Source organism: Streptomyces malaysiensis subsp. malaysiensis (assembly GCF_040653035.1).
Lineage (GTDB): Bacteria > Actinomycetota > Actinomycetes > Streptomycetales > Streptomycetaceae > Streptomyces > Streptomyces malaysiensis.
This window is the reverse complement of the sequence record NZ_JBEZNG010000001.1, coordinates 18,184-133,526: the sequence shown is the minus strand read 5'-3', so window position 1 is coordinate 133,526 and position 115,343 is coordinate 18,184. Positions and strand designations below refer to the sequence as shown.

Below are 115,343 nucleotides of genomic sequence, written 5' to 3'. Positions count from 1 at the left end.
CCTCGCGGCGGTGGTCGCGGTGTTCCTCGGCACCATCTTCGGCATCATCGCCGGGTACTTCGGCGGCTGGGTGGACTCGGTGATCAGCCGGGTGATGGACATGCTGCTGGCCTTCCCGCAGCTGCTCTTCATCATCTCCCTGGTCTCGGTGCTCCCCAACGACCTGCTGGGACTGACCGGCAGCGGGGTGCGCATCGCGATCCTGGTCTCGGTGATCGGCTTCTTCGGCTGGCCGTACGTCGGCCGCATCGTGCGCGGTCAGACGCTGTCGCTGCGCGAGAAGGAGTACATCGAGGCCGCGCGGAGCCTGGGCGCCGGCCGGCGCTACATCCTCTTCCGTGAGCTGCTGCCCAACCTGGTGGCGCCGATCACCGTCTACACGACGTTGATGATCCCCACCAACATCCTCACCGAGGCCGCGCTCAGCTTCCTCGGCGCGGGCGTGAAGCCGCCCACCGCCTCGTGGGGGCAGATGCTCTCCAAGGCGGTCGGCACCTATGAGGACGACCCGATGTTCATGATCATCCCGGGTGTGGCGATCTTCGTCACGGTGCTGGCCTTCAACCTCTTCGGCGACGGCGTCCGCGACGCGCTCGATCCGAAGGGCACCCGATGACGGCGCGGCGCGCGACACCCCCTGCGGACCGGTCGTACCCGAACACCTCAGCCCCTGCCGGGTCCGGCAGGCGGCTCCCCGAAGAATTCCGCGGCGGAATGCCTAGGACCGCTACCCCGGAGGTTGCAACAGCTATGAAACAGCTCTCGAGAAGCAGGCGGATCGCCGGAGCGGCGGCTGTCGTCGGCGCTCTCCTGGCCACCGCCGCCTGTGGTGGCGGCGGTTCCGACGACGAGGGCTCGGGCGCCGGGTTCAACGCCGCGGTGAAGGGTGTCGCCACCAAGTCCGCCAAGAAGGGCGGCACGCTCAAGTTCGTCAACAAGCAGGAGTTCGACTCCCTCGACCCGCAGCGTCAGTACTACGGGTTCGCCTGGGACTTCTCGCGCTTCTACGCGCGCCAACTGATCTCCTACGCGCCCAAGCCGGGCAACGCGGCCAATGAGCTGGTCCCGGACCTCGCCACCTCCACCGCCAAGATCAGCAACGGCGGGAAGACCTACACCTACACCCTGCGCGACGGGATCACCTGGGAGGACGGCTCCCCGATCACGGCGCAGGACGTCAAGTACGGCATCGAGCGCATCTGGGCCAAGGACGTCGTCTCCGGCGGCCCCGGCTATCTGCGCCAGGTCCTGGACCCCAAGGGCGAGTACAAGGGCCCGTACAAGGACAAGTCCAAGGACAAGCTGGGCCTGAAGGGGATACAGACGCCGGACGCGAAGACCGTCGTCTTCAACCTCGCCAAGCCCAACGGTGACTTCGAGCAGATGCTGGCGATGCCGACCGGCTCCCCGGTGAAGGCGGACAAGGACACCGGCGCCAAGTACACCAACCGGCCGTTCTCCTCCGGTCCGTACAAGGTCCAGTCGTACACCCCGGGCAAGAGCCTGTCGCTGGTCCGCAACACCGCCTGGAAGAAGGCGTCCGACCCGATCCGCCCGGCCCTGCCGGACAAGATCACGGTCACCTTCAACTCCAACCTCGAGGCGATCGACCGGCTGCTGATCAAGGGCGACTACGACGTCTTCCTCAGCGCCACCGGTATGACCCCCTCGGGCCGTAACGACGCCCTCAAGCAGCACAAGGGCAACGTCGACAACATCACCACCAGCTTCGTCCGGTACGTCGACTTCACCACCAAGGTCAAGCCGTTCGACAACATCCACTGCCGCAAGGCGGTCGTCTACGGCACCGACTACAAGTCGCTCCAGACCACCCGCGGTGGCCCGCAGGCCGGTGGTGACCTCGCCACCAACATGCTCCCCAAGAGCGTGAAGGGCGCGGACAACTACGACCCGTACGGCGTCCTGAAGCGCGGCGGCAAGGCGGACCCGGCCAAGGCCAAGGACGAGCTCAAGCAGTGCGGTAAGCCGAACGGCTTCTCCACCAGCATCGTGGCCCGCAACGACCAGCCCGCCGAGGTCGACGCCGCCGAGGCGCTCCAGGCGTCGCTGAAGAAGGTCGGCATCACCCTCAACGTGGAGCCGATCCAGGGCAGCACCTCCGCCAGCATCACCGGTTCGCCGGCGGTGATGAAGAAGCGCGGCTACGGTCTGTCCATGACCGGCTGGGGTCCGGACTTCCCCACCGGCCAGGGCTTCTCCCAGCCGCTGATCGACGGCCGCTTCATCGAGCAGACCGGTAACTACAACGTCTCCGAGACCAATGACCCGGAGATCAACAAGTACTTCGACGACGCGCTCAAGGAGACCGACCCCAACAAGGCCGGCGAGATCTACCAGAAGATGAACCACAAGGTCAGCGACCTGGCGGTGCAGATGCCGTTCATCTACGAGAAGAACATCACCTGGCGCAGCTCGCGGCTGACGAACGCCTTCTCGTCGGCGGCCTACAACGGCCGCTACGACTACTCCCAGCTGGGCGTCGTCAAGTGACGGCAGGTCACCTGACCCGCCGCACACCCCCCCATCGCCGCACCCGATAGGCCCGAAGGGCAGGTGATGGCCGCGGGCGGTGGCCCGTGATACCCCTCGACCGGGGTATCACGGGCCACCCCCGGGCCGCGCACAGTGCTTGCTTATCTCATCCGGCGCTTGTTCGCCGTCGTCGTGATGCTGTTGGTCGTCACCCTTACGACCTTCGCCATCTTCTTCGTGATCCCGAAGTGGGCCGGTGCCGATCCCGCGCTGCTGTTCGTCGGCAAGCAGGCCGACCCCGCGGCCATCGAGGGCATCCGGCAGAAGCTCAGCCTCGGTGATCCGGTCCTGGTGCAGTTCTGGCACTTCGTCCAGGGCCTCTTCGTCGGCCGGGACTACGCCAACGGCACGGACGTCACCCACTGCCCGGCGCCCTGCTTCGGCTACTCCTTCCGTACCGAGCAGGCGGTGTGGCCGCAGCTCACCGACGCCATGCCGGTGACCCTCTCGCTCGCCGCGGGCGCCTGTCTGCTGTGGCTGGTCGGCGGCATCACCACCGGTGTCGTCTCCGCGCTGCGCCGGGGCACCCTGTGGGACCGCTCGGCGATGACGGTGGCGCTGGCCGGCGTCTCGCTGCCGATCTACTTCACCGGTCTGCTCTCGCTGGCGATCTTCAGCTACTCGCTGAAGTGGGTCAACGTGGACTACAAGGGGTTCGCCGACGATCCGGCGATGTGGTTCGAGAGCCTGATCCTCCCGTGGATCACGCTCGCCTTCCTCTACGCGGCGATGTACGCCCGGCTCACCCGGGCCACCATGCTGGAGATCATGGGCGAGGACTACATCCGCACCGCCCGCGCCAAGGGCCTGCGGGAGCGGGTGGTCATCGGCCGGCACGCGATGCGCTCGACCTGGACCCCGGTCCTGACCCTGCTCGGGCTCGACCTGGGCGCGCTGCTGGGCGGCGCGGTCCTCACCGAGACCACCTACAACCTGCCCGGCCTCGGGCGGCTCGCGGTGAACGCGATCACCGAGAAGGACCTGCCGGTCATCCTCGGCGTCACGCTGATAGCGGCCATCTTCATCGTGGTCGCCAACCTCGTCGTGGACCTCCTGTACGCCGTCATCGACCCGCGAGTGAGGCTCGGATGACCGATCTGACCAAGTCCTCCGAACAGCCCGGGAACGGCGATCTGCCGGCCACCGGTACCGCCGCCGTGGGCGAGGTGGCCGCGGCGGGCTCACCCGCCCCCACCGCCTTCCTCGAGGTGCGCGATCTGCACGTCCACTTCCCGACCGACGACGGTCTGGTGAAGTCCGTGGACGGGCTCAGCTTCCGGCTGGAGAAGGGCAAGACCCTCGGCATCGTCGGCGAGTCCGGCTCCGGCAAGTCCGTCACCTCGCTCGGCATCATGGGGCTGCACACCGCCGGGCAGTACGGCCGCCGCAAGGCCCGGATCTCCGGTGAGATCTGGCTCAACGGCCAGGAACTGCTGAGCGCCGACCCCGACGAGGTGCGCAAGCTGCGCGGCCGCGAGATGTCGATGATCTTCCAGGATCCGCTGTCCGCGCTGCACCCCTACTACACCATCGGCCGCCAGATCGTCGAGGCGTACCGGGTGCACAACGAGGTCAGCAAGGACGTGGCCCGCAAGCGCGCGATCGAGCTGCTGGACCGCGTCGGCATCCCACAGCCCGACAAGCGTGTGGACAGCTATCCGCACGAGTTCTCCGGCGGGATGCGCCAGCGCGCCATGATCGCGATGGCGCTGGTCAACAACCCCGAGCTGCTGATCGCCGACGAGCCGACCACCGCCCTGGACGTCACCGTCCAGGCGCAGATCCTCGATCTGATCCGGGATCTCCAGAAGGAGTTCGGCTCCGCGGTCATCATCATCACCCATGACCTGGGCGTGGTCGCCGAGCTCGCCGACGATCTGCTGGTGATGTACGGCGGCCGCTGTGTCGAGCGCGGTCCGGCCGACAAGGTCTTCTACGAGCCCCAGCACCCGTACACCTGGGGGCTGCTGGGCTCGATGCCCCGTATCGACCGCGACCAGACCGAGCGGCTCATTCCGGTCAAGGGCTCCCCGCCCAGCCTCATCAATGTGCCGTCCGGCTGCGCCTTCCACCCGCGCTGCCCGTACGCCGATGTGCCGAAGGACAACATCACCCGCACCGAGCGGCCGGAGCTCAGGGAGCTGCGCGGGAAGGACGCGGGCGGCGGGCACTTCTCCGCGTGCCATATGACGCAGGAGGAGCGCACCCGGATCTGGACCGAAGAGATTGCGCCGAAGCTGTGACCGACACGAAGGATCCGAAGATGACGGTCCCGGAGAAGGCGACGACGTCGCCCGAGCCCCTGCTCAAGGTGTCGGGCCTGGTCAAACACTTCCCCCTCAAGAAGGGGCTGTTCCAGCGGCAGTCCGGTGCGGTGCAGGCGGTCGACGGGATCGACTTCGACGTCCGGCAGGGGGAGACCCTGGGCGTGGTGGGCGAGTCGGGCTGCGGCAAGTCCACCATGGGGCGGCTGGTCACCCGGCTGCTCGAACCCACCTCGGGCAGGATCGAGTTCGAGGGCAAGGACATCACGCATCTGAACACCGCCCAGATGCGGCCGATGCGCCGTGACGTCCAGATGATCTTCCAGGACCCGTACTCCTCGCTGAACCCCCGGCACACCGTGGGCGCGATCGTCAGCGCGCCCTTCCGGCTCCAGGGCGTCACTCCCGAGGGCGGGGTCAAGGCGGAGGTCCAGCGGCTGCTGGCGCTGGTCGGGCTCAACCCCGAGCACTACAACCGCTATCCGCACGAGTTCTCCGGCGGTCAGCGGCAGCGCATCGGCATCGCCCGCGCCCTGGCGCTCAAGCCCAAGCTGGTCGTGGCCGACGAACCGGTCTCGGCGCTGGATGTGTCGATCCAGGCGCAGGTGGTCAACCTGCTGGACGACCTCCAGGAGGAACTGGGCCTGACGTATGTGATCATCGCGCACGACCTGTCGGTCATCCGCCATGTCTCGGACCGGATCGCGGTGATGTACCTGGGCAAGATCGTCGAGCTGGCGGACCGCAAGGACCTCTACGAGCGCCCCATGCACCCGTACACCAAGGCGCTGCTGTCCGCGGTGCCGGTGCCGGACCCCAAGCGGCGCGCCAAGCGTGAGCGGATCCTGCTCAAGGGCGATGTGCCCTCGCCGATCGCACCGCCGTCCGGCTGCCGCTTCCACACCCGGTGCTGGAAGGCCACCGAGGTGTGCAAGAGCCAGGAGCCGCCGCTGGTGGCGCTGGCCACCGGCCACCAGGTGGCCTGCCACCACCCGGAGTCCGTGTCCGAGGTGGAGCTGCCGTCGAGCGCCGCCGATTGAGCGGATCGGCGGAGGCCGGCTGCGGTTCGGTGGCACCCCGAAGGGGCGCGGGGCGGTGTCGAGGTGCGGCTCCGCCGCGCGGGCGCGACCGGTCACGACGGTGCCGCAGACGATTGCCGGCAGGGTCGGGGCACTTCCGGCGGAGCGCTTGGGCACCGCAGGACGGGCCCGGTGCCGAGGCGGCACAGAAGGTGACGAAGGAGACCGACAGCTGAGACGGGACGGGGCCCGGACGAGGCCGGGGGCATGCGCGGATAACAATGTCGGGTGCCTTCCGAACTGTTCACCCCGTCCGTTCAGCACGCCCTCGAAGTCGCCGGGATCTTCGTCTTCGCGATATCCGGCGCGCTGCTCGCCGTGCGGAAGAACTTCGATGTCTTCGGCATGGCGGTGCTCGCCGAGGTCACCGCGCTGGGCGGCGGTGTCTTCCGGGACCTGGTGATCGGCGCGGTGCCGCCCATCGCCTTCACCGACCTCGGCTACTTCCTCACCCCGCTCGTGGCCACCGCCATCGTCTTCTTCCTCCACCCCGAGGTCGAGCGGATCACCGCGTCGGTGGGGGTCTTCGACGCGGCCGGGCTGGGGCTGTTCTGCGTCGAGGGCACGATGAAGGCACATGACTACGGGCTCGGCCTGACGTCATCCGTCACCCTCGGCATGGCCACCGCGGTCGGCGGCGGTGTGCTCCGCGACCTCCTCGCCCATGAGGTCCCCTCGCTGCTGCGCTGGGACCGGGACCTGTACGCCGTCCCGGCCATCGTCGGCTCCTCGATAGTCGCGCTGCTGCTCCACTTCGACGCCCTTACGGCGGCCACGAGCGCGCTCGCGGCCGCCGTCGCGTTCGCGGTGCGGCTGGCGGCGATGCGGTTCGGCTGGCGGGCGCCGAGGGCGTGGAACCGGCGCAGCACGGCGACCGAGGAGACCTGAGCGGGGTACGGGGCTTCCATGCCCTTGCGGTTATATAGCCCTGGCGTTATGTTGAGGTCATGGCCATACCGTTCGATGTGCTCGCCGAGCCGAGCCGACGGCAGATCCTGGACCTCCTGCTGGAGCGGCCCCGCCTGGTCGGTGAGCTGACCGAGCACCTGGGGCTCACCCAGCCGGGCACCTCCAAGCATCTGCGGGTGCTGCGCGAGGCCGGTCTGGTGCGGGTCCGCCGGGACGCCCAGCGCCGCTGGTACGAGCTCTGCCCGGAGCCGCTCCGCGAGGTGGACGCCTGGCTCGCGCCGTACCGTCGGCTGTGGACCGACCGTCTCGACGCGCTCGAACGACACCTGGACACGATGCCGGAGCCGCCCGCCGCGACCGGCGAACCCGACGCACCCGACGGAGAAGCGCCATGAAAGACACCCTTGCCCAGACCGGTGGCGGCCGCTCGGCCCTGCGCCTGGAGCGCCGGCTCGCCCATCCCCCGGAGAAGGTGTGGCGTGCGCTGACCGAGCCCGCCCAGCTCGCCCACTGGTTCCCCTCCGAGGTCCGGATCGAGCTGAAGCCCGGGGGCCGGATGGGCTTCGTCTTCCCCGGCCGCGAGGCCCCCGACATGGACGGCGTCATCACCGAGCTCGACCCGCCCCATGTCTTCGCCTTCACCTGGGGCGAGGACGAGCTCCGCTGGGAGCTGCGCCCCGAGGGCGACGGCTGTGTGCTGACCCTCACCCACACCTTCGGCGACCGCTTCGGCGCGGCCAGCTTCGCCTCCGGCTGGCACGCCTGCATCACCGGGCTCGCGGCCCTGCTCGGCGGCGAGGAGATCGCCCACGGCGACATGGCCGAGCTGCACGAGCAGTACGTCGAGGCGTTCGGGCTCGCCGAGGGGACGGTGGAGACCACCGAGGACGGCGGCTGGCGGCTGCGCTTCGAACGCCAGCTGGTCCGCCCCGCCGAGACCGTATGGCGGGCGCTCGCCGGCCCCGTCGCCGACACCCCCGAACCGGCCGCCGGGGCACCGGTCCCCTTCGGCTTCCGTACGGACGCGGTCCCGGCGGGCCCGATCACCGAGGCGCGGCCGCCCCGGGTGCTCGCCTACGAGTGGGAGCGCGGCGGCCGCCCCGCTGGGACGGTCCGCTGGGAGCTCACCGAGGGCACCGGCCACGGCGCCCGCCTCATCCTCACGCAGACCGGCCCGGCGGCCGCCGAGGCGGAACGCGCCGAAGCCCAAAAAGCCTGGCGCCACCACATCGGCCTTCTGGCCGCGAAGCTGTTGAGGATCAGAAGCTAGGTTGTGCCCACCCACCGGTCCGCACCCGCCCACGAAATCTCAGGTGAGAAAACCGCTCAACGAGACCGCCAGCTCCGCGGGCGCATCCTCTTGCACCAGGTGCCCCGCGCCCTCGATCAGCCGAAACCGGGCCCCCGGAATCCGAGCGGCAAGCTCCCGCCCCCGCTCGACCGGGATCCATGAGTCATCCGCCCCCCAGCAGACCAGTACGGGCAAGCGGATCTCGCCATAGCGGTCCTCGATCTCATCCGTGAACCGCTGATCGTTCTGCGCGATCTGCCGATAGAACGCGGGCTGCCCCGCCTCCCCGCACCACGGCCCCACCAGCCGCTCCAGCACCCCGTTCCCCAGCCCCACCGCGCTCGCGGAGCCCACGTACTCCTGCACCAGCGCCCGATGCAGCCCCCCGGGCAGCCGCTCGAAGACCTCATGGTGCCCGCCGAGCAGCCGATACGCGGGCGACCCCCAGGGCGCCAGCGCGACCACGTCCACCAGCGCCAGCCGGCGATAGCGCGCACCGTGCAGCAGATGCGCCCGCAGCGCGACACAACCGCCGAAGTCATGGGCGACGACGGCCGGTTCCGCCCCGGCCCCGGTCAGCCCCCACTCCTCCAGCAGCTCACCGAAGACCCGGCCCTGGGCGGCCAGCGAGACATCCTGGTCGGCCCGCTTCTCGGAGGCCCCATAACCCGGCATGTCCCAGACGAACACCCGATGCCGCTCGGCCAGCGCACGGGCGACGCCCCGCCATACGTACGACGAGAACGGCGTGCCGTGCAGCAGCACGACCGGCGGTGCGTCCGGTGCGCCGAGCGCGGCCCAGCGGACCTCGCCGGAGGAGCCGCGGTAGGTGCGATCCAGGGTCCACTCAGCATCTGTCATGAGTGAAACCGTAGACACTCCTTACAGTCTCTGTCGAGGGGTTACGGCAAAGCGGCACGAATGGGCGGTGGGGGAGCCCCGCGCATCCGCACTGGGCACGCGCACCTGGTACGCACCCCCTCGATGGCCTCGTAGAATCGAGGCCACCATGGTTTATCTCGACCACGCCGCCACCACCCCGATGCTCCCGGAGGCGGTGCGGGCGATGACCGCCCAGCTCGCCGTCACGGGCAACGCATCCTCGCTGCACGCCGCCGGCCGGCGTGCCCGCCGTACCGTCGAGGAGGCTCGTGAATCCCTGGCCGCCTCGCTGGGCGCCCGCCCGAGCGAGGTCGTCTTCACCGCCGGGGGGACCGAGGCCGACAATCTCGCGGTCAAGGGGCTCTACTGGTCCCGCAGGGACGCCGACCCGGCCCGCGTCCGGGTGCTCGCCAGCCCCGTGGAGCACCACGCCGTGCTCGACGCGGTCGACTGGCTCGCCGAGCACGAGGGCGCGCGGGTCGAATGGCTGCCGGTCGACTCCGTAGGGCGGGTGCACCCCGAGGCGCTGCGCGAGGCGATCGCCCGCGACCCCTCGGATGTCGCCCTCGCCACCGTGATGTGGGCCAACAACGAGATCGGCACCGTCCAGCCGGTCCGCGAACTCGCCGACACCGCCGCCGAATTCGGCATTCCGCTGCATGCCGACGCGGTCCAGGCGTTCGGCCAGCTCGAGGTCGACTTCGCCGCCTCGGGGCTCGCCGCGGTGACCGTCAGCGGCCACAAGATAGGCGGCCCCTACGGCATCGGCGCGCTGCTGCTCGGCCGGGAGCACACGCCCGTGCCCGTGCTGCACGGCGGCGGCCAGGAGCGCCAGGTGCGCTCCGGAACGCTCGACACCCCGGCCATCGCCGCCTTTGCCGTCGCCGGCGCCTACGCCACCGAGCACCGCGAGGAGTTCGCCCGCGAGATCGGCGCCCTGCGCGACGCGCTGATCACCGCCGTCCGTACGGCCGTGCCCGACGCGGTGCTCGGCGGCGACCCCGACCCGGCGGGCCGGCTGCCCGCCAACGCCCACTTCTCCTTCCCCGGCTGCGAAGGCGATTCGCTGCTTCTGCTGCTGGACGCGCAGGGCATCGAATGCTCCACGGGCTCGGCCTGCACGGCCGGGGTGGCCCAGCCCAGCCATGTGGTCCTGGCCACCGGCAGCGACCCCGACCTGGCCCGTGGCACCCTGCGCTTCTCGTTCGGCCACACCTCGACCAAGGCCGATGTGGAGGCCGTCGCGGAGGCGATCGGCCCGGCGGTGGAGCGGGCGCGCGGGGCGGGGCTCAGCTGACGGCTCCGCCCGGACCGGCCCCATCTAATCACGGAATTCGAATTGTTCCGACGGCCATTTCACATAACCTACGGAACACCAATCTCCGCTTGAAAAGCCGGAGAGCCGTGGGAAAGGATTTACCCGTCAACGGACCTGGCATGCGCGAAAAACGCACAGGTTTTCTTCACGGGGAAATCCAGGAGTTCATCGATGTCGCAGCCTTCGCTGCCACCGCACCACCAGTCGCCGCACCAGCCCGCACAGCCGCGGGGGGCTCGGCGCGCGCCGTCGCGGGGGCGGCGCGCCAAACCGGCCCTGAAGCTGATCGTGGGCGGGGTCCTCGCGGCCGCCCTGGTGAGCGGCTGTGGATCCGGGGGCGATGACGACGGGAAGAGCGGGGGCTCGTCGTCCAAGGGCGCCCAGGCCAAGACGCTGGGCAAGGTCGCCATGCCGAAGGTGGGCAAGGAGACCAACACCATGGGCACCTGGGTGACGGACACGACCTTCGCGAAGGGCGACGTCAACAAGATCGTCGGCTACTCGCTCGACGGCGCCAAGTCGCGGTGGGAGATCCCGCTCGGCGGGCAGCTCTGCTGGGCCTCGCCGCATATGACCAAGGAGGGCCTGACCGCGGTCCTGTTCCGGGACGGCGCGGGGGAGGACTCCCTGTGCACCCGGGTCGGGCTGGTGGACCTGGAGAAGGGCAAGCTGGTCTGGCAGAAGGAGGGCTCGGACAGCGAGGGCAACGCCGGGGTGCAGTTCGACGAGGTCACCATCGGCGGTGGCACGGTCGCCGCGGGCGGCACCGGCGGCGGGGGAGCCTGGTCGCTCGACGGCAAGCCGCTGTGGAAGCCCGCGTACCTCGCGGACTGCGACGACGACGGCTACGCGGGCGGCGATGACAAGCTCGTCGCGATCCGCGGCTGCGACAGCGCCGAGGACTCCAGCGAGCAGCGCCTGGAGGTCCAGACGGTGGATCCCGGGACCCGCGACGTGCTCTCCTCCTACAAGCTGGACGAGAAGGTCGAATACGCGCATGTGATCTCGACCTCGCCGCTCGTGGTGGGCGTCGACACCGGCGACTCGGACGCCGGGACGGGCACCACCGACATCCTGACCATCGACGACAGCGGCAAGCAGGGCAAGCTGCTCAGCACGATCGACATCCTGGCCAAGGGGTACCAGCCCAACTGCCCGGCCACGAGCGTGGAGGGCTGCGGCGAACTCGCCCTCGACAAGGCGAGCGGCACCCTCTACCTCTCCTCGGAGGTGGACGTGGACGACGGCGGCCCCGGGGAGCGGATCACCGGCCTGAACCTGAAGACCGGCAAGGAGACCGGGAAGACGAAGATGGCGGAGAGCCGTTCGCTGATCCCCGTCCAGACCGATGACGACGGCGCCCTCATCGCCTATCTGGGCTCCATGTACAGCGAGGCCGGCGGGGTCGTGCGCGTCGATCCCGAGAACTTCGAGATGGAGACCATCCAGACCCATCCCGACGACATGAAGGACGCGGAGTCCGGCATGGATGTCTACGGGGACTGCACCATGATCTACGCCGGTAAGAAGCTCTACATCGGCGACGACCGGGCGACCAGGCCCACCAGCGGCGATGGCGCGGGCCGTCCGCTCGCCGTCGTCTTCGGCCCCTGAGCCGGGCCCATGCCCATCATGTCGAGGCCTGTGGCACGCGCACCGCTCGCACCAGCCGTATATAGCGATCCCAGTCCCAGTGGCGGCCCGGGTCGGTGTGATCGGTGCCCGGCACCTCCACATGGCCGACGATGTGCTCACGGTCCCGCGGTATGCCGTACCGCTCGCAGATCGACGCGGTCAGACGGGCCGAGGCGCGGTACATCGCGTCCGTGAAGGAGCGCGGCTCGCTCACGAACCCCTCGTGCTCGATGCCGATACTGCGCTCGTTGTACGGACGGTTGCCCGCGTGGAACGCCACATCCAGCTCCCGGACCATCTGGGCGATATGCCCGTCGCGGCGCACCACATAGTGCGCCGCGGCGCGGTGTCCGGGGTCCCGGAAGACCCGCACCGCGTCGTCGTAACTGCCCTGGACCACATGGATCACCACCCGGTCGATGACGTAGTCGTCCGGCCGGTCGGCCCACCGCCAGTTGGCCCCCGAGGCCGCGATCCACTCCGCGCCCGGCTGGTCGACCACGCCCGCCTTGCGGGGCTTGTCGATCCCGGGCAGCCGCCACCACATCCGGCTCAGCTCGTCCCGCGCGGCGTAGACCGCGACGGCGGCCGCGCCGAGCCCGGCCGCCGAGCCCCCGACCAGGAGGGTGCGCCTGCTGACGCGGCGTCCACCGGGGGGCGTGGTCTCGCTCGTGGTTTCGCTTGTCGTCTCGCTTGTCGTCTCGCTCACGGAACGGGGCTCGCTCACGGAACGCTCAACGCGCGGGGGAGGCCGTACGGTTCCGGCCGTGGGGATCATGGCGGGAACGCTTCGCTCGCGGTGGCGGCCCTCTGGTCCGCCGGGTAGATGAACGTTGAACTGTCTCTGGGGCTCCGTACCGTCGAACGGGTTCACCGGAACGTGTCCATTCGCCCGACGGGACGTCCCCGCTGGAACCTGTCCGTTGGAATGTGTCCATCCGCTCGACGAGGAGCTGACGGTATGCGCATCGGATTCGCCCTTCCCCAGTTCGGGCCGCTCGCCCATCACCCGGAGGACATCGCGCGGTTCGCACACCGGGCCGAGGAGCTCGGCGCCGACAGCCTGTGGGTCGGGGACCGCCTGCTGGCCCCCGTGGACCCGATCGTCGGCTATGCGGGCACCGATGTGATCCCGCCGGAATTCCGCGCCTCGCTCGACCCCTTCACCGTCCTGGCCGCCGCCGCCACGGCCACCGAGCGGGTCCAGCTCGGTACCAATGTCATCAACGCCCCCTGGTACCCGCCCGCGGTACTCGCCCGCTCCCTCACCACCGTCGATCTGCTGAGCGCGGGCCGGCTGCTGGTGGGACTCGGCACCGGCTGGTCCCCCGAGGAGTACGAGGCGGTCGACATCCCCATGGCCGAGCGCGGCCGGCGCCTCGACGAATGCCTTGACGCCCTGGACGCCTGGTGGACCCGGAACCCGGTCGAATACCGCGGCGAGCACTGGACCGTGCCCGCCTCCCATATCGACCTCAAACCGGCCTCCCGCCCCCATCCGCCCGTCTACCTCGGCGCCTTCGCGCCCGCGGCCATGCGCCGGGTGGCCCGGCGCGCCGACGGCTGGCTGCCCGTCGCGATCGTCCCCGCCGCGCCCGGCGACCCCGACCCCATCGCCGCCCTCGCCGGACAGCTCGCCGGGGTGCGGGAGGCGGTCGAGCGGGAGGGCCGGGACCCGGCGGCGTTCGACGCGATCCTGCGGATCAACCCGAACGCGGACGCCTCCGTGGACGACATCGCGACGGCCCTGGTCCGGGCCGAGCGGGAAGCGGGCGTCCAGCACGCCTTCGTCGATCTGATCTACCTCGGCAAGAACACCGACCAGGCCCTGGACCTCGTCCAGCGGGTGCTGGAGCGGGCCCGCGCGAGCTGAGCGGGCGGTGGCCGACCGCTCCGCATACCCATTTAGCCGTTGCACATGGAGCGACTTATGCTGGCCGGGTTATGACTGACTTCCCCGGTGCGCCCACAGGTCCCCGCGACGGCCGACGGCTGCGCGTCCTCGCCGCCATGTCCGGCGGTGTGGACTCCGCGGTCGCCGCCGCGCGGGCGGCCGAGGCGGGCCACGATGTGACCGGCGTCCATCTCGCGCTCTCCGCCAACCCGCAGTCGTTCCGGACCGGCGCCCGCGGCTGTTGCACCATCGAGGACTCGCGGGACGCCCGGCGCGCCGCCGATGTGATCGGCATCCCGTTCTACGTCTGGGACCTCGCCGAGCGCTTCCGCGAGGACGTGGTCGAGGACTTCATCGCCGAGTACGAGGCGGGCCGCACCCCCAATCCGTGTCTGCGCTGCAACGAGAAGATCAAGTTCGCCGCGCTGCTGGACAAGGCCCTCGCCCTCGGCTTCGACGCCGTCTGCACCGGGCACTACGCCACCGTCGTGGAGCGCGCGGACGGCTCGCGCGAGCTGCACCGCGCCAGCGACATGGCCAAGGACCAGTCCTATGTCCTCGGCGTGCTCGACGAGCGCCAGCTCGCCCATGCGATGTTCCCCCTCGGCGACACCCTGACGACCAAGGACGAGATCCGCGCGGAGGCGGAGCGGCGCGGGCTGGCCGTCGCCAAGAAGCCCGACAGCCATGACATCTGCTTCATCGCCGACGGCGACACCCAGGGCTTCCTCGCCCGGCACCTCGGTACGGCCGAGGGCGACATCGTGGACGAGGACGGTCACAAGCTGGGCACCCACGAGGGTGCGTACGGCTTCACGATCGGCCAGCGCAAGGGGCTGCGTATCGGCCATCCGGCGCCCGACGGCAAGCCGCGCTATGTCCTGGACATCTCCCCGGTGAACAACACGGTCACGGTCGGCCCCGTCGAGGCCCTGGACGTCACCGGCCTCACCGCCGTCAAGCCGCGCTGGTGCGGGGCGCCTCCGGTGGGCCCCGGCAGCTACACCGCCCAGCTGCGCGCCCATGGCGGCGAGACCGAGGTGACGGCCGAGCGGATCGGGGAAACCGAGCTGCGGGTGACCTTCACCGAGCCGGTGCGGGGCGTGGCACCGGGGCAGGCGATCGTGCTCTACGACGACACCCGGGTCGTCGGCTCCGCCACCATCGCCGCGACCGAGCGCGCGGAGGCAGTCGCCTCGTAACGGCGTCTCCTCCGGGCCCCGGAGGAGACCCGGGGCCCTCGGAAAACCCCACGGAACCTCATGGGGATATCCGCTTTTGGTGAGAAAGAAGCCGAAAGTCAGGATTGGGTGGTTGATCTCCGTTTGGCGCGATCAGTTTCTCTGAAATTAACGTGCGTCCGACCATTCCGGTGGCATGCGTCCCGGGAATCTGGGAATGCGCCCCGCGGACACGGGTGCCGTGGTCCGCTGTCTCAGCACCGGAGGTTCCGTTATTTCTGCGCAACCTGTACAGAAATTTGGCGACAATCCAGTTGATGTCAGGGACACTGATCACTACACAGAGGAGTACGTACCCAGCTTCGTCGAAAAGTGGGACTCGCTGATCGACTGGGACCGGAGGGCAGAGAGCGAGGGTACGTTCTTCATCGACCTGCTGCGGGAGCGCGGCGTCAAGAAGGTCCTCGATGTGGCCACGGGGACCGGCTTCCATTCGGTCCGGCTGCTCGAGGCCGGATTCGAGACCGTGAGCGCCGATGGCAGCGCCGAGATGCTCGCCCAGGCATTCTCCAACGGGCTCAAGCACGGTGACCACATCCTCCGCGTCGTCCAGGCCGACTGGCGCTGGCTCAACCGCGACGCCCATGGCGAGTACGACGCCATCGTCTGTCTCGGGAACTCCTTCACCCATCTGTTCTCCGAGCGCGACCGGCGCAAGACGCTCGCGGAGTTCTACGCCATGCTCAAGCACGACGGAATCCTCGTGCTCGACCAGCGCAACTACGACGCGATCCTCGATCGCGGGTACAGCAGCAAGCATGTGTACTACTACTGCGGAGAAGACGTCGCCGTCGAACCGGAGTACGTGGACGAGGGGCTGGTGCGCATGCGCTACAGCTTCCCCGACGAATCCGTCTACCACCTCAACATGTTTCCGCTGCGCAAGGACTACACGCGCAGGCTGATGCAGGAGGTCGGCTTCCAGCGGATCGAGACGTACGGCGACTTCCAGCACACCTACCGTGAGGAGCGGCCCGACTTCTTCATTCACGTCGCGGAGAAGGAATACCGCACGACGGAGGCGCCGAAGCCGGTCGGTTCGGTCACCGGGAACGCGGAGTATTCGGGCGCCGTCGGCACCGCCCGCGACTACTACAACTCCGCGGACGCCGACGCCTTCTACTGGCGGGTCTGGGGCGGCGAGGACATCCACATCGGCATCTACGACCGGCCCGACGAGCCGATCGCCGAGGCCAGCAGGCGCACCGTGGCCCGGATGGCCGGGCAGTTGGGCCTGACGGAGTCATCCGTCGTCCTCGACCTCGGAGCGGGCTTCGGCGGCTCGGCGCGCTATCTGGCCGAGACGTACGGCTGCCGCGTCATGGCGCTCAACCTCAGCGAGGTGGAGAACGAACGCCACCGCACGCTCAACGCCGAACGGGGGCTGACCGAGGCCATCGAGGTGATGGACGGCTCCTTCGAGTCCATCCCGCTGCCGGACGACAGCGTGGACGTCGTCTGGTCGCAGGACGCGTTCCTGCACAGCGGCAACCGCGCCCGCCCCCTGGAAGAGGCCGCCCGCGTCCTGCGCCCCGGCGGCCATCTCATCTTCACCGACCCCATGGCGGCCGACGGCTGCCCCGTCGAAACCCTCCGCCCCATCCTGGACCGCATCCATCTGGAGACCATGGGGTCACCCGAGTTCTACCGCCGTGAACTGGCGCGGCTCGGCTTCACCGAGGTCGGCGGCGGCTTCCAGGAGCACCGCGAGCATCTGATCACCCACTACGCCCGGGTTCTGGAGGAGACCCGCCGCCAAGAGGCCGACGGCCTCGCGGAGCACGTCAGCGCCGACTACCTCACCCATATGAAGAAGGGGCTGAGCAACTGGGTCGAGGGCGGCAGAAACCGCCATGTGACCTGGGGCATCTTCCACTTCACCCGCTGAACCGCGCGGGCCGGTGCCGGAGCCCCAGGGGTCCGGCACCGGCCCCACGGCCCCACGAGCCCGGCACCGGCCCCCGGGGCGCTCACAGGGCGCTCCTGGGGCGCTCATGGGGTGTCCGCGGCCAACGGGAGGCCCGCGACCTGATGGTGCAGCGCGGCCAGCGGCGCCGCGAGGTGTCCCTGGCCGGAGGCGGCGGAAGGGCGCGGGGTCTCGCCGGTCACGACGAGGGCGTGCCGCCAATAGCGCAGCGAGAACGATCCGGTGTGCGCTCCACGGCGGAACAGGGCGCGCAGACGGGCGCGGAACGCTGGTGTGTCGTCATGCCCGCCGATGCGGGCATAGGCGCCCACGAAGTGCCCGAGCGCTTCGGCGCGCCGATCCGGACAGCCGGTCACCAGGGCCTCGGCGGCCAGTGCGCAGGCGTCCACGACGCCGGAGTAGAACGACGCGACATCGCCCACCTGGTGGGGCTGCGGCTGGCGGCGCCGGTCGCCCGAGGTGGCCAGGGCGCGGAGCTCGGCGTAGGCGAGGACGGCCGCGGTGGTCGGGGCGGCAGGGGGCACGGGCACCGCGCCCTCGACGACGGCCCGGACCAGGCGGGGCGGCAGACCGGCCGGGAGCGCCCAGCGCCAGTACCGCACCAGATGGTCATGCGCGTCCTCCGGCGTGCCCACCCCGGCGAGGAGGGTGAGCCGGCGCAGCCGTTCCGGCTCGGGGCAGCCGTCCAGCGCGCGCAGCGTGGCCCGGCGCCAGGTGAGCGTACGCAACTGCTCCCGCACCGCGTCCAGTTCACGAGTGACCAGCTCGTCCAGCGAGCGTTCCCCCGCCATGACCGCGGCGATCGCGGCGATGGGTGTGCCGAGCGCGCGAAGGCGCTGGATCAGCTGGAGCCTGGGCAGCGCGTCCGCGGCGTACCGGCGGTGGCCGCCCGGACTGCGTCCGCTCTCGGGCAGCAGCCCGATGTCCGAGTAGTAGCGGATGGTCTTCACCGGCAGTTTGGTACGCGCGGCCAGCTCGCCGATGCCCATCGCGTCCCCGCCCTGTGTGCCGCCCGTCACAGCTGCTTGAACCTCCACCGCGCAGGAGCCATTAGCGTCCGCGGCGACCGCCGTTGTCCGAGTGTGCCCGGGGCGGCACTCGCCGAGGAGGATCATCACATGCGGATTCTGATCGTGACCGCCGGTTCACGAGGGGACGTCGCACCGTTCACCGGTCTGGGACGGCGGCTGCTGGACGCCGGGCACGAGGTCGCCGTGGCCGCCCATGCGCCCTTCGCCGGACTCGTCCGCGGCTGCGGTCTCGACCACCGGCCGCTGCCGGGCGATCCCCGTGAGCTGATCCGCGCCAGGGGCCGGGCGGCATCGCCGGGGGAGGCGCGGGCGGTGACGGCGGCGTTCCTGGACCGGCTCGCCGACGGGGTGGTGGGGGTCGTGGCGGACGGCACCGACCTGGTGCTCACCGCGTTCGGCCCGGCGGGCCTCAGCCGGGCGGCGGGCGAGGCGTGCGCCGTTCCCGTCGTCGGCACCTATCTCGCACCGTCCTTCGCCACGAGGGAGTTTCCGCTGCCGGGCGCGTCCGGTGTGGCTGGTGGACCGGGTGCGCCTGGCGTGCATGGTGCGCCTGGAGGGCCCGGTGGACCCGGTGAGTCTGGAGGGCCCGGCGCGCCCGGAGACGGCGGCCTCGGGCCGGAGGGCAACCTGGCCGCGGGCCGGGAGCTGCTGGCGCGGGCCGGGGGGCTCCAGGCAGAGGTCCTGACGCGGCTGAGGGCCCGGCTCGGGCTGCCCGCCACCGCGTCGCCGGAGCCGGACGCGGAGATCCGGCCGGTCCTCCATGGCTTCAGTCCGCTGGTGGTGCCGCGCCCGGCGGACTGGCCGTCCCAGGTCGAGGTGGTCGGCTACTGGTGGCCCGCCCGCCCGCGGGACTGGCAACCCCCGGCCGAGCTGACCGACTTCCTCCAGGCCGGTCCGCCGCCGGTGTTCATCGGGTTCGGCAGCATGGCGCCGGATCAGGGGGAGCGGCTGGGCGAGCTGGTGACGGCGGCGGTGGCCCGCGCCGGGGTGCGTGCGGTGGTGCAGGCGGGGTGGGCCGGGCTGACGGCGTCCGGCGACGACGTCCTGACGGTCGGCGACCTCCCGCACGACTGGCTGTTCCCGCGCACGGCCGCCGTCGTCCACCACGCCGGGGCGGGCACCACCGCGGCCGGACTGCGCGCCGGGGTACCCGCGGTGGTGGTCCCCGCCATGGCCGACCAGCCGTTCTGGGCGGCACGGCTGCACCGCCTCGGAGTCGCCCCCCGGCCACTGCCGCTCGACGCGCTCACCGCCGAATCCCTCGGCGCGGCGATCACGGCCTGCCTGACCGACCCCGCCCTCGGCCGCCGGGCGGCCGACCTCGCCGAAGCCGTCGCGGCAGAGGACGGCGCGGCGGCGGTGCTGGCCCACATCGGCGCGGTGGGCAGGGGTGAGGCGGGGCATGGCGACAGGACGTCCGGGGAGCCCGGCGCGTCTTGAGCCTGCGGCGGGCTGCTCCCCTCCCCGCCCCTCCCCGAAACTGGGGCTCCGCCCCAGACCCCGAAAAGCAGCATCGGTATGTGGCTGCGCCGCGTGGGGAGGGGCTTGGCCCCCGGGCCACGGGGTCCAGGGGCGGAGCCCCTGGTTACGGGAAGGGGCGGGGAGGGGAAAGATCCGCCGCACGGCGCGACCGTGGCGCGAGGCGGCGGGGGTGTCCGACCCGGCTCGTAGAGTGACGCGCATGAATATCTGTGTCTTCTGCTCCGCCGCCGACCTCGACGACCGATACACCGCCCCCGCCCGCGAGTTCGCCGAGCTGATCGGCAAGGGCGGGCACACGCTGGTCTGGGGCGGGTCCGATGTCGGGCTGATGAAGGTGATGGCGGACGGCGTGCAGGAGCACGGCGGGCGGCTGGTCGGGATCTCCGTGGAGTTCCTCGCCGCCAAGGCCCGGGAGAACGCCGACGAGATGGTGATCGCCAAGGACCTCGCCGAGCGCAAGGCGCAGCTGCTCGCCCGCGCCGACGCGGTCGTGATCATGGTCGGCGGGACGGGGACCCTGGACGAGGCCACCGAGATCCTGGAGCTGAAGAAGCACGGGCTGCACATCAAGCCGGTGGTGCTGCTCAACGCGGCGGGGTTCTACGACGGGCTGAAGCAGCAGTTCCAGCGGATGGAGCAGGAGGGGTTCCTGCCCCGGCCGCTGAGCGAGCTGGTCTTCTTCGCGGAGAACGGGGTGGAGGCCATGACGTACCTGGAGTCCGTCTGAGCCCTGGTCCCGCTACGGCATGCGCCGCACCCGTTACAGGATGAGAGCGCCCGGCGGGAAGTCCGCACGGGTTTCGGGTATGGGATCGCGCCAAGCCGGGACCTTCGCCGGGACATGTCCGGTGGTGAGGCAAGCTGGGGACCATGGGAACGCATCTGATCACTGGGGCAGGCTCGGGCATCGGCGCGGCGGTCACCGAGCGGCTGGCCGCGCGCGGCGAGGAGCTGTGGCTGCTCGCACGGGACGCGGGACGGGCGAAGGAGCTGGCGGAGCGGTTCCCGGGGGTGCGGACGGTCGTCGGCGACCTGGGGGACCCGGACCGGCTGTCCTGGGCGCTGGGCCATCAGGCGCTGCCCGACCGGCTCGACTCGCTGCTGCACATCGCCGGGGTGGTCGACCTGGGCGAGGTCGGTGAGCTGACCCCGAAGGCGTGGAACCGTCAGCTCGCCGCCAACCTCGTGTCGCCGGCCGAGCTGACCCGCCTGCTGCTGCCGCAGCTGCGGCTGGCGCAGGGGCATGTCGTCTTCGTCAACTCCGGCGCCGGGCTGCGCGCCAACGCCCAGTGGGCCGCGTACGCCGCCAGCAAGCACGGGCTCAAGGCGCTGGCCGACGCGCTGCGCTGGGAGGAGAGCGGCAACGGTGTACGGGTGACCACGGTCTACCCGGGGCGTACGGCCACTCCGATGCAGGTGAAGGTGCACCAGCAGGAGGGCAAGGAGTACGAGGCGGAGCGCTGGATCGCGCCCGAGACCGTGGCCACGACCATCCTGACCGTGCTCGATCTGCCGCGTGACGCCGAGATCACCGACCTCCAGGTGCGCCCGCGCGGCTGAGCAGCTGTCCTCGGCTGCGGTGGGTGGCGCCCCGCAGGGGCGCGGGGCTGTGCCGATGTGCGGCTCCGCCGCGGCTGTGTCGATATGCGGCTCCGCCGCGTGGGCGACCAGCCACGACGGCGCCGCAGCCGGCCGACGGCAATGCGGGGCACCCCGGAATCTCGGGGCACCCCGGCGGACCGCTTACCCTTTCGCTGGTGAGCGAGAAGACCACAACCCACCACCCATGGCCCCGCGGAGCGGCAAGCGGCGTCGGATCGATGCCGGGCGGCGACGCGCGGGAGGCCGCGAAGACCGTCACCGGGTCGCTCGAGGCCCTCCCGTACCTTCCGGAGCTGCCCGCGCGCGGGCCCGGCGCAGACATGATCGGGCGCACCGCCGGGATGCTGGCCGAGCTGTACGCGCATGTCGAGCCGAGCGGCTGGCGGATCAGCGACCGGCCGGGCCGGGACACCCGGCGGGCCCGCTCCTGGCTGGGCGAGGACCTGGACGCGCTGGAGGAGTTCACCCAGGGGTACCAGGGGGCGCTCAAGGTGTCGGCCGTGGGGCCGTGGACCCTGGCGGCCTCCCTGGAGCTGCGCGGCGGCGAGGTGGCGCTGAGCGACCCGGGCGCCTGCCGGGACCTCACGGCCTCGCTGGCCGAGGGGGTCCGCGCCCATCTGGCGGAGGTGCGCCGCCGGGTGCCGGGCGCCGAGGTGGTGCTCCAGCTCGACGAGCCGTCGCTGACGTCGGTGCTGCGCGGGAGCGTCCGTACGGCCAGTGGCTACCGTACCCACGGCGCCGTGGACCGGGGCGTGGTCGAGGGCGCGCTGCGGACTCTGGTGGAGGCGGCCGGCGGGCCGGTGGTGGTGCACTCGTGCGCCCCTGCCGTGCCGTTCGGGCTGCTCCGGCGCGCGGGCGTGGAAGGGATCTCCTTCGATCTGTCGCTGCTCACGGAGCGTGAGGAGGAGTCGATCGGGGAGGCGGTGGAAGGCGGTACCGCGCTGCTCATCGGCGCGGTGCCCGGCACGGACGCCCCATTGTCGGACCCTGCCGGTAGCGTCGGGGGTGTCAGGACGCTGTGGCGCAGGCTGGGGCTGTCACCGGAGACTCTCGCGGAGTCGGTGGTGGTCACCCCGTCGTGCGGGCTCGCGGGCGCGTCGCCCGGGTACGCCCGCGCCGCGCTGGCCCACTGCGTCCGGGCGGCGAGATCGCTCGCGGACAACCCTGAGTAACGGGAGGACGACACGGTGGCCGGCGAACAGCAGTCAAAGGTCCCCGCCGAGGCGCGGGAGAGGCATGCCAGGCTCGCTGAGCAGATCGAGGAGCACCGCTTCCGGTACTACGTGAAGGACGCGCCGGTCATCAGCGACGCCGAGTTCGACAAGCTGATGCGCGAGCTGGAGGCGCAGGAGGCGGAGTATCCCTCGCTCCGTACGCCCGATTCGCCGACCCAGAAGGTCGCGGGGGCGTACGAAACGGAGTTCACCGAGGTCGAGCACCGCGAGCGGATGCTCAGCCTGGACAACGCGTTCGACGACGAGGAGCTGGCCGCCTGGGCGGACCGCATCGCCAAGGAGCTGGGCAGCGGCTCGTACCACTTCCTGTGCGAGCTGAAGGTGGACGGCCTCGCGGTCAACCTCACCTATGAGCACGGGCGGTTGACCCGCGCCGCGACCCGTGGCGACGGCCGCACCGGCGAGGACATCACCCCCAATGTGCGGACGATCGCCAAGATCCCCAACCGGCTGAAGGGCGACCGTGTCCCGGCGCTGGTGGAGGTGCGCGGCGAGGTCTTCCTGCCCCGTGAGCGGTTCGAGGAGCTCAACGCCGGGCTGGTGGAGGCGGGCAAGCCGCCGTTCGCCAACCCGCGGAACGCGGCGGCGGGTTCGCTGCGCCAGAAGGACCCGAAGGTCACCGCGTCCCGGCCGCTGGACATGGTGGTGCACGGCATCGGGGCGCGCGAGGGCTTCGACATCGACCGGCTGTCGCAGGCGTATGAGCTGCTGCACGAGTGGGGGCTGCCCACCGCCGCCCACTTCAAGGTGGTGGACTCGATCGAGGGCGTGCGCGAGTACATCGCGTACTACGGGGACAACGAGCACCGGCACTCGGTGGAGCATGAGATCGACGGCGCGGTCGTCAAGCTGGACGAGATCCCGCTCCAGGGGCGGCTCGGCTCCACCTCGCGCGCGCCGCGCTGGGCGATCGCCTGGAAGTTCGCGCCCGAGGAGGTCAACACCAAGCTGGTGGATATCCGGGTGGGTGTGGGGCGCACGGGGCGGGTGACGCCTTATGCGGTGGTCGAGCCGATCACGGTCGCGGGTTCGGAGGTCGAATTCGCGACGTTGCACAACCAGGATGTCGTCAAGGCCAAAGGCGTGCTGATCGGTGACACCGTGGTGCTGCGTAAAGCGGGCGATGTCATTCCGGAAATCCTGGGCCCGGTCGTCGATCTGCGGGACGGCAGTGAGCGGGAATTCGTGATGCCGGCCACCTGTCCGGAGTGCGATACGCCGCTTCAGCCCGCCAAGGAGGGCGATGTCGATCTGCGGTGCCCCAACGGCCGCTCCTGCCCCGCGCAGCTGCGCGAGCGGATTTTCTATCTCGCGGGGCGGAAATCCCTGGACATCGAGAACCTGGGCTATGTCGCCGCGGCCGCCCTCACTCAGCCGCTGGAACCGGCCGAACCTCCGGTGAAGGACGAGGGCGATCTCTTCGACCTGAAGATCGAACAACTGCTGCCCATTCGGTCGTATGTCCTGGACCCGGACAGCGGACTGCCCAAGCGCGATCCGGAGACCGGTGAGGAGAAGGTCGTCACCTTCTTCGCCACCCAGAAGGGCGAGCCGAAGAAGAACGCCCTGGCGATGCTGGCCAATATCGAGGCGGCCAAGGAGCGCCCGCTGGCCCGGATCATCACCGGCCTTTCGATCCGTCATGTCGGCCCCGTGGCCGCCACCGCGCTGGCCCGTGAATTCCGCTCGCTGGACCGGATCGCCGAGGCCGACGAGGAGGAGCTGGCGGCCGTGGAGGGGGTGGGGCCGACCATCGCCGCCTCGCTCAAGGAGTGGTTCGCGGTCGACTGGCACCGCGAGATCGTCGAGAAATGGCGGCGGGCCGGGGTCCGGCTGGAGGAGGAGGGCGGCGAGGACGAAGGCCCTCGTCCGCTGGAGGGCCTCACCGTCGTGGTCACCGGAACACTCCAGTCGTACACCCGGGATGGGGCCAAGGAGGCGCTACAGAGCCGTGGTGCCAAAGTCACCGGATCGGTTTCGAAAAAGACCGATTTCGTGGTAGTCGGCGACAATCCGGGCTCGAAGTACGACAAGGCCATGCAAGTGAAGGTTCCGGTGCTCGATGAGGACGGATTTGGCGTCCTGCTCGAACAGGGCCCCGACGCGGCCAGAGAGGTTGCGATGACGCCCCCGGAAGAGGCCGCGGAAGACTCCCCGGAAGAGTCCGGGGAGTAGCACGGATGGCCCGTGGAGCGGCGGTTGGAGTAGCCGCTCCACCCATCCGGCGCAGCGCTCCGGCCATCTTGTCCGCTCAATGGGTTCAAAGCTGGCCGGAATACGACTGGGAGTACTTCCCGGGCACAGCAGGAGGGCATCACCCTTACAGCGCATAGCAGAAGGTCATGGATCGTCGGGCGGCATTCGGGGAACCGTCGCCGATCGCTGCCCGTCTTCCCCTTCTGCCGCCTACTGTTGAGGTGTGCGCCCGCCGTGGCGCTGGCACCGCCGGCTGTGAGAGGGACGGGTATGAAACCGACCGAAAGCGCCGCCCCGGCGTCGCGGTTGCGCCGGGCCGTGTTGCCCGCGCTGCCGGCCGCGGCGGTCGCCATGGCGGCTTTCGCACTCGGTATCGGAGTGTTCCGAGTGCTCGACGCGGGCAATGCGCTCTTTCCCGACGGCACCGTGGGCTGGTCGCTCGCCGTGCTCACCGGAATCATCGTCGGCCATCTGGTCGCCCTCGGCCGCGACCGCTGGTGGGGCGGCACCGGCTCGGGGGCCGCGTTAACCCTGGCCGCGCTGCTGCTCTACGGCTGGATTCCGGCCGTGCTGGTCAGCCTCGCCGTGGTCGTCCTGGTCGGCGCCGCCCGCCGGCACCGTTGGCGGCAGGCCGTGCTGCACGGCGCGGTCGACATCCTCGGGGTCGGCGCGGCCGCGCTCACCCTCGCCGCCTTCGGCACCACACCCTCCGTCGAGCGCCCCTGGCGCACCGACACCTGGGATGTCTCCGCCATCCCCCAGACGGCCCTGGCCGCCTTCGTCTATCTCGCGGTGACCCGCGCCCTGTTGTGGTGCTCCCTCGCCCCGCCCGGCGCCGGACTGCCCACCCTCGCCCGCACCGCCCTCGTCCGGCAGGCCCTCGTCGGCATCGCGCTCCTCGGCATCGCCCCGCTCATCGTGGTCGTCGCCGGGGACACCCCGCTGCTGCTCCCGCTGTTCGCGGTGCCGCTGGTCGCCCTGGACTCCACGCTGTGGATCGCCCGGGTCCGCGCCGAGGAGCAGCTGCGCGATCCGCTCACCGGGCTGCCCAACCGCCAGTGGCTGCTGGAGCGCACCTGGACCGCGCTGGACGAGTCCGAGCGGGCCGGCACCCGGTCCGCGCTGGTGCTGCTGGACCTCGATCGCTTCCGTTCGGTCAACGACACTTTGGGCCATCTCGCCGGTGACCGGCTGCTGCTCCAGATCGCCGAGCGGCTGCGGCTCGCCCTGCCGCGCGGGGCGGAGGTGGCCCGGCTCGGCGGCGACGAGTTCGCGGTGCTGCTGCCCACCACCGACTCGCTCACCAGCGCCCAGCGCAGCGCCCGCGTCCTCGTCGGCGATCTCGGCTCCCCGCTGGACCTGGACGGGCTGACCCTGGTGCTGGAGGCCAGCGCCGGGGTCGCCGTCTACCCCGACCACGCACTGGACGCCGAGGGGCTGCTGCGCCGCGCCGACGTCGCGATGTACCAGGCCAAGCGGGACCGCAGCGGGGTCGAGCTGTACGAGGCGCGCCGGGACGGCAACACGCCCGACCGGCTCGGTCTGCTCGGCGATCTGCGGCGCGCCCTGGACGCGGGCGACGTCGAGCTGCACTACCAGCCCAAGGTCGGCTTCGACGGACATGTGGCGGGTCTGGAGGCGCTGGTGCGCTGGGTGCACCCGGACCGGGGGAAGGTGCCGCCGGACGAGTTCATCTCGATGGCCGAGAGCTCCGGGCTGATGCCCCGGCTGACCGAGTACGTCCTGGAGACGGCGCTGGGCCAGGTCGCGCGGTGGCGCGCCGACGGCCTCGAGGTGCCGGTCGCCGTCAATGTCTCGCCGCGCGATGTCCACACCCCTGGTTTCGCGGGCGCGGTCGCCGGGCGGCTGGCCCGGCACGGGGTCCCGGCGTTCGCCCTCCAGCTGGAGATAACCGAGCACGTTCTGCTGGAGGACCCGCAGCGGGCCGCCGACACGCTGGCCGGGCTCACCGGCCACGGCGTGAAGATGTCGCTCGACGACTTCGGGACGGGCTATTCGTCGCTGGTCCATCTGCGGCGGCTGCCGGTGAGCGAGCTCAAGATCGACCGTTCCTTCGTGGCCCGGCTGGCCGTGGACAACGAGGACGCGGAGATCGTCCGCTGCACGGTCGACCTGGCCCACTCGCTGGGCCTGCTCGTGGTGGCGGAAGGCGTCGAGGACGACGAGACCTGGGAGCGGCTGCGGGATCTGGGGTGCGACGCGGTGCAGGGCTGGCTGGTGGCCGCCGCGATGCCGCCGGAGGAGATGACGGCGTGGCTGCGGGCGCGCGGGGAGGGCGGCTGGCACCGCGAGACGGCGGAGCCGTCGAGCGAATCCGCTTCCGCGGAGGCGGATGAGGACGCGGATCAGCCCGTGACGTAGGGGTGCGGCGCCGGTGCTGCGTCGGTGCTGTGCCTTGGCGTTTCGTTGCCGGGTGCGGGCCGGTGGGTGGGTTGTGCCCACCCGTTCCGCCCCGGGGAACGATTGCCCACAACGCTGGTGCGCCAAAGCCTTTCGCGCTCTGTGTGCGGGGAGCCATAGGATTGGGCCGAAACACTCCACACTCACCTTGAGGATTCGCTGCATGCCTGGCATCACGCGCGAGGAGGTCGCCCACCTCGCCCGGCTGGCGCGTCTGGAGCTGAAGGCCGAAGAGCTCGACCACTTCGCCGGACAGCTGGACGACATCATCGGCGCGGTAGCCCGCGTCTCCGAGGTCGCCGACCAAGACGTACCGCCGACCTCTCACCCGCTGCCGCTGACCAACGTCATGCGGACGGACGAGGTCCGTCCGTCCCTGACCCCACAGCAGGCGCTGGCCTGCGCCCCGGCCCAGGAGCAGCAGCGTTTCAAGGTGCCGCAGATCCTGGGGGAGGAGTGACCACCGTGACCGACCTGACCAGGCTCACCGCGGCCGAGATCGCCGCCAGGATCGCCTCCGGCGAGGTCACCGCCGTCGAGGTGACCGAGGCGCACCTGGCCCGTATCGAGGCCGTCGACGAGAAGGTGCACGCCTTCCTGCACGTGGACCGCGAAGGGGCGCTCGCCCAGGCGCGCGCCGTCGACGAGAAGCGGGAGCGCGGTGCGGAGCTCGGCCCGCTGGCCGGGGTTCCGCTCGCGCTCAAGGACATCTTCACCACCGAGGGGATCCCGACCACGGTCGGTTCCAAGATCCTCGAAGGGTGGATCCCGCCGTATGACGCGACGGTCACCAAGCGGCTGCGGGACGCGGACGTGATCGTCCTCGGCAAGACCAACATGGACGAGTTCGCCATGGGGTCCTCCACCGAGAACAGCGCCTTCGGCCCCACCGGCAACCCCTGGGACCTCACCCGGGTCCCCGGCGGCTCCGGCGGCGGCTCCTCCGCCTCGCTGGCCTCCTTCCAGGCCCCGCTCGCCATCGGCACCGACACCGGCGGCTCGATCCGCCAGCCGGCCGCCGTCACCGGCACGGTCGGCGTCAAGCCGACGTACGGCGGGGTCTCCCGCTACGGCATGGTGGCGTTCTCGTCCTCGCTCGACCAGGGCGGACCCTGCGCCCGGACCGTGCTGGACGCGGCGCTGCTGCACGCGGTCATCGCCGGGCACGACCCGATGGACTCCACCTCCATCGACGAGCCGGTCCCGGACGTCGTCGAGGCCGCCCGCAACGGCAGTGTGCGGGGCATGCGGATCGGCGTCGTCAAGGAGTTCGCGGGCGAGGGCTACCAGGCCGGTGTCATGCAGCGCTTCAACGAGACGGTGGAGCTGCTGCGGGAGCTGGGCGCGGAGATCGAGGAGATCTCCTGTCCCTCCTTCGACAAGGCGCTGGCCGCGTACTACCTGATCGCACCGTCCGAGTGCTCGTCCAACCTGGCCCGCTTCGACGCCATGCGCTACGGCCTGCGGGTGGGCGACGACGGCACCAGGTCCGCGGAGGAGGTCACCGCGCTCACCCGCGCGGAGGGCTTCGGCGCGGAGGTCAAGCGCCGGATCATGCTCGGTACGTACGCGCTCAGCTCCGGCTACTACGACGCGTACTACGGCTCCGCGCAGAAGGTCCGTACGCTGATCAAGCGCGACTTCGAGAACGCGTTCGGGCGGGTCGATGTGCTGATCTCGCCGACCACCCCGACCACCGCCTTCCCGATCGGCGAGCGCGCCGACGACCCGATGGCGATGTATCTGGCCGACCTCTGCACGATTCCCACCAACCTCGCGGGGAACGCGGCCATGTCACTGCCCTGCGGTCTGGCGCCGGAGGACGGTCTGCCGGTCGGCTTGCAGATCATCGCCCCCGCCATGGCCGACGACCGGCTCTACAAGGTCGGTGCCGCGGTCGAGGCCGCGCTCACCGAGAAGTGGGGCCATCCTCTGCTCGAGGAGGCACCGACCCTGTGAGCGTCGCACGCGCGGCCGCCGGGCCGCAGACGACGTTGAAAGCCGCACCTCTGCGCCGCGCGGGCGGAGAAGCGAACGGAGAGACGCCCCTGTGAGCGACGCGCGAGCGGCCGCCGGGCCGCGGATGATGTTGGAAGCCGCACCTCTGCGCCGCGCGGGCGGAGAAGCGAACGGAGAGACGCCATGAGTGCGATCAAGAAGGCCAAGGGCTTCAAGAAGTCCAAGCCCGGCACCTACCTGTCCATCGCGACCTCGCTGTTCGGCGCGGTCAGCGTGGCCAAGCAGGTCAAGAAGGCCCGATTCGAGAACGACAGGCTCCAGCTGGCCGACGCGGTGGTCTCGGCCGCCGCCATCGTCACCGGCGTCGCCCTGCTCATCCGTGAGCTCAAGCGCATGGGCGACGACGACGTCCTCGCGGACTGAGAGGTTAGTTTTCCGTGACCGTCACTGAACTGGTGTCGTACGAGGACGCCCTGGCCGCCTACGACCCCGTGATGGGGCTCGAGGTGCACGTCGAGCTCGGCACCAAGACCAAGATGTTCTGCGGGTGCTCCACGGCGCTGGGCGCCGAGCCCAACACGCAGACCTGCCCCACCTGCCTCGGCATGCCCGGCTCGCTCCCGGTGGTCAACGCGATCGGCGTCGAGTCCGCCATCAAGATCGGGCTCGCGCTCAACTGCGAGATCGCCGAATGGTGCCGCTTCGCCCGGAAGAACTACTTCTATCCGGACATGCCGAAGAACTTCCAGACCTCGCAGTACGACGAGCCGATCGCCTTCAACGGCTATCTGGACGTCGATGTCGACGGTGAGGTCTTCCGCGTCGAGATCGAGCGCGCCCATATGGAGGAGGACACCGGCAAGTCCACCCATGTGGGTGGTGCGACCGGCCGTATCCACGGCGCCCAGCACTCCCTCCTCGACTACAACCGGGCCGGTATCCCGCTGATCGAGATCGTCACCAAGCCGATCGTCGGCGCCGGGGCGAAGGCCCCGGAGGTCGCCAAGGCGTATGTGACCGAGCTGCGCGAGCTCATCAAGTCGCTCGGGGTCTCCGACGCGCGCATGGAGATGGGCCAGATGCGCTGCGATGTGAACCTGTCGCTGCGCCCGCAGGGCGCCGACAAGTTCGGCACCCGCTCCGAGACCAAGAACGTCAACTCGCTGCGGTCGGTCGAGCGCGCGGTCCGCTTCGAGATCCAGCGCCATGCCGCGGTGCTGGGCGACGGCGGCACGATCATCCAGGAGACCCGTCACTTCCACGAGGAGGACGGCTCCACGACCTCCGGCCGGGTCAAGGAGGAGGCCGAGGACTACCGCTACTTCCCCGAGCCCGACCTGGTGCCGGTCGCCCCCGCGCGTACGTGGGTGGAGGAGCTGCGCGGCGGGCTCCCGGAGCTGCCGCGGGTGCGCCGCAACCGGCTGCGCGAGGAGTGGGGGCTGTCCCGGCACGAGATGCAGTCGGTGCTCAACGCGGGCGCGATCGAGCTGATCACCGCCACCATCGACGAGGGCGCCCCGGCCGACCAGGCCCGTAAGTGGTGGATGGGCGAGCTGGCCCGCCGCGCCAACGAGGACGGTGTGGAGCTCACCGCGCTGCCGATCACCCCGGCGCAGGTCGCCCGGGTGTGCGCGCTGGTCAAGGAGGGTTCGCTCAACGACAAGCTGGCCCGCCAGACCATCGAGGGAGTCCTCGCGGGCGAGGGCGGCCCGGACGAGGTCGTCGCCGCGCGCGGGCTGAAGGTCGTCTCGGACGAGGGTGCGCTGGGCACCGCCGTGGACGAGGCGATCGCGGCCAACGCGGCCATCGCCGACAAGATCCGCGGCGGCAAGGTCGCGGCGGCGGGTGCGCTGGTCGGCGCGGTCATGAAGGCCACGCGAGGCCAGGCGGACGCGGCGCGGGTGCGCGAGCTGATCCTGGAAAAGCTGGGCGTCGAGGGCTGACCGGCCGGACGTTCGTCCGTGTTGCCTTCCTGACGGCTCTTTCCTGATGGCTCTTTGCTGATGGCGGCGGGGTGCGCGAGTGCGCGCCCCGCCGCCGTCGTATGCGCCCCTTCCGCGCTTCTGCGGGGTGTCCGGCGGGCCACGCGGCGGAGCCGCATATAGGTGCTTCCCCCTCCCCGCCCCTTCCCGCAGCGCCGATCTGCGGCTCCGCCGCGTGGCAGGGGCTTTGCCCCCGGACCCCGGGGGCCGACGAGAAGGCCGTCGCCGCGCTCAGCTCACCGGCCGGGGCGCCGACCGCGCCGCCTTGGACGCGGCGGTCGGCGGGTGGGCCGGGGGAAGGGGCGGTGGTCGGGCGGCGGCTGGCCGGTGAGCCGGGGGCCGGAGCGTGTGCGGGGCGGGCGCTGTTCGGGGCGGGCGGTGAGGGCGTGAACGTCTGCACCGGCGGGCTGTTTGCGATGGGCGCGGCGGCGCGGCGAGGTCGGGCGGAACGCCTCGGTGGCACCCTGGGCCATCCCGCCGGGGTCTGGGGCGGAGCCCCAGTTTTGGGAAGGGGCGGGTAGGGGGAAAGCCCGCCGCAGGCGCCACGACCCACCGGGCATCCCTAGAGCAGCAGCGGCTCCAGATGCGGGACCTCGAACCCCTCGTCGTCGAAGGGGTACAGCGGCCGTGCGATGCGCCGGTGGCCCAGGCGCGTCAGGTCCTGATCGACCCCGCCGGGGGTGAGCGCGAGCCGCCAGTCCGCCGCCAGGTCGTACAGCTCGGGCTCCAGATAGCCGATCTTGACGACGACGAGGTCATAGCCGCACGGGTCCAGCTCGCCGAAGTCGGCCCGGGTGTGGAACGGTTTGCGGCGGCTGGCCAGGATCACCGTGACGCCCCCGCGCCGCACCGCCGCGAGATCCCCGCCGACCGGGTCGTCCCGGCGCAGGGCGACGACTTCGCCGGTGAGGTCGTACGGCTCGGCGTGGTCCGCCGTCCCCCGGCTGATCCCGCCGCCCACGGACAGCCGGACCGTCGCGCCCGGCCCGGCGGCGAAGCACTCCGCGACCGCCGCCGGATCGGTGATCCCGGGGTGCAGGGCGGTGGCGCGGCCGGCGGCCAGATCCTCGTTGGCCAGCAGCCGCCCGAGCATATAGGCGAGGTCCCCGGCGCCTCCGGCCGTGGGATTGTCGCCGGAGTCGCTGATCAGGAAGGGGCGGGCACAGGAGGCGACCGCCTCGGCGATGCACTCGTCGGCGCCGCCGGTGGGGCCGACGAAGGCGAAGTCGTGGCGCACCTCCCAGTACTCGCGGGCCAGGGAGCGGGTCTGCTCGACCGCGAGCACGGGGTCGTCGCCGGTCACCACCACGGCCGCCCGGCAGCGCGGCTCGTCGGCCCAGGCGTAGCCCACCCACATCGCCGCGTCCACGACGCCGTCCATCGCCTCCACGGCGGCCAGCCGCCCGTACAGCGACTTGGCGGGCTCCAGACGGGTGCTGGTGCGCTCACCGGGCAGCAGCACCGGGATCTGCACCCAGGCCAGATGCGGACGGCCCCGGCCGGAGGCCAGCCGCTCCACCAGCTTGCGGGCGGCGCGCTCGCGGGTCTCCCAGGCGTCCTCGTGCGGGGCGAGACGGTGGGCGGTGATCAGATCGAGGCGGCCGGCGAAGCGGCGGGAGACATTGCCGTGCGGGTCCATGGCGGCGGAGATCAGCGCGTCGGGGCCGATCGCCTTCCGCACGGCGTCGGTGAGATCGCCCTCGGCGTCCTCCAGGCCCACCACGCTCATCGCGCCATGGATGTCGTACACCAGCCCGTCGAGCGGACCGGCCCGCCGCAGCCGCTCGATCAGCTCGCCCTTGATCCGGTCGTAGGTGGCGCGCTCGACCGGGCCGCCGGGGAGCGAGACGGCGTGCAGGAGGGGCACCCACTCGGCCCGCCCGGTCAGCTCGCCGTCCGGCCGGGTCCAGGCGTAGCGGTCCAGCAGCTCGGCGCCGCGGGTGACGCGGAAGTCGTCGTAGGCCGCGCGGTGCGGGCTGAAGGTGCTGGACTCGATGTGCATACCGCCGATGCCGATACGCGGGCGGCGGGCTCGGGACGCGGCTGGGGTCATGATCTCCCAATTCCCGCTCATTCATGTGGTGAAGCCCACAAAGGGGGCAAAGGATCTTTTCCGCCTGACAGAGTGCTTTGGGCACAAGCACATCACGCCGCCCCCGGCGCCCGACCCCGAAAGCAGCCATGGCCGCACTCGCCCGCTGGTGTCTCAGGCGCCGCGCCATCGTCATCGTGCTGTGGCTGGCCGCCTTCGCCGGGGTCGCCGCGGCGGCTGCCGTGACCGGCTCGGCGTACTCGAACAACTACGACATCCCCGGCACCGACTCCTCCAAGGCCACCGCCCTGATGGAGCAGCGGCTGCCGGAGCGGGCGGGGGACAGCGACACCATCGTCTGGCACACCGCGGACGGCGCGGGCACCGTGCGCGGGCCGGGGGTCGAGCGGCGGATGACGGAGGCGCTGCGGCAGGTCGCGGACCTGCCCGGGGTCGCCTCCGTGACCGGCCCGTACGGCGCCGACGACACCAGCCGGATCAGCGCCGACCAGCACACCGCCTACGCCACCGTGGTCTTCCGCGAACCCGCCGCCGATCTGGGCGGGGCGGAGGTGCGCCAGGTGCTCGACACGGTGCGCTCCGCCGCCTCCGGGGCCCGGGGCCTGGAGGTCGAGATGGGCGGTGAGGGCGCCTCGCTCACCGAGCGGACCGGACCCGCCCATCTGAGCGAGGCCATCGGGGTCGCGGTGGCCGCCGTGGTCCTCTTCCTCGCCTTCGGCTCGCTCGCGGCCACGCTGCTGCCGATCGCCACCGCGCTCATCGGCGTCGGCACCGCGTACGCGGCCATCGGGCTGCTCGGCCACGCCATGACGATCGCCGATTTCGCACCCATGCTCGGCATGCTGATCGGCCTCGGCGTGGGGATCGACTACGCGCTGTTCATCGTCACCCGGCACCGCAAGGGGCTGCGGCAGGGGCTGTCGGTCGAACGGGCCGCACAGCGCGCGGTGGCCACCTCGGGGCGCGCGGTGGTGTTCGCGGGCGCCACCGTGTGTCTCGCTCTCCTCGGCATGCTGGTCCTGCGGCTGTCCTTCCTCAACGGGGTGGCGGTCGCGGCGGCGCTCACCGTCGCCCTTACGGTCGCCGCGTCGCTCACCCTGCTGCCCGCGCTGCTGGGTCTGATCGGCATGCGGGCCCTGAGCAGGCGGGAGCGCAGACGGCTGGCCGAGCGGGGGCCGGAAGCCATATCGACCCAGGGGCTGTGCGCCCGCTGGGCGGTTCTCGTCGAGCGCCGCCCCAAGCTGCTGGGGGCGGCCGCGGCAGTTCTCATCGCGGTGCTCGCGCTCCCCACCTTCTCGCTCCACCTGGGCACCTCGGACCAGGGCAACGGCCCCTCGACCTCGACCACGAGACGGGCGTACGACCTGCTGGCCGACGGGTTCGGGCCAGGTTTCAACGGGCCGTTGACGCTTATGGGCAGCATCGACGGTGCCGACGACCGTATGGCCTTCACCAGACTGCCCGAGACCCTGCGCACCATCGACGGGGTGGCCTCGGTGAGCGCCGCGGACCTGGGCGGAGGCGGTGACACCGGCGTCATCACGGTCGTCCCCGAGACCGCACCGCAGTCGCGGGCCACCTCTGAACTCGTCGGACGTCTGCGCGCCCAGGTGCTGCCCCGGGCCGAGGAGGGCAGCTCACTGCGGGTCTATGTGGGCGGGCTGACCGCGGGCTACGACGACTTCGCCGCGGTGATCGTGAGCAAGTTGCCGCTGTTCGTCGGGGTGGTGGTGGCGCTGGGCTGTGTACTGCTGCTGCTCGCGTTCCGCAGCATCGGCATCCCGATCAAGGCGGCGGTCATGAATGTGGCCGCCGTCGCGTCGTCCTTCGGCGTGGTGGTCGCGATCTTCCAATGGGGCTGGGGGAGCGACCTGCTGGGGCTGGGCAGGGCGGGCCCGATCGAGCCCTTCCTGCCGGTGATCATGGTGTCGGTGCTCTTCGGACTCTCCATGGACTACCAGGTCTTCCTGGTCAGCCGGATGTACGAGGAGTGGCGGCGCACCCGTGACAACCGCACCGCGGTCCGGGTGGGGCTCGCCGAGACCAGCCGGGTCATCAACTCCGCGGCCGTCATCATGATCGCGGTCTTCTCGGCGTTCGTGCTCAGCGGTGACCGGATCATCGCGATGTTCGGCATCGGGCTGGCCGCGGCGGTCGCCCTGGACGCCTTTGTCCTCCGTACGCTCCTGGTGCCCGCGCTGATGCATCTGCTCGGAGGCGCCAACTGGTGGCTGCCGGGCTGGCTGGAGCGGCTGCTGCCGAGGATCAGCATCGAGGGGGAGGGCGACGGCACGGGCGGCGGCGGGGTCGGCGCGGAGGACGGCGCGGAGGGCGGTGCGGAGGGCGATGGCGACGGTTCGCCCTCCGGACCGGCGTCGGTGCCTGTGGCGCTGCCGGGGCAGGCCGTGAACGGGTCGGAACGGGCCGGTACGGCACGGTCACCGGTGTCCTAAGGACCCTCCTCGGGTCTCCTCAGGCTTTCTCGGCCATGCGCGCTGGGCGCCTAAGGCCCTGGCCGGGCGAAGATCGGGCAGCCTCCCGATGTGCCGGGCCCTTCCGGGCGACGAGAGTGGACGCATTCCACGAAATCCTCGTCACCAGGGAGAACGCCATGCTGCACCATGAGTTGCACCGCATCCGCGAGGCCGAACTGCTGCGGGAGGCCGCTGCTCAACGGCTGGTGCGGGAGGCGGCGCGGTCGCGCGGCGGCCGGTCGGCCGAGCATGAGGGCGGAGGGCGGGTGAGGCCGGTACGGCGGTGGCGTGGCCATCGCTCATCACGGTCGTACCGCACGGCGGCCTGACCGGGACCGGGCCGTGCCGCTCGTCATGGGGGCCGGGGCGGGAGCCGGAACCAGGGCCGGGGCGGGGGCCGGAAAAGCCGGTGCCGCGGTGTCAGGGCCCTGTGCGATGCTCGACGACGTGCACACCACGTCTGTCAGCCCGGTGTTCATCGGCCGTGCCCAGGAGTTGGCCACGCTCGAGGACGCGCTCGCCCGCGCCACCGCGGGCGAGCCGCAGGTGCTGCTGGTGGGCGGGGAGGCCGGGGTCGGCAAGACCCGGCTGATCGACGAGTTCCTGGCCTCGGCCGTGGCCGCGGGAGCCGTCGCGGCGGTCGGCGGCTGTGTGGAAATCGGCGCCGACGGGCTGCCGTTCGCGCCCGTGTCCACCGTGCTGCGCTCACTGCGCCGCAAGCTGGGCGGCGAGCTGGACGGGGCCGCCGCCGGGCAGGAGGGCGAGCTGGCCCGGCTGCTGCCCGAGCTGGGCGAGACCGCCCGCGCCTCCCACGACGAGGAGGGCAGGGCCCGGCTGTTCGAGCTCACCGTCCGGCTGCTGGAGCGGCTGGCCGCCGAGCGCACCCTCGTCGTCGCCATCGAGGATCTGCACTGGGCCGACCGCTCCACCCGGGAACTGCTCGGCTATCTCTTCCGCTCACTGCTCAGCGCCCGACTGCTGGTCGTGGCCACCTACCGCTCCGACGACATCCACCGCCGCCATCCGCTGCGCCCCTTCCTCGCCGAGGTGGACCGGATGCGCGAGGTGCGGCGCATCGAGCTGTCCCGCTTCACCCGGGTCGAGGTGCACGCCCAGCTCACCGGGATCAACGGAGCCGAGCCGGAGCGCGACCTGGTCGACCGGATCTTCAAGCGCAGCGACGGCAATGCCTTCTTCGTGGAGGAGATCGCCCGCTCGATCAACGAAGGGTGCCGCACCGGGCTCAGCGAATCCCTGCGCGATCTGCTGCTGGTGCGGGTCGAGGCACTGCCCGAGGAGGCCCAGCGTGTGGTGCGGATCCTCGCCGAGGGCGGCTCGTCCGTGGAGTACGAACTGCTGCGCGCGGTCGCCAGGCTGGGCGAGGACGAGCTGATCGACGCGTTGCGGGCGGCGGTCGGGGCGAACATCCTGCGTCCCACGGCCGACGACAGCGGCTACCGCTTCCGGCATTCGCTGGTGCGCGAGGCCGTGCGCGACGATCTGCTTCCCGGGGAGCGCTCCCGGCTCAACCGGCGCTTCGCCGAAGCCCTGGAGGCCGAGCCCGCGCTGGTGCGGGCCGATGAGCGGGCCGCCCGGCTGGCCAGCTACTGGTACCACGCACATGACCCCGCCAAGGCCCTGCCCGCCGTGCTCCAGGCATCCGTCGAGGCGCGGCGGCGGTACGCCCACGCGGAGCAGCTGCGGCTGCTGGAGCGGGCCCTGGAGCTGTGGGAGGACACCCCCAAGGAGATACGGGAGGCGCAGCGGCCCATGGACTACGCCGAGGTGTACCCCGCCTGCGGCTGTGCGGACCAGGCGCTGCGCCAGCTCGATCTGCTCGCCGAGGTGGTGGTGGCCGCGCATATGTCCGGGCAGTTGGAGCGGGCGCTGGCCATCAGCAAGCGGGCGCTGCGGACGCTGGACAGAAGTGGGCACGATCCCCTGCGCGCCGCCTGGTTCTGGACCCAGCGATGCAAGCTGATGGCGAGCCTGGCCCGCGGCGACGGCTGGGAGGAGCTGAGCCGCGCCCAGGAGCTGGTGCGCGGGCTGCCGCCGTCCCCCGTGCACGCCGAGGTCATGTCCCAGGTGGCGGGCTGGACGATGACCCACCGGCCCGGGCCCGAGGGCATGGCCGCCGCCGAACGTGCGGTGGAGCTGGCCCGTCTGGTCGGCGCGGAGAGCACCGAGCTGAACGCCCGGCTGACGCTGGCCTACTTCACCGTCGACTCGGGGGACATCGAACGCGGGCTGGCCGAGATGCGCGAGGTCTGTGGGCGGGCCGTGGCGCTCGGCGACATCAGCGTCCTGGGGCGGTGCTACGTCAATCTGACCTCGGCGCTGGAAGGGGTCGGCCGGTCGGCCGAGGCGGTGGAGACCGCCGAGGAGGGCGGCCGGATCCTGGACCGCGTCGGGCTGGTGGACTCAAGGGCCTGGCTGTTCGGGAACCTGGCCGAGTCGCTGTTCTCCCTGGGCCGCTGGGACGAGGCGGAGGCGGCGGCCCTGAAGACCCTGCGGCTCGCCCTGGGCACCAAACCGCGCGGCACCGCCGCCAACCGGCTCGCCAGGCTGGCGCTCGTGCGCGGCGACTGGGGCACGGCGGAGCGCGAGTCGGCCGCCACCCGGGAGCACTACGGCGCCCGCAATACCGAACCGCAGTACACCCTCAAGGTCGCCGGGCAGGCCATCGAACTCGCGGCGGCGCGCGGCCGGATCCTGGAGGTCCGGGCCCTGCTGGAGCAGGCCGTGGCGGCCGGATTCCCGCCCGGGATGCAGCGCTACCTCTGGCCGCTGCTGTGCGAGGCCGCCGCGGCCGAGTCGGCCGCGCGCGGACTGCCCACGGCCGAGCAGGGGCGGGGCGAGGCACTGGCCCGCCTCCGGGTCGCGGTGAAGCGGGTGCCGCAGCCGGTACCCGTATGGCGGGCCCACGCGGCCATGCTCCAGGCCGAACTGGAGCGTGCCGAGGGCCGGGACCGGCCCGCCCTCTGGGCCGAGGCCACGGCCGCCTTCGCCGCACTGGACCGCCCGTACCCACTGGCCCGCGCCCGTCACCGCTGGGCGGAGGCGCTGCTCGCCCCCGGCCGGGGCGCCGCACCGGCCCAGGCCGATCGCGAACACGCCGCCGAACTGCTCGCCCAGGCCCATGCCGTGGCCGACCGGCTGGGCGCCCGCCCGCTGCGCGAGGAGATCGAGCTGCTGGCCCGGCGCGCCCGACTGCCCCTGGCCTCCGCCGCGACCCGCGCCGCGCTCGACGCGTCCCCGCCTCACACCCCCGCACTGCCCCCGGCTCCGGGCACCTCGGCCGCCGCCTCCGAGCCTGCCGAGCCCGACCATCCGGCCGATCCGGCCGAGGAGCTGGGGCTGACACCCCGGGAGCGGGATGTGCTGCGGCTGGTCGCCGCTGGCCGCAGCAATCGCCAGATCGCCGAGGAGCTCTTCATCTCGCCCAAGACGGCGAGCGTCCATGTCTCCAACATCCTGGCCAAGCTGCGCGTCTCGGGCCGCACCGAGGCCGCCGCCGTGGCCCACCGCCTCCGCCTGGTCGACGGCCTGACCGACGGCACGCCAGCGCGCTGAGAAAGCCACGGGCAACGGGGCGCGCTCGCGGGACGGGGGCGCTGACAGGACCGGGGCAGGCGCCGATGGCTCCGGGGCCGTGGCGTTCAGGCAGGACACACGCGACCGTCGGCAGGACCCGTGGCGCACCAACCCGCTGCCGGATCAGCCCTCGGCGTCCCCTTCGCGGGGGCGGATCACCACCCGGCCCGAGTCAAGGTCTATAGGGCCCTTTCCCGGGTCGCTGCTGCCGGTCTCGTCGAGCGTGATCTCCAGCCGGTTGCGCTCTTCCTCGGTGTGCTTGCGACCGGGCGCGAAGAGCTCCTCGATGAGGTTGAACATGACGACCCCCGTAGGCGTGCGACTGGTGCCAGTCTAGGCACACCCGTCACAGAACGGGCACGCCGCGACATGTCGGCCGAACTCGGCGGCATGAGTGACCCGTTCGACCTCCGCTCAGCGGACCTCCAGCCGCAGGATCCGATCGTCCTGCCGATCAGGCCGACCGCGCCCATCGGTATTGCTCGTCGCCAGCCATAGCCCTCCGTCGTCCGCGGCGGCCACGCTGCGCAGCCGTCCGTACTTCCCGTCCAGGAACGACTGGGGCTTCGCCACCGGCTTGGCGCCCTTCAGCGGAATGCGCCACAGCCGCTCACCGCGCAGCCCGGCCATCCAGATCGAGCCCTTGGCGAAGGCGATTCCGCTCGGCGAGGCATCCTTGGGCTTCCACTGCTCGACCGGATCGGCAAAGCCCTTCTTATCGGCCTTGCCCTCGGCCTCCGGCCAGCCGTAGTTCTTGCCCGGCTGGATCTGATTGAGCTCGTCCCAGGTGTCCTGGCCGAACTCGGAGGCCCATAGCCGCTTGTCCGCGTCCCAGGCCAGGCCCTGCACATTGCGGTGACCCCAGGAGTAGACGACCGATTTAGCGTCCGGATTGCGGGGTGCGGGCTCCCCTTCCGGGGTCATCCGCAGGATCTTGCCGCCGAAGGAGTCCATGTCCTGGGCGAGCCCGCCGTCGCCGTTCTCTCCCGTGCCCGCGTAGAGCATTTTGTCGGGGCCGAAGGCGATTCGGCCCCCGTTGTGGATCGTGCCCTTGGGGATGCCCTTGAAGAGGGTGTCCGGGGCGCCCAGCTGATCGCCCGCGGGGCGCCTGTCGTCGTACACCATCCGGGCGATGCGGTTGTCCGAATCCGTGGTGAAGTACGCATAGACCATATGGTCCGAGCCGAAGTCGGAGGAGACCGCCAGGCCCAGCAGCCCGCCCTCACCGGAGGCGGAGACGCCCGGGACGGATCCCAGCTCGGTCTTCTTCCCCGTGTCCGCCGAGATCTTGAAGATCTTTCCGGTGTCGCGCGAGGAGACCAGCAGATCCCCGCCGGGCAGCGGTGCGAGCCCCCAGGGGGACTTCAGCTTCGTGGTGAGTGTGCGCACCACTTTCACCGAGCCCTTCGCGGGCGCCGCGGACTCCTTCGGCGAGGGCGCACCCGACGACGAGCCCCCGCCGTCCGGCTTCGTGGGCGAGGACGACCGGCCGCCCGGTCTGATGATGCTGTCGCCGTCGGACGAGCAGCCCGCCATGAGCAACACGGCAGCGGCGGCGGCGAGAACAGAGGTGACGCGAGGACGTCGCACGGTCGGATTCCTCTCCATGGGCACGTGTGCCGCGGCACGGCACTGATTCTTATACACCGCGGCCCCGCGCCGGGTTCCCATCCCCGAACCACGCCCGGACCAGGGTCCGAACGAGCACCGACCCCAGACCCCCGACCCCAGAGCCCCGACCCCCGACCCTCAGCCCCCGGCCGTCCGCGAACCGGTGACCGCGCCCGCCCGCCCGAGCATCGCCGACCGCGCCGAGCCCACGATCCGACCCCGCCCCGGTGACTCGCCTCGCGACTCGCCTCGCCACTCGCCCCGGCGACCCGCCCCGCCCGTCCGCACGCGGCCCCTCAGTCCCACGACCCCCGCGCCGGCGGCAGCTCCGCGATCTCCGCGAGGTCCTCGTGCGAGAGCGGCAGATCGGCCGCCGCGCAGTTCTCCGCCGCCCACCGCTCCCGCTTCGTCCCCGGCACCGGAACCACATGCGGCCCCTGCGCCAGCAGCCAGGCGAGGGCCACCTGCGCCGGGGTCACGCCGTCCCCGTGCCGCCGGGCGACCCGTCGCAGACCGGCCACGATCGGCTGGTTCGCGGCCATCATCTCCGCCGTGAACCGCGGATGCCGGGCCCTCATGTCGTCCGGTTCGAAGCCCTGCCCCGGGGTCAGCGTGCCGCTCAGGAAGCCGTTGCCCAGCGGCATCGCCGCCAGGAAGCCCACCCCGCGCGAGGCGCACCACGGCACCAGCGCCTCCAGCGCGTCGGGTGACCACACCGACAGCTCCGCCTGTACACAGCTGACCGGAAAGACCTGCTGGACCCGCTCCAGCTGGCGCACCGTGGCGTCGTGCATCCGGGCGCCCGTCCTCCGCTGTGCCCGCGCGCCCACCGCGCACAGCCCCAGCGCCCGCACCTTCCCGGCCGCGACCAATTCCGCCATCGCGCCCCAGGTCTCCTCTATGGGCACCTCCGGGTCGGCCCGGTGCAGTTGGTAGAGGTCGATCACATCGGTCTGGAGGCGGCGCAGCGAGGCGTCGCAGGCCCGCTTCACATAGCCGGGCCGTCCATTGGCCACGATGTGCTGCTCGCCCACCAGCAGTCCGCATTTGGTGGACACGAAGGCGTCCGCCCGCCGTTCCTTGAGCACCCGCCCCACCAGCAGCTCATTGGTGAAGGGGCCGTACATGTCGGCGGTGTCCAGCAGGCTCGCGCCCGAGTCGAGCGCGGTGTGCACGGTGCGCACCGAGTGCTCCCCACTGCGCTGCGAAGCGGTGTACGCCCAGCTCATCGGCATACATCCAAGGCCGATCGCACCTACTTCGAGCGCCGCCGCTCCGATTCTCCTGCGCTCCACCTGGCCTGACCCCTCCCCTTCCCTCGGACCCCAAACTAACCTCTGCCAACGGTCGGTGATCGCATAGCCTCCTGGCATGAGTGCAGATCACAGCGATACGTTCCGCCACCACGATTCGACTCACGGTTCATCCGAAGTGCGTGACCTGGTGTGGCTGCCCATCCCGCCCGAGGAGATCGACGGCCTCCCCGACACCCTCGAGTACGCCCACTGGGACGGCGGCCCCGACTTCCCCACCGACCCGGCGCGCTGCGCGTTCTACTGCGTCCCCTACATGAAGCCGCCGCAGGTGTGCACCCGCCCGCTGCCCGCCATGGCCAACCTGCGGGTGGTGCAGACCCTGACCGCCGGAATAGACCACATCAAGCCCGCGCTGGCGGACCTCGTCCCCGGAGTGCGGCTGTGCAACGCACGCGGGGTGCACGACGCGAGCACCGCCGAACTCGCCCTCACCCTCATCCTGGCATCGCTGCGCGGCATTCCCGACTTCGTCCGGGGCCAGGACGCCGAGGAGTGGCGCTCCGGCTTCCGTCCCGCCCTCGCCGACAAGTCCGTACTGATCGTCGGTTACGGGGCCATCGGCAGCGCGATCGAGGATCGGCTTGTCCCCTTTGAGTGTGAGCGTGTGATGCGCGTCGCACGCTCCCCGCGCACGACCGAGCGCGGCCCGGTGCATCCGATCGCTGAACTGCCCCAATTGCTTCCGGACGCCGATGTGGTGGTGCTGGTCACCCCGCTCACCGAGGACACCCGGGGTCTGGCCGGGGCGGAGTTCCTGTCCCGGATGAAGGACGGGGCGCTGCTGGTGAATGTCGCCCGTGGTGGGGTCGTGGACACCAAGGCCCTGCTCAGCGAGGTGGAGTCGGGCCGGCTGCGGGCCGCGCTCGATGTCACCGACCCCGAACCACTGCCCACCGGGCATCCGCTGTGGCACGCTCCAGGGGTGCTCATCTCCCCGCATGTGGGCGGCCCCACGTCGGCCTTCCTCCCGCGTGCGAAGCGGCTGTTGAGGGATCAGCTGATCCGCTACGCGCGCGGCGAGTCGCTGGCACATCTCGTCGCCACGACGGGGTAGACATGCCTCTGGCACCACATACAGGCACCGATTGACTCCACTCCGTATATACAACGCCGTAGTCGGTTACGGTCCGTAGATGGCCTATGTCCCTGAGTGACCAGTCTGGTGTATCGTCCCGAGCGGGGGCTGCGCCACTGACCTGACGGCGTCAGCGACGGACCGGAACTCGAGGGGGGCGACGGGCGATGTATGGCCGATGGACCGACAACCCGACGCAGCTCAGGCGTCGACCGCGACACTTCCGCGCAGCCGCGCGGTTCTCCAACTCGACGAGGCCCGCGGGGATACCGCTTCCGGGGTCCCCGCGGCGTCAGTGGTCCGCCACGCAGTGGATGGCAGTCCAGTGAGCGCCACGGGAGCGGTGCTCGCCCGGCCGTCGGTCTCCGGCGGCGCCGGGCTGTTGCCGCAAGTGGTCCTCGCCCTGGTCTGCGGCGGTTACGCGGCCGGTGCGATCGTCGGCTGGGGATCGTCCCGACTGGCCCTTGTCATGGGTGACTTCGGGCTGAGCGCCGCCGCGTTCGCCGCCGCGGCGTCCTGTCTGTGGCACGGCCGCGGGCACGCCGGGCGGCTGCGCCCGGCCTGGCTGCTGTTCGCCGCCTCCTCGGCCATGGCCGGGCTGGGGAACGCCGTATGGGGCTGGTACGAGGTGGTGCTCGGCCGCCCCGTGCCGACCCCCTCGGTCGCCGACTTCTGCTTCCTGCTGTTCGCCCCGCCCGCCATCGTCGGGATGCTGGTGCTCGCCAAGCGCCCCACGAGCCGGGCCCGGTGGATCTGTCTGGGGCTGGACGCCTGGCTGATCGCCGGATCGCTGGTGACCCTCTCCTGGAGCCTCGCGCTCGCCCACACCGGCCAGTTCGGCGGGAACGGCGCCTTCGTGGCCCGCGGGGCCCTGGCGCTCGCCTATCCGCTGCTGGACATCGTGCTCGTCAGCATGGTGATCGTGCTCCACTTCCGGCGTTCGTCGGGCAACCGCTCCGCGATCAACACCGCGATCGCCGCCTTCGCGCTCACCGTGCTGTGCGACGCGCTGTTCACCTCGCCGCTGCTGCGTGAGCACTACCGCTCCGGGCAGATACTCGACGCCGGGTGGTTCGCCGGTTCCGCGCTGCTGGCGTACGCCCCGTGGGTCGCCCGCCGCGAGGCCGCCCAGAACCCGCCGCCGACGCGCCGCTCCACGCAGCAGCAGAGCGCCCCCATCGCGGGCTCGCTCGCCGCCCTCGCGCCCTATCTCGCCGCCGCTGTCTGCACCTTGGGGGTCCTGTTCAACGTGATGGACGGCCGGCCGATCGACGGGGTGGTGCTCCTCACCGCCTGCGCGGTCGTGCTCGCGCTCGTCGTCCGACAAGCGATCATGCTGATGGACAACATCAGGCTCACCCAGGAACTCGCCCAGAAGGAGAGCCACTTCCGCTCCCTGGTGCAGAGCTCCAGCGATGTGATCATGATTGCCGCGCCCACCGGGATCCTGCGCTATGTCAGCCCGGCCGCCTCCGGGGTCTACGGCCGCGAGGCGGAGGAGCTGGAGGGCTCCGAGCTGGCCTCCCTGATCCACCCCGAGGACCTCGGCTCGGTGGTCCACGAGGTCCGCCGGTTCCTGGCCGCCCCGCCGGGCGAGGAGCCCACCACGCGCATCGAATGCCGCTTCCGCTCCGGCTCCGGCGACTGGCTCAACGTGGAGTCGACGATCAACCGCCACCACGGTGGGCTGATCTTCAACAGCCGCGATGTCACCGAGCGGGTCCGGCTCCAGGCCCAGCTCCAGCACAACGCCGAGCACGACCCGCTCACCGATCTGCCCAACCGCGCCCTGTTCACCCGGCGGGTCCGGCACGCCGTCGCCGGCCGCCGCCGTACGGACGCCGGCACCGCCGTGCTCTTCATCGACCTCGACGGCTTCAAGGCGGTCAACGACACCGTCGGCCACCACGCCGGTGACGAGCTGCTGGTCCAGGCCGCCCGCCGGCTCCAGGAGTCCGTGCGGTCCGGGTCCGGCGACTGCGCGGCCCGGCTCGGGGGCGACGAGTTCGCCGCCCTCATCGTCGGCGACGGAGTGGGGGAGGCGGGCACCCGCGAGCAGCGCATCATGGAGATCGCCGACCGGCTGCGGCTGCGGCTCTCCCAGCCCTACCGGGTCGAGGGCGGCACCGAGGTCCGCGTGGCCGCCAGCATCGGCGTCGCCTTCGCCGAGCCCGGCACCAGCCCCGGCGCCCTGATGCGCAACGCCGACCTGGCGATGTACCGCGCCAAGGCCGCGGGCAAGAACCGCGTGGAGCTGTACGCACCGCAGATGCAGGCCGAGGTGGCGCGCCGCGCCGAGGTCGCCACCAGATTGCGCGCCGCCCTGCACGACGGGGAGTTCGTGCTGCTGCACCAGCCCGTCGTCGAGCTGGCCAGCGGCCGGATCACCGCGGTCGCGGCGCAGGCCCGCTGGCGCTCGGCCCAGGGCATCCTGTTCACCCCCGCCGAGTTCCTCCGGGTCGCCGACAACGGCCGTGGCGGCGGTGAGGACACGGCCCGTACCGCCGAGCTGTCCCGCTGGATGCTGGAGGCGGCCGTCGAGCAGGCCGCCCAGCGGCGCCGGGACGGCCATCCGGTACCCGTCTGCGTCCGGCTCCCCGCGAGCCGGCTGGTGGACAAGTCGATGCCGCCCAAGGCCGTGGAGACCCTGCTGGCCCGCCATGGGCTGCCGTCCGGGGCGCTGATCCTGGAGCTCACCGACAGCGATCCACGGGTGCCGCTGGACGAGCTGGAGCACCGCCTCGGCGCGCTGCGCCGCCTGGGGGTGCGGATCGCCCTCGACGGCTTCGGCAGCGGCTATGCCGCGATCAGGGCGCTGCGCAGGCTCCCCATCGATGTGCTGAAACTGGACCCCGGACTGGTCGAGGGAGTGGTCGAGTCCTCACGGCTCCACAAGATCACCGCAGGGCTGCTGCGGATCGCCGGCGACCTGGGAATGCAGTCCATCGCGGAGGGGGTGGAATTGCCCGAGCAGATCGTCACCCTGCGCGGCATGGGATGCACCCATGCCCAGGGCCCCGCCTTCAGCGGGCCGCTCGATGAGCACCGGCTGCGCCGGGCGCTGCTGCGCGGCGGCTATCCCGTGCCGCGCCCGGAGCCCCCGCTGCTGGTCGGCGGCGCCCTGCCGATCCGGCACGGCGGTCATGTCGGGCACGGCGGCTCCCACGGGCCACGCCGTACGGAGCCGCACACCCACCCGCCGACCCGCTCAAATACTGAGACGCCCGTCCCACCCACTTGACACCCGATATGCGCCGGGGGGAGGGTCGGAGCCATGCGCACCCGAATTCTCGTACTTGGACAGCGCGTCGGCTGAGCAGGGCTCATCGAAGCCCTGCGGACCCTCACCGGCGCGCTCCCCTCGCTTGCCTTACGGCACGAGGGGTTTTTTGTTGCACCGGCACCTGGTGCACCGCCCCCGCCCTCCCCACCAGCACCGAACCTCATCTTCGAGAAGAGAATGCCGATGACCGAGCAGGCCCCCGGGTCCCATCACCCCCAGCCTCGGCCCCGTAGCGGCGGACCGCAGTCCGCCCCCGTCGAGCACGTCACGGGCGCGCAGTCCCTCATCCGCTCGCTCGAGGAGGTGGGTGCCGACACCGTCTTCGGCATCCCCGGCGGCACGATCCTCCCCGCTTACGACCCGATGATGGACTCCTCGAAGGTCCGGCATGTGCTAGTCCGCCATGAGCAGGGCGCGGGCCACGCCGCCACCGGCTACGCCCAGGCCACCGGCAGGGTCGGCGTCTGCATGGCGACCTCGGGCCCCGGGGCCACCAACCTGGTCACCCCCATCGGCGACGCCCATATGGACTCGGTCCCGATCGTCGCGATCACCGGCCAGGTGGCCTCCAAGGCCATCGGCACGGACGCCTTCCAGGAGGCGGACATCTGCGGCATCACCATGCCGATCACCAAGCACAACTTCCTGGTCACCAAGGCCGAGGACATCCCCCGCACGATCGCCGAGGCGTTCCACATCGCCTCCACCGGCCGCCCCGGCCCGGTGCTGGTCGACATCCCCAAGGACGTGCTCCAGGCGCGGACCACCTTCTCCTGGCCGCCGCAGATCGATCTGCCCGGCTACCGCCCGGTCACCAAGCCGCACGCCAAGCAGATCCGCGAGGCCGCCCGCCTGATCACCCAGGCCGAGCGCCCGGTGCTGTACGTCGGCGGCGGCGTGATCAAGGCCCAGGCCACCGCCGAGCTGAAGGTGCTGGCCGAGCTGACCGGCGCGCCGGTCACCACCACCCTGATGGCGCTGGGCGCCTTCCCCGACAGCCACCACCTCCACCTCGGCATGCCGGGCATGCACGGCACCGTCGCCGCCGTGACGGCCCTCCAGAAGGCCGATCTGATCGTGGCGCTCGGCGCCCGTTTCGACGACCGCGTCACCGGCAAGCTGGATTCCTTCGCCCCCTTCGCCAAGATCGTCCACGCGGATATCGACCCGGCCGAGATCGGCAAGAACCGCGCCGCCGACGTGCCCATCGTCGGGGACGCCCGCGAGGTCCTCGCGGACCTGGTCGTCGCCGTCCAGGCCGAGCACGACGCGGGCCGCGCGGGTGACTACACCGGCTGGTGGGAGGACCTGAACCGGTGGCGGGAGACCTATCCGCTCGGCTACGACCAGCCCACCGACGGCAGCCTCTCCCCGCAGCAGGTGATCCAGCGGATCGGGCAGCTGGCCCCGGAGGACACGATCTTCGCCGCGGGTGTCGGCCAGCACCAGATGTGGGCGGCCCACTTCATCGACTACGAGACCCCCGCCACCTGGCTGAACTCGGGTGGCGCCGGCACCATGGGCTACGCCGTGCCGGCCGCCATGGGCGCCAAGGCCGGTGCCGGGGGCCGTACGGTCTGGGCGATCGACGGCGACGGCTGCTTCCAGATGACCAACCAGGAGCTGGCCACCTGCGCGCTGAACAACATCCCGATCAAGGTCGCGATCATCAACAACGGCGCGCTGGGCATGGTCCGCCAGTGGCAGACCCTCTTCTACAACCAGCGCTACTCCAACACGGTCCTGCACTCGGGCCCGGACACCCCCGTCCAGCGGAACCTGGGCACCCGCGTCCCCGACTTCGTGAAGCTCTCGGAGGCCATGGGCTGTGTCGGGCTGCGCTGCGAGGACCCGGCCGACCTCGACGCCGTGATCGAGAAGGCCAACGCGATCAACGACCGCCCGGTGGTCGTGGACTTCATCGTCCATGAGGACGCCATGGTCTGGCCGATGGTCGCGGCCGGCACCTCCAACGACGAGATCCTGGCGGCGCGCGACACCCGCCCGGACTTCGGCGACGGCGAAGACGACTGAGGCCAGGACCGAGAGAGAAGAGAGACCGAGCCCATGTCCAAGCACACGCTCTCCGTCCTGGTGGAGAACACCCCCGGTATCCTGGCCCGGATCGCCGCCCTGTTCTCCCGCCGCGGCTTCAACATCGACTCGCTGGCCGTCGGCGTCACCGAGCACCCCGACATCTCCCGGATCACCATCGTGGTCAATGTCGAGGAGCTGCCGCTCGAGCAGGTCACCAAGCAGCTCAACAAGCTGGTCAATGTGTTGAAGATCGTCGAGCTGGAGGACGGCCACGCGATCCAGCGGGAGCTCGTGCTGGTGAAGGTCCGCGCCGACAACGAGACCCGCTCCCAGATCGTCGAGATCGTCCAGCTGTTCCGCGCCAAGACCGTGGACGTCTCCCCGGAGGCCGTGACCATCGAGGCCACCGGCAGCAGTGACAAGCTGGAGGCCATGCTCAGGATGCTGGAACCGTACGGCATCAAGGAGCTGGTCCAGTCCGGCACCATCGCCATAGGGCGTGGCGCCCGCTCCATCACCGACCGGAGCCTGCGCTCGCTCGACCGGTCCGCCTGACCCCGCCCGACCAGCGTGGCCGAGGTCCGGCGCCACCCCGCGCGCCGGACCGTATGGCGAGACCCCGAAACCTTCACCCGCCCGCCCGTCATACGGTGGGAAGCACAACCCACACACGAGGAGTTCCCGAAGTGGCCGAGCTGTTCTACGACGACGACGCCGACCTGTCCATCATCCAGGGCCGTAAGGTCGCCATCCTTGGCTACGGCAGCCAGGGTCACGCCCACGCGCTGTCGCTGCGCGACTCGGGCGTCGACGTCCGGGTCGGTCTGCACGAGGGCTCCAAGTCCAAGGCCAAGGCCGAGGAGCAGGGTCTGCGCGTGGTCACCCCGGCCGAGGCGTCCGCCGAGGCCGACGTGATCATGATCCTGGTCCCGGACCCGATCCAGGCCAAGGTCTACGCGGAGTCCGTGAAGGACAACCTGAAGGACGGCGACGCGCTGTTCTTCGGGCACGGTCTCAACATCCGGTTCGACTTCATCAAGCCCCCGGCCAATGTGGACGTCTGCATGGTCGCCCCCAAGGGCCCGGGCCACCTGGTCCGCCGCCAGTACGAGGAGGGCCGCGGCGTGCCGTGCATCGTGGCCGTCGAGCAGGACGCCAGCGGCAATGGCTTCCCGCTGGCCCTGTCGTACGCCAAGGGCATCGGCGGCACCCGCGCCGGTGTCATCAAGACCACCTTCACCGAGGAGACCGAGACCGACCTCTTCGGTGAGCAGGCGGTGCTGTGCGGCGGCACCTCGGCGCTGGTCAAGGCCGGGTTCGAGACCCTGGTCGAGGCCGGCTACCAGCCCGAGATCGCGTACTTCGAGTGCCTCCACGAGCTCAAGCTGATCGTGGACCTGATGTATGAGGGCGGCCTGGAGAAGATGCGCTGGTCGATCTCCGAGACCGCCGAGTGGGGCGACTACGTCTCCGGTCCGCGGATCATCAACGACTCCACCAAGGCCGAGATGAAGAAGATCCTCGGCGAGATCCAGGACGGCACCTTCGCCAAGAACTGGATGGCGGAGTACAACGCCGGTCTGCCGAAGTACAACGAGCTGAAGAAGGCCGACGAGAACCACCTGCTGGAGACCACGGGCAAGGAGCTGCGCAAGCTCATGAGCTGGGTCGACGAGGAGGCGTAACCGCGCCTGGTGGCGCGCGGGCCGTGCCCCGGGTGCGGCGGGGGTCCGTCGACCCCCGCCGCACCCGGTTCGCGCTTTGTCCATCGCGCACCACCACGTGCGGGTGATCCTGCCGCAACGGCACATGACGAAGGCCCGACCGCCACTACACTCATCAGCAGCAAGCGCGTCAGGCTCACAGCGTCGTGCGTCTTCCACGCGGCTGACCCCTTCACCGCCAGCGGCCGTCGGGACGGCCGTCCGCTGAGGACTAGTGAGGACTGAAGACCACGTGAGCACTGCTTCCACTGGTAAGCCCGTCGTACTCATCGCCGAAGAGCTCTCTCCGGCGACGGTCGACGCCCTGGGCCCGGATTTCGAGATCCGGCACTGCAACGGGGCGGACCGAGCCGAGCTCCTTCCCGCCCTCGCCGATGTGGACGCGATCCTCGTCCGCAGCGCGACCAAGGTGGACGCCGAGGCCATCGCCGCCGCGAAGAAGCTGAAGGTGGTCGCTCGCGCGGGCGTCGGCCTGGACAATGTCGACGTATCGGCCGCCACCAAGGCGGGCGTCATGGTCGTCAACGCGCCGACGTCCAACATCGTCACCGCCGCCGAGCTCGCCTGCGGTCTGCTGGTGGCCACGGCCCGTAACATCCCGCAGGCCAATGCCGCGCTGAAGAACGGCGAGTGGAAGCGCAGCAAGTACACCGGTGTGGAGCTGAGCGAGAAGACCCTCGGCGTCGTCGGCCTCGGCCGCATCGGCGTCCTGGTGGCCCAGCGGATGTCCGCCTTCGGCATGAAGGTCGTCGCGTACGACCCGTATGTGCAGCCCGCGCGGGCCGCCCAGATGGGTGTGAAGCTGCTTTCGCTGGACGAGCTGCTCGAGGTCTCCGACTTCATCACGGTCCACCTCCCCAAGACCCCCGAGACCCTCGGCCTGATCGGCGACGAGGCGCTGCGCAAGGTCAAGCCCGACGTCCGGATCGTCAACGCCGCGCGCGGCGGGATCGTGGACGAGGTGGCGCTGGCCGCCGCCCTCAAGGAGGGCCGGGTGGCCGGAGCCGGGCTGGATGTCTTCTCCCAGGAGCCGTGCACCGAGTCCCCGCTGTTCGAGTTCGACAATGTGGTGGTCACCCCGCATCTGGGCGCCTCCACCGGTGAGGCCCAGGAGAAGGCGGGGATCGCCGTCGCCCGTTCGGTGCGGCTGGCGCTCGCCGGTGAGCTGGTCCCGGACGCGGTGAACGTCCAGGGTGGCGTCATCGCCGAGGAGGTGCGGCCCGGGCTGCCGCTGGCCGAGAAGCTGGGGCGGATCTTCACCGCGCTGGCGAGTGAGGTCGCGGTCCGCCTCGATGTCGAGGTGTACGGCGAGATCACCCAGCATGACGTCAAGGTGCTGGAGCTTTCGGCGCTCAAGGGCGTCTTCGAGGACATCGTCGACGAGACCGTCTCGTATGTGAACGCTCCGCTGTTCGCGCAGGAGCGCGGTGTCGAGGTGCGGCTGACCACCAGCTCGGAGTCGACCGAGCACCGCAATGTGGTGATCGTGCGCGGCACCCTGTCGGACGGCGAGGAGGTCTCGATCTCCGGCACGCTGGCCGGCCCCAAGCACCAGCAGAAGATCGTCGCGGTCGGGGAGTACGACGTGGATCTGGCGCTCGCCGACCACATGGCCTTCCTCCGCTACACCGACCGCCCCGGTGTGGTCGGCACGCTCGGCCGCATCCTGGGCGAGGCGGGTATCAACATCGCGGGGATGCAGGTCTCGCGGGCGGCGGCGGGCGGTGCCGCTCTGGTGGCGCTCACGGTGGACGACACCATTCCGCAGCCCGTGCTCACCGAGATCGCCGAGGAGATCGGCGCCTCCTCGGCCCGCTCGGTCAATCTGGTCTGAGCCGCGTAGGCAATCACCCATCTGGGCCCGGTCCCCGCTTCGGCGGGGGCCGGGCCCAGATCGTTGTGCGGCCTGGGCGACAGCTGTGCCGAAGGGGTTCCGGATCTTTTTCATCATGTGTTGAATAATGGATGTCGGCTCGCTACGCTCATCGCTATGTGGAGAAAATTTCTCCACATAGCTTTGGTATGCGCTGTCAGGAGAGCCCCGTGTCCGCACACATCGACGCCGACGCCCTTGCCGACTCCCCGGTGCCGCCGCCCATGCGCGCCGACGCATGGCGCAACCGGGAGCAGATTCTGCGCGCCGCCCGTGAGGTCTTCGTCGATCAGGGGCCGGACGCCCCGCTGGATGAGATAGCCCGGCGGGCCGGGGTCGGGATCGCGACCCTCTACCGGCGGTTTCCACAGCGCGTCGATCTGCACCGAGGGGTCGCCATCGATGTGCTGACCGCACTGGGCGAGGCCGCGCACCGGGCCGCCGCCGAGGAGGACGATCCGTATCTCGCGCTGCGCCGGTTCATGCACGCCGCCCTCGATCTCAAGCTCGGCTCGGTGATGCCCGCGCTGCTGGGCCGCTTCTCCGTCCACGAGATCCTCGACGGCGTCTCCGGCGATGCCGTCGACCCGATCGACGCACTGCTCCTGCGCGCCCAGGCCCAGGGGCTGATCCGGCTCGATGTCGTCTTCGGCGACATCACGCTGATGATCATCCGGCTGTCGCGGCCGCTGCCCGGCGGCGGCCGGTTCGCCGCCGATGACGCCCTCGCCCATCGCCAACTGGATGTCTATATCGACGGGTTGCGCCCCACCGGCACCCCGCGCCCCACCACTCCGCTCGGCGGTCCGGCCGTCGATGCCGTGGCGTTCAAACGCCTCCGGAAACGAGTGATCGCCGACGCCCGCGAAGCCCACGAAGCGCGCGACGCCCGCGAAGCCCACGACGTCTGTGAAGCCCGGCCTGACGACGGCCCCGACGCGCACTGAGGCACCGACGCGGGCGCCTCCTCCTCCCGATCTTCCTCTCCGCTCGCCTTCCGCAAGACCAGAAAGGCATCGCCATGTCCCAGCTCTCGAAGTCGCCGCCCGAGGTGAACCCCCGGCGCTGGCTCGCCCTCGTCTTCATCGGCCTGGCCCAGCTGATGATCGTCCTCGATATCACCGTCGTGAACATCGCCCTGCCGTCGGCCCAGAAGGACCTCGGCATCTCCGACGGCGACCGGCAGTGGGTCATCACCGCCTACACCCTGGCGTTCGGCAGTCTGCTGCTGCTCGGCGGCCGGATCGCGGACTACACCGGCCGTAAGCGCACCTTCCTCATCGGCCTGCTGGGGTTCGCCGGGGCCTCCGCGCTCGGCGGCGCCGCCTCCGGTTTCGAGATGCTGCTCTCGGCCCGCGCCCTCCAGGGCGGGTTCGCCGCGCTGCTGGCCCCCGCGACGCTGTCGCTGCTCGCGGTGAACTTCACCGAGGCCCGTGAGCGCGCCAAGGCGTTCGGCATCTTCGGCGCGATCGCGGCGGGCGGCGGTGCGATCGGGCTGGTCATCGGCGGCCTGCTGACCGAGTACCTCGACTGGCGCTGGTGCCTGTACGTCAATGTGCCGATCGCGATCGTCGCCGCCATCAGCTGGTCCGTACTGCCCGCCGACACCCGCACCGAGGGCCGCGCCCGATTCGACATTCCCGGAGTGCTGCTGGCGGTGGGCGGGCTGGTGGCCGTGGTCTACGGATGCAGCGAGGCCGAGTCCAAGGGCTGGGACTCCCGGCTGGTGACCGGGCTGCTCATCCTGGGCGCGGTGCTGCTCGTCGCCTTCGTCCTGGTGGAGCGGAGCGTGGCGCGGCCGCTGCTGCCGCCGCGCGTGCTGGCGGACCGCACCCGCGGCAGCGCCTATCTGGCGGTCGGCCTCTCGGTGGTCGGCATGTTCGCGATGTTCCTCTTCCTCACGTACTACATGCAGCTCGTCAAGGGGTACTCGGCGCTGCTCACCGGTGTGGCGTTCCTGCCGATGACCGGGGCGGTGCTGATCGGCGCGGGCGGTGTCGCCTCCCGTCTCATCCCCAAGGTGCCGCCGCGGCTGCTGGTGGCGCCCGGTCTGCTGATCGCGGCCGCGGGTGTCGCGCTGCTGGTGCCCCTGGACGTCGATAGCTCGTACGCGGTCGGGCTGCTGCTCCCCGAGCTCCTGGTCGGCTTCGGCATGGGCCTGGTGATGGCGCCCGCGATGAACTACGCGACCCATGGGGTGGAGGAGGGGGACGCGGGCATCGCGTCCGCCACCGTCAACACCGCCCAGCAGATCGGCGGTTCGATCGGTACGGCGATGCTCAACACCATCGCCACCAGCGTGACCTCCGACTACATGGCCTCGCACGCCCGGCAGATGACACCGCGGACCGCCAAGGCCGGTCTGGTCGAGGGCTTCTCCCAGGCGTTCGTGGTCTCCTCCTTGATCCTGGTGGGCGCCGCGGTGGTCGTGGCGCTGCTGATGAACACCCCGCGTCCCGTACGGCAGCCGGGCGCCGAAGGCGCCACCCCGCTGCCCGCGCATATGGGCTGACGGCGGCTCGGGCCCGGGACGTCCCGGATATTCCGGGCGCCCGGGAGGCCCTTCGCTCCATCGCCGGAGCGGAGGGCCTCCGGCGGTGGTGGGTCAGGGGGTGGGGTCGGGGCGCGGCGCGCGGGCGGCCAGCTCCAGCAGCTCATCCACCGACCACTGGTCATAGGCGTGCTCGCCGTGCTTGGCGGCGATGACGCGGCCGTCCCCGCCGATGCCGTCTCCGAGGATCAGGAAGTCCGCGGGGAGTCCGAGGCGGCCCCCGGGCTGGCTGGGCGCGGGGAGCTTCTCCCGGCCGCGGAGGACCGCCCACACCCCGGTGACCAGCGCCCATACGATCGGCCCCCAGGCGCGCGGGCTGAGCAGGGCCCTGCGCGCCTGCTCCACCCCGAACTCCCGGTAAAGCCGCTTCCGGGGGTCGGCGATGACGGCGAACGGCAGGTCGTCCGTGTGCTTCCGCAGCTCCTCGGCGGGGGAGTGGAAGACCACCACCTCCCGGATTCCGGCCGCCTCGATCTCCTGGTGGCGCCGCACGATCGACCGCAGATGGAGATTGCAGACGGGGCATCCGGCGAAGCGCCGGAACTGGAGGTGGATCAGCCGGCCGGAGTCGGGCACGGCGACGGCTGGCCCGGTCACCGGGGTGAGGGTACGGGCGGAGACGACGGAACCGGGCTCCACGGGAGCCCCAAGCGTACGGCATACGCCTACCAGCGTAGGCGTATGCCGTACGCTGTCAACCGCCATGCCACGACCTCGCTCCCTCACCCCCGACCAGCTGGCCTCGGCCGCCCTCGCCGTCCTCGACCGCGAAGGGCTCGCCGGGCTCTCGATGCGCGCCGTCGCCAAGGAACTCGGGATGAGCACGATGGGGCTCTACCGCTATGTGGACGACCGCGAGGAGCTCGAAGGGCTGGTGGTCGAGCGCGTCCTCGGCGCCGTCGACACCACGCCGCCCGATCCCGGAGCCCCATGGGACGAACGGCTCCGGACCATGGTCGGCCGGCTGCGCGACACGGTCGGCGCCCACCCCGCGGTCCTCCCGCTGACCCTCGCCCACCGGCACCGTTCCCCCAGCTCACTGCGGTGGGCGGAGACGGTGCTCGGGATCCTCACCGAGGCGGGCCTGGACGGCGAACGCCGAGTGCTCGCCCTGCGCGCCCTGCTCGGCTATGTGATCGGCGCGATCCAGCTCGAACACCTGGGACCGCTGTCCGGTGCGGGCACGGTCACGATCTCCGAGCTGCCGTCCGATGAGTTCCCGTACCTGGCCGACACCGCACGACAGGCGCGGAGCGTGGGGGCGGAGCGGGAGTTCTTCGGCGGCCTGGAGGTCTTCCTGCGCGGGCTGGGCGCATAGCCGGGTCCGCGTCAACGCCGGGGTCGCCGCTCACCTGTGTGGGTGGCGTCCCCGGCGTTCCCGCCCGCTACCCTTGGTCACGCGGCCAGAATCCCGTCCATGGGAGGAACCATGACTGCTGAACCGCTTCCGGCCTGGGCCTTTCCGCCCCCGGGCGGATTCACCGCAGACGACCTTGACCGCATTCCGGATCTCCCGCCGCACACTGAGCTGATCGACGGGAGCCTGGTTTTCGTGAGTCCGCAGAAGAGTTTTCACTCGCTGGCGATGTATTTGCTGGAGAAGGGGCTCCGGGCGTCGGTGCCGGAGACGCTGCGGGTGCGCCGCGAGATGACGATCACTCTCGACAGCGGCAACCGTCCCGAGCCGGATATCTCCGTCGTGCGGGCCGAGGCGACCACCGCTGACGCCCATGAGACGGGCTACAAGGCTGTTGACACCGTCCTCGCGGTAGAGGTGGTGTCGCCGGAATCGCAACTTCGCGACCGCAAGCGGAAGCCGCAGCTCTATGCCGAGGCGGGGATCCAGCACTTCTGGCTGATCGAGAAGGACGCGGGCAGCCGCCCCGTTGTGCACGTGTACGAGCTGGATTCAGTGACCGGCTGCTACGTCCCCTCCGGTATCCACCACGAGCGCCTGAAGCTCACGGTCCCCTTCGACATCGACATCGACCTCACCGAGATCGACCGGCTGTAGGCCCCTCGGACGCCGAGGGGCCGGCCGGTGGCTAGCCCGCCATTTCGTAGGCGTAGTCCGGGGAGAAGGTGCCCGCCGGGCCCGCACAGCCGTCTACTTCGCCCGGGGGCTTGACCCACAGGTAGGCGTCGATGGCCGGGTCGCCGGTGTTCGCCGTCGGGTTCTCGCCGACCTTGCGGCCGTGGGGGTCGCACCAGGCGTTGTCGGGGGCGGGGCCATTGCCGTTGCGGCTGGTGTCGATGACGGCGGTGAGCCCCGAGGAGGTGCCGAGTTGAGCGAGCACGCTCTTGGTGAAGGCCACCTCGTCGGCGGTGCGGCGGAAGTTGGAGACATTGCTGTAGATGCCGTCGCCGCTGGTCAGCACACCGGCCGAACGAAGGCGTGACGCCTGGACGGAAGCGCTGTTCCAGGCGGAGTGCCCGGCGTCGAAGTACACCCGGGCGTTGGGGTTGGCGCTGTGGATCGCGGAGGCCGCGCGGGCCAGTGAGGCGTAGCGGCCGCTCAGCTCGGAGGAGGAGAGGCAGCTGATGAGCGCGATCGAGTCGGGTTCGAGGATGATGACGGCCGGCCCGCTGCCCAGCCCGGCGGCGAAGTCGCGCGCCCAGGCGTCATAGCTCGCGAGGTCGGGTGCGCCGCCCGCGGAGGCCCCGCCGCAGTCGCGGTTGGGGATCTGATACGTCACCAGGACCGGGGTCCGGCCCTCGGCGGAGGCGGCGGAGGTGACCTTGCGGACGTCCTCGGTGACGGTGGTGGGGGAGTACCGGGAGAACCACAGGGCCTGGGGCTGACTGGCGATCCGCGAAGCGATGAGCGGCTGCCGGGAGTCGCCGGGGTTGGCGGCGACCCATTTGTTGACGAGCGAGTCGGGGCTGTTGAAGAACTCCGTGGTGCCCGGCAGTTCGCCCGCGACGGCCTGTGGTGTGTGGGCCGCGCCGATCAGGAAGGCGGCGGCGAGCCCGGCCGCCGCTAACGCTCTGGTGATGCGCATGGTGCGTCACTCCTCTCGCGTGGGGCTGCTCAGCTCTTCGGCTGCCATGTCCGGCCGCCGTTCTCTGGTTGCCGCCGAGCGGGAAATGGTTGCCGCCTTGTTCGAAGGGGATTCGGTGTGCGGACGGCCGCGAGGCGCCGCCGCGCGGCGGTCAACTCGCCTCGCGCACAACGCCGGAGGGGACCTCACCGTGGCGAGGTCCCCTCCGGAGTTTCTCCGCTCAGTGGCTCGGCGCCACCTCGCGGCCCGCCGTCTCCTCGCCGTCCGCCGCCGTCGCGTGCCCGCCGGTCGAGGGCGTGCCCCCGGCCGTGGGCCCGGCGGACCCGACCCTGCGCAGCGTCACCAGGGCCAGGACCGCGGCCGCCACCAGGACCAGCGCCCCGGCGCCGCACGCGATCCGCATCCCGTGGGTGAACGCCTCGCGCGCCGCGTCCAGCATCTGGTCCCCGGCCTGTCCCTTCAGCCGGCCCGCCACCGCGACGGCCGCGCCCAGCGTCTCGCGCACCTGGTCGAGCGCGTCGGTGGGCAGCGCCTCGGTGGGCGGTCCGCCGCCCAGCGAGTCCTTGACATCACTCCGGTAGACGGCGGTGCCGACGCTGCCGAGCACCGCCATGCCCATCGCCCCGCCGAACTCCTGGCCCGTCTCCAGCAGCGCGGCCGCCGAACCGGCCCGCTCGGGCGGGACGGTGCCGATCGCCATGTCGGTGACCAGCGACATCACCGCGACGATCCCACTGGCGAGGACGGCGGCGCCGATCAGCACGGTCCACAGCGAGTCCGGCCCGGCCAGGGCCAGAATCCCGTAGCCGATGGCCCCGGTGACGAAGCCCGCGCCGATCACCGAGGCCCGGTCGGCACCGCGCTGGACCGCCGCGGCCGCAGCCGGTCCGGCGATGCCGACGCATACGGACGGGGCCAGGCTCCACAGCGCCGCCTCCAGCGCGCCCTTGCCGAGCACCGACTGAAGGTACTGGGTGGTGAAGTAGGCCGAGCCCATCATGGCGAAGGTGGCCAGCGCGTTGAGCGCGATCGACGGGCCGAAGCCGCGGTGGTGGAACAGCTGAGGGCTGATCATCGCGTCGCGGCGGGTGAGTTGGCGCCGTACGAAGACGGCGCCGATGGCGAGACCGGCCACGATGGACAGCACCGGGATCAGGCCGAGGCCGTTGTCGGCGGCCGTCTTCTTCAGTCCGTAGATCACCGGGAGCACGGCGGCCATCGACAGCGGCACGCTCGGCAGGTCGAACGGACCGGGCGCGGGGTTCTTGAACTCCGGCACGAGGAGCGGCACCAGCGCCAGCAGCAGCACCATCGCGGGGACGTTGATCAGGAAGACCGAGCCCCACCAGAAGTGCTCGATCATCACCCCGCTCATCACCGAGCCCAGCGCGATACCGCCCGCCATGGCCGATGACCAGATCGCGATCGCCTTGGCCCGCTGTTTCTCGTCGAGGAAGAGATTGCGGACCAGCGCCATCGTCGACGGCATCAGCGTGGCACCGCCGATTCCGAGCACCGCCCGTGCGGCGATGAGCATGTCGGCGCTCTGCGCGTACGCCGCCGCGATCGACGCGGCGCCGAAGGCCGCGGCCCCGAACAGCAGCAGCTTCCGCCGCCCGAAGCGGTCGCCCAGCGCGCCCATGGTGATGAGCAGCCCGGCGAGGGCGAAGGCGTAGATGTCGAAGATCCACAGCTGCTGAGTGGAACTGGGGTGCAGCTCCCGGCTGATGGCCGGCACCGCGAAGTACAGCACCGACACATCCATGGAAACCAGGAGGAGCGGAAGCATCAGGACGACGAAGGCGGTCCATTCCCTGCGTCCGGCGCGGAGGCCGGTGGAAGTCGGGGTCATGCCACGGACTATACGAACGTCTTAAACAAGCGTCTAGTACGGCTGTGTAAAACAAACGTCTAGGACGGTCGTATGGGATCGGGATACCCTTGCGGCATGGGACATCGAGAGGATCTGCTGACCGGGGCCAAGCGCTGCCTCGAGGAGAAGGGCTGGTCCCGTACGACGGCGCGGGACATCGTGGCCGCCTCGGGCGCCAATCTGGCCTCCATCGGCTACCACTACGGCTCCAAGGACGCCCTGATGAGGGAGGCGCTCTTCGCCTCCATGAGCGACTGGGCCGATGACGTCCAGCGGTCCTTCGAGGCGGACGAACCGGTCGGCGGCGGCCGGGACGCCGGGCTGCGGGAGCGGTTCGAGACCCGGTGGACCCGGGTGCTCGAGCTGTTCGACAAGCACCAGGGGGTGTGGCGGTCCCAGCTGGAGGCGATCCTCCAGGTTCGACACGACCCCGAGCTGCGCGCGGCCTTCGGGCGGGCCCAGCCGGAGGGGCGCCAGGGGCTGGTGGGGATGATGCACGGTGTTGACGAGAGCGAGGTCGACGAGGAGACCTCGCGGGTCATGGGCTCGTTCTATATGACCCTGGTGAGCGGGATGATCGTCCAGATGGCCATCGACCCCGACCTCATGCCCAGCGCCCACGACCTGGTCGAGGCGATGCGGCGGATCCTCGGCGAGGCGCCCGAGGCGCCCGAGACCTCCGCGACTCCCGAAGCTCCCGCTGTCCCCGAGGTCCCCGCGAGCTGAGATCGGCCCTGAGCGGATCGGCGCTGGTCGGCCGCGGTTCGGCGGTGCGTCCCCAAGGGGCGCGGGGCTGTGTCGATGCGCGGCTCCGCCGCGCGAGCGCGACCGGCCACGACGGTGCCGCTGACGATCGACGGCAGGTCAGGGCAGTTCCGGCGGAGCGCTTGGCGCTCAGCGCCGCGGCGGCCCCAGCCGCGCGGCCTTGAGGGTCATATGCAGCAGCAGCCGGTCCTCGCCCGCGTCCAGGTCGAGACCGGTCAGCTGCCGTACCCGGGAGAGGCGGTAGTAGAGCGTCTGCCGGTGGATGCCCAGCCGCTGGGCGGTGCGTCCGGCCTGGCCCGCGCAGTCGAGGAAGGTCTCGGCGGTGCGGGCGAGTTCGGCGTGGGCGGGCTCCAGCAGGGGCCGTACGGCGGCGTCCGGCTGGAGCGCGGGCAGGGCGGCCAGCAGCCGGTACGGGCCGATGGCACTCCACTCCGCGACCGGCCCCAGGCGCGGGTCGGCGTGGGCCGCCCGGGCGGCGGCCAGGGCCTCCTGCCAGGCGGCGGGCAGCTCCTCCAGTCCGCGCCGGGGCGCGCTGACCCCCGCGGCCGCCTTGGCCGGCGGCTCCCCCCGGGCCACGGCCGCAGCCGTACCACCGGCCGTGGCCCGGGGGGAGCGCAGCAGCTGTTCGGCCGTGGTGCGGGCCGGGTCCAGGGCGGTGGCCGCGCGCAGCCGGACCAGCGCCGCGAGCCCCGCCCCGGCCGTCGCGTCCCCGGGCAGCGCGCACGCGGCCACGATGCCCGGGAGGTGGGGGAGGCCCGGGTGATCCGCGTCCTCGCCGGTCCCCGGTGTCCACGGCACCACCGCCACCAGCGCCAGCGGCCCGTCGGCCGCTCCGCGCAGCGCGGTCCGCAGCTGGGTGCGGGCGGCGTCCCGTCCGGCCGGCGGTGCGGTCAGCACATCGCGCAGCAGCTCGCCGAGCTCCTCCCCGGCCCGAGCCTCGGCCGCCAGCAGCGCCCCGATGCGGGCCGCGGTCTCCATGGCGCGGGCCAGCCGGGGGTCGGGCGCGCCCGTGGGGCCGCCCAGCTCCAGATCGGAGAGATGGCCGTCGTCCAGCAGCCAGACATAGCCGTGCACCACCCCGCGGTGCCGGACGGGCAGGCAGATACGGCCCATGAACACCCCGGCCGCCGGGTCGGGCGGAATCCGCAGTGGCGCCTGCGCCCGTGCGATCCCGAACGCCTCGAACCAGGCCCGTACCGCCGCGGTCGAGCGGCGCTGGAGGATCGAGCGGGTGCGCACCGGGTCCAGCGCGGGCTCCTCCGTGTCCTCGCCGTCCTCACTGTCCTGGGCGCCGAAGGCGATCAGCGCGAAGTCCCGGTTCTCCAGGGTCGCGGGTGCCCGGAGCACCGCCGTGATCTCGTCCACCAGCTGCTGGTAGTCGTCGCGCATGGGTCCCGCCTCTTCCCGGATTCGCCCCTCACATTCTCATACAGGTGTCTGAGATCCCGGCCACGGATGCGTGACAGCTGTCGATGGTCCGGGATCCGCGCCATCCTTAGGTTTCACGGTGAGTCGTCGATGCCGTTCATCGGCCGTCATCGTGGAGGTGCCCCGATGCTGGGACCCGTGCTGCTCGCCGCTTCGCGCAGTGCCGCCATCCGCCGTATCGTCTCGGCCGCGCCGGTCACCCGCCCGATGGTGGACCGCTTCATCGCCGGGGAGCGGCTGGCCGAGTCCCTGGGGGCGGTGCGGTCGCTGACCGCCCGCGGCCTGGAGGTCACCCTGGACCATCTGGGCGAGGATGTGACCGACCGGGCCGAGGCGCTGCGCAGCCGTGACGCCTATCTGGCGCTGACCGAGGCGCTGGCCACCGAGGGGCTCGCGGGGCACGCGGAGATGTCCGTGAAGCTCTCCGCCTTCGGGCAGGCGCTGCCCGGGGGCCACGATCTGGCGCTGGCCAATGTGACCCCGGTCGTGGAGGCCGCCGCCGCTGCGGGCACCACGGTGACCCTCGACATGGAGGACCACACCACGGTGGACTCCACCCTCGCCGTCCTCGCCGAGCTGCGCGGCCGCTTCCCGCAGACCGGCGCGGTCCTCCAGTCCTACCTCTTCCGGACCGAGGACGACTGCCGGGCGCTGGCCGGGGAAGGCTCCCGGGTGCGGCTGGTGAAGGGTGCGTACAAGGAGCCGGCGAGCGTCGCCCACCAGGACAAGCGCGAGGTGGACCGGGCCTATGTGCGCTGCCTGAAGATCCTCATGGCCGGTGAGGGCTACCCCATGATCGGTTCGCATGATCCGCGCATGGTCGCCATCGCCCAGGACCTCGCGCACCGGCTCGGGCGCAAGCTGGACGAGTACGAGTTCCAGATGCTGTACGGGATCCGCGCGGCGGAGCAGGAGCGGCTGGTGGCCGAGGGTCACCGTATGCGGGTTTACGTCCCGTATGGCACAGACTGGTATGGGTACTTCATGCGCCGCCTCGCGGAGCGCCCCGCCAACCTCACATTCTTCCTGCGCTCGCTGGTCGGCAGTCGCTGACCGCTCCCGCCATCGCAGACCTCGCAACCCGACGATCGAAGGAGACAACGGCCATCATGGACGCCGTCACCCAGGTCCCCGTGCCGGTGAACGAGCCGGTGCACAGCTACGCCCCCGGCACCCCGGAGCGCGCCCGCCTCGAGACCAGGCTCAAGGAGCTCGGCGAGAACCCCATCGACCTGCCGATGACCATCGGCGGTGAGAAGCGGATGGGAGCGGGGGAGCGCTTCGACGTCGTCCAGCCGCACAACCACTCCGCCCGTCTGGGCACCTACGCCAACGCCACCCGGCAGGACGCGCGGGACGCGATCGACGCCGCCCTGGCCGCGGCCCCGGCGTGGCGCGCGCTGAGCTTCGACGACCGCGCCGCGGTCATCCTCAAGGCCGCCGATCTGCTCTCCGGCCCCTGGCGGGAGAAGCTGGCCGCCTCCACCATGCTGGGCCAGTCGAAGACCGCGCAGCAGGCCGAGATCGACACCCCCTGTGAGCTGATCGACTTCTGGCGCTTCAATGTCCACTTCGCGCGCCAGATCCTGGCCGAGCAGCCGGTGACCAACTCGCCCGGGGTCTGGAACCGTACCGACCACCGGCCGCTGGAGGGGTTCGTCTACGCGATCACCCCCTTCAACTTCTCCGCCATCGCGGGCAACCTCCCGACCGCCCCCGCCCTGATGGGCAATGTGGTGATCTGGAAGCCGTCGCCGACCCAGACGCACGCCGCCGTGCTGCTGATGGAGCTGCTGGAGGAGGCCGGACTGCCCAAGGGCGTGATCAACCTGGTCACGGGCGACGGCAAGGAGGTCTCCGAGGTGGCGCTGGCCCACCCGGACCTCGCGGGCATCCACTTCACCGGTTCGACCCGGACCTTCCAGTACCTGTGGAAGACGGTCGGCAACAACATCGAGAACTACAAGACCTATCCGCGGCTGGTCGGGGAGACCGGCGGCAAGGACTTCATCGTCGCCCACCCGTCCGCCGACCCGGCGGTGCTGAAGACGGCGATGACCCGCGGCGCCTTCGAGTTCCAGGGCCAGAAGTGCTCCGCGGCCTCCCGTGCCTATGTGCCGCGCTCCCTGTGGGAGAACGGCCTCAAGGAGGAGTTCGCCACCGAGGTCGACGGGCTGACCATGGGCGATGTGACCGAACTCGGCAACTTCATGGGCGCCGTCATCGACGAGCGCGCCTTCGCCAAGAACAAGGCGGCGATCGACCGGGCGGCGTCCGATCCGACGGTCGAGATCGTCGCGGGCGGCACCTACGACGACAGCGAGGGCTGGTTCGTCCGCCCGACCGTGCTGGTCTCCACCGACCCGGAGAACGAGATCTTCAAGGACGAGTACTTCGGCCCGATCCTCGGGGTGTACGTCTACGAGGACGGCGAGTACGACGCGATGCTCCAGCAGATGGAGTCGGCCGCCCCGTACGGGCTGACCGGCGCCGTGATCGCGCAGGACCGCGCGGCGGCCGCCGCCGCCTGCGAGGCGCTGCGCTTCGCGGCCGGCAACTTCTACATCAACGACAAGCCGACCGGTGCCGTCGTCGGCCAGCAGCCCTTCGGCGGCGGCCGCGCGTCCGGCACCAACGACAAGGCGGGCGCCAAGCAGAACCTGATGCGCTGGACCTCCACCCGCTCCATCAAGGAGACCCTGGTTCCGCCGACCGACTACCGCTACCCGCACATGGGCTGACCCCGCCCGAAGGGGCCGTCCCGCACGCCCCGCAACCCCGCCCCCGGACCGCTTTCGTGTGGTCCGGGGGCGCGGTGCTGTCAGGGGGCGCGTAGGGGGAAATCTGTGGACGCCCGATACGCGGCGGTGCTAGCGTCAACCAGTCAAGTAGGCACTATTTACCGCAGTTTACGTGGGTAACCAGGCGCGGGACGGCCCACGGATGCGATCGGCCGCCGTTGGTCGAGGCCGGACGGGGGTCGGCCTCGATCACCGGCGCGACGCCGAAATGTGCTCACCCTGGGTCAGTGGCCGATGTCACCCTGTTCGCGTCTCAGATAGTAGGACGTCCGACTAATTGTGCAGACACTGACGCTCCGCTGCCTTACTTTTGTGGAAGCCGAACGTCTCGCTGGATCCAGCGATGGCGGCCGAGGCCGGTGCATATCGCGCAGGTGACCCCTGCCGCACCCAGGCCCCCGCCCCTTCCGGCAGCCACCTTCTCGGGGAGCTTTCCTTCCTCCCGGTCCACCGGGGTTCAGCAGAGGAGATGTGATCATGGCCGAGACGACTGTCCGCAGGATCCGCCGCAAGACCGACGACACCGACCGCAAGAAGGCGGCCGCCGCGCTCCAGCGCGCCCTGGACCGCAGGGACAACGGCGGTGCGACCGGTCACTGACCTCCGGGCCGGGTGACCTCGAAGCGGTCCACCCGCTCGCCCGACTCCGCCAGGGCCGTGACCGTCAGCCTGGGGCGGGGACCCGGCTCCGCCTCCACCGCGAGGAAGGAGAAGCCGGTGTAGCGGACCCGGGACCAGTCCACGCCGGCCCGGTTCTTCTCCCCGTCCTCCGTCCAGTGGTAGCTCTTCACCTCGTCGAGGTCCTTGACGTGCCCTTCGTAGCTGTCGGGCACCGGGAACCCGTAGAGCTTCGCGCCCGCCCCGCCCGCCGTCACGTAGACGATCCCGTCGCGCACCGCGTCGGCGCCGCCCTCCACCGGGACCCGGCGGGTGACCTTGCCGCCCCGGATGGCGTCGGTCCGCTCGTAGACGTGGTTGTGGCCGTTGATGACCAGGTCCACCTGGTGTTTCTCGAACAGCGGCACCCAGGTGTCGCGCACTCCGCCGTCCGAGGCGTGGGCGCTGGTCGTGGAGTAGGCGCAGTGGTGGAAGAAGACCACCAGGAAGTCGATGCCGGGCCGGTCGCGCAGCTGCCCCAGGCGCCGGTCCAGCCAGCGGGTCTGGGCGCCGTCCGTATACCCCTTGTTGACGGGGATCTCGTACGACACGTCATTGGCGTCCAGGGCGATCACGCCCACGTTCCCGTAGACGAACGAATAGACGCCGGGCGCCTTGCGCGGGTCCGGGCCGTTGTCCGGCAGTGACCAGCGGGCCAGCTGGCCGCCGTAGCCGTCGGGGGAGTACCACGCCTCCATGTCGTGATTGCCGGTGGTCACCATCCACGGCACGCTCGCCGCGACCGAGTCGGTCTGGGCGAGGAAGGAGTCCCAGACCCGGGCGTCGTACAGGTCGGACTTCTTCCCATGGCCGGTGGTGTCCGCGTAGCACAGATCCCCGGCGTGCAGATGGAACGACGGATTCTGGCCAAGGATCAGCTGGTCGTTGGCGAGCGCGTCATAGCTCACGCCCTGGTCGCCGAAGGCGGTGAAGACGAACTTCCCGGGCCGCTCCGGCGCGGTGCGGAAGGTGCTCACGGACGCGAAGTGACGCGGTTCCGCCGGGTCGCGGTCCGCGTGGCCGACGCCGTAGTAATAGGTGACCCCGGGGCGCAGGCCCTCCACCGCGGCGTGCAGATAGAACTGGTCCACCGCGGGCAGCTCGTCGCTCAGCGACGGGGTGTGCAGATGGCGGACCTCGGCCTCGACCTTGCGGGTGAGCTCCAGCGGGCTCGTGCCGATCCGCACATACGGCTTCCGCACCGCGAACGGCACCTGCCAGGAGATCCGCATCTGGGTCCGCGGATCGGCGCCGAAGGCCAGATGGCGGCCGAACGGGGCGACCCGCGCACCGTCCACCGTGGCCGCCCCCGGCCCCGGCCTCCGGGTCGCGGCCGGCGCCGGCTTGGCGTCGGCCGCGCACGCCGCCCCGCCCAGCAGCCCCGCGCCCGCGACCGTGCCCGCCGTGGCGGCGCCCCCGCGCAGCACCCGGCGGCGGGAGAGCCGGTCACGCAGATACTCGTGCTGCTCCGCCAGGGTCATCCGCCGGGCGAGCCGCTCGGGTATGCCGAACCGTGGTGTGTCCATGGACCGGAATGTCCCCCGGGCGGTCAACGGCGCACCGTACAGGGGGTGAACGGATGATTGCCGCTGGGCGTCTGTCCGAATGGCGGACGGCTATGTCAATCCATGGGACGAGCGGTAGGGTCCGGGTATGTCTCGCAGCATTCGCCTCGCAGTGATCCCCGGTGACGGTATCGGCCAGGAAGTCGTGGCCCAGGGCCTGAAGGTCCTCTCCGCCGCCCTTCCGCAGGACGTGAAGCTGGAGACCCGGAGTTACGACCTCGGCGCCCGGCGCTGGCACGCCACCGGCGAGACCCTGCCGGACGCGGACCTGGAGTCGCTGAAGAACCACGACGCGATCCTGCTCGGCGCCATCGGTGACCCGTCGGTGCCCTCGGGCGTGCTCGAGCGCGGGCTGCTGCTCAAGCTGCGCTTCGCCTTCGACCACTACGTCAACCTGCGTCCGTCGAAGCTCTTCCCGAACACCCCGACCCCGCTGGCCGGCCGCCCCGACATCGACTTCGTGGTCGTCCGCGAGGGCACCGAGGGCCCGTACACGGGCAACGGCGGCAGCCTGCGGACCGGTACCCCGGCCGAGGTCGCCACCGAGGTCAGCGTCAACACCGCCTACGGTGTCGAGCGCGTGGTCCGGGACGCCTACGAGCGTGCCGACGCCCGGCCGCGCAAGAAGCTGACCCTCGTGCACAAGAACAACGTCCTGGTGCACGCCGGCCACCTGTGGAAGAACATCTTCGACCGGGTCGGCCAGGAGTACCCCGAGGTCACCACCGACTATCTGCATGTCGACGCCGCGACGATCTTCTTCGTCACCCAGCCCGAGCGGTTCGACGTGATCGTCACCGACAACCTCTTCGGTGACATCCTCACCGACCTCGCCGCCGCCGTCACCGGCGGCATCGGACTCGCCGCGAGCGGCAACATCAACCCCTCCGGCGCCTTCCCGTCGATGTTCGAGCCGGTCCACGGCTCCGCGCCGGACATCGCGGGCACCGGCAAGGCCGACCCGACGGCGACCGTCCTGTCGGTGGCCCTGCTGCTCCAGCACCTGGGATACGAGGCCGAGGCGGCCCGTATCGAGACCTCCGTCGCACAGGACCTCGCGGAGCGGACCGGCGACACGCCGCGCACCACCGACGAGATCGGCGACGCGCTCGCCGCCCGAGTATCCGGCTGACCCCAGCCTGTGCCAGCGCGCGGCTGGGTGCGACCATCGACCTGGGCCGCGCGTTTCACAACGTTCCTTCACCGGCCCCACCCAGGAGATAATCCCCGGTGGGGCCGCTGTGTGAAGAAGAGCTTGGACGTCCTAGTACCGATCCACGGGCAGGATGGTGTGAGCGCGGTCCGCCACAACCGAAGGTGAAGGACTACCTGCCATGACGACGCCCACGATCGAGCTCAAGCCCTCCTCCCACCCCCTCCCGGCCGCTGAGCGGGAGAAGATTCTGGCCAGCCCCGGATTCGGCCGCCACTTCACCGATCACATGGTGACCATCAAGTGGACGGAGGGCCGCGGCTGGCACGAGGCCCAGCTCGTGCCGTACGCCCCGCTCTCGCTCGACCCGGCGAACATGACGCTGCACTACGCCCAGACCATCTTCGAGGGGCTCAAGGCGTACCGCCGGCCCGACGGCACCGTGGCCACGTTCCGCCCCGAGCAGAACGCCGAGCGGTTCCAGTCGTCCGCGCGCCGCATGGGCATGCCCGAGCTCCCCGTCCAGACCTTCATCGAGGCGTGTGACGCGCTGGTCACCCAGGACAAGGCGTGGGTCCCGGGCCATGGCGAGGAGTCCCTCTACCTGCGGCCCTTCATGTTCGCCACCGAGGTCGGGCTGGGCGTCCGGCCCTCGAACGAATACCTCTTCGTGGTGATCGCCTCCCCGGCCGGGGCCTACTTCCCCGGCGGTGTGCAGCCGGTCTCGGTGTGGCTCTCGGAGGAGTACGTCCGCGCGGCCCCCGGCGGCACCGGCGCGGCCAAGACCGGCGGGAACTACGCGGCCTCCCTGGTGGCCCAGGCCCAGGCCGCCGAGCAGGGCTGTGACCAGGTGGTCTGGCTGGACGCGATCGAGCGCCGCTGGATCGAGGAGATGGGCGGGATGAACCTGTACTTCGTGTACGGGAACCGCATCGTGACCCCCGAGCTGTCCGGTTCGCTGCTGCCCGGGATCACCCGCGCCTCGCTGCTGCGGATCGCCGCCGACCTCGGCTACGAGGTCGGTGAGGGCCGGATCTCCGTCGACGACTGGCGCGAGGGCAACGCCGACGGCACCCTGACCGAGGTCTTCGCCTGCGGTACGGCGGCCGTGATCACCCCGGTCGGCTCGGTCAAGTCCGCCCGGGCGAACTGGACGGTGGCCGACGGGAAGCCGGGCGAGGTGACGATGCGGCTGCGCAAGGCGCTGCTGGACATCCAGACCGGTGTCGCCCCGGACCCGCACGGCTGGATGCACCCCCTGGGCTGATCCGCGGGCGTCACCTCGTTGACACCGGCGGTTCGCATCCTGAGACGGATGGGAGCACGGGGGCGGAATGTGCCACACTGCCTCCGTGCTCTCGTTCGCCATGATTATTGGCAGCAGGCGCGCCGGTCCGCAGTGACCGCCCGTACGACCCGGTACGGGACGGCCACCGTGCCCCAGACCCGCGCGCAGACCTCTCGCACCCGCGAGGGGTCTTTTCGTTTTCCGGACCATCCCTCCGGACGCGAAGCGTGAGGGATCATAGGAGGGGCGCGGAACCGGACATTCCGGTAGACCGAGATCCATCCGACAGGAGCCAGACCAACCATGAAGGATCTGCCCGACGACGGTTTCCATGTCTTCGACACCACGCTCCGCGACGGAGCGCAGCGCGAGGGCATCAACCTGACGGTCGCGGACAAGCTGACCATCGCCCGTCACCTGGACGACTTCGGCGTGGGCTTCATCGAGGGCGGCTGGCCCGGCGCCAACCCGCGCGACACGGAGTTCTTCGCCCGGGCCCGCGCCGAGATCGACTTCCGGCACGCCCAGCTGGTGGCGTTCGGCGCGACCCGTAAGGCGGGGGTGCGTGCCGAGGACGACCCCCAGGTCAAGGCGTTGCTGGACTCCGGGGCGCCGGTGATCACCCTGGTGGCGAAGTCCCACGACCGCCATGTGGAGCTGGCCCTGCGCACCACGCTCGAGGAGAACCTCGCGATGGTCCGCGAGACCGTCGCCCATCTGCGGTCCCAGGGCCGCCGGGTCTTCCTCGACTGCGAGCACTTCTTCGACGGCTACCGGGCCAACCCCGCCTACGCCAAGCAGGTCGTCGCCGCCGCCCATGAGGCGGGCGCCGAGGTGGTGATCCTCTGCGACACCAACGGCGGCATGCTCCCCGGCCAGATCGACGCGGTGGTCCGCACCGTGCTGGCCGACACCGGCGCCCGGCTGGGCATCCACGCCCAGGACGACACCGGCTGCGCGGTCGCCAACACCCTCGCCGCCGTGGACGCGGGCGCCACCCACGTCCAGTGCACGGCCAACGGCTACGGCGAGCGGGTGGGCAACGCCAACCTCTTCCCGGTCGTCGCGGCCCTGGAGCTGAAGTACGGCCGCCGGGTGCTGCCGGAGGGCGCCCTGGAGGAGATGACCCGGATCTCGCACGCGATCGCCGAGGTCGTCAATCTGACGCCGTCCACTCACCAGCCCTATGTGGGTGTTTCCGCCTTCGCGCACAAGGCCGGGCTGCACGCCTCCGCGATCAAGGTCGACCCGGATCTGTACCAGCACATCGACCCCGAGCGGGTCGGCAACACCATGCGGATGCTCGTCTCCGACATGGCCGGCCGGGCGTCGATCGAGCTCAAGGGCAAGGAGCTGGGCTTCGACCTCGGCGGTGACCGGGCGCTGGTGGGCCGGATCGTCGAACGGGTCAAGGAGCGGGAGCTCGCGGGCTACACCTACGAGGCCGCCGACGCCTCCTTCGAGCTGCTGCTGCGCCAGGAGGTCGACGGCCGTCCCCGCCGCTACTTCCGGGTCGAGTCCTGGCGGGCGATCGTCGAGGACCGCCCGGACGGCACCCATGCCAACGAGGCCACCGTGAAGCTGTGGGCCAAGGGCGAGCGGATCGTCGCCACCGCCGAGGGCAACGGCCCGGTCAACGCCCTGGACCGGGCGTTGCGGGTGGGGCTGGAGCGGATCTACCCGCAGCTGGCGACGATGGAGCTGGTGGACTACAAGGTCCGCATCCTGGAAGGCAAACACGGCACCGAGTCCACGACCCGGGTGCTGGTCTCCACCGCGGACGGCCAGGGGGAGTGGTCGACGGTCGGCGTCGGGGGGAACGTGATCGCCGCGTCCTGGCAGGCCCTGGACGACGCCTACGCCTACGGGCTGCTGCGGGCCGGGGTGGATCCCCAGGAGTGACCTCGGCCCCACAGGGCTGTCAGCGCTGATGGCGCCGACAGCCCCGATGGCCCCGACGCTCCTGAGGATGCGGTTGGTGCGGTATCGGCGGCGGCCGGAGTAAGGTGCGGGGAGCGGAGCGTCGGCAGACGTGCTCCGTTGCCCGATCCGGCCGCACGGCCGCTCCGGCGGCTGCCGCCCATCCGGGTGGTCGCGCCTGCCCCTCACCCGGTCGCGGCCTGGAGGTTTGTGGGGTGCCGACAGGGCCGATAGTCCTTTGGGACACCAGGTAGTGGGAAAGCCGCTGTCCAGTTCTGTTCCGCCTGCCCACCAAAACGCCCTTGACGTTGTAGGGAATTGACATGCGTTTCCGGGGGCCTGGGAACGTACCGTCATTGCATGACCAATCTCGAAGGTGCGCCTGCTGAGGCGAGTGACGTTCGCGGGCGCGTCGCCGAGCTGCACGCGATTCGCGAGCAGGCTCGGCGTGGCCCGAGCGAGCGGGCGACCGAGGCCCAGAAGGCCAAGGGGAAGCTGACGGCTCGCGAGCGGATCGATCTGCTGCTTGACGAGGGGTCCTTCAACGAGGTGGAGCCGCTGCGGCGGCATCGTGCGACCGGGTTCGGGCTCGAGGCCAAGAAGCCTTACACCGACGGTGTCGTCACCGGCTGGGGGACCGTCCACGGACGGACGGTGTTCGTCTACGCACACGATTTCAGGATCTTCGGCGGGGCGCTGGGGGAGGCCCACGCGACCAAGATCCACAAGATCATGGACATGGCCATCTCGGCCGGGGCGCCGCTGGTGTCCCTCAACGACGGCGCCGGTGCCCGTATCCAGGAGGGCGTCTCGGCGCTCGCCGGATACGGCGGCATCTTCCAGCGGAACACCAAGGCGTCCGGTGTCATCCCCCAGATCAGCGTGATGCTCGGCCCGTGCGCGGGCGGCGCGGCGTACTCCCCGGCGCTGACGGACTTCGTCTTCATGGTCCGGGAGACCTCTCAGATGTTCATCACCGGACCCGATGTGGTCCAGGCGGTGACGGGCGAGAAGGTCAGCCAGAACGGACTGGGCGGCGCGGATGTGCACGCCGAGACCTCGGGCGTGTGCCACTTCGCCTACGACGACGAGGAGAGCTGCCTGGAGGAGGTCCGCTACCTCCTGTCGCTGCTGCCGCAGAACAACCGCGAGAACCCGCCGACCGTCGAGTCCGACGACCCGGCCTCCCGGCGCGGCGACTCGCTGCTCGACCTCGTCCCGGCCGACGGCAACCGGCCGTACGACATGCGCAAGGTCATCGAGGAGATCGTCGACGACGGCGAGTACCTCGAGGTCCACGAGCGCTGGGCGACCAACATCATCTGCGCGCTGACCCGGCTCGACGGCCAGGTGGTCGGCATCATCGCCAACCAGCCGCAGTCGCTGGCCGGGGTGCTGGACATCGAGGCGTCGGAGAAGTCCGCGCGCTTCATCCAGATGTGCGACGCCTTCAACATCCCGCTGGTCACCTTCCTCGACGTGCCCGGCTTCCTGCCCGGTGTGGACCAGGAGCACGGCGGGATCATCCGGCACGGCGCCAAGATGCTGTACGCGTACTGCAACGCCACCGTGCCGCGGATCTCCGTCATCCTGCGCAAGGCGTACGGCGGCGCGTACATCGTGATGGACTCCCAGTCCATCGGCGCCGACCTGACCTACGCCTGGCCCACCAACGAGATCGCGGTGATGGGTGCCGAGGGCGCCGCCAATGTGATCTTCCGCCGTCAGATCGCCGGGGCCGACGACCCCGAGGCCATGCGCGCCCGCATGGTCAAGGAGTACAAGTCCGAGCTGATGCACCCGTACTACGCGGCCGAGCGGGGGCTGGTCGACGATGTGATCGACCCGGCCGAAACCCGTGAGGTCCTGATCCGGTCCCTGGCGATGCTGCGTGACAAGCACGCCGACCTGCCGTCCCGTAAGCACGGCAACCCACCGCAGTAGTCCCTGAGTTCATGACCTCGCGCGAGACGCTCGCGTGACAAGGGAGAAGAGACGACCGTGAGCACACCCAGCGATATCGCCGATCCCGCCGCCGCGGCGACGGCCACCCTGGTCCGGGTCGAGAAGGGCCACGCCGACGCCGAGGAGCTCGCCGCGGTCACCGCGGTGCTGCTCGCCCGCGCGGCCGCCGGCACCCACCGGACCGCCGGCTCCACCCGCCCCAGCCGCAGCGCCGCCCGCTGGCGCCGTCTGGAGCGCCGCCCGGCGTTCAGCGCGCCGCACAGCTGGCAGGGCTGAGCGCCCCCGGCGCCCCGCCGCCCCCGGACGGCCGCACACCGCCCGGTGGCCACGGCCCCGCGCCGAGCGCGTAAGCGCGCCGGACGCCCGCCGAAGTGCGCCGGACGCCCGCCGGAACGCACAAATCCCCTGTTCTCCTGGGAGAGCAGGGGATTTTGGCTTCTGCCGCCGGCCTCGGCTACCGCAGCCGGGCCATCAGCGCGTGCTCGACCAGCGTGATCAGCGCGCTCTTGGCCTCGCTGCGGTGGCGGGCGTCGGTGGTGATGATCGGCGCGTCGGGGCCGATCTGGAGTGCCTCGCGGACCTCTTCGGGGTTGTAGGGCTGGTGTCCGTCGAAGCCGTTGAGGGCGATGACGAAGGGCAGTCCGGAGTTCTCGAAGTAGTCGACCGCCGGGAAGCAGTCGGCGAGCCGGCGGGTGTCCACCAGGACGACCGCGCCGATGGCACCACGGACCAGGTCGTCCCACATGAACCAGAAGCGGTCCTGGCCCGGCGTACCGAACAGGTACAGGATCAGGTCCTGGTCCAGCGTGATGCGGCCGAAGTCCATCGCCACCGTGGTGGTGGTCTTGTCCGGTGCATGGGTGAGATCGTCGATCCCCGCCGAGGCGGAGGTCATCACGGCTTCGGTGCGCAGCGGGTTGATCTCCGAGACCGCGCCGACGAACGTGGTCTTGCCCACGCCGAAGCCGCCCGCCACCACGATTTTCGCGGAGGTGGTGGAGCGGGCTGCACCGCTAGAGCTTGCGAAGTCCACTGAGCACCCTTTCGAGCAGTGTCACGTCAGGCTGACCGCCGGCGGATTCGTCACCGCCGGGCTGATGAATGGCGACGAGCCCCGCCTCGGCCAGGTCGGCTACGAGGATGCGGGCTACGCCGAGCGGGATGGTGAGCAGTGCGGAGATCTCGGCGACCGACTTGATCTCGCGGCACAGTTGGCAGATCCGCTGGTGCTCGGGCAGCTGGCCCTGGAGCTGAGCGGGTTCGGCCGTGGTGTGCACCAGCGCCTCGATGGCGAGCTGGTACCGGGGCCGGGTCCGGCCCCCAGTCATGGCGTACGGGCGCACCAGAGGGTTATGAGTGCTGCCCGCGGGGGAGGAAGTTTCCGGAGCGGGGCGCGCAGGCGGCTGTACGGGCTCGATACGCGGCGCGGGAGGCGCGTCGTACCAAGACCCCTCCGACGGCCCCTGAGGCGCGTAGGAGGGCGTGTACGGCTGTTGCTGGGGCCGCTGCGGCTGCCGCCGCGGGGGCTGCTGCTCCCGCTGTGGCTCCGGCTGCTGTGGGGAGCGGGCCTGGCGGCTGGGTGCGGAGGGGAAGTTGAAGCGCTTCACTGGACCCTCTCCGCGCGGTTCGGACGGCTGCCCGTGGGCGTACGGATATCCGCTAGGGGGCGTTGCCACGTGTCCTCCTCCAACTCGCCTGTCTTGCCGGTCGCGCCACCGCACCCTATGGCGCGGTGGCGCGAAACGCACTCCATGTTTGCTAGTTGAGAAGACTGCCCTGCAATTCCGCGCGGAGATCCGGGGTGAGGACGTTGCCCGCGCGATCGACCAGCAGGGCCATCTCGTAGCCGACGAGGCCGATGTCGCACTCGGGGTGGGCGAGTACGGCGAGGGAGGATCCGTCGGAGATGGACATGATGAAGAGGAAGCCTCGTTCCATTTCGACGACGGTCTGGTTGACCACGCCGCCTTCGAAGATGCGGGAGGCTCCGGAGGTGAGCGAGGTCAGGCCGGAGGCCACCGCCGCCAGTTGATCGGCTCGGTCACGGGGGAAGCCTTCGGACATCGCCAGAAGGAGTCCGTCGGCGGAGACCACCACCGTGTGGGACACCCCGGGGGTGTTGTCCACGAAGTTCGTGATCAACCAGTTCAGGTTCTGCGCCGCCTGGCTCATCGGGCTCACACTAACGCTCCTGATCGTAGGTGCTGCCGGGGCCGAAGCCCTGTTGGTCATGCTGGTCACGCCCGGGGGTCCCGGATCCCATGCTGCGCCCCCGCTGGACGCCGCGGCGCAGGTTGCTCAACCTGCCGCGGATGTCCTCCGGGGCACGGGAGACGTGGGGGCCGCCCTGTCCGGCCGACTCCGCGGAGCCCTCGACCAGATTGGCCTTGGGCACCCGCCGGGGCAGGCCGGACGATGTGATCCCGCCGGCCTTCGGCTCGCGCAGCTGCTCGGCACGGTGCCAGCGCTGGTCGTTCTCCGACTGCCACGGGGCACCGTCCTCCTGCTGCTGGGGGACCTGCCGGGGCCGCTCCGGCGCCATATGCGCCGCCGGGTCCCCGACCATCCCCTGAGTCCCTGTCTCCTCGGACGGCCGCCACTGCTTGTCCCGACGCGGAAGTCCGGCGTCGGTCATCGAGTGGATTCCGCTCGGGGAAGGGCCCGGACGGTGGAACTCTACGCGGTCCCGTGAAACTTCGGGAGCGCCGGGTCCTGATTCCGCTTCGGTCCCGAACTGCGACGCGTAGGGCATCTCGAAAGATCCGGAATCGCCCCACTCTCCCTGCTGGGAGGGTGAGTTGTAGCCGATGTACGGCTGCTGTTCGGATTCCGTTTGAGCTGTGTAATCCGCTTCCGGTTGTGAAAAGGCGGAATTCTGGTACGAGGACTGCGCCAGCGGATCGGAGGCCGCCTGGTCATGCCGCGGCTCCTGTTCGGGCGCGGTGGACCCCATTCCGCTGTACTGGCCCAGGAACTGGTTCTGCCCCTGGTCCCGTTCGTAGGCGGAGTCGTCGAAGCCCAGCTCGGCGGCGGTGCGCGAGGACAGCTCGGTCATGTCCCCGAAAGGCGGGGCGGGCCGTGGCTCGGGGACCAGCCGGGAGACCGTGAAGTCGTCCTGGGGCAGTTCCTCGCCGCCACCGCCGTGGGTGATCGCCTCGGGCAGCATCACCAGCGATGTGGTGCCCGCCTGCTCCCCGGAGGGGCGCAGCTGGACCCGGATGCCGTGCCGGTCGGCGAGGCGGCCGACCACGAAGAGCCCCATGCGCTGGGAGACCGAGGCGTCCACCGTCGGCGGATTGGCCAGCTTGTGGTTGATGTCGGCGAAGTCCTCGGCGGTCAGGCCGATGCCCTTGTCGTGGATCTCCACCACCACCCGGCCGTCGGGCAGCCGGGTCGAGGTGACCCGCACCTTGGTGTGCGGGGAGGAGAAGGTGGTGGCGTTCTCCAGCAGCTCGGCCAGGAGGTGCACCAGGTCGGTGACCGCGGTGCCGTGGATCTCGCTCTCGGAGATGCCCGCCAGCTCGATGCGCTCGTAGGACTCCACCTCGGAGGAGGCGGCGCGCAGCACATCGATCAGCGGCACCGGCTGGTTCCAGCGCCGGCCGGGCTCCTCGCCCGCGAGAATCAGGAGGTTCTCGCCGTTGCGCCGCATACGGGTGGCCAGGTGGTCCAGCCGGAAGAGGTGCTCCAGCTGGTCCGGATCGGCTTCCCGGTTCTCCAGCTCCGAGATCAGGGTCAGCTGCCGCTCGATCAGCCCCTGGTTGCGACTGGAAAGGTTGGTGAAGATCGCGTTGACGCCGCCGCGGAGCATCGCCTGCTCGGCCGCGAGCCGGATCGCCTCGCGGTGCACCTGGTCGAAGGCGCGGGCCACCTCGCCGATCTCGTCCCGGGTGTTGATCGGTATCGAGCTGACCCGGGTGTCCACCCGTCCGGGGTCGGTGCGGGAGAGCTGGTCGACCACCGCCGGCAGCCGCTTGTCGGCGACCTCGAAGGCGGCGTTGCGCAGTTGCCGCATCGAATGGCTCATCGAGCGGGCCATCCGGCCGGCCACGAAGAAGGCGGCGAGGAGTGCCAGCACCACGATCGCGCCGTTCACGATCGCATCGCGCCGGGCGTCCGAGGAGATCTGCGCCGCCTCGTTCACGGCCCGGTTCACCAGGGTCTGCTCGACGTCCCGGTAGGCGTTGAACTTGACCGTGGAGGCGCTGAACCAGGCATCCGGGGTGACCCCCTGGGCGGCCAGCGCGGAGGGGCTCGCACCGCTGCCCATGGCCTTGATCATCTGGTCCATACCGGGCGGCGGTACGAACTTCTTGCCGCCCGCCTCGGCTTTCCGCTTCGCCTCCGCTATTTGCTTCTGCGCATCCTTCCCGGACGCGGTGAGGGTGTCCTCGAGCCGGGTCACGTCCTGCGGTGTGCCGGCGGCCTCGAACTCCCCGACGGCGATGCCCTCGAGGTAGACGTACGAGGTGAAGGCGGTGAGCTGGATCTTGCGGTCGGTCGCCGACGGACCGGGTTTGACCAGCAGATGAGTGCCGATGGAGCGCTGTAGCGACTCCGCACCCTTGGCCAGGGATACCGCGTAGACGGTACGGCCGTAAGACGTGATATTGCCGGTGCCCAGGCCCAGCTCATTGGCGAACTCGGTCAGCCCGTGCTCGACGGTGACATAGCCCTCTTCGGTCTTCACACCGTTCAGGCGGTCGGTGTAGGCGTTGCGGCGCAGGGCGGCCAGCTGAGGTTCGGCGGCTCGGAACGCTTTGAGGCGGCGTTTCAAGGTCGGCGTCTGCGGCATATCGGCGACGGCCTTGTCGAAGTCCTTCTTCGCCGCGTCGCTGGTGGCCCGCGCCTTGGTCACCATGTCCTCGTTGGTGCCGCTGAGCAGTGGGCCGGCGCTCAGATCGCGCTCGTTGACCAGGGCGTGGGCGTAGGTGGTGGCGGCCCGGACGACCCGGGCGGTGCGCTCGGCGTCCCGTGCCTCGTTCCAGGTCGAGACGGAGGAGGCGACCTGGAAGCCACCGAAGACCAGGGCGACGAGCACAGGGATGAGCAGGATCGCGTACAGCCGGCCGCGCACCCGCCAGTTCCGAGGGGAGATGCGGCCACCACTGGATACGGGTGGCTCCGCTGCCTCGGCGGACGACGCCGCGGCACCTGAACGCGGCGGCGGGGTGAAGTTCCCTCGCGTCTCTTGCGCGGGGTCCGGCTTGCTTCGCCTCACTCGACCAACAACCTCTCGGCGTCGGCACCTGATTCGTGCCGTTCCCAGCTGAGCTCCTGACTGCCCAGTTCAGCGAATTCCAGCACGCAACGCCGGTGCTTTCCAAACAGTGCGCAAAACGCTCAGTGCGTTGTCTGGACCAGAGATAAAAGGGGCGTTACGGATGAGATATGTCGAATACCGAACTATTTGAGTGCGCAGCGGAGTGAAGCGATCGCGCTCTGTATCGGGGGCCGAGTCATATCTCTGTCGAAACGTTATGAATGACGAGCGGGCCGTGTCGTTCGACACAGCCCGCTCTCCGTCGGTTTTCCGACAACTTCCGGACGGCGACCGCTACTTGAGCCGGGCCATCAGAGCGTGCTCGACCAACGTGATGAGCGCGCTCTTGGCCTCGCCGCGGTGGCGCGCGTCGGTGGTGATGATGGGGGTGTCCGGGCCGATCTGGAGTGCCTCGCGGACTTCTTCGGGAGTGTAGGGCTGGTGTCCCTCGAAGCCGTTGAGGGCGATGACGAAGGGCAGCCCGGAGTTCTCGAAGTAGTCGACGGCGGGGAAGCAGTCGGCGAGCCGGCGGGTGTCCACCAGCACCACGGCGCCGATCGCACCGCGCACCAGGTCGTCCCACATGAACCAGAAGCGGTCCTGGCCCGGCGTACCGAACAGGTACAGGATCAGATCGTCGTCGAGCGTGATGCGGCCGAAGTCCATCGCCACGGTCGTCGTGGTCTTGTCCTGGACGTGGCTCAGATCGTCGATCCCCGCCGAGGCCGAGGTCATCACGGCTTCGGTGCGCAGCGGGTTGATCTCCGAGACCGCGCCGACGAACGTGGTCTTGCCCACGCCGAAGCCACCCGCCACCACGATCTTCGCCGAGGTGGTCGCGCGTGCGGGAGGAGCGCCGCTAGAGCTTGCGAAGTCCACTGAGCACCCTTTCGAGCAGTGTCACATCCGGGGTACCGCCCGCTTCCGAACCGCCCCCGGGCTGGTGGATCGCCACCATGCCGGCCTCCGCCAGGTCCGCCACCAGGATCCGTGCCACACCCAGGGGGATGTTCAGCAGCGCCGAGACCTCGGCGACCGACTTGACCTCCTGGCACAGGTGGCAGATCCGCTGGTGCTCGGGGAGCAGCCCCTGGAGGTGCACGGGGTCGGCCGTGGTGCTGACCAGCGCCTCGATGGCGAGCTGGTAGCGCGGCCGGGTCCGGCCACCGGTCATGGCATACGGGCGCACCAATGGCTGGTCGCCTTCACCCCCGTACGGCGATTGGTGATGGCCGCCGTACGGGCCGGGCGAGGCGGGGGGCGGGGTCATGGATCCTCCGGTCGGACAACAAGGTGACGGTCGTGCCGTCGGTCGGTGCCGGTAGGGGTCCACCCGGCCGTGGGGCCGGGTGGACGGGCGTCGGATGGTCGATGGATCAGTTCAGCAGGCTGCCCTGTAGTTCCGCACGCAGGTCGGGGGTGAGGACGTTGCCCGCACGGTCGACCAGCAGGGCCATCTCGTAGCCGACGAGGCCGATGTCGCACTCGGGGTGGGCGAGTACGGCGAGGGAGGATCCGTCGGAGATGGACATGATGAAGAGGAAGCCTCGTTCCATTTCGACGACGGTCTGGTTGACCACGCCGCCTTCGAAGATGCGGGAGGCTCCGGAGGTGAGCGAGGTCAGGCCGGAGGCCACCGCCGCCAGTTGATCGGCTCGGTCACGGGGGAAGCCTTCGGACATCGCCAGAAGGAGTCCGTCGGCGGAGACCACCACCGTGTGGGACACCCCGGGGGTGTTGTCCACGAAGTTCGTGATCAACCAGTTCAGATTCTGCGCCGCCTGGCTCATCGGGCTCAACTAACGCTCCTGCTGGTAAGTCGGGCCAATGCCGCGATCATGGTTGTCGCCGAGTCCGGTTCCGGCCCGGCGACCCTGCTGGATCCCACGGCGGAGGTTGGTCAGCCTGCCGCGTACATCATCGGGCGCGCGAGACACCTGCGGCCCAGTTAGGTCGGGTTGCTGCGGCTGGTGCGCGGCGCCCTCCACGAGGTTTGCGCGGGGCACCCGCCGTGGCAACCCGGATGACGTGATACCGCCGGCCGCGGGTTCGCGGACCTGCTCGGCGCGGCGCCAGCGCTCGTCGTTGTGGGGCGACGTACGCCAGTGGGAACCCGTCCGGCCATTGAGACCGGCACCGCCCGCACCCGACCCCGCGAAGTCGCCCGGGCCCTGGGGCGCCGGCTGCGGCTCGCGGTGCGAGGGTGGCGGTACGGCCGAGGCGGGCCGGCCGGGGGTGGGCTCGGGCGCGGACGGGAACGACCGGCCCCCGCCCTGGGAACCCGCTGCGCCCGGGTCCACGACCTGGTTGTGATGCCAGGTCGACTCGATGTTGTCGAAGATCGGCGTACGGCCGTCGCCGGGGCCGGCGGACGGTATCGGGTCGTTCGCGCGCCCGCCGGGCCCGTTCCGGGGGCTCTGGGGCAGTGCGTACTCGCCGGTGCCGCTCATGTCCGGACGCGGGAATTCGCCGGTGTCGCCGGGCCCGCGGTTGTAGTCGGGGCGCGGGAATTCGCCGGTGTCACCCGGGCGACGGTTGTAGTCGGGCCGGGGGAACTCTCCGGTGTCGCCGGGCCCGCGGTTGTAGTCGGGGCGCGGGAATTCGCCGGTGTCACCCGGGCCGCGGTTGTAGTCGGGCCGGGGGAACTCTCCGGTGTCGCCCGGCCCACGGCCGTAGTCGGGCCGGGGGAACTCGCCCGTGTCACCGGGGCCGCGGCCGCCGCGCGGGGCGGCGTCCTCGAACCGCGGCTGGGCGTACTCACCGGTGTCACCCGGGCCCTGGCCGAGATCCGGACGGGCGAACTCGCCGGTGTCGCCGGGCCCGCGGCCGTAGTCCGGGCGGCTGAACTGGCCGGTGTCGGACAGCCCCTGGCCGCCCTGCGGTCCGCCGGGCGCGCGGCGCGGCTCGAACATGCTGGGACCGTCGCCCAGCTGCGGCAGCTCACCGGTGTCGCCGGGGCCGCGGTTGCCGAACGGATCGCGCCGGTTCGTGGGACCGCCGAGATCCGGACGGGCGAACTGGCCCGTGGATTCGTACTCCTCGTGCCCGCGCGGGGTGTCGCCCGCGTCGCGCGGAGTGCCCGGCCAGTCGTCCTCGCCGGACGCGGCGCGGGCGCCCCAGCTGGTGCCGGGCTGGGCGGGGGCCGGAAGCTCTGGCGCGGGGCCGCGCGTGGGCAGCTGCGGGCGGCCGCCCTGGTCGCCCCCGTCGGCGCGGGCCGGGGCGCCGGTCGGCGGGGCGACGGTCGGGTTCTCGCCGCGCGTCGGGAGCGGGGGACGGCCGGAGGCGGCGCCGGGGCCGCCCTGACCGCCGGGGCCCGAGGGGGCGTTGCCCCGGGGGCCCGGAGGCCGTCCGCCCTCGAAGAAGTTGGTGCCGCCGGCCGGGGCGCCGCCCGAGGGACCGGCGCCGGCGCCGACCGGCCGGGTCGGCAGTCCGCTGCCGCCGTTGCCGTTGCCCGGCAGCGCGGCGCGCGAACCGGAGCCCGGGACCTGGCGCCGCGAGGGCGCCGAGCCGAGCAGCCCGGCGCCGCCCTGATCGCCGCCGTTGCCGCCGGCGCCCGGTCCGCCCTGGCCCGCCTTGCCACCGGCGGCCTGCGGCGTCGGCTTCCGGCCGCCCTGGGCGACATCGACGGGCAGCATGACCAGCGCCGTCGTACCGCCCGAGTCGGACGGCCGGAGCTGGATGCGGATGCCGTGGCGCAGCGACAGCCGGCCGACCACGAACAGACCCATGCGCCGGGACACCGACACATCGACCGTGGGCGGGGAGGCCAGCCGCTCGTTGATCGCCGCCAGATCCTCGGGCGAGAGCCCGATACCGGTGTCGTGGATCTCGACCAGCACCCGCCCGTCGGGCAGTGCGTGACCGGTGACCTTGACCTTGGTCTGCGGCGAGGAGAAGGAGGTCGCGTTCTCCAGCAACTCGGCGAGCAGGTGCACCAGGTCGTTGACGACCCGGCCGGCGACCTCGGTCGCCGGGACCGAGCTGAGCTCGATGCGCTCGTACTGCTCCACCTCGGAGGCCGCGGCACGGAGCACGTCCACCAGCGGCACCGGCCGGGTCCACCGGCGGCCGGGCTCCTCGCCCGCGAGGACCAGGAGGTTCTCGCCGTTACGGCGCATACGGGTGGCGAGGTGGTCCAGCTTGAAGAGCGAGGAGAGCTGGTCCGGGTCGGCCTCGCGGCTCTCCAGCTCGGAGATGAGCGAGAGCTGGCGCTGGATGAGGCCCTGGCTGCGGCGCGAGAGGTTGGTGAACATGGCGTTGACGTTGCCCCGCAGCAGCGCCTGTTCGGCGGCGAGCCGGACCGCCTCGCGGTGCACGTCGTCGAAGGCCGTGGCCACCTTTCCGATCTCGTCCCGGCTGTGCACACCGACGGACTCGACGGAGGTGTCCACGTCCTGCGGGTCGGACTCGGAGAGCTGCTTGACCAGTTCGGGCAGCCGCTTCTGGGAGACCTCCTGCGCGGTGTCCTGGAGGCGGCGCAGCGAGCGGACCATGGAGCGGGCGACGACGAAGGCGCCGACCAGGGAGACGCCGAGGACCAGCAGGATCAGCGCACCGTTGATGATCGCGTCCTGCTGGGCGGAGTCGCGGAGCTCACGAGCCTTCTGCTGCATCTCGCTGAGCAGCGTCTGCTCGATCTTGCCCATCTCTTCGATCTTGATACTGTCCTGGTCGTACCAGTCCAGATCGGTGCGCTTCTCGGCCTTGAGCCCCTCCGGGTCGCGCACCGCGCGGTCGGCGTACATGGTCGCCGCCTTGATGTCGGGGCGGCTGTCCAGCGGTTCCAGCAGATCCTCGGAGTTGCCCTGGCGGATTTGCTTGAAGCGGCCGAGCGCCTCGTTCTCCTTGTCCACCGCGGTCCTGGCGAAGCGGCGGTCGTTGGCGGAGAAGTCGGCGCCCTTGGGGTCGGCGAGCGCGGCGCTGATGAGCGCGCGCTGGATCGAGGCGTACTCCTTGGCGGAGGAGAAGGTGGCGAGCGCGCGGGTGTTGTTGATCATCGCGCGGTTGCTGGTCGCCTGCGCCATGTCCTGGGAGAGCGACAGCAGCGAGTTGATCAGCTCGTTGTAGTTCTGGACCGTCAGCGAGTAGTACTGGCTGTTGTCGTAGGCCGTGTCACGGACTTCGTTGATCTTGCCGAGCTGGCGGTCGATGTTGACGAGCGTGGACTGCACGCCCGCCAGCGACTGGTCACCGGGGTCGATCTGATGGGTGGCCTCGCGGAAGGCCGAGATCGCGCGGTTGGTGTCCTCGCGCGTGGAGACGACCCGGTCGTCCTTGTCGTTGCCCTTGCCGGCCAGCGGACCCGCCGACTTGTCGCGCTCCTCCTGGAGGGCGCTGGCCAACTGGGTGGCCTGCTGCGTCATCTCGGTGAGCAGCTTCATCTGGTCCAGCTGCTTGATGTTGTCGAGCGAGCCCTCGATGCGCAGCGCCCCCAGAGTGGTCGCGGCGACCACCGGGAGCGCGAGCAGGGAGACCAGTCGGGTGCTGATGCGCCAGTTGCGCAGGGCCATACGGCTGCCGGGACCGGTGGGGCCGGCGGGGGTCTTCGGCTTGACCGGCTGCTCCGGGGCGTCTCCGCCGCCGGAGGCGCCGGCGTTGCCGCCGCTGGGCACACTGATCCGGGTAGCACTCTGCGCACCGGCCTCGGGGGTCTGATCGGCCGGCGTCCTGCCGTTGCTGCCCTGGGCGCGCTGGGGCGAGGAGCCGCGCTCGGCCCCGCCACGCGGCTCCGGGTCCGCCGCAGCATCCCCTCGGCCCTGGCGGGCCTGCGGAGCCCCCATACCATCCCTCTTGAAACGTCCCTGCACTAGCGTCGCAACCTCTGGACCAGGCGCTCCACCGGCGGACGGCGGAGCGGTGTCGAGTCGTGGGGGACCGCGATCCCCCCTGGCGGTCGTGAGTGACCGGCGCGCTTCCTTTCGTGTCGACAAAGGGAGCACCCCGCCGCTCGGCGCCCCTAGTGCTGCGCCCCCGTGCGCGCCGGTTGATTCCCGCGGCGGTCCCGGGAATTCCAGCACAGTGCCGGATGCTGCAACAAGGGCAATGGATAAGGCTGTGATGCGCGTGACGCTCAGTGCGGACTTTATTACGGGACGTAGAAAGCGATGTCGGCGATAACGGACTTTCTGGTGCGAATCGCAGGCCGGAATCCAGTGTCCGGCTAGCGATGATCAAGAGCGGAACGTCAGGTTCGGGTATGCGATGTCCGTTAAGGGTGATTGGGTAACTGTCTTCTATGTTCCTTTTGCCTGATCGTTCGTGAGCAATATCACATGCTGGTGGCGACTTTTCCTGCGAATCCATGGGCAAGGCCGCCTCTAGCCTGACGCTTTACAGAGCCGGTACGAACGACAAGAACGAGGCGTAGACCACGTGAAGACGACGATGATGTTCCGCTCCATAGCCAACCCGCGGCGCACCACCCTCGCCCATCTCAAGGACGTCCAAGAGCTCAACGACGCCCAGGACGTCAAGGACGCCGACGAGCCGTCGGCCGCGCCCGAGGAGCAGCCGGAGCACCGCGTCGATCTGCCCAACCGGACCGCGAACCCCAAGCGCACCGTGCTGACCGAGACCCCGGGCCGCTGACCCCCGGGGCCGCGGTGGACGCCACCACCGGCGGCGGGCGGGACGACGGCGCGCGGGACGCGGAGCGATAGCCTGGAGCGTCAGTCTCCAGCGAGTTCAGTCAGGAGCCAAGGCTTCCCGTGCGCATCGCCAGATTCTCCATCGACGGCAACGTCGCCTTCGGCGTGGTGGAGGGCGAGCCGTCCGATCAGGACGGCCCCGTCATCGACATCATCAAGGGCCATCCCTTCGCCGAATTCGAGCGCTCGGGCCAGAAGGTCCCCCTGAGCAAGGTCCGGCTCCTGCCGCCCGTCCTGCCGAACAAGGTCGTCGGAATCGGGCGCAACTACGCCGAGCACGCGGCGGAGCTGGGCAACGAGGTCCCCGACGTCCCGGTCGTCTTCTTCAAGCCGTCCACCTCCGTGGTCGGCCCCGGCGACCCCGTCGCGTACCCCTCCTTCTCCTCCGAGGTGCACTACGAGGCCGAGCTGGCCGTGGTCATCGGACGGATGTGCCGCGAGGTGCCGCGCGAGCGCGTCAAGGACGTCATCCTCGGCTACACCTGCGGCAACGACATCACGGCCCGCGACGCCCAGCGGCGCGAGAAGCAGTGGGCACGGGCCAAGGGCTTCGACACCTCCTGTCCGCTGGGCCCCTGGGTGGAGACCGATATCGACCTGACGCGCGCCGGTGATCTCGGCATCATGTGCACCGTCAACGGTGAGCAGCGTCAGCTCGGCCGTACGAGCGAGATGGTGCGCCCGATCGAGGACCTGATCGTGCACATCACCGAGGCGATGACGCTGCTCCCCGGCGACGTCGTGCTCACCGGCACTCCGGCGGGCGTCGGCCCGCTCTCCGTCGGCGACGAGGTCGCCGTCACCATCGAAGGCATCGGCACTCTCACCAACAAGGTGATCAAGCGTGGCTAGCGCACCCTCCTCCGCCCCCGTGCGGGTTCGTTTCTGTCCCTCGCCGACCGGCAACCCCCATGTCGGCCTGGTCCGCACGGCCCTGTTCAACTGGGCCTTCGCCCGCCACCAGGGCGGCACCATGGTGTTCCGCATCGAGGACACCGACGCCGCGCGCGACTCCGAGGAGTCCTATACGCAGCTGCTGGACGCGATGCGCTGGCTGGGCTTCGACTGGGACGAGGGCCCCGAGGTCGGCGGCCCGCACGCGCCCTACCGCCAGTCGCAGCGGATGGACATCTACCGCGAGGTCGCGGACAAGCTGCTGGAGGCGGGCCACGCCTACCGCTGCTACTGCACCGCCGAGGAGCTGGAGGAGCGCCGCGAGGCGGCCCGCAAGGCCGGCCGCCCCTCCGGCTACGACGGCACCTGCCGCACCCTGACCGCCGAGCGGATCGCGGCGTACGAGGCCGAGGGGCGCGCCTCGATCGTGCGCTTCCGGATGCCGGACGAGCCGATCGTCTTCACCGATCTGGTGCGCGGCGAGCTGACCTTCGCCGCCGAGAACGTCTCGGACTACGGCATCGTGCGGGCCAACGGCGCCCCCCTCTACACGCTCGTCAACCCCGTGGACGACGCGCTGATGGAGATCACGCACGTACTGCGCGGCGAGGACCTGCTCTCCTCCACCCCGCGCCAGATCGCGCTCTACGGGGCGCTCGCCGACATCGGCGTGGGCTCCGGCGCGGTGCCCGCCTTCGGTCACCTCCCGTACGTCATGGGCGAGGGCAACAAGAAGCTCTCCAAGCGCGATCCGCAGTCCTCGCTGAACCTCTACCGGGAGCGCGGCTTCCTCCCCGAGGGGCTGCTCAACTACCTCTCGCTGCTGGGCTGGTCGCTCTCCTCGGACCGGGACGTCTTCTCGATGGAGGAGATGGTCGAGGCGTTCGAGATCTCGGCGGTGAACGCCAACCCGGCGCGCTTCGACCTCAAGAAGGCCGAGGCGATCAACGCGGACCACATCCGGCTGCTGGATGTGAAGGCGTTCATCGAGGCGTGCGACCCCTGGCTGAGGGCCCCGCACGCGCCATGGGCCCCGGACGCCTTCGACGCGGCCGCCTTCGAGGCGCTGGCGCCGCTGGCCCAGACCCGGCTGACGGTCCTGTCCGACATCACCGCCAACGTCGACTTCCTCTTCCTCGACGAGCCGGTGGCGGACGAGGCGTCCTGGACCAAGGCGATGAAGCCGGGCGCCGACGCGCTTCTGGCCTCGGTCCGCACCCGGCTCGCCGAGGCGGACTGGGATGCCGAGACCCTGAAGGCCGCGGTCCTCGCGGCCGGTGAGGAGCACGGCCTCAAGCTGGGCAAGGCCCAGGCGCCGCTGCGCGTCGCGGTCACCGGCCGCACGGTCGGGCTGCCGCTGTTCGAGTCCCTGGAGGTCCTGGGCCGCGAGCGCACACTGGCCCGTGTCGACGCGGCGCTGGCGAAGCTGGCGGGATAGCCACGCGGGGCGCCGTCCGCACCCGCGAGGCGGCGCCACTCGCGGTGATACTCGTTTTGGTGGCCCGTCCACCATCGGGTAATGTTCTTCCTGCGCCGGACGGGCGGCCGAGAGGCTGAGCCGGAGGCGTAAACCAAACAAAACCCCTTACGGGGGTGGCGTTTTGGTGGGGTATGGTGTAATTGGCAGCACGAGTGATTCTGGTTCACTTAGTCTAGGTTCGAGTCCTGGTACCCCAGCAAGAGACCTCTCGGATGACCGTTGGATCTCTTGATCAAAGCAGGACCAGGCCCCCGTTGTGTAGCGGCCTAGCACGCTGCCCTCTCAAGGCAGTAGCGCCGGTTCGAATCCGGTCGGGGGTACGGATCTCTTCGTAAAGTCGGAGATCGCTAGGGCCCCCGTTGTGTAGCGGCCTAGCACGCCGCCCTCTCAAGGCGGTAGCGCCGGTTCGAATCCGGTCGGGGGTACTGGTCTATACCATGGGCTATGGTGTAATTGGCAGCACGAGTGATTCTGGTTCATTTAGTCTAGGTTCGAGTCCTGGTAGCCCAGCGCAGCACCTGTGCTGATTCAGGCCCCCGTTGTGTAGCGGCCTAGCACGCCGCCCTCTCAAGGCGGTAGCGCCGGTTCGAATCCGGTCGGGGGTACCAGCGAAAAGCCCTCCGCGGCAGCGCGGAGGGCTTTTTCGTGCCCCGAGCCTCGGTCACTTCTTGAAGCGCCGGCTGGATTCCTCGGTTTGCGCGAGCCGCCGCAGGCTGAGCAGCACCGGTTCATAGAGCACCGTCAGCGCCACGACGGCCTCGATCTGCTCCGGGGTGTCGTAGGTCTCCACCAGATCCAGGTCGGCGACGGCCAGTTCGCCCGCCAGCCGGGCGTGCACCAGCAGATGCTCGGTCTCATGGGGGTATCCGAGGCGGTCCAGGGAGGCGATGGCCGCCACCAGTGTCCGGTAGGCGGGGGCGTTGTCGCCCAGTTCCTGGCCGTGGGGCCAGTCCATCCGCCGGAGCACGGTGTCCACCTGCTCGCGCGCCCGCGCCGTATGCGCATCGTCCTCCTCGGGTTCGGGGCCGTGCGGCAGCGCCCAGACCGCGGCGCCCATCCGGGCGTTCTGGCCGAGCGACTCATCGTCGGCGGCCGCCAGCACCTCGCGCGCCGTGGCCACCGGCATCCGGCCGACCTGGATCAGCGATCGCACCAGCCGCAGTCTGCGCAGATGCTCCTCGCCGTACTCGGCCTTGGTGGCGGTGATCCGCTCTCCCGGCGGCAGCAGCCGCTCGCGCAGGTAGTACTTGATCGTCGCGGTGGGCACTCCGCTGCGCTCGCTGAGCTCCGCCAGTCGCATCCCTGTTGCACCTTCCGTTGGAGAGTGGCACTATCTAAGCCTCGGATAGCGCCGCTATCCAACTCTATCCCGGATGTGCGGAGCGAGGGGATCACCATGGGTGCCGAGCTGTTCGCCGGCCGTATGACCGCCGAGGCCGACGGGGAGGTCACCGTCTTCCTGATCGGCATGCGCATCAACCGCTTCCGTGCGCTGCGCAGCTGGCTGCCGGTCTTCAGGGCGATGCCGCGGATGCTGCGGGAGCTGGCGCGGGACGAGGAGAGCGGGATGCTGGGCCATCAGCTGCTGTTCGGCCCGCCCCGGGTCGTCTATGTGGTCCAGTACTGGGGCTCGCACGAGAAGCTGATGCGGTACGCGGTGGCCCAGGACAAGGAGCACCGCCCCGCCTGGACGGCGTTCAACCGCCGGATCCGGGAGGGCCGGGGCAAGGTCGGCTTCTGGCACGAGACCTATGTTGTACCGGCCGGGGCGCATGAGGCGGTCTACATCAATATGCCGGCGTTCGGTCTGGGCAAGGCCACCGGGGTCATCCCGGTCGGCCGCCGCGGGGACCGAGCGGCCGACCGGCTGTCGCTGAAGGGGGCGTGACGGGGCCCCGGGCCTGCTTAATTCCCCCGCCGCAGGGCGTCCGTCAGGCGGGCCGCCGCGTCGATGACGGCCTGGGCGTGCATACGGCCCGGGTGGCGGGTCAGCCGCTCGATCGGTCCGGAGACCGAGACGGCGGCGACCACGCGGTTGGAGGGGCCGCGTACGGGCGCGGAGACGGACGCCACGCCGGGCTCCCGCTCGCCGATCGACTGGGCCCAGCCCCGCCGCCGTACGCCGGACAGGGCCGTGGCGGTGAAGCGGGCCCCCTGGAGGCCGCGGTGCAGCCGCTCGGGCTCCTCCCAGGCCATCAGCACCTGGGCGGCCGAGCCGGCCTTCATGGGGAGGGTGGAGCCGACCGGCACGGTGTCCCGCAGTCCGGACAGCCGCTCGGCGGCGGCGACACAGATGCGCATGTCTCCCTGGCGGCGGTAGAGCTGCGCGCTCTCGCCGGTCACATCGCGGAGATGGGTGAGCACGGGACCGGCCGTGGCCAGCAGCCGGTCCTCGCCCGCGGCCGCCGCCAGCTCCGCCAGGCGGGGGCCCAGGATGAAGCGCCCCTGCATATCGCGTGCCACCATCCGGTGGTGCTCGAGTGCCACCGCGAGCCGGTGTGCCGTGGGGCGGGCGAGGCCGGTCGCCCCGACCAGCCCGGCGAGGGTGGCCGGACCGGACTCCAGGGCGCTCAGCACCAGAGCAGCCTTGTCGAGAACGCCGACACCGCTAGTGTTGTCCATGGGACGATACTCACGTCTCACACTGTGAAACGCAAGTTCAATTTCCGGGGAGACCCGCCACTCTGTAATGGCGGGCCCGATGACCAGGGTCCGCACTCGACACGAGTTGGGCCGGCACTGGCGCCGGCCGGAGGTAAAGCGATGGGACGGACACTCGCGGAAAAGGTCTGGGACGACCATGTCGTCCGGCACGCCGAAGGCGAGCCTGACCTGCTCTTCATCGATCTGCACCTGCTGCACGAGGTGACCAGCCCGCAGGCGTTCGACGGCCTGCGCAAGGCCGGCCGCACGGTCCGTCGTACCGATCTCACCCTCGCGACCGAGGACCACAACACCCCCACCCTCGACATCGACAAGCCGATCGCGGACCCCGTCTCCCGCGCCCAGTTGGAGACGCTGCGCAAGAACTGCGCGGAGTTCGGTGTCCGTCTGCATCCGCTCGGCGATGTCGAGCAGGGCGTCGTCCATGTGGTGGGACCGCAGCTGGGACTGACCCAGCCCGGTACGACGGTGGTCTGCGGTGACAGCCACACCTCGACCCACGGCGCCTTCGGCGCGCTCGCGTTCGGCATCGGCACCAGCCAGGTCGAGCATGTGCTGGCGACCCAGACGCTGCCGCTCGCGCCGTTCCGGACCATGGCGATCACGGTCGAGGGCGAGCTGCCCGACGGCGTCACCGCCAAGGACCTGATCCTGGCGATCATCGCGAAGATCGGCACCGGCGGCGGCCAGGGCTATGTGATCGAGTACCGCGGCTCCGCCATCGAGAAGCTCTCGATGGAGGCCCGGATGACCGTGTGCAACATGTCCATCGAGGCGGGCGCCCGCGCGGGGATGATCGCCCCGGACGAGACGACCTTCGCCTATCTGGAGGGCCGCCCGCACGCCCCCCAGGGCGCCGACTGGGACGCCGCCGTCGCGTACTGGCGCACCCTGCGCGGCGATGACGACGCGGTCTTCGACCGTGAGGTCGTCATCGACGCCGCGGAACTCGCCCCGTTCGTCACCTGGGGCACCAACCCCGGCCAGGGCCTGCCGCTGTCGGAGTCGGTCCCGGACCCCGCCTCCTTCGAGGACGCCAGCGAGCAGCTCGCCGCCGAGAAGGCCCTGGAGTACATGGGTCTGACGGCCGGTCAGCCGCTGCGCGACATCGCGGTGGACACCGTCTTCGTCGGTTCCTGCACCAACGGCCGCATCGAGGACCTGCGCTCGGCCGCCTCGGTGCTGTCCGGCCGCTCGGTGGCCGACGGCGTACGGATGTTGGTGGTCCCCGGCTCGGTGCGGGTCGCCCTCCAGGCCGTCGAGGAGGGGCTGGACAAGGTGTTCACCGCCGCCGGCGCCGAGTGGCGGCACGCGGGCTGTTCGATGTGCCTGGGCATGAACCCCGACCAGCTGGCTCCCGGTGAGCGGTCGGCGTCCACGTCCAACCGCAACTTCGAGGGACGGCAGGGCAAGGGCGGCCGGACCCATCTGGTCTCGCCGCAGGTCGCCGCCGCCACCGCGGTGCTCGGCCATCTGGCCTCGCCCGCCGATCTGTCCGACGCCGCCGTATCGACTCCCGTGGGGGCCTGAGAAGTCATGGAAGCATTCACCACGCACACCGGCCGGGCCGTTCCGCTGCGCCGCGGCAATGTGGACACGGACCAGATCATCCCGGCGCACTGGCTGAAGAAGGTCACCCGCGACGGCTTCGAGGACGGGCTCTTCGAGGCGTGGCGCAAGGACCCGGAGTTCGTGCTCAACAAGGCCGAGCACAAGGGCGGAACGGTCCTGGTGGCCGGTCCCGACTTCGGTACCGGCTCCTCGCGCGAGCACGCGGTCTGGGCGCTCCAGAACTACGGCTTCAAGGCCGTCATCTCGTCCCGCTTCGCCGACATCTTCCGCGGCAACTCCCTCAAGAACGGGCTGCTGACCGTCGTCCTGCCGCAGGAGACCGTGGACCGGCTGTGGAAGCTGGTCGAGGCGGACCCCACCGCGGAGGTCACCGTCGACCTCGTCGACCGCCAGGTCCGAGCCGAGGGCATCACGGCTGATTTTGAGCTTGACGAGAACGCTCGGTGGCGACTCCTGGAGGGGCTGGACGACATCAGTCTCACCCTCAGGGAGGAGGACTCGATCGCCTCGTACGAGGCGCGTCGCCCCTCCTTCAAGCCCCGCACAGTGGAGGTCTGACCCCCCGGTTCTCCCTGTACAGAGCGGGTTTGGCAAGATGCGCCGCCGGTCCTCGGACCGGCGGCGCATCGGCATGTTGAGGCCCCGTGAAGCGACAACTCGCCTCAGATGGCACAATCAGTGCATGGAACGCGACGGCCAACTCGAGCTCTACGGCATCGTCGCCGACCGGCTCAAGGAAGCGCACGCAAGGGTGCGCGCACTGCAAGTCCCGGAGGGCGTACGGATGGCGCTGTCCCGGAAGCTGCTGGTCATCACCTCAGCGGCGAAACACGATCTCGCAGATGCGGCAAAGCGTCTGGAGCGGTTGATGAACGACCTCGACGAGGGGCGTTTCCCCCAAGATCCCGACACCGACGGAAGTCCGTGACGATCGAGTGCGTTGCGGCACAAGGGTGATTAGCCCGTTTCGTGTTTGATTTGCGGTATATATCTGCCTAACGTGCGAAAAGGCTTGAACACATTGATTCCGGCAATGTCTCCGAAGGGGAAGACGTGAACAAGGCGCAGCTCGTAGAAGCGATTGCCGACAAGCTCGGCGGCCGACAGTCGGCCGCCGAAGCCGTCGACGCGGTCCTGGACGCCATCGTCCGGGCGGTCGTCGCCGGGGAGCGAGTTTCGGTCACTGGATTTGGTTCGTTCGAGAAGGTGGAACGACCCGCCCGCTACGCCCGTAACCCGCAGACCGGGGAGCGGGTGCGGGTCAAGAAGACCTCGGTGCCCCGCTTCCGCCCCGGTCAGGGGTTCAAGGATCTGGTGAGCGGCTCCAAGAAGCTCCCGCGCGGTGGCGAGGTCGCCGTGAAGAAGGCTCCCAAGGGCAGTCTCCAGGTGGCGGCGAAGAAGGCCGCGGCCAAGAAGGCGACCGCCAAGAAGGCTCCTGCGAAGAAGGCGCCCGCGAAGAAGGCCGCCGCCGCGAAGAAGGCGCCGGCCAAGGCGGCGGCGAAGAAGGCCGCGGCCAAGAAGGCGCCGGCCAAGAAGGCCCCGGCCAAGGCCACGGCGAAGAAGGCTCCCGCGCGCAAGACGAGCGCCCGCAAGACCACCGCGAAGAAGACCACCGCCAGGAAGCGCTAGCCGGCGGCGCACAGGCGCCATACCGCATCCGCGCCGGGCCGGGCTCCCCGAGGGGAGACCGGCCCGCGGTGCTGTCCGCGCCTGGTTCCAGGCCGCCGCTCCGGGCCGCCCGGAACGTCCGAAGCCCCGGAAGGGTTGGTGCTCAGCACGTCCACGGCCGCGAAACGTCCACGGCGCTCAGGACATCCATGGCGCTCGGAACATCCACGTTGCTCGGAACGCCTACGTCGCTCACAACGTCCACGGCGCTCACAACGTCCACGGCGCTCAGGACCTCTACGGCGCTCAGAACGTCTGGAGCGTGACGAAGACGACCCGGCGCTGCTCGCCCTCGCCCGCCACCTCGATCCGCACCCGCTGCCCCGGGCGCAGCATCCGCAGCCCCCCGGCGTCGAACGCCGCGGTGTCGAACGGCAGCGGGGTGCCGTCGTCGAGCAGCACGCTGCCGGCGCGGGTCTCGGGGTCGTACGTATAGGCGGTTCCCTGCATGTCCGCCAGCCTAGCCCTGGTGTGGGCGCCCACGCCCAGGGCCATCGCCGCGCGCAGATCCCCGGCCGTGTCCACGTCGCGCCGCACCGAATCCACCCCCGCGAGCTCGATCTCCCGCGCCCCCGACGCCCGGTGCCGGGCCCGTGAGGGACCCCCGAAGGCGGGTGCCAGCTCGGCGCCCGCCGCCGCCGAGAGCAGTGTGGTGCCCACTCCCGCGGCGTCCGCCAGAAAGGCGCGGGGGAAGCCGGAGGCGGCCTCGAGCACCAGGTCGAGTTCCGCCGTCCGCAGCGCGGGGAGATCGGCGTTCATCGCCGCCACGGCCGCCCCCGGGCGCTCCTCGCGGACCGCGCGGACGCCGTGCGCGAGCGCCGCGTTCAGCCCGCGCCCCGGAGAGTCGGGCACGATCCGGGCGCCGAGGGCCGACAGCTCGCGTCCGGCGAGCGGGTCGTCGGTGACGACGATCACCCCCCGCACCCACCGACTCGCCAGCGCCGCGCCCACCGTGTCCTGGGCGAAGGCGAGCGCGAGCGAGGCGCGGGGGCCGTCCCCCGCGGCGTCGGAGAGCCGGGTCTTGGCCCGTGACAAGGGCTTCAGCGGCACTACGAGGGTCCAGGTCACAGGGGCTCCGTTTGTTCCCACGGGCCTCATTCTGACCTGCTGTCCGGCTCGCCGAAGACGTGCGGGGTTACGGTGTCCTCGACAGACGGGGTGCCTGGAGCGACACTTGTGCGGCTGCCCGAACGGCAGCAAGCCAGCAGGTCAGCAGGGTCCAAGAGAGGATGTTCCGAGTGTCCGGCCGCAGAATCGGCTTCTGGTACCGCATGGCAGCGGTCTTGTGCAAACCGCCGCTGGTGGTTCTGTTCAAGCGGGACTGGCACGGAATGGAGCACATTCCCGCCGACGGTGGATTTATCACCGCGATCAATCACAACTCGTATCTCGACCCGCTCTCCTACGCGCACTTCCAGTACAACACCGGAAGGGTGCCGCGCTTCCTCGCCAAGGCCGCTCTCTTCAGAGGCGGCTTCGTGGGCACCATGCTCCGCGGCACCGGCCAGATCCCCGTCTACCGCGAGTCCACCGACGCCGCCAACGCCTTCCGGTCCGCCGTGGACGCCATCAACAAGGGCGAGTGCGTGGCCTTCTACCCCGAGGGCACCCTCACCCGGGACCCCGAAATGTGGCCCATGCGCGGAAAGACGGGCGCGGCGCGGGTCGCGCTGCTCACCAAGGCACCGGTCATCCCCGTCGCCCAGTGGGGCGCCAACGAGGCCGTGCCGCCGTACGCCAAGGAGAAGCGGGTCCGCCTCTTCCCGCGCAAGACGCTCAAGGTGCACGCCGGGCCGCCGGTGGACCTGTCCGGGTTCTACGGCCAGGAGCCCACCGCGGAGGTCCTCAGGGCGGCCACCGACACCATCATGGACGCCATCACCGACCTCCTCGCCGAGGTGCGCGGAGAGCGGGCGCCCGCCCAGAGGTACGACCGGCCCATCCGCCCCGGCACCGACGGCCCGCCGCTTCCGCTGGCCGATGAGGAGAGCAAGTGACGCGCTGCGCCGTCTTCGGCACCGGCTCCTGGGGCACCGCCTTCGCGATGGTGCTCGCCGACGCCGGCTGCGAGGTGACGCTGTGGGGCCGCAGGCCCGGTGTCGTCGAGGCCATCAACACCGGCCGCACCAATCCCGACTACTTCCCCGGAGTGCGGCTCCCCGACGGCGTGCGGGCCACCACCGACCCGGCCGAGGCCGCGGACGGCGCTGAGTTCACGGTCTTCTCCGTGCCCTCCCAGACGCTGCGCGGCAACCTCTCCGACTGGGCCCCGCTGCTGGCCGACGACACCGTGCTGGTCTCCCTGATGAAGGGCGTCGAACTCGGCACGGCCAAGCGGATGAGCGAGGTCGTCCAGGAGGTCGCCAAGGCGCCCGCGGAGCGCGTCGCGGTGCTCACCGGGCCCAACCTCGCCAAGGAGATCGCCGCCCGGCAGCCCGCCGCCGCCGTGGTGGCCTGCTCCGACGAGAGCGTGGCCCGCCGCCTCCAGACCGCCTGCCACACCGCGTACTTCCGCCCGTACACCAACACCGATGTGGTCGGCTGCGAACTGGGCGGCGCGGTGAAGAACGTCATCGCGCTGGCGGTGGGCATCGCCGACGGCATGGGGCTCGGCGACAACACCAAGGCGTCGCTCATCACCCGCGGCCTCGCCGAAACGACCCGGCTGGGCCTGGCGATGGGCGCCGACGCGCACACCTTCGCGGGCCTGGCGGGCATGGGCGACCTCGTCGCCACCTGCTCCTCCCCGCTCTCCCGCAACCACACCTTCGGCACCAACCTGGGCCGCGGGATGACACTGGAGGAGACCATCGCGGTCACCAAACAGACCGCGGAGGGCGTCAAGTCGTGCGAGTCCGTGCTGGATCTCGCCCGCCGCTACGACGTCGACATGCCCATCACCGAGACCGTCGTGGGAATCGTGCACGACGGCAAACAGCCGCTTGTCGCACTCAAAGAGCTGATGTCCCGAAGCGCCAAGGCCGAGCGGCACTGACGCCGCGCGGACCGCAAGGTAATCTCAACGCGATATGAGCAGCCAGACCCCTTCCCCAGGCCCTGTCCCGGCTTCCTCCGGAGGCGAGCGGCGGAAGCCGCGCGTCGCCGTCGTCTTCGGCGGCCGCAGCTCCGAGCACGCCATCTCGGTGGTCACCGCGGGCGCCGTGCTGCGCGCCATCGACCGTGAGAAGTACGACGTGCTGCCGATCGGCATCACCGCGGACGGCCGTTGGGCGCTGACCGCGGACGAGCCGGAGCGGATGGCCATCGCCAACCGCGAGCTGCCGAGCGTCGAACGGCTCGCAGAGTCCAGCGAGGGCTCGGTCGTCCTCCCGGTCGACCCCGGGAACCGCGAGGTCGTCTACAGCGAGCCGGGGGCGGTGCCCAAGGCACTGGGCGACGTCGACGTCGTCTTCCCCATGCTGCACGGTCCGTACGGCGAGGACGGCACCCTCCAGGGGCTGCTGGAGCTGTCCGGGGTGCCGTATGTGGGCGCCGGGGTGCTCGCCTCCGCGGTGGGCATGGACAAGGAATACATGAAGCGGGTGTTCGTCTCCTTCGGGCTGCCCGTCGGCCCGTACGAGGTGATCCGCCCCCGCGCCTGGGAGCAGGAACCTTCCGCCGCCCGCCGCAGGATCGTGGAGTTCGCCGAGGAGCACGGCTGGCCGCTCTTCGTGAAGCCCGCGCGCGCCGGCTCCTCCATCGGGATCAGCAAGGTCGACGACCCCGCGGACCTGGACGAGGCCATCGAGGAGGCCAGGCGCCACGACCCGAAGGTCATCGTGGAGGCGCTGCTGCGCGGCCGCGAGATCGAATGCGGAGTGCTGGAGTACGAGGACGGGCCGCGGGCCAGCGTGCCCGCCGAGATCCCGCCGGTCTCCTCGCACGCCTTCTACGACTTCGAGGCGAAGTACATCGACTCGGCGGACGGCATCGTGCCCGCGCCGCTCACCGAGGAGCAGACCCGGCGGGTCCAGGAGCTCGCGGTGGCCGCCTTCGAGGCGGCGTCCTGCGAGGGGCTGGTCCGGGCCGACTTCTTCCTGCTGGACAGCGGCGAGTTCGTGATCAACGAGATCAACACCATGCCCGGCTTCACTCCGATCTCGATGTACCCGCGCATGTGGCAGGAGAGCGGAGTGAGCTACCCCGAGCTGGTGGACCGGCTGCTCCAGGCCGCGCTGCGCCGTTCGACGGGGCTGCGCTAGCGGCGGCCGCGCCCGTCACTGCCGGCCGGGGCCGCGCTAGGCCACGCCCTCGGGCACCGTCTTCTTCACGCCCTGGGCGAAGTCGACCAGGGCGTTGATCTCGGGGGCGTACTTCCCGGGCACGGTCACCTCGACATACGCCCGGCGCAGCACCGTGGTGAAGCGGTAGCCGTCCTTCTGCTTCTCGGGGAGCCATGCGACGCCGTTCACCTCGACCGAGTCGGTCGAGGAATCCATCGCCCGCGGCCGGGGAACCCCGCAGCGCAGCCGCACGGCGGGCTCCCCCCACATCGCCGTGTAGTCCGAGGCGGGCTCGATGGTGCCCCGCTTCAGCCCGTTCACGGTACGGGGCAGCTCCTTGTGCAGCGCCCGGCACAATGACGCCGCCCGCGCGGGCGGCGTGGGAACCGCGGGCGCCTCGGCGTCGTCCGAATCCCCGGTGAAGGAGCAACCGGCCAACGGCACCAGGGCGAGCGCCACGGTGACGCACAGCGGAGCGAGCCTTCGCGTGGGACTACGGTGTGCGGAATTCACCCGCCGAGCATACGGGGGCGCTAGATATGGACGACCGGGCAGGTCAGGGTGCGGGTGATGCCTTCCACTTGCTGGACTTTCGCGACCACCATGCGGCCGAGCTCATCGACTGTGTCGGCCTGGGCGCGCACGATGACGTCATAAGGGCCGGTGACGTCCTCCGCCTGTATCACCCCAGGGATCTTGGAAATGATGTCGGCCACTGTCGAGGCCCTGCCGACCTCGGTCTGGATCAGGATGTACGCCTGTACCACGGAACCTCCAGGGCGGCTACGAGGATCATGTGGAGAGAAGGGACGCCACGGTACCGCGTCGCCATGCGGCGCGGGGAGACCCGCGCGGGGAGCGCGGCGGGGCGGCAAGTGGTCACGAGCACGAAGGGGCGATGGGATGAAGGGCACCGTGGGCGAGTTGGGGGAGTTCGGGCTCATCAGAGAGCTCACCTCCCGGCTCACCACCACCCCGGCGGTGAGGCTGGGGCCCGGTGATGACGCCGCGGTTGTGGCCGCGCCCGACCGGAGGGTCGTGGCCAGTACGGACGTCCTGCTGGAGGGCAGGCACTTCCGCCGGGACTGGTCCACCGCCTATGACGTCGGCCGTAAGGCCGCGGCCCAGAACCTGGCGGACATCGCGGCCATGGGCGCGGTGCCGACCGCTCTGCTGCTCGGCCTGGTGGTCCCCGCCGATCTGCCGGTGACCTGGCCGACCGAGCTGATGGACGGCATCCGCGACGAATGCCAGGTCGCGGGCGCGGCCGTGGTCGGCGGCGATGTGGTCCGCGGGGACACCATCACCGTCGCGATCACCGCACTGGGCGATCTGCGCAACCATGAACCGGTCACCCGATCCGGTGCCAAGCCCGGCGACGTTGTCGCCGTCACCGGATGGCTGGGCTGGTCGGCGGCCGGGCACGCGGTGCTCTCCCGCGGCTTCCGCTCGCCGCGGGCGTTCGTCGAGGCCCACCGCCGCCCGGAGCCGCCGTACCACGCCGGTCCGGCCGCCGCCGGGCTCGGCGCGACCGCGATGACCGATGTGAGCGACGGGCTGGTGGCCGACCTCGGGCATATCGCGGAGGCCAGCAAGGTCCGTATCGATCTGCGCTCGGCGGACATCGACATCCCCTCGCAGATGTCGGACATCGGGCAGGCGGTGGGCGTCGACCCGCTGCAATGGGTGCTCAGCGGGGGAGAGGACCACGCGATCGTGGCCACCTTCCCGCCCGACGCCAAGCTGCCGGCCCGCTGGAAGGTGATCGGCGAGGTGCTGAACCCCTCGGTGCTGCCCCAGGTGACGGTGGACGGAGCCCCCTGGGCACACGGGGGCTGGGACCACTTCGGCGACGGCAAGGGCACCGAGTGACCGTAAGAGCGCCTTATGACCATGAGGGTCATAAGGGCGGCGAGTGACCTATAAGGGCGCCGTATCAACCCCGGGGGTCTTACGGGCGGCGCTCGAGGGCGCCGGGCGACCGTGAGGGAGCCGAGGGGGCGCCGGGGACGCCGTGGGCGCCGAGTAGATTCGGCCCCATGGCCCTACCTCCGCGTGTCCCCCGCCCCTCCCCTGACGGCTCGGCGCCCGTGCGCGTCCTCACCGTCGCCGGATCGGACTCCGGCGGCGGTGCGGGTATCCAGGCCGACCTGAAGACCATGCTGGCCCTCGGCGCCCACGGGATGAGCGTCATCACCGCGGTGACGGCGCAGAACTCCCTGGGCGTCCAGGGCGCCTGGGAGCTGCCCGCGGAGGCCGTACGGGCCCAGTTCCGCAGTGTGGCCGACGACATCGGCGTCCAGGCGGTCAAGACCGGCATGCTGGCGAGCGCCGAACTGGTCGAGACCGTGGTCGCGCTGCTCGCGGACCTCCCCGTGCCGGTGGTGGTCGACCCGGTCGGGGTCTCCAAGCACGGCGACCCGCTGCTGGCCGTCGAGGCGCTCGACGCGGTCCGTACGAAGCTGCTGCCGACCGCGACCGTGGCCACGCCCAACCTGGACGAGGTGGCCCAGCTCACCGGCGTCCGGGTGGAGTCGGAGGAGGACCAGCGGCGGGCGGCCGGGGCGGTACTGGGCCACGGCCCGCGGTGGGCGCTGATCAAGGGCGGCCATCTGCCCGGCGGTGAGGCGGTGGATCTGCTCACGGACGGCACCGAGGAGCACTGGCTGCGGGCGCCCCGCCAGGACAACCGCCATACGCACGGCACGGGATGCACCCTCGCCGCGGCGATCGCTACGTATCTGGCGGGCGGATACGAGGTCCCTCAGGCCGTCACGGCGGCCAAGGAGTACGTCACGGGCGCCATCGCGGCGGGCTTCCCCCTGGGCGCGGGCATCGGCCCAGTCGACCACGGGTGGTTGCGGGAGGGATCCGGCTGAGGACCCGCGCGGACGCACGCGAAAGGCCGGTCCACGCCATAGGTGGACCGGCCTGTGCGAACGGCGGGGCGGCTAGCGCGAAACCTTGCCGGCCTTGATGCACGAGGTGCAGACGTTGAGCCGCTTCGGGGTACGACCGACCACAGCGCGCACCGTCTGGATGTTGGGATTCCAACGACGGCGGGTGCGGCGGTGCGAGTGCGAGATGTTGTTGCCGAAGCCCGGCCCCTTGCCGCAGACGTCGCAGTTGGCAGCCACGGGTTACTCCAAAGACGGGTCAACCTCGCTTCTCGCGAGGAGACAGGACACTTGAACGGATGCCCCGGGCGTTGCCTGAATCATGGAGGATTCGGCGGCGCCTGGGGGAATGGCCCGATTCGCATCGGGCAACCGGAGCAGCATACAACGGCCACTCCCGTACAACGAAACTATCATGGCTGCCCCGGCACCCGCCGAGGGCGGCGGCTACCCTGCGATGACGCTATGCCCGCCCCGCCCCAGCAGCCTCCGAGGAGGACCTTACGTGCCGCACACGCTCGACGCCGATGCGGTACGGAAATGGTGCGGACTGGCGCTGGACGCGCTGGGCCGGGCCCGTGCGGACATCGACGCGATCAATGTCTATCCGGTCGCGGACGGGGACACCGGCACCAATCTGTATCTGACCGTCGAGTCCGCCGCCCGGGCCGTGGACGCCGCCTTCGACGGCCACGCCGCCTCGGCCGCCGTCTCCCGCCCCACCCTCGCCGATGTGGTGCGCGCCATGGCCCATGGCGCGCTCATCGGAGCACGGGGCAACTCCGGCACGATCCTGGCGCAGCTGCTGCGTGGTATGGCGGACGTCCTGGCCGACGGCCCGGTGGAGGGGAACCCGGGCACGGGCGAGGCCGAGGGGCTGCGGCGGGCGCTGCGGCGCGCGGTCGACCTCGCCTACCTGGCGGTCGCGCACCCCGTCGAAGGCACCGTCCTTACGGTCGCCGTGGCCGCCGCGGAGGGCGCCGAGCGCGCCACGGGCGACGTCGCCACGGTGGCCCGCGCCGCCTACGAGGGCGCCCGCGCCGCGCTCCAGGCCACCCCCGGCCAGCTCGACGTCCTCGCCCGCGCCGGGGTGGTCGACGCCGGCGGCTACGGACTGGTGACGGTCCTGGGCGGGCTCGCCGAGGCCCTGTCGGGCGAGGCCCCCGCGGCGCTCGCGCCGGTCCGCCCCCTCGGTGGCGCCCTGGCGGCCGCCGGGCAGGACCCAGCGGGCTGTCCCGTCGACGGCGCCCCGGACGGCGGGCCCGGCTTCGAGGTGATCTACCTCCTGGAGGCCGATGACACGGCGGTGGCCGCCCTGCGGGAGCGCCTGGACGCCCTCGGCGACTCCCTGGTGGTCGTCGGCGGCGACGGCCTGTGGAATGTGCACGTCCATGTGGACGACGCGGGGGCGGCCGTGGAGGCGGGCATCCAGGCCGGGCGCCCGTACCGCATCAGGATCACCCACTTCGGCGGTGCCGCCGCCCGTAAGGCGGACGCCGACGGCCAGGACCGGCCGGGCCCGGCCGTCGTCCTGCCGGATCGGACCGGTGCCCAGGACTCCACGGCCGGCCCGCGCGCCGAGCGCGCGACCCGCGCCGTGGTGGCCGTCGTCCCCGGCGACGGGCTCGCCGCGCTGTGCGCCGAGGCGGGCGCGACCGCCGTCGCCACCCGCGCCGGGGAGCCGCCCGCCAGCGGTGAGCTGGTCGAGGCGGTCCGCCGGGCCGATGCCCGTGAGGTCGTACTGCTGCCGAACGACACCGAGCTGCACCACACGGCGGCCGCGGCCGCCGCCCAGGCCCGCGCCGAGGGCGTACGGGCCGCGGTGATCCCCACCCGCTCCGCCGTCCAGGGCATCGCCGCGCTCGCCGTCCACGAGCCCGGCCGCAGCTTCGACGAGGACGTGGTCGCCATGACCTCGGCCGCGGGCGCCACCCGCTACGCGGAACTGGCCGTCGCCGAGCGCCAGTCCTGGACCATGGCCGGGGTGTGCCAGGCCGGGGACGTCCTGGGCATGATCGACGGCGATGTGGCGGTGATCGGCTCGGAGCTGGCCGCGACCGCCGAGACGGTGCTGGACCGGATGCTGGCGTCGGGCGGCGAGATGGTCACGCTGGTGCTGGGCGCGGGGCTTGCGGACGAGGTCGCCGAACGGCTGGAGCGGCATGTACGGGAGGGGCACTTCGCCGTCGACACGGTCGTCTACCGGGGTGGTCAGCCCACCACGCCGCTGATCATAGGCGTCGAATGAGCCCGCCGGCCGGTGGACGTGGGACGACCCCGGCGGCTCATGGGCGGCGGATGGGCCCGGCCGTTCGGAGCCGTTGAGACCACCCCGGCGCCCGGCCGCGGGGTCGCCCCGCCCGAATCACCCCGCTCGTCATCCCCGTTTGTCACCCCCGTGGTGTGCAATGGACGGGTGCCCGTGCTGGATGAATCCCTGAAGAAGGTCCTGGGCGGCAACACCGCGAAGGTGATGGCCGACCATCTCGACCTGCACACCGTCGGCGATCTGCTGCACCACTATCCGCGGCGGTACGCCGAGCGAGGTGAGCTGACCCGGCTGTCGGACCTGCCCCTGGACGAGCATGTGACCGTGGTGGCGCAGGTGGCCGACGCCCGGGTGCATACGTTCAACGGCGGCCGGGGCCGGCGGCTCGAGGTCACCATCACCGACGGCAGCGGCCGTCTCCAGCTGGTCTTCTTCGGCAAGGGCGTCCATAAACCGCGGACCGAGCTCCAGCCCGGCACCCGTGCGATGTTCGCCGGGAAGGTCTCGGTCTTCAACCGCAAGCGTCAGCTGGCCCACCCGGAGTTCAAGGCGCTGGGCGAGGGGAGCGGCGCGGAGACCGTGGAGGCGTTCGCCAATCAGCTGCTGCCGCTGTACCCGGCGTGCAAGCAGATGGAGTCCTGGCAGATCCAGCAGGCCATCGACACCGTGCTGGGCCCGGCCGGCCATGAGGAGGCCGCGCTGGCCGGGCTGGTCGACCCGCTGCCCGACGGGCTCCGCGAGGGCCGGGGGCTGGCCACGCTCCCCGAGGCGCTGCGCAAGATCCACCGGCCGGTCACCAAGGCCGATATCGCGATGGCCCGGGACCGCCTGAAGTGGGACGAGGCGTTCGTCCTCCAGGTGGCGCTCGCCCGGCGGCGGCGGGCCGACGCCCAGCTGCCCGCGGCGCCCCGCAAGCCCGCCCCGGACGGGCTGCTGACCGCCTTCGACGCCCGGCTGCCGTTCACCCTCACCGAGGGCCAGCGCCGGGTCAGCGAGGAGATCTTCGCCGATCTGGCCACCGACCACCCCATGCACCGGCTGCTCCAGGGCGAGGTCGGCTCCGGCAAGACCATGGTCGCGCTGCGGGCGATGCTCGGCGTCGTGGACGCCGGGGGACAGGCGGCGATGCTCGCGCCCACCGAGGTGCTCGCCCAGCAGCACCACCGCTCGATCACCGAGATGATGGGCGAGCTGGCCAGTTGGGGGCTGTGGCGCGAAGCGCCTGCGCGGGAGGGCGGCACGCTGGGCGGTGCGGAGCAGGGCACCAAGGTGGTGCTGCTCACCGGCTCCATGGGCGCCGCGGCCCGCCGGCAGGCGCTGCTGGACCTGGTCACCGGCGAGGCCGGGATCGTGATCGGCACCCATGCCCTGATCGAGGACAAGGTCCAGTTCCACGATCTGGGGCTGGTGGTCGTCGACGAGCAGCACCGCTTCGGGGTCGAGCAGCGCGACGCCCTGCGCTCCAAGGGCAAGCAGCCCCCGCATCTGCTGGTGATGACGGCCACCCCGATCCCGCGCACCGTCGCCATGACCGTCTTCGGCGACCTGGAGACCTCCGTCCTGGACCAGCTGCCCGCGGGCCGCTCCCCGATCGCCTCCCATGTGGTGCCCGCCAAGGACAAGCCGCACTTCCTCAGCCGCGCCTGGGAGCGGGTGCGCGAGGAGGTGGCCGCCGGGCACCAGGCGTATGTGGTGTGCCCCCGGATCGGGGACGAGGGCGGCGACGAGGCGGAGGAGCCCAAGGGCGCGGCCCGCCCGTCCCCCGAGGACGAGGCCGAGAAGCGGCCGCCGCTGGCCGTCGTCGACATCGCCGAGCAGCTCACCAAGGGGCCGCTGAGCGATCTGCGGGTGGAGGTGCTGCACGGGCGGATGCAGCCCGAGGCCAAGGACGAGGTGATGCGCCGCTTCGCCGCGGGCGAGGTGGACGTCCTGGTCGCCACGACCGTCATCGAAGTCGGGGTCAACGTCCCCAACGCCACCGCCATGGTGATCATGGACGCCGACCGGTTCGGCGTCTCCCAGCTGCACCAGCTGCGCGGCCGCGTCGGCCGGGGCTCGGCCGCCGGGCTGTGCCTGCTGGTGACCGACATGCCCGAGGGCAGCCCCGCCCGGGCGCGGCTGGGCGCGGTCGCGGCCACGCTCGACGGCTTCGAGCTGTCCCGGATCGACCTGGAGCAGCGCCGGGAGGGCGATGTGCTCGGCCAGGCCCAGTCCGGGGTGCGCTCCTCGCTGCGGGTGCTCGCCGTCATCGACGACGAGGAGGTCATCGCGGCGGCCCGGGAGGAGGCGGCCGAGATCGTCGCCGCCGACCCGGAGCTGGCCGGATATCCGGAGCTGCGCACGGCGCTTGACGCCCTGCTGGACAAGGATCGCGAGGAGTTCCTCGACAAGGGCTGAGCCCGCGTGCGGGAGCGCGGCCACCGCACGCCGCCGTACGCCATATCGTGGAGGTGCGGCGGCCCCGCCCGGACGGGCGCGCGGTGCGCCGTTGCCCCGACCACCGCGAAGGACTGCCACCAACCATGACCCGCGTGATCGCCGGAGCGGCCGGCGGCCGGCGCCTGGCCGTGCCGCCGGGAAACGGCACCCGACCCACTTCGGACCGGGCGCGCGAGGGCCTGTTCTCCACCTGGGAGTCGCTGCTCGGCTCGCTGGACGGGGCCCGCGTCCTCGATCTGTACGGCGGCTCCGGCGCGATCGGCCTGGAGGCGCTGTCCCGCGGCGCCGCCCACGCCCTGCTGGTCGAGTCCGACCCGCGGGCGGCCCGTACGATCCGTCAGAACGTCCGGGCGCTCGGTCTGCCGGGCGCGGAGCTGCGCACCGGCAAGGCCGAACAGACCATCGCCGGACAGGCCCCGGTCACCGGCCCGTACGACGTCGTTTTCCTGGATCCGCCCTACGCGGTCACCGACGCCGAACTCCGCGAGATCCTCCTCACACTCCTGGGGAAGGGCTGGCTAGCTCCCGAAGCGCTGGCCACCGTTGAGCGGAGCACACGAGGTGGGGAGTTCGTGTGGCCTGCCGGATTCGAGGGGCTTAGAGCCCGTCGCTACGGCGAGGGCACGCTTTGGTACGGTCGCGCCGCCTCCGCGTGCGAGAACGCGTCATGACCGGACCCGAGAGCGAGGAACTTCCGTTGCGCCGCGCAGTCTGTCCGGGGTCGTTCGACCCCGTCACCAATGGACACCTCGACATCATCGCCCGTGCCTCCAAGCTCTATGACGTCGTGCACGTAGCCGTGATGATCAACAAGTCCAAGCAGGGCCTGTTCACGGTGGAGGAGCGGATGGATCTCCTCCGCCAGACCACCGAGGAGTACGGGAACGTCAAGGTGGAGGCGTTCCACGGCCTTCTTGTCGACTTCTGCAAGCAGCGGGACATCCCCGCGATCGTCAAGGGGCTGCGGGCCGTCAGCGACTTCGACTACGAGCTCCAGATGGCCCAGATGAACAACGGCCTCTCCGGCGTGGAGACGCTGTTCGTGCCCACCAACCCCACCTACAGCTTCCTCTCCTCCAGCCTGGTCAAGGAGGTCGCGGCCTGGGGCGGCGATGTATCCCATCTGGTGCCGCCGGTGGTCCTGGAGGCGCTCTCCGAGCGGCTCGGCCGGAAGTAGCGGCTGACGGGGCGTCAGCGGCTGTCCGGGAGGGGCCCGCTGGCCGTACAGTCGTCCCGTTCGTATCCCGTATCCATCCGTATCCAGACAGTCTGCGAGCACCCACAGTGGACGTGCAGAAGAAGCTCGACGAGATCGTCGATACCGTCGGCGGCGCCCGGTCCATGCCCATGTCGGCCTCGTGCGTGGTCAACCGCGCCCAGCTGCTCGCCATGCTCGAAGAGGTGCGCGCCGCCCTCCCGGACTCCCTGGCCCACGCCCAGGAGCTGATCGGCGGCCGGGACCAGATGGTCGAGCAGGCCCGCCAGGAGGCCGAGCGGATCATCGAGTCCGCACACGGCCAGCGCGCCTCGCTGATCTCGGACACCGAGCTGGTGCGGAAGTCCCAGGAGGAGGCCGACCGGATCCTCGCCGAGGCCCGCCGAGAGGCCGAGGAGATCCGCGTCGAGGCCGACGACTACGTGGACAGCAAGCTGGCCAACTTCGAGGTCGTGCTCACCAAGACCATCGGCTCGGTCGACCGCGGCCGGGAGAAGCTGCTCGGCCGCGCCCCCGGCGTCGGGGACGGCCTCGAGGAGCCCGACGAGGGCCCGGAGCGCAGCGCGGACCCCACGACGCTGCGGGAGCGCGCCGACGAGTACGTGGACACCAAGCTGGGGGCCGTCTCGGCGGTCCTGGCCAAGACGCTGGAGGCGGTCGGCCGTGGCCGCCAGAAGCTGCTCGGGGCCAGGCCCGCCGATGAGCTCGGCGCCCATATGGCGGCCCAGGACGAGGCCGGGATGGCGCTGCGGACCACCGATGACGACTATCTGGCGGACCTCGCCCAGTCCCAGGCGGCCGTCGCCCAGCCCGTGGCCCAGCCGGACCAGGCGGCCGCCGACGCCGCGTACTACGCCGCCACCGCGGCCTACCAGCAGCAGGACGCGTACGGCTATCAGCAGCAGACCTATGTACCGCAGCAGGACCCCTACGCCGCGCAGGGCGGCTATCAGCAGGACGCCTACGCCTGGCAGCAGCAGGCCCAGGCCCAGGGCTACGACCCGAACACGGCCTATGTGCCCCAGCAGCCCCAGGAACTGCCGCACCACCATCAGCAGCAGCCGGGCGCCGCGCTCGACGAGACCAGCCTGTTCGACACGAGCATGATCGACCTCGATCAGCTCCGCCAGTACGAGCAGGGTCGCTGAGCCCGCTCCCCACCAGGCCGCCGGAACCCCGTCCCCACCGGGCGGATTGGGTCTACGGCGGCCTGTCCAGTATCCTGGCTCTTCGGTCGCGTGTACGTCCGCGATCTCGGCTGCCCGATTCGTAGTGGATGATTCGGGTGGCCCGCCACAGCGTAGAAAGCAGGAAGCCCTGAACGCCCGCCTCGACCATCGTGCCCCTCTCGTGTTCGACACGCGCGAGCTGGGCCGGCGTCCTGGTGCGCTGAAAAGGATCTCCCGTTCCGTGGTGGCGCCCAAGGACCTCGGTATCGAGGTCATCGGGGTGCGGGAGGGCGCGACCGTCGAGCTGGACCTCCGCCTGGAGTCGGTCATGGAAGGGGTGCTTGTCACAGGCACCGCCCGTGCGCCGCTGACAGGGGAGTGCGTAAGGTGTCTGGAGCCGCTGGAGCGAGAGCTCGAAGCGGACTTCCAGGAGATGTACTCCTACCCCGACGCCGACGACCGGAGCCGCGACGCGGACACCGGCGACGACGCCGAGGAGGAGGACAGGCTCTTCCTCGAGGCCGACCTGTTCGACCTCGAACCCGTGCTGCGCGACGCGGTGGTGCTCGCACTGCCGTTGCAGCCGGTGTGCCGGGAGGACTGCCCCGGGCTGTGCGCCGAATGCGGCGCCCGGCTCGCGGACGACCCCGGCCACCACCACGACGCCGCCGACATCCGGTGGGCGGCATTGCAGGGACTCGCCGAGGCCATGAGGGACGGCGAGAAGGACAACGCACCCCGCAGTCGCGGGGATGACCCACAGGAGAAGTAGCCGTGGCTGTTCCGAAGCGGAAGATGTCGCGCAGCAACACGCGCCACCGCCGGTCGCAGTGGAAGGCTGCGGTCCCCACCCTGGTGGCGTGCGAGCGCTGCCACGAGCCGAAGCAGCAGCACATCGCGTGCCCGAGCTGCGGCACCTACAACCGCCGCCAGGTCCTCGAGGTCTGATCGGCGGGTGACAGGCTCTATGTCAGACGCCACTACGCCCCCGCGTAAGCGCGGTGAAGCGTCCCAGGCGGACACGGCCTCGTCTCACACGATCCTGGAAGGGCGGCTCGGGTACCAGCTCGAGTCCGCCCTTCTGGTGCGTGCGCTGACCCACCGCTCCTTCGCGTACGAGAACGGCGGGCTGCCCACCAACGAGCGGCTGGAGTTCCTCGGGGATTCCGTGCTCGGCCTGGTGGTCACCGATACGCTGTACCGCATCCACCCCGACCTGCCCGAGGGCCAGCTGGCCAAGTTGCGGGCCGCGGTGGTCAACTCGCGCGCGCTCGCCGAGGTGGGCCGCGGCCTCGACCTCGGCGCCTTCATCCGGCTCGGCCGGGGTGAAGAGGGCACCGGGGGCAGGGACAAGGCTTCCATCCTCGCCGACACCCTTGAAGCGGTGATCGGCGCGGTCTATCTCGACCAGGGGCTCGACGCCGCCGCGGAGCTGGTGCACCGGCTGTTCGACCCGCTGATCGAGAAGTCCTCGAACCTCGGCGCCGGCCTGGACTGGAAGACCAGCCTCCAGGAGCTGACCGCCACCGAGGGCCTCGGGGTTCCCGAGTACCTGGTCTCCGAGACAGGTCCCGACCACGAGAAGACCTTCACGGCTGCCGCCCGCGTCGGTGGTGTCGCGTACGGCACCGGCACCGGCCGCAGCAAGAAGGAAGCCGAGCAGCAGGCGGCCGAGGCCGCCTGGCGCGCGATCCGCGCGGCTGCCGACGAGGCCCAGGCGAAGGCCCAAGCGGCCGACGCCGAAACCGCCACCACGGCGGCGGACGGCGGAGCCGCCGCCGACACGGCCTCCACGGCACACTGATCGCCCTTCCCCGCACCGCCATGTCCGTACGTCCGTAACGCCTTTCACCGCCCCCGCGGCGGACGGCCCCCCCGGCCGTTCCGCCCGGGGGCGGTGAGGGCTCGAGGCCGAGGAGGCCCCCGTTGCCCGAGCTGCCCGAGGTCGAGGTGGTCCGCCGCGGACTGGAGCGCTGGGTCAGCGGCCGTACGGTCGCCGAGGTCCAGGTGCTGCACCCCCGCGCGGTCCGCCGTCACCTCGGCGGCGCGGAGGACTTCGCGGCCCGCCTCAGGGGCCGCCGCACCGGGGTCGTCCGCCGCCGCGGCAAGTACCTGTGGCTGCCGTTCGACGACGACGCGGCCGCCGAGTCGGTCCTGGCCCATCTCGGGATGAGCGGACAGCTGCTGGTCCAGCCGGCCGAGGCCCCGGACGAGAAGCATCTGCGCATCCGGGTCCGCTTCGCCGACGACGCGGGCACCGAGCTGCGCTTCGTCGACCAGCGCACCTTCGGCGGGCTCTCGCTGCACGACACCGTCCCCGGCGACCTGGAGGGGCTGCCGGATGTCATCGCGCATATCGCCCGCGACCCGCTGGACCCCGCCTTCGACGAGACGGCCTTCCACACCGCGCTGCGCCGCCGCCGCACCACGATCAAGCGCGCACTGCTGGACCAGTCGCTGATCAGCGGGGTCGGCAACATCTACGCCGACGAGGCGCTGTGGCGCTCCCGGCTGCACTACGACCGGCCGACGGCGACCCTCACCCGCCCGCGCGCCGCCGAACTCCTCGGCCATGTGCGCGAGGTCATGACCGCCGCGCTGGCCGTCGGCGGCACCAGCTTCGACAGCCTCTATGTGAACGTGAACGGCGAGTCGGGGTACTTCGAGCGCTCCCTGGACGCGTACGGCCGGGAGGACGAGCCGTGCCGGCGCTGCGGCACCGCGATGCGCCGCCGCCCCTGGATGAACCGCTCCAGCTACTTCTGCCCGCGCTGTCAGCGCCCGCCGCGCCCGGCCACCGCGGTCCGTCCGGCGTCCCGCGCGACCGCCGCCCCGCCGCTCCCGGCGCGCCCGGTGTCGTAGCGCTCCTGGGCCGTCAGCACCTCGGGCATCCGGTCCTCGACCAGATAGATCAGGGCCAGCAGCCGCTCGGCGACCGCGCTGCCCAGCGGGGTCAGCCGGTAGTCCACCCGGGGCGGGTTGGTCGGCTGGGCCTCGCGGTGCACCAGACCGTCGCGCTCCAGCGCGTGCAGCGTCTGGGACAACATCTTCTCGCTGACGCCGTCGACCCGCCGCCGCAGCTCGTTGAAGCGGAAGGTGCCCTCGTGGAGCGCGCCCAGGATGAGGCCGCCCCATTTGCCGGTGACGTGCTCCAGCGTGCCGCGCGAGGGGCAGGCGCGGGCGAACACGTCGAAGGCCAGGTTCTCCGCGTCCGCCGTGGAGGACGCTCCGCCAGTGCGTTCACTGTCCATGCACAACACCATACGCGCACTCAGCGCTGACTCCAGGGCTGCGCTTTCGCATGGTGAGTGTGCTGCTCGTGATGGGCGCATACGAAGCCCGGGGCGTATCGATACGCCCCGGGCTTCGTATATGAGCCGGATGCGGAGGTCCGCTCAGGGGGTCAGTAGCCGAAGTCCTGGGTCCACCAGGGGCCGCCGGTGCCGAAGTGCGCGCCGACGCCCAGCCGCTTGAACGAGCAGTTGAGGATGTTGGCCCGATGGCCGGAGCTGTTCATCCAGGAGTCCATCACGGCCTGTGCGTCCGACTGGCCGCGGGCGATGTTCTCCCCGCCCAGGTCCAGGATGCCCGCGCTCTCGGCACGGTCCCAGGGGCTGTCGCCGTCGGGGCTGATGTGGTCGAAGAACTGGCGCAGGGACATGTCCTCGCTGAAGTCCTCGGCCAACTGGGCGAGTTTGGAATCGGCCGTCACGGGGGCGCAGCCGACCTTCTTGCGCTCCTTGTTGACGAGAGTGAGGACCTCGGCCTCCGAGGCGGCCTCGGGCCCGGCCGACCCTGCCGGGGGCTCCGGTGCGGTCGGCTCCGTGGTGGGGGTACCGGACGGCTTCCCTTGGCCGCGGCCCTTCGAGCCGCCGTTGCCGTTCCCGTTCCCGTTGTTTTCGCCCTTGCCGTTTCCGTTGCCGTTCCCGCCCTGCCGGCCGTTCCCGGGCGGCTCGGAGGCGCTCGGCTGCTCCGGGGGTGTGGTGGAGGGCGTCCCGGAGGGCTTGGAGGGAGTCGTGGAGGGAGTTGTGGAGGGTGCGTGAGCGCGGTCGTCACCACGGCTGGGAGGAACCGTGCTGCGATCGGTGGGGGCCGCGGACTGCGAGCCCTGTGTCTCCAGGCCGGAGTCGGTGGGACCCCCCGCCTGGACCTGTCCGGCGGAGTCATTGCCCCCGCCGATCTTGTAGGCGTTTCCCGGACCGAGTCCGGAGGCCATCGCCACGGCGCCGACCGCGACAGCGGCGGACACGCCCAACAGTCCGGTCCGGACCGGAGCGAGGGGGCTCCGGTGCGGTCCCCGGTGGCGGCCCGCGAGGGCCTCCTGTGCCGGGATACCGGGGGCAGATCGTCGATGGCGGCCCATCTCCTGCCTTCCTTGTGTGCTCGGCGTCAAAAGTCGCTCGAAATGTGTCACTCGTGTGCGCGAGCCATGTATCACTCGTGTGGGTGAGTCCTGTTGAGCCGGGACTGTACGCCATTCGGGCCCCAACGCGCCTGCCCACTGGGCAATTCGATGGTTTAGCGGCTGCTCGCGCGGGGGGTTAGCGTGCGCATATGAACGAAAGAGTCCGCCTCACCGTGTGGGTGCGCGGCCGTGTCCAGGGCGTCGGCTTCCGCTGGTACACCCGGGCCAACGCGCTGCGTATCGGGGGCCTCGTCGGCTTTGCTTCCAACCTCTCCGACGGGCGGGTGCAGGTGGTCGCGGAGGGCCCGCGTACGGAATGCGAACAGCTGCTCGAATGGCTCAGGGACGGCGACACGCCCGGGAAAGTCGAGGGAATCACCGAGATCTGGGACACACCTCGCGGTGGCTATGAGACCTTCGAGATCCGTTGATCAACTCGCCGGAGGCACCTTCCGCGGTGCCCCGCTGACCATGCCTTCCCTGCGCACGGTGAGCAGAAATGGGCTGATGGTTGCCAACGGCGCCGCTCCATGGAAGGCTGCCGTCACACGGAAGATCCCCCGACTGTCATGGGTCCTTTGGAGAAGGGCGGCAGAGTTCGCCGCCAGTGTGCTCTCGACCCCTGCGACCCCGTCGGCGTGTGATCGTGTTGACCCTCAAACCAATTGGTGAGACGCTGGAAGCCCCGCGCACCTTAACTGTTTGCCACCCAGCACGGTAGTAATTCGGCAGGCATCGCGGGTGCAAATCCCTCACGACCCACACCGCTTCGGTCGGTCACTCAGTGTGGAGGACCATCCATCATGGCAAAGGCGCTTCTCGGTTACGTCGGCGGTTCCGACCCCCGAGTCCTCTCCGAGATGCGACGGCTTCAGCAGCGCGTTCAGGATCTTGAATCCGAGCTCGTTCGGATTCAGGCCGAGAACGACGCACTGTCCGCCGCCGCTCGTCACGGCGACTCGCTGCTCGAAAGCATCGACGTATCCCAGGCGGAGCCTGCGCTCGCCTGACCCAGCCCAAGGGCCGGTCGGGCTGCATCGTCAGCCGCTTGAGAATCTTCAAGGGACGCCTCGGCGTCCCTTCGTCGTATCCCCAGTGTGCCTCCGAGCCACCCTTACCGACTGATGTGCCCCTCTCTCCCAGCGGTGAAACCGATCATTGCTGAAACCGAGAAAAAGCCGGGGCGGGTGCGCGGCACCACCGTTATGGGACGGTGCCGGAGGAAGGGTGGCGGGTAGAGTCCAAAGGCGTGCATCTCAAGAGCCTGACCCTGCGAGGGTTCAAATCCTTCGCCTCCGCCACGACGCTCCGGTTCGAGCCGGGTATCACCTGCGTCGTCGGCCCCAATGGCTCGGGCAAGTCCAATGTCGTGGACGCCCTTTCCTGGGTCATGGGCGAACAGGGTGCCAAGTCCCTGCGCGGCGGGAAGATGGAGGACGTCATCTTCGCCGGGACCACCGGCCGTCCCCCGCTCGGCCGCGCCGAGGTCTCGCTCACCATTGACAACGCCGACGGCGCGCTGCCCATCGACTACGCCGAAGTCACCATTACCCGGATCATGTTCCGTAACGGCGGCAGCGAATACCAGATCAATGGGGACACCTGCCGGCTGCTCGATATCCAGGAACTGCTCTCCGACTCCGGCATCGGCCGTGAGATGCACGTCATCGTCGGACAGGGCCAGCTCGACGGGGTGCTGCACGCCGACCCCACCGGCCGCCGCGCCTTCATCGAGGAGGCCGCGGGCGTCCTGAAGCACCGCAAGCGCAAGGAGAAGGCGCTGCGCAAGCTGGACGCGATGCAGGCCAACCTCGCCCGCGTCCAGGACCTCACCGACGAGCTGCGCCGCCAGCTCAAACCGCTCGGCCGGCAGGCCGCGGTGGCCCGGCGGGCCGCCGTCATCCAGGCCGATCTGCGCGACGCCCGGCTGCGGCTGCTCGCCGACGACCTGGTCACCCTGCGCGAGGCGCTGCGCGCCGAGATCGCCGACGAGGCCGAGCTCAAGCGGCGCAAGGAGACCGCGGAGACCGAGCTGCGCACCGCACAGCAGCGCGAGGCGGCGCTGGAGGAGCAGGTGCGGCGGCTCGCGCCTCGGCTCAGGGACGCCCAGCAGACCTGGTACGAGCTCTCGCAGCTCGCCGAGCGGGTGCGCGGCACGATCAGCCTGGCGGACGCCCGGGTCAAGAGCGCCACCTCCGCCCCCGGGGAGGAGCGACGCGGCCGCGACCCGGAGGACATGGAGCGCGAGGCGGCCCGCATCCGGGAGCAGGAGGCCGAGCTGGAGGCCGCCCTGGAGGCGGCGAGCCGGGCGCTGGACGACACCGTGGAGCACCGGGCCGAGCTCGAGCGGAGCCTGGCCCAGGAGGAGCGCCGGCTCAAGGACGTGGCCCGCGCCATCGCCGACCGCCGCGAAGGGCTCGCCCGGCTCCAGGGCCAGGTGAACGCGGCCCGCGGCCGGGCCGGTTCGGCGCGCGCCGAGATCGAGCGGCTGGCCGCCTCCCGCGATGAGGCGCGGACCCGGGCGACCGCAGCGCAGGAGGAGTACGAGCAGCTCAAGGCGGAGGTCGACGGACTCGACGCGGATGACGCGGAATTGGCGGAGCGCCACGAGGCCGCCAAGCGCGAGCTGGCCGAGGCGGAGGCGGCGCTGAGCGCGGCCCGCGAGGCCGCGACGGGCGCCGAGCGCGAGCGCGCCGCGACCTCCGCCCGCCATGACGCCCTCGCCCTCGGTCTGCGCCGTAAGGACGGCACGGGCGCCCTGCTGGCCGCCGCCGACCGCCTCAGCGGACTCCTGGGCCCCGCCGCCGAACTCCTCACCGTCACCCCGGGCTTCGAGGTCCCCGTCGCCGCGGCCCTGGGCGCCGCCGCGGACGCGATCGCCGTCACCGGCCCCCGCGCGGCGGCCGAGGCCATCCGCCTCCTCCGCGCCGACGACGCCGGCCGCGCCGCCCTGCTGCTGACGACGCCGGACGCCGAGGAGCCCTCGTCGGCCAACCTCGCGGTGCCCCCGTCCGCCACGCCGGAGCCGGGCGGCCCCTACGAGCCCGCGCCGGGTGGCGCCCGCGTGTCGGGCACACGCGCCGAGGGGGCCGCGCCGAGCGAGCCGGACCAGGGGCCCGCGCCGCGATCGACGGCCACCCCGGCGGCTCCCCGCGCTCTCGTTGGCCCGTTCGAGCCGGACTCGGTGCCGGGCGCCGCCGAAACGCCCACGGCCGGGGCCGGTTCCCCGGCTGCGGAGGGCTCCACCGATACGGCTGACGGCGCTGCCGCCGTGCCGGGCACGCGGTCCCCGGACGGTCCGGTGGCCGAGTCCTACGGCTCCGATGAGGGCCCTTGGCCGGGTGGTGCGTCGGAGCCTGGCGGTCCGGGCGCGCCGCAGGCCGTCGCCGATGCTGCGGGGGCGTCTCCCGGCACGGCTGAGGGCGCTGCCGCCGTGCCGGGTACGCGGGTGCCGGGTGCCGATTCCGTGGGCCGGGATGCCCCCGCGGCCGGGGCTGGTTCGCCCGCTGGTGCGTCTGAGGGTCTCACCGGGACGGCTGAGGGCGCTGCCGCCGTGCCGGGTACGCGGGTGCCGGGTGCCGATTCCGTGGGCCGGGATGCCCCCGCGGCCGGGGCTGGTTCGCCCGCT

General features: G+C 71.0%; 97 protein-coding genes, 5 tRNA genes and 1 pseudogene (1 of these 103 running past the window's edge). 75 read left to right on the top strand and 28 right to left on the bottom strand.

Annotation, left to right across the window (positions count from 1 at the left end; all coding sequences use genetic code 11):
* The 8 genes from AB0E24_RS00580 to AB0E24_RS00545 all read left to right on the top strand — a co-directional run.
* A protein-coding gene (locus AB0E24_RS00580; RefSeq protein ID WP_069866610.1) for an ABC transporter permease crosses the window boundary here: on the top strand, positions 1-616 show its 3' portion. The gene continues 389 nt to the left of window position 1, outside the view; only the last 616 of its 1,005 coding nucleotides appear in the window; its start codon lies off the left edge, out of view; the stop codon is at positions 614-616.
* A 134-nt stretch (positions 617-750) separates the two neighbouring features.
* Positions 751-2,511 carry an ABC transporter substrate-binding protein gene (locus AB0E24_RS00575; protein WP_069866608.1) on the top strand — a complete coding sequence of 587 codons (1,761 nt, stop codon included), beginning with the start codon at positions 751-753 and terminating at the stop codon, positions 2,509-2,511.
* A gap of 159 nt (positions 2,512-2,670) precedes the next feature.
* A complete protein-coding gene (locus tag AB0E24_RS00570; RefSeq protein ID WP_079153149.1) occupies positions 2,671-3,645 on the top strand; it encodes an ABC transporter permease in 975 nt (324 codons plus the stop codon).
* Positions 3,642-4,796 carry an ABC transporter ATP-binding protein gene (locus tag AB0E24_RS00565; protein WP_069866604.1) on the top strand — a complete coding sequence of 385 codons (1,155 nt, stop codon included), beginning with the start codon at positions 3,642-3,644 and terminating at the stop codon, positions 4,794-4,796. Before AB0E24_RS00570 ends, AB0E24_RS00565 begins: the two co-directional genes overlap by 4 nt.
* Positions 4,797-4,816: 20 nt before the next feature.
* Complete coding sequence (locus AB0E24_RS00560) at positions 4,817-5,857, top strand: ABC transporter ATP-binding protein (RefSeq protein ID WP_093703121.1); 1,041 nt, start codon at positions 4,817-4,819, stop codon at positions 5,855-5,857.
* A 267-nt stretch (positions 5,858-6,124) separates the two neighbouring features.
* Positions 6,125-6,784: a trimeric intracellular cation channel family protein gene (locus AB0E24_RS00555; protein WP_069866602.1), complete on the top strand. Its 660-nt coding sequence runs from the start codon at positions 6,125-6,127 to the stop codon at positions 6,782-6,784.
* Positions 6,785-6,843: 59 nt separating this feature from the next.
* A complete protein-coding gene (locus AB0E24_RS00550) occupies positions 6,844-7,200 on the top strand; it encodes an ArsR/SmtB family transcription factor (RefSeq protein ID WP_069866600.1) in 357 nt (118 codons plus the stop codon).
* The gene (locus AB0E24_RS00545) at positions 7,197-8,075 is read left to right on the top strand and encodes an SRPBCC family protein (protein ID WP_359374051.1); all 879 of its coding nucleotides are present in this window, start codon (positions 7,197-7,199) and stop codon (positions 8,073-8,075) included. Before AB0E24_RS00550 ends, AB0E24_RS00545 begins: the two co-directional genes overlap by 4 nt.
* A 39-nt stretch (positions 8,076-8,114) precedes the next feature.
* On the opposite strand, the gene AB0E24_RS00540 is transcribed toward AB0E24_RS00545, so the two are convergent.
* Entirely contained in the window at positions 8,115-8,957 is an 843-nt protein-coding gene (locus AB0E24_RS00540; protein ID WP_359374048.1) for an alpha/beta fold hydrolase, read from the bottom strand.
* 148 nt (positions 8,958-9,105) lie between these two features.
* Between AB0E24_RS00540 and AB0E24_RS00535 the strand changes: the two genes are divergently transcribed.
* Both AB0E24_RS00535 and AB0E24_RS00530 read left to right on the top strand, forming a co-directional pair.
* Complete coding sequence (locus tag AB0E24_RS00535) at positions 9,106-10,275, top strand: cysteine desulfurase family protein (protein WP_079259078.1); 1,170 nt, start codon at positions 9,106-9,108, stop codon at positions 10,273-10,275.
* Positions 10,276-10,467: 192 nt separating this feature from the next.
* The gene (locus AB0E24_RS00530; RefSeq protein ID WP_359374044.1) at positions 10,468-11,910 is read left to right on the top strand and encodes a hypothetical protein; all 1,443 of its coding nucleotides are present in this window, start codon (positions 10,468-10,470) and stop codon (positions 11,908-11,910) included.
* Positions 11,911-11,926: 16 nt separating this feature from the next.
* Here AB0E24_RS00530 and AB0E24_RS00525 read toward each other — a convergent pair whose 3' ends face one another.
* On the bottom strand, positions 11,927-12,709 hold the full coding sequence (locus tag AB0E24_RS00525) for an N-acetylmuramoyl-L-alanine amidase (protein WP_359374041.1): 783 nt from the start codon (positions 12,707-12,709) through the stop codon (positions 11,927-11,929).
* Between the two features lie 183 nt (positions 12,710-12,892).
* Here AB0E24_RS00525 and AB0E24_RS00520 point away from each other — a divergent pair, with 183 nt between their 5' ends.
* From AB0E24_RS00520 to AB0E24_RS00510, 3 genes are all read left to right on the top strand, one after another.
* On the top strand, positions 12,893-13,804 hold the full coding sequence (locus tag AB0E24_RS00520) for a TIGR03619 family F420-dependent LLM class oxidoreductase (RefSeq protein ID WP_102937215.1): 912 nt from the start codon (positions 12,893-12,895) through the stop codon (positions 13,802-13,804).
* A gap of 71 nt (positions 13,805-13,875) precedes the next feature.
* Positions 13,876-15,027: a tRNA 2-thiouridine(34) synthase MnmA gene (mnmA, locus tag AB0E24_RS00515; protein ID WP_102937214.1), complete on the top strand. Its 1,152-nt coding sequence runs from the start codon at positions 13,876-13,878 to the stop codon at positions 15,025-15,027.
* Between the two features lie 196 nt (positions 15,028-15,223).
* Positions 15,224-16,954 carry a glycine/sarcosine N-methyltransferase gene (locus AB0E24_RS00510; RefSeq protein ID WP_232564728.1) on the top strand — a complete coding sequence of 577 codons (1,731 nt, stop codon included), beginning with the start codon at positions 15,224-15,226 and terminating at the stop codon, positions 16,952-16,954.
* Positions 16,955-17,058: 104 nt separating this feature from the next.
* Here the strand turns inward: AB0E24_RS00510 and AB0E24_RS00505 are convergent, their stop codons facing one another.
* Positions 17,059-18,012 carry a helix-turn-helix domain-containing protein gene (locus AB0E24_RS00505; protein WP_359374038.1) on the bottom strand — a complete coding sequence of 318 codons (954 nt, stop codon included), beginning with the start codon at positions 18,010-18,012 and terminating at the stop codon, positions 17,059-17,061.
* Positions 18,013-18,111: 99 nt separating this feature from the next.
* Between AB0E24_RS00505 and AB0E24_RS00500 the strand changes: the two genes are divergently transcribed.
* The 10 genes from AB0E24_RS00500 (at position 18,112) to gatB (ending at position 30,862) form a co-directional block, all read left to right on the top strand.
* Positions 18,112-19,464, top strand: coding sequence for a glycosyltransferase (locus AB0E24_RS00500; protein ID WP_283884035.1), 1,353 nt, complete (start codon positions 18,112-18,114; stop codon positions 19,462-19,464).
* Positions 19,465-19,705: 241 nt separating this feature from the next.
* Positions 19,706-20,233: an LOG family protein gene (locus AB0E24_RS00495; RefSeq protein WP_079259081.1), complete on the top strand. Its 528-nt coding sequence runs from the start codon at positions 19,706-19,708 to the stop codon at positions 20,231-20,233.
* 143 nt (positions 20,234-20,376) lie between these two features.
* On the top strand, positions 20,377-21,066 hold the full coding sequence (locus AB0E24_RS00490) for an SDR family oxidoreductase (RefSeq protein WP_069866583.1): 690 nt from the start codon (positions 20,377-20,379) through the stop codon (positions 21,064-21,066).
* A 260-nt stretch (positions 21,067-21,326) separates the two neighbouring features.
* Positions 21,327-22,280, top strand: a complete 954-nt coding sequence (locus AB0E24_RS00485; protein WP_087684298.1) for a methionine synthase — start codon at positions 21,327-21,329, stop codon at positions 22,278-22,280.
* A 15-nt stretch (positions 22,281-22,295) separates the two neighbouring features.
* Entirely contained in the window at positions 22,296-24,518 is a 2,223-nt protein-coding gene (gene ligA / locus AB0E24_RS00480; RefSeq protein WP_069866579.1) for an NAD-dependent DNA ligase LigA, read from the top strand.
* Between the two features lie 291 nt (positions 24,519-24,809).
* On the top strand, positions 24,810-26,921 hold the full coding sequence (locus AB0E24_RS00475; protein ID WP_069866577.1) for a putative bifunctional diguanylate cyclase/phosphodiesterase: 2,112 nt from the start codon (positions 24,810-24,812) through the stop codon (positions 26,919-26,921).
* Between the two features lie 202 nt (positions 26,922-27,123).
* A complete protein-coding gene (gatC, locus tag AB0E24_RS00470; protein ID WP_069866575.1) occupies positions 27,124-27,420 on the top strand; it encodes an Asp-tRNA(Asn)/Glu-tRNA(Gln) amidotransferase subunit GatC in 297 nt (98 codons plus the stop codon).
* Between the two features lie 5 nt (positions 27,421-27,425).
* The gene (gatA, locus tag AB0E24_RS00465) at positions 27,426-28,919 is read left to right on the top strand and encodes an Asp-tRNA(Asn)/Glu-tRNA(Gln) amidotransferase subunit GatA (protein WP_079260681.1); all 1,494 of its coding nucleotides are present in this window, start codon (positions 27,426-27,428) and stop codon (positions 28,917-28,919) included.
* A 183-nt stretch (positions 28,920-29,102) separates the two neighbouring features.
* The gene (locus AB0E24_RS00460) at positions 29,103-29,342 is read left to right on the top strand and encodes a hypothetical protein (RefSeq protein ID WP_069866573.1); all 240 of its coding nucleotides are present in this window, start codon (positions 29,103-29,105) and stop codon (positions 29,340-29,342) included.
* A gap of 14 nt (positions 29,343-29,356) precedes the next feature.
* Positions 29,357-30,862, top strand: coding sequence for an Asp-tRNA(Asn)/Glu-tRNA(Gln) amidotransferase subunit GatB (gene gatB, locus AB0E24_RS00455; RefSeq protein ID WP_099015045.1), 1,506 nt, complete (start codon positions 29,357-29,359; stop codon positions 30,860-30,862).
* Between the two features lie 601 nt (positions 30,863-31,463).
* Here the strand turns inward: gatB and AB0E24_RS00450 are convergent.
* Complete coding sequence (locus tag AB0E24_RS00450) at positions 31,464-32,954, bottom strand: M81 family metallopeptidase (RefSeq protein WP_359374027.1); 1,491 nt, start codon at positions 32,952-32,954, stop codon at positions 31,464-31,466.
* Between the two features lie 128 nt (positions 32,955-33,082).
* On the opposite strand from AB0E24_RS00450, the gene AB0E24_RS00445 reads away from it, so the two are divergent.
* The 3 genes from AB0E24_RS00445 to AB0E24_RS00435 all read left to right on the top strand — a co-directional run bounded on the left by AB0E24_RS00445 (position 33,083) and on the right by AB0E24_RS00435 (position 39,001).
* Positions 33,083-35,407 carry an MMPL family transporter gene (locus tag AB0E24_RS00445; RefSeq protein ID WP_359374024.1) on the top strand — a complete coding sequence of 775 codons (2,325 nt, stop codon included), beginning with the start codon at positions 33,083-33,085 and terminating at the stop codon, positions 35,405-35,407.
* A 116-nt stretch (positions 35,408-35,523) separates the two neighbouring features.
* Positions 35,524-35,757, top strand: coding sequence for a hypothetical protein (locus tag AB0E24_RS00440; RefSeq protein WP_100806069.1), 234 nt, complete (start codon positions 35,524-35,526; stop codon positions 35,755-35,757).
* Between the two features lie 106 nt (positions 35,758-35,863).
* Positions 35,864-39,001 carry a helix-turn-helix transcriptional regulator gene (locus AB0E24_RS00435; protein WP_359374021.1) on the top strand — a complete coding sequence of 1,046 codons (3,138 nt, stop codon included), beginning with the start codon at positions 35,864-35,866 and terminating at the stop codon, positions 38,999-39,001.
* A gap of 144 nt (positions 39,002-39,145) precedes the next feature.
* On the opposite strand, the gene AB0E24_RS00430 is transcribed toward AB0E24_RS00435, so the two are convergent.
* The 3 genes from AB0E24_RS00430 to AB0E24_RS00420 form a co-directional block, all read right to left on the bottom strand.
* Positions 39,146-39,322: a DUF6191 domain-containing protein gene (locus tag AB0E24_RS00430; protein WP_167459942.1), complete on the bottom strand. Its 177-nt coding sequence runs from the start codon at positions 39,320-39,322 to the stop codon at positions 39,146-39,148.
* Between the two features lie 114 nt (positions 39,323-39,436).
* A complete protein-coding gene (locus AB0E24_RS00425; RefSeq protein ID WP_359374018.1) occupies positions 39,437-40,630 on the bottom strand; it encodes a PQQ-dependent sugar dehydrogenase in 1,194 nt (397 codons plus the stop codon).
* Positions 40,631-40,929: 299 nt separating this feature from the next.
* Positions 40,930-41,928, bottom strand: a complete 999-nt coding sequence (locus AB0E24_RS00420; protein WP_102937206.1) for an aldo/keto reductase — start codon at positions 41,926-41,928, stop codon at positions 40,930-40,932.
* Between the two features lie 76 nt (positions 41,929-42,004).
* Here AB0E24_RS00420 and AB0E24_RS00415 point away from each other — a divergent pair, with 76 nt between their 5' ends.
* From AB0E24_RS00415 to AB0E24_RS00380, 8 genes are all read left to right on the top strand, one after another.
* Positions 42,005-43,003 carry a 2-hydroxyacid dehydrogenase gene (locus AB0E24_RS00415; RefSeq protein WP_359374015.1) on the top strand — a complete coding sequence of 333 codons (999 nt, stop codon included), beginning with the start codon at positions 42,005-42,007 and terminating at the stop codon, positions 43,001-43,003.
* A gap of 346 nt (positions 43,004-43,349) precedes the next feature.
* Positions 43,350-46,265, top strand: coding sequence for a putative bifunctional diguanylate cyclase/phosphodiesterase (locus AB0E24_RS00410; RefSeq protein WP_069866557.1), 2,916 nt, complete (start codon positions 43,350-43,352; stop codon positions 46,263-46,265).
* 225 nt (positions 46,266-46,490) lie between these two features.
* Complete coding sequence (locus AB0E24_RS00405) at positions 46,491-48,341, top strand: acetolactate synthase large subunit (RefSeq protein ID WP_099015051.1); 1,851 nt, start codon at positions 46,491-46,493, stop codon at positions 48,339-48,341.
* Positions 48,342-48,374: 33 nt separating this feature from the next.
* Positions 48,375-48,899: an acetolactate synthase small subunit gene (gene ilvN / locus AB0E24_RS00400; RefSeq protein WP_069866555.1), complete on the top strand. Its 525-nt coding sequence runs from the start codon at positions 48,375-48,377 to the stop codon at positions 48,897-48,899.
* Between the two features lie 131 nt (positions 48,900-49,030).
* The gene (ilvC, locus tag AB0E24_RS00395; RefSeq protein WP_069866553.1) at positions 49,031-50,029 is read left to right on the top strand and encodes a ketol-acid reductoisomerase; all 999 of its coding nucleotides are present in this window, start codon (positions 49,031-49,033) and stop codon (positions 50,027-50,029) included.
* A 271-nt stretch (positions 50,030-50,300) separates the two neighbouring features.
* Positions 50,301-51,902 (top strand): phosphoglycerate dehydrogenase, encoded by a 1,602-nt coding sequence (gene serA, locus AB0E24_RS00390; protein ID WP_069866551.1) that lies wholly within the window; start codon positions 50,301-50,303, stop codon positions 51,900-51,902.
* 209 nt (positions 51,903-52,111) lie between these two features.
* Positions 52,112-52,888: a TetR/AcrR family transcriptional regulator gene (locus AB0E24_RS00385; RefSeq protein WP_359374009.1), complete on the top strand. Its 777-nt coding sequence runs from the start codon at positions 52,112-52,114 to the stop codon at positions 52,886-52,888.
* A gap of 74 nt (positions 52,889-52,962) precedes the next feature.
* A complete protein-coding gene (locus AB0E24_RS00380) occupies positions 52,963-54,453 on the top strand; it encodes an MFS transporter (RefSeq protein WP_069866549.1) in 1,491 nt (496 codons plus the stop codon).
* A gap of 93 nt (positions 54,454-54,546) precedes the next feature.
* Here AB0E24_RS00380 and AB0E24_RS00375 read toward each other — a convergent pair whose 3' ends face one another.
* The gene (locus AB0E24_RS00375; RefSeq protein WP_079259092.1) at positions 54,547-55,131 is read right to left on the bottom strand and encodes an AhpC/TSA family protein; all 585 of its coding nucleotides are present in this window, start codon (positions 55,129-55,131) and stop codon (positions 54,547-54,549) included.
* Between the two features lie 64 nt (positions 55,132-55,195).
* Between AB0E24_RS00375 and AB0E24_RS00370 the strand changes: the two genes are divergently transcribed.
* Together AB0E24_RS00370 and AB0E24_RS00365 are read left to right on the top strand one after the other, a co-directional pair.
* Positions 55,196-55,810, top strand: coding sequence for a TetR/AcrR family transcriptional regulator (locus tag AB0E24_RS00370; protein WP_069866545.1), 615 nt, complete (start codon positions 55,196-55,198; stop codon positions 55,808-55,810).
* Between the two features lie 111 nt (positions 55,811-55,921).
* Positions 55,922-56,506 carry a Uma2 family endonuclease gene (locus AB0E24_RS00365; RefSeq protein WP_079259093.1) on the top strand — a complete coding sequence of 195 codons (585 nt, stop codon included), beginning with the start codon at positions 55,922-55,924 and terminating at the stop codon, positions 56,504-56,506.
* A 31-nt stretch (positions 56,507-56,537) separates the two neighbouring features.
* On the opposite strand, the gene AB0E24_RS00360 is transcribed toward AB0E24_RS00365, so the two are convergent.
* The gene (locus AB0E24_RS00360) at positions 56,538-57,494 is read right to left on the bottom strand and encodes a glycoside hydrolase family 6 protein (RefSeq protein ID WP_232639947.1); all 957 of its coding nucleotides are present in this window, start codon (positions 57,492-57,494) and stop codon (positions 56,538-56,540) included.
* A 220-nt stretch (positions 57,495-57,714) separates the two neighbouring features.
* Entirely contained in the window at positions 57,715-59,346 is a 1,632-nt protein-coding gene (locus AB0E24_RS00355) for an MFS transporter (protein ID WP_359374002.1), read from the bottom strand.
* Positions 59,347-59,442: 96 nt separating this feature from the next.
* Between AB0E24_RS00355 and AB0E24_RS00350 the strand changes: the two genes are divergently transcribed.
* Positions 59,443-60,093 (top strand): TetR/AcrR family transcriptional regulator, encoded by a 651-nt coding sequence (locus AB0E24_RS00350; RefSeq protein WP_359374000.1) that lies wholly within the window; start codon positions 59,443-59,445, stop codon positions 60,091-60,093.
* A gap of 168 nt (positions 60,094-60,261) precedes the next feature.
* On the opposite strand, the gene AB0E24_RS00345 is transcribed toward AB0E24_RS00350, so the two are convergent.
* Positions 60,262-61,521, bottom strand: coding sequence for a PucR family transcriptional regulator (locus AB0E24_RS00345; RefSeq protein WP_069866537.1), 1,260 nt, complete (start codon positions 61,519-61,521; stop codon positions 60,262-60,264).
* 165 nt (positions 61,522-61,686) lie between these two features.
* On the opposite strand from AB0E24_RS00345, the gene AB0E24_RS00340 reads away from it, so the two are divergent.
* The 3 genes from AB0E24_RS00340 (at position 61,687) to AB0E24_RS00330 (ending at position 64,961) form a co-directional block, all read left to right on the top strand.
* Positions 61,687-62,613, top strand: coding sequence for a proline dehydrogenase family protein (locus AB0E24_RS00340; RefSeq protein ID WP_251771583.1), 927 nt, complete (start codon positions 61,687-61,689; stop codon positions 62,611-62,613).
* A 56-nt stretch (positions 62,614-62,669) separates the two neighbouring features.
* A complete protein-coding gene (pruA, locus tag AB0E24_RS00335; protein ID WP_079259097.1) occupies positions 62,670-64,301 on the top strand; it encodes an L-glutamate gamma-semialdehyde dehydrogenase in 1,632 nt (543 codons plus the stop codon).
* Positions 64,302-64,838: 537 nt separating this feature from the next.
* Positions 64,839-64,961: a hypothetical protein gene (locus AB0E24_RS00330; RefSeq protein ID WP_087684456.1), complete on the top strand. Its 123-nt coding sequence runs from the start codon at positions 64,839-64,841 to the stop codon at positions 64,959-64,961.
* Here the strand turns inward: AB0E24_RS00330 and AB0E24_RS00325 are convergent.
* Positions 64,955-66,544, bottom strand: coding sequence for a purple acid phosphatase family protein (locus tag AB0E24_RS00325; RefSeq protein ID WP_359373995.1), 1,590 nt, complete (start codon positions 66,542-66,544; stop codon positions 64,955-64,957). The two genes, AB0E24_RS00330 and AB0E24_RS00325, sit on opposite strands and share 7 nt — an antisense overlap.
* 127 nt (positions 66,545-66,671) lie before the next feature.
* Here AB0E24_RS00325 and AB0E24_RS00320 point away from each other — a divergent pair, with 127 nt between their 5' ends.
* The 5 genes from AB0E24_RS00320 to AB0E24_RS00300 all read left to right on the top strand — a co-directional run bounded on the left by AB0E24_RS00320 (position 66,672) and on the right by AB0E24_RS00300 (position 73,185).
* Complete coding sequence (locus tag AB0E24_RS00320; protein ID WP_069866529.1) at positions 66,672-67,715, top strand: 3-isopropylmalate dehydrogenase; 1,044 nt, start codon at positions 66,672-66,674, stop codon at positions 67,713-67,715.
* Positions 67,716-67,917: 202 nt separating this feature from the next.
* A complete protein-coding gene (locus AB0E24_RS00315) occupies positions 67,918-69,003 on the top strand; it encodes a branched-chain amino acid aminotransferase (protein ID WP_102937199.1) in 1,086 nt (361 codons plus the stop codon).
* Between the two features lie 324 nt (positions 69,004-69,327).
* Positions 69,328-70,926 carry a citramalate synthase gene (gene cimA / locus AB0E24_RS00310; RefSeq protein ID WP_147967501.1) on the top strand — a complete coding sequence of 533 codons (1,599 nt, stop codon included), beginning with the start codon at positions 69,328-69,330 and terminating at the stop codon, positions 70,924-70,926.
* A 378-nt stretch (positions 70,927-71,304) separates the two neighbouring features.
* Complete coding sequence (locus tag AB0E24_RS00305; protein ID WP_069866523.1) at positions 71,305-72,888, top strand: acyl-CoA carboxylase subunit beta; 1,584 nt, start codon at positions 71,305-71,307, stop codon at positions 72,886-72,888.
* Positions 72,889-72,945: 57 nt separating this feature from the next.
* A complete protein-coding gene (locus tag AB0E24_RS00300) occupies positions 72,946-73,185 on the top strand; it encodes an acyl-CoA carboxylase subunit epsilon (protein WP_079153120.1) in 240 nt (79 codons plus the stop codon).
* A 178-nt stretch (positions 73,186-73,363) separates the two neighbouring features.
* Here AB0E24_RS00300 and AB0E24_RS00295 read toward each other — a convergent pair whose 3' ends face one another.
* The 8 genes from AB0E24_RS00295 to AB0E24_RS00260 form a co-directional block, all read right to left on the bottom strand.
* Complete coding sequence (locus AB0E24_RS00295) at positions 73,364-73,942, bottom strand: GTP-binding protein (protein ID WP_075200410.1); 579 nt, start codon at positions 73,940-73,942, stop codon at positions 73,364-73,366.
* Positions 73,923-74,585 carry a DUF742 domain-containing protein gene (locus AB0E24_RS00290; RefSeq protein WP_079153119.1) on the bottom strand — a complete coding sequence of 221 codons (663 nt, stop codon included), beginning with the start codon at positions 74,583-74,585 and terminating at the stop codon, positions 73,923-73,925. Before AB0E24_RS00290 ends, AB0E24_RS00295 begins: the two co-directional genes overlap by 20 nt.
* Before the next feature lie 82 nt (positions 74,586-74,667).
* Positions 74,668-75,081: a roadblock/LC7 domain-containing protein gene (locus AB0E24_RS00285; protein WP_020868201.1), complete on the bottom strand. Its 414-nt coding sequence runs from the start codon at positions 75,079-75,081 to the stop codon at positions 74,668-74,670.
* A gap of 10 nt (positions 75,082-75,091) precedes the next feature.
* Entirely contained in the window at positions 75,092-78,130 is a 3,039-nt protein-coding gene (locus AB0E24_RS00280; protein ID WP_147968998.1) for a nitrate- and nitrite sensing domain-containing protein, read from the bottom strand.
* 336 nt (positions 78,131-78,466) lie between these two features.
* Positions 78,467-79,051, bottom strand: coding sequence for a GTP-binding protein (locus tag AB0E24_RS00275; protein WP_079153118.1), 585 nt, complete (start codon positions 79,049-79,051; stop codon positions 78,467-78,469).
* Positions 79,032-79,442, bottom strand: a complete 411-nt coding sequence (locus AB0E24_RS00270) for a DUF742 domain-containing protein (RefSeq protein ID WP_014055140.1) — start codon at positions 79,440-79,442, stop codon at positions 79,032-79,034. The genes AB0E24_RS00275 and AB0E24_RS00270 overlap by 20 nt, the downstream gene beginning before the upstream one ends.
* Positions 79,443-79,548: 106 nt before the next feature.
* Positions 79,549-79,962, bottom strand: coding sequence for a roadblock/LC7 domain-containing protein (locus AB0E24_RS00265; RefSeq protein ID WP_020868201.1), 414 nt, complete (start codon positions 79,960-79,962; stop codon positions 79,549-79,551).
* A 9-nt stretch (positions 79,963-79,971) separates the two neighbouring features.
* On the bottom strand, positions 79,972-83,952 hold the full coding sequence (locus AB0E24_RS00260; protein ID WP_359373985.1) for a nitrate- and nitrite sensing domain-containing protein: 3,981 nt from the start codon (positions 83,950-83,952) through the stop codon (positions 79,972-79,974).
* A 592-nt stretch (positions 83,953-84,544) separates the two neighbouring features.
* Between AB0E24_RS00260 and AB0E24_RS00255 the strand changes: the two genes are divergently transcribed.
* The 8 genes from AB0E24_RS00255 (at position 84,545) to AB0E24_RS00220 (ending at position 87,801) form a co-directional block, all read left to right on the top strand.
* Positions 84,545-84,760 carry a hypothetical protein gene (locus tag AB0E24_RS00255; RefSeq protein WP_069866513.1) on the top strand — a complete coding sequence of 72 codons (216 nt, stop codon included), beginning with the start codon at positions 84,545-84,547 and terminating at the stop codon, positions 84,758-84,760.
* A gap of 119 nt (positions 84,761-84,879) precedes the next feature.
* Positions 84,880-85,671: a fumarylacetoacetate hydrolase family protein gene (locus AB0E24_RS00250; protein WP_069866511.1), complete on the top strand. Its 792-nt coding sequence runs from the start codon at positions 84,880-84,882 to the stop codon at positions 85,669-85,671.
* The gene (gltX, locus tag AB0E24_RS00245; RefSeq protein ID WP_069866509.1) at positions 85,664-87,151 is read left to right on the top strand and encodes a glutamate--tRNA ligase; all 1,488 of its coding nucleotides are present in this window, start codon (positions 85,664-85,666) and stop codon (positions 87,149-87,151) included. Before AB0E24_RS00250 ends, gltX begins: the two co-directional genes overlap by 8 nt.
* Positions 87,152-87,318: 167 nt before the next feature.
* Positions 87,319-87,390, top strand: a tRNA-Gln gene (locus tag AB0E24_RS00240).
* Between the two features lie 50 nt (positions 87,391-87,440).
* Positions 87,441-87,513: transfer RNA gene (locus AB0E24_RS00235), tRNA-Glu, on the top strand.
* Between the two features lie 32 nt (positions 87,514-87,545).
* A tRNA-Glu gene (locus tag AB0E24_RS00230) sits at positions 87,546-87,618 on the top strand.
* A gap of 13 nt (positions 87,619-87,631) precedes the next feature.
* Positions 87,632-87,703 (top strand) — tRNA-Gln (locus tag AB0E24_RS00225).
* 22 nt (positions 87,704-87,725) lie between these two features.
* Positions 87,726-87,801, top strand: a tRNA-Glu gene (locus AB0E24_RS00220).
* Between the two features lie 53 nt (positions 87,802-87,854).
* Here the strand turns inward: AB0E24_RS00220 and AB0E24_RS00215 are convergent.
* Positions 87,855-88,493 (bottom strand): MerR family transcriptional regulator, encoded by a 639-nt coding sequence (locus AB0E24_RS00215; RefSeq protein ID WP_093703693.1) that lies wholly within the window; start codon positions 88,491-88,493, stop codon positions 87,855-87,857.
* 96 nt (positions 88,494-88,589) lie between these two features.
* Here AB0E24_RS00215 and AB0E24_RS00210 point away from each other — a divergent pair, with 96 nt between their 5' ends.
* Positions 88,590-89,081: a DUF4188 domain-containing protein gene (locus AB0E24_RS00210; RefSeq protein WP_176743181.1), complete on the top strand. Its 492-nt coding sequence runs from the start codon at positions 88,590-88,592 to the stop codon at positions 89,079-89,081.
* Positions 89,082-89,098: 17 nt separating this feature from the next.
* Here the strand turns inward: AB0E24_RS00210 and ndgR are convergent, their stop codons facing one another.
* Complete coding sequence (ndgR, locus tag AB0E24_RS00205; protein ID WP_030834082.1) at positions 89,099-89,815, bottom strand: IclR family transcriptional regulator NdgR; 717 nt, start codon at positions 89,813-89,815, stop codon at positions 89,099-89,101.
* 141 nt (positions 89,816-89,956) lie between these two features.
* On the opposite strand from ndgR, the gene leuC reads away from it, so the two are divergent.
* The 4 genes from leuC (at position 89,957) to AB0E24_RS00185 (ending at position 93,058) form a co-directional block, all read left to right on the top strand.
* The gene (leuC, locus tag AB0E24_RS00200) at positions 89,957-91,387 is read left to right on the top strand and encodes a 3-isopropylmalate dehydratase large subunit (RefSeq protein WP_174886360.1); all 1,431 of its coding nucleotides are present in this window, start codon (positions 89,957-89,959) and stop codon (positions 91,385-91,387) included.
* 6 nt (positions 91,388-91,393) lie between these two features.
* A complete protein-coding gene (gene leuD, locus AB0E24_RS00195; protein ID WP_167503481.1) occupies positions 91,394-91,987 on the top strand; it encodes a 3-isopropylmalate dehydratase small subunit in 594 nt (197 codons plus the stop codon).
* A gap of 124 nt (positions 91,988-92,111) precedes the next feature.
* Positions 92,112-92,357 (top strand): SCO5555 family protein, encoded by a 246-nt coding sequence (locus AB0E24_RS00190; protein WP_014055151.1) that lies wholly within the window; start codon positions 92,112-92,114, stop codon positions 92,355-92,357.
* A 125-nt stretch (positions 92,358-92,482) separates the two neighbouring features.
* Positions 92,483-93,058, top strand: coding sequence for an HU family DNA-binding protein (locus AB0E24_RS00185; protein ID WP_069866501.1), 576 nt, complete (start codon positions 92,483-92,485; stop codon positions 93,056-93,058).
* A gap of 492 nt (positions 93,059-93,550) precedes the next feature.
* Here AB0E24_RS00185 and cofC read toward each other — a convergent pair.
* A pseudogene (gene cofC, locus AB0E24_RS00180) lies at positions 93,551-94,165 on the bottom strand (2-phospho-L-lactate guanylyltransferase); the annotation flags it as partial.
* 170 nt (positions 94,166-94,335) lie between these two features.
* Here cofC and AB0E24_RS00175 point away from each other — a divergent pair.
* From AB0E24_RS00175 to AB0E24_RS00165, 3 genes are read left to right on the top strand one after another with little or no spacing between them, the layout of a single operon-like run.
* A complete protein-coding gene (locus AB0E24_RS00175; RefSeq protein ID WP_069866499.1) occupies positions 94,336-95,094 on the top strand; it encodes a lysophospholipid acyltransferase family protein in 759 nt (252 codons plus the stop codon).
* Positions 95,091-96,092 carry an NAD(P)H-dependent glycerol-3-phosphate dehydrogenase gene (locus AB0E24_RS00170; protein ID WP_359373978.1) on the top strand — a complete coding sequence of 334 codons (1,002 nt, stop codon included), beginning with the start codon at positions 95,091-95,093 and terminating at the stop codon, positions 96,090-96,092. Before AB0E24_RS00175 ends, AB0E24_RS00170 begins: the two co-directional genes overlap by 4 nt.
* 34 nt (positions 96,093-96,126) lie before the next feature.
* On the top strand, positions 96,127-97,299 hold the full coding sequence (locus AB0E24_RS00165; RefSeq protein WP_099015067.1) for a D-alanine--D-alanine ligase family protein: 1,173 nt from the start codon (positions 96,127-96,129) through the stop codon (positions 97,297-97,299).
* Between the two features lie 36 nt (positions 97,300-97,335).
* On the opposite strand, the gene AB0E24_RS00160 is transcribed toward AB0E24_RS00165, so the two are convergent.
* Positions 97,336-97,833: a DUF3515 domain-containing protein gene (locus tag AB0E24_RS00160; RefSeq protein WP_069866492.1), complete on the bottom strand. Its 498-nt coding sequence runs from the start codon at positions 97,831-97,833 to the stop codon at positions 97,336-97,338.
* Positions 97,834-97,853: 20 nt separating this feature from the next.
* Complete coding sequence (locus tag AB0E24_RS00155; protein WP_069866490.1) at positions 97,854-98,087, bottom strand: Lrp/AsnC family transcriptional regulator; 234 nt, start codon at positions 98,085-98,087, stop codon at positions 97,854-97,856.
* 136 nt (positions 98,088-98,223) lie between these two features.
* Between AB0E24_RS00155 and AB0E24_RS00150 the strand changes: the two genes are divergently transcribed.
* The gene (locus AB0E24_RS00150) at positions 98,224-99,192 is read left to right on the top strand and encodes a thiamine-phosphate kinase (RefSeq protein ID WP_069866488.1); all 969 of its coding nucleotides are present in this window, start codon (positions 98,224-98,226) and stop codon (positions 99,190-99,192) included.
* Between the two features lie 167 nt (positions 99,193-99,359).
* Entirely contained in the window at positions 99,360-100,199 is an 840-nt protein-coding gene (thiD, locus tag AB0E24_RS00145; RefSeq protein WP_359373972.1) for a bifunctional hydroxymethylpyrimidine kinase/phosphomethylpyrimidine kinase, read from the top strand.
* Positions 100,200-100,271: 72 nt separating this feature from the next.
* On the opposite strand, the gene rpmB is transcribed toward thiD, so the two are convergent.
* Positions 100,272-100,457: a 50S ribosomal protein L28 gene (gene rpmB / locus AB0E24_RS00140; RefSeq protein ID WP_009714771.1), complete on the bottom strand. Its 186-nt coding sequence runs from the start codon at positions 100,455-100,457 to the stop codon at positions 100,272-100,274.
* 265 nt (positions 100,458-100,722) lie between these two features.
* Here rpmB and fakA point away from each other — a divergent pair, with 265 nt between their 5' ends.
* The 9 genes from fakA (at position 100,723) to mutM (ending at position 110,172) form a co-directional block, all read left to right on the top strand.
* A complete protein-coding gene (gene fakA, locus AB0E24_RS00135) occupies positions 100,723-102,465 on the top strand; it encodes a fatty acid kinase ATP-binding subunit FakA (RefSeq protein ID WP_359373970.1) in 1,743 nt (580 codons plus the stop codon).
* A 225-nt stretch (positions 102,466-102,690) separates the two neighbouring features.
* Positions 102,691-104,883: an ATP-dependent DNA helicase RecG gene (recG, locus tag AB0E24_RS00130; RefSeq protein WP_232640249.1), complete on the top strand. Its 2,193-nt coding sequence runs from the start codon at positions 102,691-102,693 to the stop codon at positions 104,881-104,883.
* Positions 104,884-105,008: 125 nt separating this feature from the next.
* Positions 105,009-105,596: a 16S rRNA (guanine(966)-N(2))-methyltransferase RsmD gene (rsmD, locus tag AB0E24_RS00125; protein WP_079259110.1), complete on the top strand. Its 588-nt coding sequence runs from the start codon at positions 105,009-105,011 to the stop codon at positions 105,594-105,596.
* Positions 105,593-106,102 carry a pantetheine-phosphate adenylyltransferase gene (gene coaD / locus AB0E24_RS00120; protein WP_069866482.1) on the top strand — a complete coding sequence of 170 codons (510 nt, stop codon included), beginning with the start codon at positions 105,593-105,595 and terminating at the stop codon, positions 106,100-106,102. Before rsmD ends, coaD begins: the two co-directional genes overlap by 4 nt.
* Before the next feature lie 107 nt (positions 106,103-106,209).
* The gene (locus AB0E24_RS00115; RefSeq protein WP_079259111.1) at positions 106,210-107,289 is read left to right on the top strand and encodes a cell division initiation protein; all 1,080 of its coding nucleotides are present in this window, start codon (positions 106,210-106,212) and stop codon (positions 107,287-107,289) included.
* Between the two features lie 202 nt (positions 107,290-107,491).
* Complete coding sequence (locus AB0E24_RS00110) at positions 107,492-108,082, top strand: YceD family protein (RefSeq protein ID WP_069866478.1); 591 nt, start codon at positions 107,492-107,494, stop codon at positions 108,080-108,082.
* A gap of 2 nt (positions 108,083-108,084) precedes the next feature.
* Positions 108,085-108,258, top strand: coding sequence for a 50S ribosomal protein L32 (gene rpmF / locus AB0E24_RS00105; protein ID WP_009714764.1), 174 nt, complete (start codon positions 108,085-108,087; stop codon positions 108,256-108,258).
* Positions 108,259-108,277: 19 nt separating this feature from the next.
* The gene (rnc, locus tag AB0E24_RS00100; RefSeq protein WP_079259113.1) at positions 108,278-109,114 is read left to right on the top strand and encodes a ribonuclease III; all 837 of its coding nucleotides are present in this window, start codon (positions 108,278-108,280) and stop codon (positions 109,112-109,114) included.
* A 122-nt stretch (positions 109,115-109,236) separates the two neighbouring features.
* Positions 109,237-110,172 (top strand): bifunctional DNA-formamidopyrimidine glycosylase/DNA-(apurinic or apyrimidinic site) lyase, encoded by a 936-nt coding sequence (gene mutM, locus AB0E24_RS00095; RefSeq protein WP_359373951.1) that lies wholly within the window; start codon positions 109,237-109,239, stop codon positions 110,170-110,172.
* Here mutM and AB0E24_RS00090 read toward each other — a convergent pair.
* Both AB0E24_RS00090 and AB0E24_RS00085 read right to left on the bottom strand, forming a co-directional pair.
* On the bottom strand, positions 110,085-110,561 hold the full coding sequence (locus AB0E24_RS00090) for a winged helix-turn-helix transcriptional regulator (RefSeq protein ID WP_359373949.1): 477 nt from the start codon (positions 110,559-110,561) through the stop codon (positions 110,085-110,087). The two genes, mutM and AB0E24_RS00090, sit on opposite strands and share 88 nt — an antisense overlap.
* Positions 110,562-110,713: 152 nt before the next feature.
* Positions 110,714-111,559 carry a CAP domain-containing protein gene (locus AB0E24_RS00085; protein WP_283883960.1) on the bottom strand — a complete coding sequence of 282 codons (846 nt, stop codon included), beginning with the start codon at positions 111,557-111,559 and terminating at the stop codon, positions 110,714-110,716.
* Between the two features lie 305 nt (positions 111,560-111,864).
* Between AB0E24_RS00085 and AB0E24_RS00080 the strand changes: the two genes are divergently transcribed.
* The 3 genes from AB0E24_RS00080 to AB0E24_RS00070 all read left to right on the top strand — a co-directional run.
* Positions 111,865-112,146: an acylphosphatase gene (locus AB0E24_RS00080; RefSeq protein ID WP_079259117.1), complete on the top strand. Its 282-nt coding sequence runs from the start codon at positions 111,865-111,867 to the stop codon at positions 112,144-112,146.
* Between the two features lie 372 nt (positions 112,147-112,518).
* Positions 112,519-112,725 carry a hypothetical protein gene (locus tag AB0E24_RS00075; protein WP_069866466.1) on the top strand — a complete coding sequence of 69 codons (207 nt, stop codon included), beginning with the start codon at positions 112,519-112,521 and terminating at the stop codon, positions 112,723-112,725.
* A 239-nt stretch (positions 112,726-112,964) separates the two neighbouring features.
* Positions 112,965-115,343: AAA family ATPase (locus tag AB0E24_RS00070; protein WP_359373946.1), on the top strand; the 2,379-nt coding region annotated here is incomplete at its 3' end.

Coding starts and splice junctions, on each gene's coding strand:
- cimA (WP_147967501.1), top strand. CDS start 69,328: ATGAAGGATCTGCCCGACGACGGTTTCCATGTCTTCGACACCACGCTC.
- pruA (WP_079259097.1), top strand. CDS start 62,670: ATGGACGCCGTCACCCAGGTCCCCGTGCCGGTGAACGAGCCGGTGCAC.
- AB0E24_RS00340 (WP_251771583.1), top strand. CDS start 61,687: ATGCTGGGACCCGTGCTGCTCGCCGCTTCGCGCAGTGCCGCCATCCGC.
- AB0E24_RS00435 (WP_359374021.1), top strand. CDS start 35,864: ATGCTCGACGACGTGCACACCACGTCTGTCAGCCCGGTGTTCATCGGC.
- AB0E24_RS00540 (WP_359374048.1), bottom strand. CDS start 8,957: ATGACAGATGCTGAGTGGACCCTGGATCGCACCTACCGCGGCTCCTCC.
- AB0E24_RS00305 (WP_069866523.1), top strand. CDS start 71,305: ATGACCAATCTCGAAGGTGCGCCTGCTGAGGCGAGTGACGTTCGCGGG.
- gatC (WP_069866575.1), top strand. CDS start 27,124: ATGCCTGGCATCACGCGCGAGGAGGTCGCCCACCTCGCCCGGCTGGCG.
- AB0E24_RS00560 (WP_093703121.1), top strand. CDS start 4,817: ATGACGGTCCCGGAGAAGGCGACGACGTCGCCCGAGCCCCTGCTCAAG.
- AB0E24_RS00415 (WP_359374015.1), top strand. CDS start 42,005: ATGAGTGCAGATCACAGCGATACGTTCCGCCACCACGATTCGACTCAC.
- leuC (WP_174886360.1), top strand. CDS start 89,957: ATGGGACGGACACTCGCGGAAAAGGTCTGGGACGACCATGTCGTCCGG.
- AB0E24_RS00490 (WP_069866583.1), top strand. CDS start 20,377: ATGGGAACGCATCTGATCACTGGGGCAGGCTCGGGCATCGGCGCGGCG.
- AB0E24_RS00510 (WP_232564728.1), top strand. CDS start 15,224: ATGCGCCCCGCGGACACGGGTGCCGTGGTCCGCTGTCTCAGCACCGGA.
- AB0E24_RS00485 (WP_087684298.1), top strand. CDS start 21,327: ATGCCGGGCGGCGACGCGCGGGAGGCCGCGAAGACCGTCACCGGGTCG.
- AB0E24_RS00535 (WP_079259078.1), top strand. CDS start 9,106: ATGGTTTATCTCGACCACGCCGCCACCACCCCGATGCTCCCGGAGGCG.
- AB0E24_RS00530 (WP_359374044.1), top strand. CDS start 10,468: ATGTCGCAGCCTTCGCTGCCACCGCACCACCAGTCGCCGCACCAGCCC.
- AB0E24_RS00315 (WP_102937199.1), top strand. CDS start 67,918: ATGACGACGCCCACGATCGAGCTCAAGCCCTCCTCCCACCCCCTCCCG.
- AB0E24_RS00475 (WP_069866577.1), top strand. CDS start 24,810: ATGAAACCGACCGAAAGCGCCGCCCCGGCGTCGCGGTTGCGCCGGGCC.
- AB0E24_RS00270 (WP_014055140.1), bottom strand. CDS start 79,442: ATGACCCCGCCCCCCGCCTCGCCCGGCCCGTACGGCGGCCATCACCAA.
- AB0E24_RS00150 (WP_069866488.1), top strand. CDS start 98,224: ATGAAGGGCACCGTGGGCGAGTTGGGGGAGTTCGGGCTCATCAGAGAG.
- AB0E24_RS00210 (WP_176743181.1), top strand. CDS start 88,590: ATGGGTGCCGAGCTGTTCGCCGGCCGTATGACCGCCGAGGCCGACGGG.
- AB0E24_RS00215 (WP_093703693.1), bottom strand. CDS start 88,493: ATGCGACTGGCGGAGCTCAGCGAGCGCAGCGGAGTGCCCACCGCGACG.
- AB0E24_RS00320 (WP_069866529.1), top strand. CDS start 66,672: ATGTCTCGCAGCATTCGCCTCGCAGTGATCCCCGGTGACGGTATCGGC.
- AB0E24_RS00360 (WP_232639947.1), bottom strand. CDS start 57,494: ATGCGCATCACCAGAGCGTTAGCGGCGGCCGGGCTCGCCGCCGCCTTC.
- AB0E24_RS00500 (WP_283884035.1), top strand. CDS start 18,112: ATGCGGATTCTGATCGTGACCGCCGGTTCACGAGGGGACGTCGCACCG.
- rnc (WP_079259113.1), top strand. CDS start 108,278: ATGTCAGACGCCACTACGCCCCCGCGTAAGCGCGGTGAAGCGTCCCAG.
- AB0E24_RS00075 (WP_069866466.1), top strand. CDS start 112,519: ATGGCAAAGGCGCTTCTCGGTTACGTCGGCGGTTCCGACCCCCGAGTC.
- AB0E24_RS00260 (WP_359373985.1), bottom strand. CDS start 83,952: ATGGGGGCTCCGCAGGCCCGCCAGGGCCGAGGGGATGCTGCGGCGGAC.
- AB0E24_RS00495 (WP_079259081.1), top strand. CDS start 19,706: ATGAATATCTGTGTCTTCTGCTCCGCCGCCGACCTCGACGACCGATAC.
- AB0E24_RS00565 (WP_069866604.1), top strand. CDS start 3,642: ATGACCGATCTGACCAAGTCCTCCGAACAGCCCGGGAACGGCGATCTG.
- mnmA (WP_102937214.1), top strand. CDS start 13,876: ATGACTGACTTCCCCGGTGCGCCCACAGGTCCCCGCGACGGCCGACGG.
- AB0E24_RS00080 (WP_079259117.1), top strand. CDS start 111,865: ATGAACGAAAGAGTCCGCCTCACCGTGTGGGTGCGCGGCCGTGTCCAG.
- coaD (WP_069866482.1), top strand. CDS start 105,593: ATGACCGGACCCGAGAGCGAGGAACTTCCGTTGCGCCGCGCAGTCTGT.
- AB0E24_RS00165 (WP_099015067.1), top strand. CDS start 96,127: ATGAGCAGCCAGACCCCTTCCCCAGGCCCTGTCCCGGCTTCCTCCGGA.
- AB0E24_RS00545 (WP_359374051.1), top strand. CDS start 7,197: ATGAAAGACACCCTTGCCCAGACCGGTGGCGGCCGCTCGGCCCTGCGC.
- AB0E24_RS00350 (WP_359374000.1), top strand. CDS start 59,443: ATGGGACATCGAGAGGATCTGCTGACCGGGGCCAAGCGCTGCCTCGAG.
- ilvN (WP_069866555.1), top strand. CDS start 48,375: ATGTCCAAGCACACGCTCTCCGTCCTGGTGGAGAACACCCCCGGTATC.
- AB0E24_RS00425 (WP_359374018.1), bottom strand. CDS start 40,630: ATGGAGAGGAATCCGACCGTGCGACGTCCTCGCGTCACCTCTGTTCTC.
- AB0E24_RS00285 (WP_020868201.1), bottom strand. CDS start 75,081: ATGAGCCAGGCGGCGCAGAACCTGAACTGGTTGATCACGAACTTCGTG.
- AB0E24_RS00575 (WP_069866608.1), top strand. CDS start 751: ATGAAACAGCTCTCGAGAAGCAGGCGGATCGCCGGAGCGGCGGCTGTC.
- AB0E24_RS00430 (WP_167459942.1), bottom strand. CDS start 39,322: ATGTTCAACCTCATCGAGGAGCTCTTCGCGCCCGGTCGCAAGCACACC.
- AB0E24_RS00330 (WP_087684456.1), top strand. CDS start 64,839: ATGGCCGAGACGACTGTCCGCAGGATCCGCCGCAAGACCGACGACACC.
- AB0E24_RS00345 (WP_069866537.1), bottom strand. CDS start 61,521: ATGCGCGACGACTACCAGCAGCTGGTGGACGAGATCACGGCGGTGCTC.
- AB0E24_RS00525 (WP_359374041.1), bottom strand. CDS start 12,709: ATGATCCCCACGGCCGGAACCGTACGGCCTCCCCCGCGCGTTGAGCGT.
- AB0E24_RS00190 (WP_014055151.1), top strand. CDS start 92,112: ATGGAACGCGACGGCCAACTCGAGCTCTACGGCATCGTCGCCGACCGG.
- rsmD (WP_079259110.1), top strand. CDS start 105,009: ATGACCCGCGTGATCGCCGGAGCGGCCGGCGGCCGGCGCCTGGCCGTG.
- AB0E24_RS00325 (WP_359373995.1), bottom strand. CDS start 66,544: ATGGACACACCACGGTTCGGCATACCCGAGCGGCTCGCCCGGCGGATG.
- AB0E24_RS00550 (WP_069866600.1), top strand. CDS start 6,844: ATGGCCATACCGTTCGATGTGCTCGCCGAGCCGAGCCGACGGCAGATC.
- AB0E24_RS00370 (WP_069866545.1), top strand. CDS start 55,196: ATGCCACGACCTCGCTCCCTCACCCCCGACCAGCTGGCCTCGGCCGCC.
- AB0E24_RS00520 (WP_102937215.1), top strand. CDS start 12,893: ATGCGCATCGGATTCGCCCTTCCCCAGTTCGGGCCGCTCGCCCATCAC.
- AB0E24_RS00355 (WP_359374002.1), bottom strand. CDS start 59,346: ATGACCCCGACTTCCACCGGCCTCCGCGCCGGACGCAGGGAATGGACC.
- AB0E24_RS00365 (WP_079259093.1), top strand. CDS start 55,922: ATGACTGCTGAACCGCTTCCGGCCTGGGCCTTTCCGCCCCCGGGCGGA.
- AB0E24_RS00445 (WP_359374024.1), top strand. CDS start 33,083: ATGGCCGCACTCGCCCGCTGGTGTCTCAGGCGCCGCGCCATCGTCATC.
- AB0E24_RS00460 (WP_069866573.1), top strand. CDS start 29,103: ATGAGTGCGATCAAGAAGGCCAAGGGCTTCAAGAAGTCCAAGCCCGGC.
- leuD (WP_167503481.1), top strand. CDS start 91,394: ATGGAAGCATTCACCACGCACACCGGCCGGGCCGTTCCGCTGCGCCGC.
- recG (WP_232640249.1), top strand. CDS start 102,691: ATGGCCGACCATCTCGACCTGCACACCGTCGGCGATCTGCTGCACCAC.
- thiD (WP_359373972.1), top strand. CDS start 99,360: ATGGCCCTACCTCCGCGTGTCCCCCGCCCCTCCCCTGACGGCTCGGCG.
- AB0E24_RS00090 (WP_359373949.1), bottom strand. CDS start 110,561: ATGGACAGTGAACGCACTGGCGGAGCGTCCTCCACGGCGGACGCGGAG.
- ndgR (WP_030834082.1), bottom strand. CDS start 89,815: ATGGACAACACTAGCGGTGTCGGCGTTCTCGACAAGGCTGCTCTGGTG.
- AB0E24_RS00405 (WP_099015051.1), top strand. CDS start 46,491: ATGACCGAGCAGGCCCCCGGGTCCCATCACCCCCAGCCTCGGCCCCGT.
- AB0E24_RS00380 (WP_069866549.1), top strand. CDS start 52,963: ATGTCCCAGCTCTCGAAGTCGCCGCCCGAGGTGAACCCCCGGCGCTGG.
- AB0E24_RS00265 (WP_020868201.1), bottom strand. CDS start 79,962: ATGAGCCAGGCGGCGCAGAATCTGAACTGGTTGATCACGAACTTCGTG.
- AB0E24_RS00450 (WP_359374027.1), bottom strand. CDS start 32,954: ATGACCCCAGCCGCGTCCCGAGCCCGCCGCCCGCGTATCGGCATCGGC.